Raw genomic sequence first — 115343 nt, 5'->3', positions numbered from 1 at the left:
ACCGCGGACTCCGCGAGCGGCATCTTCTGGGGTGCGTTTGCTCTGTTCGCGGCCACCACCGGCTCGATCATGTCCGGGGCGGTGCTGGAGCGCATCCGCACCAGCGCATTCCTGGTGCTGACCGTCCTCGTCGGTTCGGTCGTGTGGATCATCGGCGCGGCGTGGGGCTGGCACGGCGCCGGCTGGATGTTGACCGAACTCGGCTTCCACGACGTCGGCGCCGCCGGATGCGTCCACATGATCGCCGGATTCGCCGCGCTCGGCATCTTGATCAACCTCGGTCCGCGTCTGGGCCGGTTCAAGGCCGACGGCACACCGGTCACCATCCGGCCGCACAACCTGCCGCTCACGATGGTCGGGCTGATGCTGATCTTCACCGGCTTCTTCGGCTTCCTGATGGGCTGCGTCATCTACAGCAACGAGGGGTACGCCACCATCTACGGCAGCCCGACGACGTTGTCGGCCTTCGCCTTCAACACGTTGATGGGCTTGGCGGGCGGCATCATCGGCGCCTACATGATGTCGCGCGGTGAGCCGTTCTGGACCATCTCGGGTGGCCTCGCCGGCGTGATCGGTGTCGCGGCCGGCCTCGATCTCTACCATCCCGCCCTGGCGTTCATCATCGCACTCGGTGCCGGCGGTCTGATCCCGTACATCGGAAAGTTGTTGGAGAAGTTCAAGATCGACGACGTGGTGGGTGCGGTGGCGGTCCACGGCGGGGCCGGCCTGTACTCGGTGGTCATGGTCGGCATCTTCCTGGCCGGATACCCCAACACCGACGGCAATCCGTCGATCTCGCTCTGGGGCCAGTTCGTCGGCGCGGTGGTCTTCATGGCGCTCGGGTTCATCCCGGCCTACCTGGTGTCCCTGGGTATGAAGAAGATCGGCATGCTGCGCATCCCGCCGGAGGTCGAAGCGCAAGGCCTCGACCTCGCCGAGGTCCCGGCAACGCCCTATCCCGAGGGCATCCCGGTGACCGTCATGCGCGGCGACACCGGTGACATCGTCGCCGTGCCGGCCGACGACGCGGGTGAGGTCGTCACGATCCCGAAAGAAGAGGTGAAGTAGATGTTCAACCCCATCGATTCGTACGACGAGGCCGGCGTGGTCTTCACCTTCGGTGGTTTCTCCGTGGGTGTGTGGATCACCTTCATCCTGGCGGTCGCACTGTTCATCGGCTTCTTCGCCGCGATGATCCGCCACGAGAACCACGCGTACAAGGCGATCATCGAGCACAAGCCGGTCGAGAAGGGTCCGGCGGCGGAGGGGGAGCCGCCCGTTTATTGACCGCGGGCGACGACTGCACACGAGCTGCAGACCGACGATGTGGGGCACGGGCCTCACATCGTCGGTCTGCGCTTCACGCGTCACGCCGGGCGGTACATCGGCCATACCTGGGGGCCGTCGAAAGGTAGCGCTATCTCGCCGGTCACCTCGAAGCCGAACCTCTCGTACAGGGGGATGTTGCGCACATTGGAGCTCTCGAGGTAGGCCGGGCCGTCGATCTGGGCAAGTCGGGACTCCAAGAGCGCCGTGCCGATCCCGCGCCCGCGTTCTGCCGCACCGACCTGGCCGAGATACCAGTGTGGTTCGCTGGGTCGGTGCTTGGCGAACTCGTGCTCCAGGGCGATCCCGCGGTGGGTCCGGGTGCCGAGTCGGCGGGCCATGACGACCAGCGACAGTGCCTGGTTACGCGCGGAGGTCCGATGCCCAGGCCGGTCCCAGGCCGCAGTGCCCACGGGCCGGCCGTCACGGACGGCCAGATCGAAACAGGATTGCGCGCCGTGAAAATACTTGACCACGATGTCCCACAACACCCGCTGGCGGCGGGTGTCCGGCTGCATCCACACCATCACCGGGTCGTCGGCGAAGGCCTGGGTGAGAAGCGCAGCGACCGTGGCGTGGTCGTTGGTCGGTGTGACGTCGAGGGGGCTACTCGTGGTGGCGTCGTCGGGTTCTTGGATCAATGTCATGCCCGAAACGGTCGCATGCGAATCTCTCAATCCGATCTCATCAGAAAGCGCCGTAGATCGGAGTCAGTATCTGACTCGGATCTACGGCACCGAAACCCCCGCTGTGCAGGGGTTTCGGTTGGCGGACCGCGGCGAGGGTGGTCGTGGGCGAAGGAAGGCCGGGTATCCTGGTTTCGTTGTAACTTCGAAGGAGTCGAGCCGTGTCGTTGCGAGGCAGGATGGTCGCGCTGACCCTCACCACCACCGTCGTCGTTGCAGTCGCAGCCGGATGCAACTCGGAGACCACGGAGTCGTCGACGTTTGCGGCGTCCTCCGCGCCGGGTCTGCCGTCCACGGCCGAGGCCGATGGTGGAGTGTCGCGGGTCGCGCTGAGCCCGAGGCTCGATCACGTACACGGTCTCCACATCGACGCCGACGGAACGATTCTGGCTGGAACCCACTCCGGTGTGTGGGCGGTGAATTCCGACGGGAATGCGACCAAGGTGGGGTCCTCCGACGACGACCTGATGGGTTTCAGTGGAGCATCGGGTACGGACACGCTGGTCACCTCGGGTCACCCCGGCCCATCGAGTGAGGCGCCCAACCCGCTCGGACTACGCCGCAGCAATGACGGTGGAAGAACGTGGATGGATCAGTCGCTCGGTGGTGAGGTCGACTTTCATGCGTTGGCCACCGACGGCGCTTATGTGATCGGATTCGACGGCACCACTGGGCTTCGTGTGTCAGTCGACGGTGGCCTCTCCTGGTCGCCAGGCGCCGCTCTGGCGGCGGCATCGCTGACCATTGGGCCCGGCGGTGTGTGGGCGCTGACCACGGCAGGGGTGCAGCGCAGCATCGATGACGGCTCGTCTTTCGAGGTTGTCGGAGGCGCGCCGGACCTGATGCTGCTTGCCGGCACCCGAGAGGCTTTGTGGGGTATCGATGGCGACGGCAACGCGTGGCGCAGCCACGATGGAGACACGTGGGAGAAGCGGTCGTTCGTCGGAAGCGCGGAGGCGTTGACGGCCGACGGTTTCGCCACCGCCTATGCGGCGACCGGCGAGAATCTGCACGTGCTGAGCTGAGCGCTCGCCGCCGACGGCGGCGCCGGCCGGCGAACTGGAAGAGGCCCGACCTCGCCCGAGTGGTCGAATCCGTAGATGGAACGGCTGGCGCACAGCTCCAGTGTGGGATTCCGGGGATCACGCGCCTCGGGCGAGGATCGCCATGGCTCGGCACAACGCCGAGGTCCTGCGGTACTGGGGCTCAGTTCTTCGCGCGGATCGCCTCCTCGACCTCGTCGGCGGAGATGTCCTTGGTGCAGAAGAACCAGTCCTGGCAGTCCATCCCGCTCTCGACGTCTGTCATCCGGTCCTTGGCCGTTCCGCAGGAACCCGCGGTCGGCACGATGACCTTGTCGCCGGGGCGCCAGTCCGCGGGGGTGGCGACCGCGAAGTGGTCGGCTGCCTGCAGTCCCTTGACGATGCGGAGCAGCTCGTCGAAGTTCCGGCCGAGGCTCAGCGGGTAGTAGAGCAGTGTCCGGACGATGCCTTCCGGGTCGACGACAAACACCGCACGCACGGCCTTGGTGCTGTCCTCACCGGGCATGATCATGCCGTACTTGGTGGCGACCTCCATGGTGATGTCCTCGATCAGCGGGAAGGTGACCTCCACGTCGGAGTGGCCGTTGAAGCTGATCTTCTCCCGAATGGTGCGCAGCCACGCGATGTGGCTGTAGAGGCCGTCCACCGACAGTCCCACCAGATCGGTGTTGTAGGCGCTGAACTCGTTCTGCATGGCCGCGAAGGTGATGAACTCGGACGTGCAGACGGGGGTGAAGTCGGCCGGGTGGGAGAACAGGATGACCCACTTGCCGGCGTAGTCGGAGGGGAAGTTGATCTCGCCCTGGGTGGTCACCGCGGTGAACTCCGGTGCGGGCTCGCCGATGCGGGGCAGACGGGTGGGGGTGCTGGTCTCGGGCTCGGTGGTGGTCATGATGGTGTCCTCTCAGCCGATGGTTTCGACACTCGGTGCAACAATCATACCCCAGGGGGTATTTCCGAGGGTGGCCGGACGCGGCCGGCGTCGATCCTCGCGGCGTCGGCGGGTGTCAACCGCGGAGGACGCGCCCAGCCGGTTGCGAGCGACGCGAAAGCGACTGTGGGGCAGCGATGGGCGGGTTCTGGAAAGTGGCCCGAGCGGCGCGGTGGGGCGTGGTTCGCCAACGGGGGCTTGCCGTGGCCCCGGCTGTCGGCGAGGGATGCATCGTGGATTCTGCTGGCTCAGGGCAAGGGCGTCGTCTGGGATCACTCCGGAATGCTTCGCCCACGTCGCCGCGCATTGATGAACGACCCATCGCGATCCGGCAACGATCGTGCCGGGTGTGAGATCGACCGCGCTGATGAGTTGTCCCGCCGACGCTCCATATACGGAGCGTGGGGGCCGACGTCGGGACGACGCTGAATGCGCGAAACCCCTGCTGAGCAGGGGTTTCATGGTGCCCTCGGTGAGACTCGAACTCACACTGGACGGGTTTTGAATCCGTTGCCTCTGCCAATTGGGCTACGAGGGCGTGTGCCGCGCTGTCACGGTGTGTGGCAGTCGCGACAGCCCACTCTAGATGATCAGCCCCGTCGCGAGCCAACCGGTACTCTTCACGCATCAGCTCCGAAGATGAATCGTGCTGGTCAGGGGAAGGCGTTCCGAGGAGGGGATGTGACGGTGGCAGACAGGGCTGCGGCTCGGACCGGTGAACAGACGACGCACCGGGTGCTCGTCGCCGAGGACGACTCGTTGATCCGGATGGATCTGATCGAGATGCTCCGCGAAGAGGGGTACGACGTCGTGGGGGAGGCGCCCAACGGTCAGGTCGCCGTCGAGCTGACCGAGAGCCTCACACCCGATCTGGTGATCATGGACGTGAAGATGCCCGTCCGCGACGGCATCGACGCAGCGTCGGAGATCGCGCAACGCAAACTCGCCGCGGTGGTGATGCTGACCGCATTCAGCCAGCGTGAGTTCATCGAGAAGGCTCGTGACGCCGGTGCGATGGCCTACCTGGTGAAACCGTTCACCAAGGCCGATCTGGTGCCCGCCATCGAGGTGGCGGTGAGTCGATATCACGAGGTGGTCGCGCTCGAGAAGGAAGTCGCCACCATCACCGATCGTCTCGAAACGCGCAAACTGGTCGAGCGCGCGAAGGGATTGCTGATGGAGAAGCACTCGATGACCGAACCCGAAGCGTTCAAATGGATTCAGCGTGCTGCGATGGACCGGCGCACCACCATGAAGGCGGTCGCGCAGGTGGTGGTTGAGACGCTGGGGTCCGACACCTGACGACCTGCACGGTGCCGCCGTTGAATCTGTGAGAACGCGCCCAGGCTTCGTGCGGGTTCCTCCCAGATCCTGGGCGCAGTACCGGCTTTCGGTCTATGTCTTCTCAAGGTCTCCTCAGCAGACCTGCCGGCAGCAGGCATCCGAGCTGCGCCGGCAGGGTGGGAAAGCAAAGGGGTAGGGGAATGCATCGTCGTATGACGACAGGTGCCCTCGCGGTAGCGTTGGCGGGCGTGCTCGCCGTATCCGCGTGTAGCGACAAATCGAGCGATTCCGGCACTGGCGCAGACGGCGGATCAACCGCTGGCGGTTCCGGTTTGACCATCGCGCCGCTGGCCCAGATAGACACCCAGGGCAACGAGCTGCCGGCGGCATCGGAGTCTGACGCCCTCACCGCGGCGGGGGACGGCAACGCCGAATGCCCCGAGACGACGATCGCCATGGCCGGTGCACTGACCGGCGCCGACGCCGCGCTCGGCATCAACATCAAGAACGGCGCGCAGCTGGCGGTGGACCACCACAACGAGGCCAACCCGAACTGCCAGATCGTTCTGCGGACCTTCGACACCGAGGGAGACCCGCAGAAGGCCACCCAGGTGGCCCCACAGATCGTCAACGACGAGTCGATCGTGGGACTCATCGGGCCGGCATTCTCCGGTGAGACCAAGGCCACCGGCGGCATCTTCAACCAGGCCGGCCTCGTGTCGGTCACCGCATCGGCGACCGACCCGACCTTGACCGACAACGGGTGGAAGACCTTCTTCCGCGGGCTCGCCAATGACGATGTGCAGGGTCCCGCGCTGGCCGACTACATCACCGGCACGATGGGCAAGGAGAAGGTCTGCGTGATCAAGGACGACACCGATTACGGTGTGGGACTTGCCCAGGCGATGACCCAGTCGCTCGGCGCAGCCGCTGACGCGAGCTGCTCGGGTGACGTCAAGAAGGGTGACCGCGAGTTCTCCGCGATCATCTCGAAGGTCACCGCCGCCGACCCGGACGCGGTGTTCTACTCCGGGTACTACGCCGAGGCCGCGCCGCTGGCCCAGCAGCTGAAGACCGCCGGATACCAGGAGACATTCGTCTCGGGCGACGGCGCCAACGATCCCCAGTTCACCGCCCAGGCCGGCGACAGCGCCACGGGCGCGATCCTGTCCTGTCCGTGCGGGCCGGCGCCGGATCAATTCAAGTCCGACTACGAGGCGGCGTTCAACCAGGCGCCCGGCGTGTACTCGGTGGAAGCCTATGACCTCGCCTCGATCCTGATGAAGGGCATCGCCGAGGGCAACCTGACGCGTCCGGAACTCCTTTCCTACGTCAGCGACTACCAGGGGTCGGGCCTGGCACGCCCGTACGAGTGGAGCCCCACCGGCGAGCTCACCTCCTCGCTGATCTGGGTGTACGAGGTCAAGTAGGACACAGCACGATGCGGGTGCGTCCGGGCGGCAGCAGGGCCCGGGTTATCAGTGACTACATACACGTGTACCGCAGTGTGTCCCACGTAGGAACCGCGATAGTGGGTGACACTCTCACCCAGCGGTGTACCGAATTGGGAGCGGAGCCTCAATCAAGGTGCTCGACTACGTGCGGGTGGAACGCGGCGCGGTCGCCGTCGGGGAACTCGATGACAACCATGGGGGCAGTTCGCTGACGACGTGTCCGTACAGGCCGGTGTCGATGACGCGGACGCGGTCCCTGATCTTGAATTTCATTTTGCCTCTCGGTCTGCGTGGTTGAGGATCAACCATGGTGCGGTGGCTGTTTGAGACGCGCAGATTCATCGATGGTTGGACGACCTGATCTTTGGCTTATTGCGCTGCGGCGCAGCGCTCTAACATCGATATGTGAGCGACATCACAACGATGCGGCGAGCGGTACGGCGGTGGTACAGAAATCGCGGTTCACAGTTCATGTGAACCGCGGAATCTCCACCCCGCTTCACGAAAGCAATGTGCGGCGGTGCTGGGGTGTACTTGTGGGTACGTTTCTGGGTCTGAGAGTCTGCTGAGCAAATCGAGGTCGCTATCGCTGGGTGTCCATCGCCGCACTCCCACCGCACGAGCGGGTGACACGCGGCATCATCCAGGTACCCGAGGGCAGGCGTATCTTTCCCGGCATGACGGTGCTGGAGAACCTCGACATGGGCTGCTACGGAAGAAGATTTCCCGCCAAGTCCGAGTACCGGGAATCGATCGACCATGTCTTCGAATTGTTCCCGCGGCTGGGGGAGCGGCGAAAACAACTCGGCGGGACGATGTCGGGCGGTGAGCAACAGATGTTGGCCATCGGGCGCGCGCTGATGGCGCGCCCTCGGTTGCTGCTGCTCGATGAACCGTCGATGGGTCTGGCGCCCATGGTGATTCAGCAGATCTTCCGCATCATCACGAAGATCAATGCGGAGGGCACGACCATCCTGCGGGTGGAGCAGAATGCGCAACAAGCGTTGAGTCGCTCCACCCGTGGCTACATCATGGAGACCGGCTCGATCACCAAAGAGGGTGCCGGCAAGGATCTTCTCGTCGACGACGCCGTCCGCGAGGCGTACCTCGGGGTCGCCTGATGTCCGCCCGAGTTGAGACGAGAAGTCTCGGTCGTTAGAGTCCCCACACCATGACCTTGCTACGCAGATCCACAGTCGTTCTCGGGCTCGTGTTGCTCACGGTCACCGGGGTTCTCGTGCCCGCCCACGCCGCCGACGGCACCACCACGTGCCGCCCGCAGCTACCCGCCGCCGAAGCGCAGCGCATCGCCGCGCTGTCGGCGCCATCCGCCAACCGGACGTTGGTCGATGCCCAGTCCAACGTGCATCAGATCGCGGACATCTGGGGTGACCAGGGTGATCCGCGCGGCGCTTTCGCCGACGTGTACGTGCCGATCCTGGACACCACCGTGCCGTCGATCCGCCAAGAGGTCTATGCGGATTCGGAATGGGCTCGCCGACTCGCCCTCGACTTCGTCAACCGCTACCTCGCCTCGGTTCACGCGCATGTGACCGGTACCGAGGTCCCTCGGGAGTGGCAGCGGTACTACCAGTACGCGACCGATTGCCGCCACAGCGGGGGACGCGTCGCCACTTCCGGGATGAACTCACACCTGATCCTCGACCTGCCTGCCGCACTCGACGCCGTGAACACCAGCCCCGAACGCTGGGCCGACTTCAACCTCTACGGCGAGATCCTCGGGAAGGCGACCCCGCAGATCATCGATTCGATCAAGACCGACTACGGCACCGATCTGACCGAGTTGTTCACGGCCTCCATCGTCGGCGACACGATCGGCGAGGAACGTGCGACCGGTCTGTTCTTCCAGAGTGTTCGTGCCGCCGCCTGGGTCAGTGGTCGCGGGCTCGCCGAACCGGCCACCGCGTCGGCGACCCGCGCTGCCATGTGGGCGGAGTGGACGACGGCCGAGGGCGTGCTCGACACGTCCGACGCGATCGGGCTGTTCTGACCACTCGAGGTTCTACCGTGGGTGCATGACCCCGATCACCGTGGCGAGCTCGCGGGACCTCGACGTGGTGAGCGCATTGCTTGCGCAGGCATTCGCCGACGACCCGGTGATCCGCTGGATGAATCCCGACCCACACCGGGACAAACGGATCTTCCACACCCTGCTACGGTGGGCGCATGGCGAGGCGGCGTCGATCGACCTCGCCGTGCGCGACGGCGTGCCCGTGGGCGCTGCGGTCTGGGATCGACCAGGGCACAAACTGTCGGCCGTGCAGCAGGTGGGTTCGGCGGTGGGTTTCATCGGTGTCCTGCGCGGTCGGGTCCGGCGCGGTGCAGCGCTGGAGCGCGAATTCGCCAAGGTCCGACCCCGTGCGCCCCACTGGTACCTGGGCCAGGTGGGAGCCGTGATCAAGGGGGCAGGGGTCGGTAGCGCGCTGCTGAGCGCAGGTATCGATCGAGTCGACGGCCCGGCCTATCTGGAGAGTTCGAACGAGGTCAACATCCCGCTCTACGAGAGGTACGGCTTCTCGGTGACTGACGAGATCACCCTGCCGATGGACGGGCCGAAGGTCTGGCCCATGTATCGGCGCGGATAGCCGGGCACCGGATGGTCGAGGGGTTGAGCGCCCGCCCGACCTGTCGGAGCGGGTCACTAGAATCGCTGGGGTGAGTCCCGCGAAGAGTTCCACCGTGCCCGCGAAGAAGTCCGCCACCGCCGCCGGCAGGTCGTCGAGCTCGGACGGACGTCCACTGCTGATGCTTCTCGACGGGCATTCACTGGCCTACCGGGCCTTCTTCGCGCTGCCGGCCGAGAACTTCAAGACCGCGACCGGCCAGACCACCAATGCGGTGTACGGCTTCACCTCGATGCTGATCAATCTGCTGCGCGACGAGGAGCCCACCCACATCGCGGCGGCCTTCGACGTCTCCCGCAAGACCTTCCGCTCGGAGATGTTCCCGGAGTACAAGGCGCAGCGTTCGAAGTCGCCGGACGAGTTCAACGGACAGGTCGACCTCACCAAGGAGGTACTCGACGCGCTGGGCATCCCGGTGATGGCCATCGAGGGCTACGAGGCCGACGACATCATCGCGACGCTGGCGACGCAGGCCGACGCCGAGGGTTACCGGGTCGTGGTGGTCACCGGCGACCGGGATTCGTTGCAGCTCGTCAACGACTCGATCACCGTGCTCTACCCGCGCAAGGGCGTCTCGGACCTCACCCGGTTCACCCCGGCCGAAGTGGAGAAGAAGTACGGCCTCACGCCGGCACAGTATCCCGACTACGCCGCGCTGCGCGGTGATCCGAGTGACAATCTGCCCGGCATCCCCGGCGTGGGCGAGAAGACCGCGTCGAAGTGGATTCGCGAATACGGTTCGCTCGCGTCGCTGGTCGACCACGTCGACGAGGTGCGGGGCAAGGTGGGCGACGCGCTGCGGACACATCTGGCGTCGGTACAGACCAACCGGCAGCTCACCGAACTCGTCCGGGACATGCAACTGCCGTCGAGTCCGGACGACCTCGCAATGGTGGGCTGGGACCGCGACCGCATCCATGTCCTCTTCGACGATCTCGAGTTCCGGGTGCTGCGCGATCGTCTGTTCTCGACGCTGACCTCGGTGGAACCCGAGGCCGAGTCGGGTTTCGACCTCGACGGTGTGGTGCTGGGCCCGGGTGAGGTCCGCGCCTGGCTGGCCGAGCACACGACCACGGGCCGCAGCGGCGTCGCAGTCACCTCCCCGCGGCAGGTCGTCGGTGCCGATGCCACCGGCATTGCCATCGCCGCGGCGGACGACGTCTCGGCCTACATCGACGTCACGTCCCTCGACGCCGACGACGACCAGGCGTTGGCCGCGTGGCTGGCCGACACCGAGCGACCCAAGGCTCTGCACGAGGCGAAATGGGCTGTACACGCGGTGCGCGCCCGAGGCTGGACGCTCGGCGGCGTCACCAGCGACACGTCGTTGGCGGCGTACCTGGTACGACCCGGGCAGCGCACGTTCAACCTCGACGATCTCGCGTTGCGCTATCTGCGGCGCGAGCTGCGCGACGACACGGCCGCCGACGACGGTCAGATGTCGCTGCTCGACGAGGACGGCGGCGACGCCAAGCATGCCGAGCAGCAGATGCTGGAGGCCCGGGCGGTCGCCGAACTCGCCGACACCCTCGACACCGAACTCGAACGCATCGACTCCCTGGCCCTGCTGACCGAGATGGAGTTGCCGCTGTCCTTCGTCCTCGCCGAGCTCGAAGCCGCCGGCATCGCCGTCGACGTCGACCACTTCGGAGAGCTGGAAGCCGACTTCTCCCAACGCATCCGGACCGCCGCCGACGCCGCCTACGACGTGATCGGCGAACAGATCAACCTGGGTTCGCCCAAGCAACTGCAGACTGTGCTGTTCGACAAACTCGACATGCCGAAGACCAAGAAGACCAAGACCGGCTACACCACCGACGCCGACGCGCTGCAAGGTCTGTACGAGAAGACCGAGCACCCGTTCCTGGCGCACCTGCTCGAACATCGCGACGCCACCCGACTCAAGGTCACCGTCGACGGCCTGCTCAAGTCGGTCGCCGACGACGGGCGCGTGCACACCACGTTCAACCAGACGATCGCGGCCACCGGCCGACTGTCGTCGACCGAACCCAACCTGCAGAACATCCCCGTGCGGACCCAGGCGGGCCGACAGATCCGCGCCGGGTTCGTGGTGGCGCCGGACCACGAGTGCCTGATGACCGCCGACTACAGCCAGATCGAAATGCGCATCATGGCGCACCTCTCCGAGGACGCCGGACTCATCGAGGCGTTCAACACCGGCGAAGACCTGCACAACTTCGTCGGGTCGCGCGCCTTCGGGGTGCCCATCGACGCGGTCACCACCGAGATGCGGCACCGTGTCAAAGCCATGTCCTACGGACTCGCCTACGGACTGAGCGCCTTCGGCCTCGCCGCGCAGCTCAAGATCAGCCGCGACGAGGCCAAGGAACAGATGGAGGCCTACTTCGCGCGCTTCGGCGGCGTGCGCGACTACCTGCACAACGTGGTCGACGAAGCCCGCCGCAACGAGTACACCGCGACCCTGTTCGGTCGGCGCCGCTACCTGCCCGACCTCAACAGCGACAACTGGCAGCGCCGCCAGTCGGCCGAACGGATGGCGCTCAACGCGCCGATCCAGGGCACCGCGGCCGACATCATCAAGGTGGCGATGATCAACGTGTACGGCCGGCTCCGCCGCGAGGGACTGAACTCCCGCATGCTGCTGCAGGTCCACGACGAACTCGTCATCGAAGTCGCCACCGGCGAGCGGGAAGCGGTCGAGACGGTCGTCCGCGAGGAAATGGGAAGCGCGATCACCCTCTCGGTGCCACTGGAGGTCTCGGTCGGCTACGGCCGGTCGTGGGATGACGCGGCGCACTGACCGAACCGCGCCGGTGACCTCGGTCGTTGCGTCGACGACGGGTCACAGGTGAGTCGTCGCAGCGTAAATCTCTCGTAACCGTCGGGTGGATCGGCTTGCCAGCCACTACTGTTCGAACAGTGCGTCGGTGTCTGCCGTAGGCGTCTCGAGCGCGCGCCCGCTCATGCGCTTGCATGTGGGGCAGGTTCACAGATGGGGTATCTGATGCGTTTTCTGCGATCGTCGCGACCGGTCGGGGTGCTCATCGCACTGCTGTCGATTCTGGTCCTCGCGTTGGCGGGGTGTTCGAACAACGAGGAGAGCGAGGGGCTCGGCGCCGACATCTCACCGACCAGCGTCGACGTCGACCCGGTGGCCGAGATCGCGGACCTAGTGCCCGCCCCGATCCGCGAGTCCGGACAGTTGGTGGTCGGTGTCAACGTGCCCTACGCGCCGAACGAGTTCAAGGACGCCAGCGGCGACATCATCGGCTTCGACGTCGACCTGATGAACGCGGTCGCCAGTGTGCTGGACCTGACCCCGCAATACCGAGAAGCGCAGTTCGACACCATCATTCCCTCTGTGCAGGCGGGAACCTACAACGTCGGCATGTCGTCGTTCACCGACACCAAGGAACGTGAGGCGCAGGTCGACTTCGTCACCTACTACAGTGCCGGTGTGCAGTGGGCCCAGCAGGTCGGCGCCGGCATCGATCCGAACAATGCCTGTGGCAAGCGGGTCGCGGTGCAGTCGACCACCTACGAGGACACCGACGAGATCCCGGCGAAGAGCCAGGCCTGCACCGACGCCGGTCAGCCGGCGATCGAGAAGGTGCGCTACGACAGCCAGGACGAGGCCACCAACGCACTGATGCTGGGCCGAGTAGACGCCATGTCGGCCGACTCGCCGGTCACCTCGTATGCCATCGAGCGGTCCAACGGCGCGCTCGAACCCGCCGGCGGAGTGTTCGACTCGGCGCCGTACGGCTACCCGGTGCAGAAGGGTTCGCAACTGGCGCAGGCACTGCAGCAGGCGGTGCAGTACCTGATCGACAACGGACAGTACGAGGCGATCGCGGAGCACTGGGGTCTCGGCGCGGGCACCATCCCCACCTCGGTCATCAACGGTGCGGTCAGCTGACCGGTGACCGCACCGACGACCGGCCCGAGCGGGGCTGACCGCATCTCCGGAGAGCCCGAACCCATCAAGGCGGTGCCACTGCGTCACCCGGGCCAGTGGTTCGCCGCCGCCGTCGTGCTCGTGCTGGTGGTGCTGTTCGTCTACGGCGCGGCCACCAACAGCGCATACGCGTGGAACACCTACGCCAACTATCTCTTCGACACCCGCATCCTCACGGGCATGTGGTACACGCTGGTGCTGACCGTGCTGTCGATGGTCATCGCGATCGTTCTGGGTGTGCTGCTGGCCGTGATGCGACTGTCGTCGAACCCGGTGTTGCGGTCCACCGCGTGGGTCTATCTGTGGGTGTTCCGCGGCACACCGGTGTACGTCCAGTTGGTGTTCTGGGGGCTGTTGCCGGCGATCTACAAGCAGATCGACGTCGGCATCCCGTTCGTCGTGCAGTTCGCCCACTTCGACATCCAGGCACTGTATTCGGCGTTCATCTTCGCGATGATCGGTCTCGCGCTCAACGAGGCGGCCTACATGGCCGAGATCGTGCGGGCCGGTGTGTCGTCGGTGGGCGAGGGGCAGATGGAGGCCTCGGTCGCCCTGGGCATGTCGTGGTCGCTTGCCATGCGGCGCACGGTGCTGCCGCAGGCCATGCGCGTGATCATCCCGCCGACCGGCAACGAGGTGATCAGCATGCTCAAGACGACGAGCCTCGTGGCCGCGGTGCCGTTCACCGGGGATCTGTACGGGCGTGCGCGGGACATCTCCGGGGTGAACTTCGAACCGATTCCGCTGCTGCTGGTGGCGTCCACCTGGTATCTGGCGATCACCAGCATCCTGATGGTCGGCCAGTTCTACCTGGAGCGCTACTACTCCAAGGGCGCCAGTCGGCAGATGACCGCCCGCCAGCTCAAGGCCCAGGCCGCCAAACCGAACACGACGATTCCGGAAGGGGAGAGCGATGAGCGTCGCTGAACGCCCCATGGTCAAGGCCGACCGGGTCTGCAAGAGCTTCGGCTCCCTGCAGGTGCTCAAGGGCATCACCCTCGAGGTGGGCCGCGGCGAGGTGCTGTGCCTCATCGGGCCGTCCGGCTCCGGGAAGTCGACATTCCTGCGCTGCGTCAACCATCTCGAGGTGGTCAACGCGGGACGCCTTTATGTGGACGGAGACCTCATCGGTTACCGCGAACGTGGTGACAAGCTCTACGAGATGAGCCCGAAGGACGCTGCCAAACAGCGCCGCGACATCGGCATGGTGTTCCAGCATTTCAACCTGTTCCCGCATCGCACGACATTGGAGAACGTGATCGAGGCGCCGACCCAGGTGAAGAGGCAGAACAAACGGGAGGCCACCGAGAATGCCCGCACGCTGCTGGCCCGTGTCGGCCTGGCCGACAAGACCGACACCTATCCCGCCCAGTTGTCCGGCGGTCAGCAACAGCGCGTCGCCATCGCCCGCGCGTTGGCGATGGAACCCAAGTTGATGCTGTTCGACGAGCCGACGTCCGCATTGGACCCCGAACTCGTCGGGGAGGTGCTCGGTGTGATGCGCGAACTCGCGGACAGCGGCATGACGATGGTCGTGGTCACCCACGAGATGGGATTCGCCCGGGAGGTCGCCGACCAGCTGGTGTTCATGGACGGCGGTGTGGTGGTGGAGCAGGGCGATCCGCGTGAGGTGCTGGCCAACCCGCAACACGAACGGACCCAGAGCTTCCTCTCGAAGCTGTTGTGAGGGCGGCTCCGCGGCTCACACCTTGCGGCAGCAGAAGATCGCGGTGCCCGGAAAGTACTGTCCGCGGAACGGACTCCACTGCCCCCACACCTGATCGAAACCCTCCGGCCACTCCGGTTCGACGATGTCGTCGAGAATCAGTCCGGCCGCACGGATCTCCCGCACACGGTCGCCGATGGTCCGGTGGTGCTCCACGTAGGTGATCGCGCCGGCGTCGTCGACCTCGGTGTAGGGCGTGCGGTCGAAGTAGGGAATCTGCACGATGAGGCCGTCGGGCCCCGGATCGTCGAGGAACATCCAGCGCATCGGGTGGTTCACCGCGAACACCCACCGACCGCCTGGGCGCAGGACGCGGGCGACCTCGGTCATCACCCGAGCCGAGTCGGCGACGAACGGTACGGCTCCGAAAGCCGAGCACGCCATGTCGAAGGAACCGTCCGAGAAGGGGAGAGCCTCGGCGGTCGCCTGCACGAGCGGGACGTGGCTTCCCTCTGCGCTCATGGCCGCCAGCCCGATTCCGAGCATCCGACGCGACAGGTCCACACCGACCGCCCGCGCCCCCTGCCCGGCGAGCCATCGGGCACACGGTGCCGAGCCGCAGCCGATCTCCAGGATGTCGCGGTCGGCGACCGGACCGAGCAGGCCGATGTCGGCTTCGCGGAGGCCCTCCGGGCACCACACGAAGTCGCCGCCGGCGGAGTACGTGCCCAGGAAGGTGCCGTGTTCGGCGTGGTAATTGTCGGCGTCGTGATCCCACCACCATCGGTTGGCGCGGTCACTCGTCGGCGAGTCGACCGGCCCGAGGATGCGCGGCGGACGGTGCGGCGCATCGTCGCCACCTGCGGGCTCCCCACTCATGCCGGTGAGTCTAACCAGTGCCCCGGCGCAGACCGTTCCCGCCACAGGCGACGCTCGTGCGTGCGACCGCCCGCCCGATGTTAGAATTCCCCGTGGTCAGCGTACTGCTCCTCGGCCCGGTCAATGTGTCCGGACCAGGCGACGCGCGCGCCGATCAGTTCGGCAGTCCGCGGCTGCGATGTCTGCTCGCGGCGCTCGCCAGCCGGGCCAACGCCACCGCCGACGCCGACTGGCTCGCCGAGATCCTCTGGGGCGACAGGTCACCGACCAACCCCGAATCCGCCCTGCACAATCTGGTGTTTCGGCTGCGGGCGCAACTGCGAGAGCGTGGCGTGGCCGAACAACTGAAGGTGGTCACCGCGGCGCCGGGATACTCGCTCCTCGTCGACCGGAGTGAGATCGACATGCTCGCCTACGCCGACCGTTTCCACGAGGGGTGCGCGGTCGCCGACACGGACCCCGATGCGGCGATCGCTCTGTTCGACACTGCCGAGGCCCTCTGGCGTGGCAGGCCATTCGGCGAGTTCGCCGACGAACCATGGGTGCGCGGGGAGGTCGAGGCGCTCGAGGAGATGCGTGTACGCATCGCCGAGGCCACCGCCGACGCGCTGTTGCGCTCGGGTCGGCCCGCCGACGCGGCGAGCAGACTCGAGGCCGCCGCGGTCGAGTATCCCTACCGCGAGAGTGTGCACCTGCGCCGCATGCACGGCTTCTGGCAGGCGGATCGGCCCGCCGACGCGCTCGAGGTGTACCGGCACCTGCGCACCCGGTTGTCGACCGACCTGGGCACCGAACCGGCTGCGCGCCTGGCCGATCTGCACGAACGGATTCTGTCGGGAGAACGCTCCCCGGAGCCGGTGCGGCCCCGAAAGGAGCAGCCGCCGGCACGCTCGGAGGTCCCGCCGCCTTCGTCGTCGCCCACGCAGGATGGGGACGGTCCACTGCTCGGGCGTGGTCGTGAACTGGCCGACCTCGCGGCCCGGCTGCGGCCGGGAACCGTGGTCACCGTGGTCGGTCCGGGCGGTGTCGGCAAGACCGCGCTGGTGCGTGAGCACGTCCACGGCCGAGACTCCACCTGGACGGCGGAGCTGTCCGGCGTGCAGTCGCCGGCCGATGTCGTGCACAGCGTCGTGTCGGCGACGGGTTCCTCCCCTCGACGCGATCTCGCCGACCTCGATGCGCTCATCGAATCACTCTCGCCGCGTACTGGATTGCTGGTCCTCGACAACTGTGAGCACGTCGTCGACGCCGCCGCCGAGTTGGCGAGTGCGGTCACCTCCCGGTGCCCACGGATGGCGGTGGTCGCGACATCGCGCGTCCCGCTGGGGTTGGCCAACGAGGAGGTCAGTGTGCTCGAACCGCTGACGGTGCCGGCCCCGAAGGCATCGCATCAAGAGATAGCGTCGACCCCGTCGGTACGGCTGTTCTGTGCTCGTGCGCGGGCCCGTGACAATCGTTTCGCGCTCACCGAGGACAACGGTGACGCCGTGGCGGAGATCTGCCGCCGGCTCGACGGTCTGCCACTCGGGGTGGAACTCGCCGCGACCAAGGCCCGGGCGATCGCCCCGGGTGCGCTCGTCGACCGATTGCAGTGGCGTTTCCGGATTCTGCACAGTTCGCGCGGCCACGACCCGCGTCACCGCAGCCTGCACGCTCTGGTCGACTGGTCCTACACGTTGTTGAGCGATGCGGGACGCGCCCTGTTCGATGTGCTGGCGGTGTTCCCGGCCCGATTCGACCTCGACGACGCGGAGGCGCTGGCCGACCTCAGTGGCGTACTCCCGGGCCACGAGGTGGCCGAGACCATCAGCGAGCTCGTGGACGCGTCGATGCTCACGCCGGACGCCGCCGGCTACCGGATGCTCGAGACCCTGCGCGCTTTCGGGCTGCGGCAACTCGACGACCAGGACCGGCGCATGGCGGCGCGGTCGGCGCATGCGCGGCTGATCGCGGACCGGATCGCGCCGCTGGGGCGAGACCTGTACGGCCCGGGACACGTGGCCGCCGCCGGCCTGATCGCCGCGCGTCTCGACGACGTTCGACAGGCCGTCGATCATGCCTGCGAGGCCGACCCGGCGCTCGGGGAACAGTTGCTGCCGGGCGTGATCCCGTTTCTGGAATTGACCATGAGTACCGAGGCGACCTCGTGGTCGCGCCGGCTCCGCGAGGCCGCGGCACGGTTGCCCGACGGCGAGGTGACGCAGATGCCGGCGGCGTGGGCGGTCGCGGCCGCCGGCGCCCGCTTCGACGGTGACCTGCCGGCCGCCCTGGACTGCGCCCGGTCGGGGCTGGCGTGTGACCCCGACCCGGTCGTGGAGGTGTATCTGCGGATGATGCTCGTCGAGGTGGGTCTGTTCCAGGGTGACCTCGACGTCTCGGCGACGTTGGCCCGCGAGTTCCGTGCCGCGGCGACGGCGGCGGGAATGGTGGGTGCGGGTCGGATGGCCGATCTGTGCGGCCAGCTGATGAACGCCTACCGCGGAGACGGCCGTGCCGCCCACCGGGCCTCGCTGCGGGTCGCCGAACTGTGCACCGCCGCCGGCGAAAGGGTGGTGGACGGTTGGGCGAAGTACGGTGCGGGCGAATGCATCCTCGACATCGATCCGGTCACGGCCGGCACATTGCTCGACGAGGCCATCGCGGTCGCCGAGCAGACCGGCGACCGTTATCTGATGGGCGTGGCGCTGGTCTCCCGCGCATCGATCGAAGCCCGCAGCGGCACACCCGAGGTGGCTGCGCGGCTGTTCACCGATGTCCTCAACCACTGGCGCGACGCCGGCAACTGGACCCACCAATGGGTGTCGTTGCGCACGGTCGTCGATGTGTTGCTCCAGCTCGATCGCCTGGAGCCGGCCGCGGAACTGTTGGGTGCGATGTACCGGGCCGACGAGATCACGGGTGCCGGGGCCTACGGCACCGACGCGCAACGGCTCGACGCCGCGCACCGGCAGCTCCGCGAGCGCCTCGGGGAGGAGACGGTCGATGAGCTGATGGTGCGCGGCGCCGAGTTGCCGCGAGCCGATGTCGTCGCCGCGGCGTTGGCCGCGCTCAGCGCGGGGTGAGTTCGTAGAAGCGGAAGAAACTGAAGTCCTCGATCGGCAGCACGTCGACCTTCGCGAACCCGGCATCGTGCGCATACGACTGCAGGGTGGCCGGCCGCATGACGGTGCCCGTACCGGCCGACGGCGGCGAACTCATCCCGTCCGGCAGACAGATGAACATCGAGAAGGCGTACATGATCTTGTCCAGATCGTCTGCCGGACCGGCGAACGCGTCGGACACGGCTTCGTCCATGACGACCATCCTGCCGTCGGGGGCAAGCGAGGCGCGCGCCGCCGACAACACCTCGACCGGCCGGGGCATGTCGTGCAGGCACTCGAACGCGAACACGACGTCGAACGGACCTCGCCCGGCCGCGTCGGATCCGTCGGCGAGCAGGAACTCCACCCGGTCGTCGACCCCTGCTTCACACGCCGCCCGGCGTGCCATCTGCACCGACGCCTCGTCGACGTCGAGACCGACGAAGGTCGCCTCGGGGTACGCCTTGGCCAACGCAATGGTCGAGTAGCCACCGCCGAAACCGACATCGGCGATGCGTGCGCCGGGCCGGGACAACCGTGCGTGCAGGTGCTCGACGCCGGCGAGCGCCGGTGCCAGCTCGCGGTCGAACCACGGCCGGTTCAGCGCCGCCTGACATTCACGCGCGTCGGGGCCGAACTCGACCCAACTGACACCGCCGCCGGTGCGGTAGGCATCGAGCAGCGCCGGGAGATGGCCCAACGATGCCGCGAACAAGCGCGGCAACGCGCCCAGGTAGGCAAGACTGGCGGTGTCGGTGAGGGCCTCGGCCACTCCGGGCGAGATCCCGAAGCGGACGGGGTCGGTGCTCAGGTCGGCGTCGAGAATCCCGAAGGCCGACTGCATTTCCAACCATTCCTTGGCGTAGCGCCGGTGCGTGCCGGTGCGCTCGGCCAGTTCGTCGGCCGACAGCGGACCGTGTGCGGTCAGACAGTCGTACCAGCCGAGTCGCTCACCGACGTAGATGCTCATCGTCTCGGCGGTCGCGAGTGCGGAGTTGAAGATCCGCTCGGCGAAGGCATCCGCGGTGATCGGCTCCGGGCCGGCAGCGGCCGGAGCGGGGGACTGAATCGATGGGTTGGGTGCTGGGTTGATGGGTGCTGATGTGGTCATGGGTGTAAGGATGCGACCTGCCCCTCTCAGTTCGCTCTCACGCCGATGCGAGGTTCTCTCACGCGGCTTCGTCAACCGGCAGAACCGGCCACGATGTGCTCGAGGCGGTTGTCGGGATCCCATCGGCGCAGCGCGGTGAACGACCCGGCAGCGTCGAACGGCCCGAGCGCGTCGAGGACTTCGAGCACTGCGGCCACCTGGGCGGTCTCGACGCGGCGCGCCAGAGTGATGTGTGGTGTCCAGCTGTCCGGTGCCGCATGAGCGAAGGCGCCGGCGTCACCGAGGAACGGTGTGGCGGTCTCGAACACCCGGGCGTGCACCGACAGCAGTGCCGCGCTCGGCACCACGAGCCGGGCGAGGATACGGCGGGAGCCGTGTCCGAACAGCAGTGGGGCGCCGATGCGGCACGGTAGCGGTAGGTCGCCTGCGCAGTCGGCGAGCGTGGCATCCACACCACCGTCGATGTGTCCGGCAGCGATCAGGGTGACGTGCGGCCGATTGCTCGACGCGCGGATCCGCGCCGCGCTGGGCAGTCCGGCGTCGGCCAGGGCCTGCCATTCGGCGCGGATCCGCGCGTCGATCGAATCATCGGGCAGGAGCTCGATGGAATGCGCCACGGCGCCAGTCAACCAGAACCGCAGCCGACCGGCGTCAACACGAAGGACACGGGGTGGCTTCCGGCGCACGTTCGACCCGGGACTCGCGACGGAGGTCGACGACCAGGTAAGGCAGCAGCACCTGGGTCAGCGGCCCGACCCCCAGTGCGAACACCACCGTGCCCGGGCCCACCGTCGCGCCGAGCGCCATGCCGGCGAACAGCACGGTCAGTTCGATACCGGTGCGGACCAGGCGGACCGAGCGGCCGGTGCGTCGCACGAGGCCGGTCATCAGTCCGTCGCGTGGGCCCGGACCCAGTTGCGCGCCCACATACAGTGCGGTTCCGACGGCGCACAGCGCCACACCTGCGAGCATGTAGCCGATGCGGAGCACCAAGGAGTCCGGCGCCGGCAGGAGCAGGAGACCGACGTCGGCGAACGGTCCGAGCAACAGCGTGTTGGCCACGGTGCCGGCACCCGGTTTCTGGCGCAGCGGAATCCACGCGAGCAAGACACCCACCGAGGCCACGGTCAGCACGGTCCCGAGCGAGATCGGCACGTGTCTGGCCACACCCACGTGGAAGACATCCCACGGGGAGGCGCCGACGGCGCTCTCGATCATGAACGCGATCGAGAGGCCGTAGAGCGCCAGGCCGGCCAGGAGTCGGCCGACTCGTTCCGGGAGTCGGCCGGCCCGAAGCTGCTGGAGTGGGCCGAGATCGGTGAGCAATTCGTCGGCGGCGCGTGCGGGTTTCGTCATGATCCACCCGACCGCGCGGCGAGTGGTGCCGGCGCCAGCGTCGGCTGTGCGCCGGTCACTGCGCTCAGTTCGGCGTCGACGGCGAAGTACCGCTTGTCGATCCGGCCGATTCCGGGATGGCTGCCCAGGGCGGTCTCCATCGGTCCGTCGCCCCACCGGCGCGCATTCGCCTCGGAGTCGAACAGATACAGCCCGCCCGCGACATGCGCGTCGTCGTCGTAGAGCCAGATCTTCCAGATGAGGCCGGGCAGTCCGGAGATGGCCTGCGCGGCGTGCCGCAGTGCGGTGGCCTGCTCCTCGTCGTCGTGGGGGAGCGCGCGTTCGTAGTTCACTTGGAGCAATGTCATGGGAGTGTCCTGACGTGGGAGTGTCTGGTGTCGAAGAGATTCCGGGCATGCCGGGGACGCCGGCGGCCGTGTCGACGGCCGTCGGGATCGGATGCGCGGGGTCAGATGAGCGGGAAATCAGGTGTAGGCGAGCAATTCCAGCGGAATGCCGTCCGGGTCGTAGAAGACCAGCGCCGCCATGCCGAAGTCGGGCAGGCCGGCGATGCCGTTGTGAGCGACCCCGATGCTGTCGAGCCAGCCGGACCAGGCGTGTAGATCGTCGACCGAATTGACCTGCAGGCCCACGTGATCGAGTCCGGTTCGGGTGACCGAGAACGGAGCGAGGTCCTGCCCGTCGTGTCGGTGGATCGCCCACCACACCCGGCGGTCCGGGTCGGCCATCACGATGCCCTCGCCGCCCTCGTGCGGAACGGTGATCACGTACTCGAGGCCGAGTACCCGCTGATACCACTCCTGGGAGCGCGCGAGGTCGGTCACGGTGAGGGCCACGTGGGCGATGCTGTGCAGTGACGGTGGTGAGGTCGGCGGTGACATCTCTGAACCCGACATCCCTGGATCCGGCATCTCTGGCTCCTTGGTGGCTGGTGGGTGCCCGGACGGATACGAGCCATATTGTCCCGTATCCGTCCGCGGGCCGCGGGCTGTAGCGCTCAACCGATCCGCCGCGCCTCGACGACGAGGCTGCCGTCGGCGAAGTTCACCGCACCCGTGTGCGCCACGATGGTGGTGTTCAGGTGGGCGAGTTCCGGGTGCGCGGTCTCGAAGGTGGCGGCCACGTGGATGGTGTACGGCTCTGTCGGCCATGCGAATCCGGGGGTGACGATGTCAACGGGCGTGGGTGCCGCCACACCGGCCGGCGGTTCGAGGTAGCCGTGCAGTTCCACCGCGACGACCTTGTCGTCGAGGGTGACGACCTCGTGGGCGGTGACGATTCCGGTGCCGTCGTGACGGATGCGGAAGTAGTCGAGCCCGACGAGGTCGGCGCCGGCCAGCTCGCCGTAGGTGATCTTGCCGCCGAAGTGCCCGTTGAGCCGAAAGCCGTCGGCGACGGGTCCGATCGGGACGATGGTGCTGAACTGGCCTTCGAAGCGGTAGGTCGGCTTGGTCGCGGCTGTGCTGTCGTGGGGCAGGGTGGTGGTCATGAGGGTTCTCCTTCGCTGATGGTGTTGGTGATTGTTGATGTGGGTGGTGTCCGACGGCGATGTCGGTGACGTCACTCGACTCCGGCCGGTGCGAATTCGCCCAGCAGTGACTCGAGTTGCTCCTGGGTCAGGCCGGGCGCGAGTTCGGCGCCCTGTGCGGCGACCACCGATTCCAGGCTGTGGCCGACACGTCGCTGCACCGGAGGCAGGTGCGACGAGAGCAGCACGCTCGGATCGAGGTTCCGCACCGCGTCGACGTGACCGCTCAGTCGTGCGCGGTCGGTGTCGACCACCCACGGGCTGTCCACGGTCGCCCAGGTGATCTGGGCGTCGCGCAGAGTGTCGGCGTCCACGGCGTCGGCCGAATCGGTCGCGACGACGTCTGCCGGCAGCGGCGCACCGAAGCAGTCCGAGGCGACGTAGGCACCGGTCTTGCCGTCGAGGAAGCCGAGGGTGCCGGGGCTGTCGAACAGCGGTGGACGCACCGCATGTAGCTCGCGGTCGCCGACGGACACGGTGTCGCCGGGATTGACGATGCGGGTGCGGTCCGGCGGCAACCAGCCGTCCGGGGCCGCCCGACCGAAGGTCATGAACGTGCCGAGAACGGTGGCGCGCGGCGCCATGTCGAGGAGTCGGCGCAGCGCTCCGGTGTGGTCGCGGTCCTCATGCGTCAGCCAGATCCAGCGGATGTCCACTGGGTCGATCAGTGAGCCGAGCGCGTCGAGGAACTCCTCGTCGAGGATCTCGACCCCGCTGTCGACGAGGACCGGCTCGGCCGAGCGGAGCAGGAATGCGTTCATCGGGATCGTGCCCAGCCCCGGGACGGGCCAGTACGTGGGGATCACATGGGTGTCGGGGAGAGCAGCGAATGTGTCTCCCACCCAGGGTTGTTCCATGGTGTCTGCTTTCGTCGGTGGTCGGGACGTTCCCGACACCCACGAATCTGCCGCCTCCGGGGTACGGCCTTAAGCACGCCGAGCACGCAGTTAACCGTCTCGCCCACTCATATAGCCGGTCCTGCCGAGCTGACAGGCGCAGTCGTCAGGCGAGCCCGTGCCGTTCGGCCAGTAACGCGAGGTCGCGGCGCCCGGATGTCCCGGTCTTGCTCAGCAGGCTGCTCACATGACGTTCGACGGTGCGCGGCGAGAGCACCAGTCGGTTGGCGATGTCGCTGTTGGACAGCCGTAAGGCGATCAACACGAGGACGTCGACCTCGCGACTGGTCACGCCCATCTCGTGCAGGGGCGCCGGCACCTGGCTGCTCCCGCGTCCGCGGCGTGGGACTGGTGCCCCGAGTTGCCGCAACGTCTGTCGGCAACTGGTCGCCAGCGGCTCCTGGTGGTGCTCGGAGAACCAGCGCACACCCTCCTGCGCCCACGCCACGGGTTCGCCCCACCCGTCGCGGCGGGCGTCGGGTGACACGATCCAGCGAGTGAGGTGGATCAACCAGTCGATGCTGTCGTAGCCGCGCATATCCAGCTCTGCGGCAGCGAAGTCGCGCTGCGCACGGTCGCGTTCGCCGCGACGACCCGCATCCACGGCGTCGGCGGTGGCCAGCAGGGCCCGGTTGGCGCGGGTGCCGGCGCCGGCGCTGCCGCGCACGCGGGCGCGGTCGGCGTCGGTGAGCGGCGCGTGCACCGCGCGCAGCAGCGCCCAGAGCCCCCAGTGCGGAAAGTGATGTCCGGGCAGATCGGCCAGCAACGTCGCGGCAGTATCGAGGTGAGCCAGGGCCTGCACCCGGTCGGTCCCGAAGAGGGCACGCAGTGCATTCACCCGTCCGGCGACACCCGCCTCGATGGCGAGCGGCTCGGGAGCCGGGCCGGCCGCCGCCCGCGCACGGGCGATGGCCTCGTCCATGGCGGGATCGTCGCGGTCGTGGGCGTAGGTGCGGGCGGTGGTGAGCCACGCCCACGCCAGGACCGGCGATCCGATCCGGGCGGCGACGTCGATCGCGCGATCGGCGGCGCGACGTGCGAGCAGGCTCTCCGACCGCGCGGCGTACGCCTCGGCGAGGTGGAAGTCGGCGTGCGCGATGGTGTGCGGATCGCCGATCGTGAGCGCCTGGGCGCGGGCGGCCTCGAGTCGATCCACCCGCAGGTTGTCGAGCAGGTCGATGGTGCCGAGTTCGTGCAGCGCGCCGGCCGACGCGTGCGGGTCGTGCGCGTTGGTCGCGGTGTCGAGTGCCCGTTCGAACCACCGCGTGCCCTCGGCGATGTCGTAGGTGCGGCTCGCACGACCGAGGATGTCGAAGGCCTCGCACCGTATCCGATCGGGCGCTGCCGCATCGTCGGCGACGTCACGGGCCCGGTCCACCGCACCGGGGAGATCGCCCCGACCGAGCCGGATCAGTGCCTCCAGGACCGCTGTGTGCGGGTTGCGCGCGTCGCTCGGTGCATCGACGAGTGGCTGCAACTCCACCTCCGCGGCGTCGAGGTCACCGGACGCGATCGCCGCCCGTACCATCGCCTCCCGGACTCGCCGGGTGGTGGCGGCGTCCGGCGACGAGGCCAGCGCCCGCCGAGCCGCGTCGTCGGCCGCGGATCGGTCGCCCCGCCGGCCGTGGACCTCGCTGAGGACCGCTGCGGCCGCCGCGACCGTGGCGGCGTCGACCGCATGTGCCGGTGTCCGGGACACCAGAACATCGAGACGCCGGACGGCGGCGCCGAGGTCGCCGCCATTCGCTGCGGCCACACCGGATCGCAGCAACACGCTGTGCCAGGTGGCCAGGTCGTCGGCGTCCTCGGCCAACGTCAACATCAGATCGTGGTGTGCGTCAGAGCCGTCGGACGCGCTGCGCACCACCTCGAGAGCTGCCCGCGCGAGGGACCGACGTTCGGGGGTGAGCATCGTGCGCACCACCTCGTCGCGGGTCAGCGCGTGCCGGAACCGCAGCGCGCCGTCGGACTCGACGATCACGCCGGCATCGGCGGCCTCGCGCAGGGCGGTCGCCACCCTCGGAGCGTCGAGCGAGGTCACCGGACCGATGAGCTCCCAGTCGAATTCGTGGCCGAGCACGGCGGCCGCGTGCACCACTGCGCGCGCGTTCGGGCTCAGTGCGGCGAGTCGGCGGTGCAACGATGCCGCGACAGTCGGCGGCGCCACCGTCTGCAGGCGTGGTCCGTCGACGCGCCACGTGGTGCCATCCGCCACCAGAACACCCGACCGGATCAGGCCGGACAACAACTCCTCGACCGCGAACGGGCTGCCACCGGCGCGATCGACCACGAATGCCATCAGGTCGTGGTCGACCGCGTCGACGCCCAGCACGTCGCCGACCAGGGTGCGTACGGCAGCAGGCGGCAGCGGAGGAAGCGGCCAGGTCGTGGCAACGCGTCGGTCGACCAGCCGCGCCAACGCCGGCGGCATCGCGTCGGCTCGCGCGCTCAGCAACAGTCGTGTCCCGTGCGCCTCCCGGTTGTCGATCAGATAGCCCAGCACGGCGAGTTCGTCGGGGTCGGCCCACTGGAGATCGTCCAGCACCAGGACCAGACTGGTCCGTCGCGACGCCGCGCGCAGAAAGCGGATCAGTTCTTCGGCGAGCGCTGTCGGCGACCCCGACGACGCATCGAGCGCGCGCAGTGCCGACTGCCACGCGACCCAGAGCCGGTCGCCCGGTTGACACCCGGCTTCGAGGTCGACACGACCGAGCGCTTCGCGAAGACTGCGGAGGCCCTCGGCGGCGTCGCCGTCGATCGCCCGCCCCTGGAGCACCCAGAGGCCGTTGGCACGCGCACGAGCCGCCGCGTGCTGTAGCAGTCGAGACTTTCCGAGGCCGGCGTCGGCGATGAGTATCACCGGCCGACCGTGCCCGGTCGTCGGTGCCACGAAGTCCTCGAGCCGGCCGAGGATCTCGTCGCGGCCCACGATGTGGCGCGCCGCCAGTGACCCGGATGGCTGTTGACCAGCCGAGATGAGTTGCTCCACCGGGACACTGCCCACCTCGGAAATGGTGGCACAGGCGACGGACTGTCACACCTGGAAAAGAGCCGAATGGCGCCGTGGGATCAATCGGAGCGACCATATTTGCCCAGGACAAGTGGACTGGCGTAACCTTCTACGCGCATGCGCCCTCCGCGCGTGCAGCCGTCGTGCCCGGAGTTCAACTGTCCGTTCACCGGCGGCGGCCTGAACTGTACCTACAACACACCTGTCCGGAGCAACTCACAAATATGTCGTCCCCCACGATCACCTCGCCGCAAGTAGCCGTCAATGACATCGGCTCGGCCGAGGACTTCCTCGCCGCCATCGACTCCACGATCAAGTACTTCAACGATGGCGACATCGTCGAAGGGACCATCGTCAAGGTCGATCGGGACGAGGTTCTGCTCGACATCGGTTACAAGACCGAAGGCGTGATCCCGTCGCGCGAACTGTCGATCAAGCACGACGTCGACCCCAATGAGGTCGTCAACGTCGGTGACGAGGTCGAGGCCCTGGTCCTCACCAAGGAGGACAAAGAAGGCCGCCTGATCCTGTCCAAGAAGCGTGCGCAGTACGAGCGCGCCTGGGGCACGATCGAGGAGCTCAAGGAGAAGGACGAGGCCGTCAAGGGCACCGTCATCGAGGTCGTCAAGGGCGGCCTGATCCTGGACATCGGGCTGCGCGGCTTCCTCCCGGCATCGCTGGTGGAGATGCGTCGCGTCCGCGATCTGCAGCCGTACATCGGCAAGGAGATCGAGGCCAAGATCATCGAGCTCGACAAGAACCGCAACAACGTGGTCCTGTCGCGTCGCGCCTGGCTCGAGCAGACCCAGTCCGAGGTCCGCAGCGAGTTCCTGCACCAGCTGCAGAAGGGACAGGTCCGCAAGGGCGTCGTGTCCTCGATCGTCAACTTCGGTGCGTTCGTCGATCTCGGCGGCGTCGACGGTCTGGTGCACGTCTCCGAGCTGTCCTGGAAGCACATCGATCACCCGTCCGAGGTCGTCGCCGTGGGCGACGAGGTCACCGTCGAGGTCCTCGACGTCGACCTGGACCGCGAGCGCGTGTCGCTGTCGCTCAAGGCCACTCAGGAAGATCCGTGGCGTCAGTTCGCCCGTACTCATGCGATCGGTCAGATCGTGCCGGGCAAGGTCACCAAGTTGGTGCCGTTCGGTGCGTTCGTCCGCGTCGACGAGGGCATCGAGGGTCTGGTCCACATCTCCGAGCTGGCCGAGCGCCACGTCGAGGTGCCGGATCAGGTTGTCTCGGTCGGTGACGATGCGATGGTCAAGGTCATCGACATCGACCTGGAGCGTCGTCGGATCTCGCTGAGTCTCAAGCAGGCCAACGAGGATTACACCGAGGAGTTCGACCCGTCGAAGTACGGCATGGCCGACAGCTACGACGAGCAGGGCAACTACATCTTCCCCGAGGGCTTCGACGCGGAGACCAACGAGTGGCTCGAGGGCTTCGAGACGCAGCGTGAGGCATGGGAGGCCCGGTACGCCGAGGCCGAGCGTCGCCACAAGATGCACACCGCTCAGATGGAGAAGTTCGCCGCTGCCGCCGCCGAGGCTGCCAACGCCCCGTCGGATTACTCGTCGGCATCGGAGAGCCGCAGCAACGCCGGTTCCGCTCCGGCCTCGTCGGGTGGCTCGCTGGCCAGCGACGAGCAGCTCGCCGCACTGCGCGAGAAGTTGTCGGGCAACGCCTGATAGTTTCTGATTCGCCAAAGGGCCTCTTCCGCAACGGGAGAGGCCCTTTGGCGTTTCTCCCGCATGCTCGCATACTGCGGGCCGAGATCGACACCGTCACCCCGTCGTGAACCTCGGTGTCGGAGGAATGGACCCCGACATTCGGGCCTGAATACTCTCTCGCAATCGGACGAGCAGGTTGTCGCTCCCTCGCTACGTTTCCGCTCTCTCGATCGAAGGAGCGTGTTCGGGACGGGGGAGCAACGTCTAGTCCGCGAAGTGGGCCAACAGCTTTCGATGACGGTGCCGGAAGAGGTTCGCCACGAACAGCGCCAGCAGCGGTGCCAGCGGGCGAAGCGGCAGACGCGGACGAAAGTCGAGTTCGTCGACGACCTCGGTACTGGTGGGCGACAGCGCGGTCAACGTCCTGGCGTGCCGCCAGACTGTCATCGATGCCATCGAGGACGCTTCGCGGAAGCCTCGGCCCGGGGTGAGCTCAGCGAGCGTGAGGTCGTCGTAGTCGAGCGGTAGGAACCCGCCGAAAAGGAGCGGAACCTTGCCGAGCGGTTGCCCGATCTCCATGTCGGCAATGGTCTTCCCGCGATGGTGGCGGGGCAGGCGCATCTTCAGGTAGGGCATCAGTTCGTCGTTGATGCCGTCCATGCTCGTCACCCGCTCCAACACGAGGTCGACGGGCGCCGCGACCACCGTGCGCTGCGTGTGCGTATGGAACCGATCCGACGGATGTGCCATCTTCTGAGCGTGCGGGCGCGATTCGGCGTCGTCAACGGCCTCCGCGCACCCCACCCATGCGTAGTTGACAATAGTTTTCATTAACCGCTTGAATGTCCGGCGTGCATTCACATCCGACACAACTGACCAGGTCCGCCGCGTTGCTCGCCGCGGGATTGTTCGCGCTGACCGCATGCGGTTCCGATAGTGGGGATTCCGCCGAGCCGAGCAGCGCACCGGCCGCGTCCGCACCGGTCGAACAGCAGAGCGCCACCCCACGACTCGCACTGAGCTACGACGGCGGCATCCTCGTGCTCGACGCGGAGTCGCTCGAGCAGGTCGCCGACATCCCGACCGACGGGTTCATCCGCCTCAACAGTGCCGACAACGGCCGCAACGTCTTCGTCTCGGAGTCCGGCGGTTTCCGCGTGCTCGACATGGGAACCTGGACCCAACAGCACGGCGATCACGGCCACTACTACACGTCCGAGGTCGAGATGACGGACATGACGTTCGGGGGTGCCGAGCCCGGACACGTGGTGCCACACGATTCACGGATCACCCTGTTCAGCGACGGAACCGGCGAGGTCGACATCGTCGAACCCGCGGAGTTGTTGCGCGGGAATGCAAAATCCACGGAGTACGTTGTGCCCGAACCGCATCACGGTGTCGCCGTGGCACGTGGCGACGGTAGCCTGGTGGTGACCTCGGGCAACGAGGACTCCCGCACCGGCATCGTCATCCTCGACAAGGACCGCAACGAGATCGCGCGCACCGATGAGTGCCCGGGCGTCCACGGTGAGGCCGCAGCGGCCGACGGCGTGCTCACCTTCGGCTGCACCGACGGCATCGTCGTCGTGCGCGGCAACGAGATCCAGAAGGTGCAGAGCCCCGACGGGTACGGGCGTATCGGCAATCAGGCCGGCTCGGAGGAGTCGCCGATCGTGCTCGGCGACTACAAGACCGATGAGGACGCGGAACTCGAACGGCCGAACCGTTTCACCCTCACCGATACCCGCACCGGAGATCTGCGCATCGTCGACTTCCCGGCAAGCTACAGCTTCCGGTCCATCGAGCGCGGGCCGAACGGCGAGGCGGTGATCCTCGGTACCGACGGTTCTCTCTACGTCTACGACCCGCTGACCGGTGAGCAGATCCGCACGGTCGAGGTCATCGACGCGTGGACCGAGCCGGACGAATGGCAGTCGCCGATGCCGAACGTTCACGTGCAGGAGGGCGTCGCGTACATCACCGACCCGAACGCACAGACCGTGACCGCCGTTGACGTGGCCACCGGCGAGCAGAAGGCTCAGGCCGAACTGCCGCAGCAGACCATCGAACTCACCGGGGTCACCGGCTGAGCCGACGCCTGCATCATCGTTCCGCTGTCAGTCCCTCGTTCCGTTTGCTCTGCACCGATCGATGCAGTGCCAATGGAACGAGGGACTGGCACACCCGTCGCGGGGTATTTGCAAGACTGGTGACGTGATCAGACTGGGGCTGTCCGGCGGCATCGGGGCCGGAAAATCAACGGTGGCCAAGACCTTCATCGACCGCGGCGGTTACCACATCGACGCCGACAAGATCGCGCGGGAAGTGGTGGAACCGGGGACACCCGGACTCGCCGCCCTGGTGGAGGCATTCGGCGAGGAGATCCTCGCCGAGGACGGCAGCCTCGACCGGCCGGCGTTGGCCGCCAAGGCGTTCGTCGACGACGAACAACGGCAGAAGCTCAACTCGATCACGCATCCGCTGGTGGGCAAGCGCACCCAGGAGTTGCTGAAGGCCGCGCCCGACGACGCCATCGTGATTCAGGACATCCCGTTGCTCGTCGAGGGAAACATGGCGCCGTTCTTCCACCTGGTGGTGATCGTGCACGCCGACGCCGAGACCCGGGTCCAGCGCCTGACCACGGCACGTGGCATGCCCGAAGACGACGCACGCGCACGGATCGCCGCACAGGCCGACGATGATCAGCGCCGCGCGGTGGCCGACGTGTGGCTGGACAACTCTGGCAGTCGCGACGACCTCGCGGCCGCTGCCGCGGCCCTGTGGGACGAGCGATTGGTGCCCTTCGAGCGCAACGTCCGGTCTCAGACCGTGGTCCGTGCTCCGTTGGAGTTGGCCGAGCCGGACCCCGGCTGGGCGGCCGAGGGCGCCAGGCTGGTGAACCGGTTGTGGGCCATCGTCGGCGACAAGGCTTCGGCCATCGATCATATCGGCTCCACCGCCGTTCCCGGTCTGATCGCCAAACCGACGATCGATGTCCAGATCACCGTCGCGGAGTTGTCGGTGGCCGACGCGCTCGCCGATGCCTTGGCCGACGGCGGCTTCCCCCGGGTAGCGGGCGTGGACGGGGACAACCCCAAGGCCGATCCGGCGACCGGCTCGGTGGACGAGGGAAGCTGGGGCAAGCGCCTGCACGGCTCTGCCGATCCGGGACGGTCGGCCAACGTGCATCTCCGTGCCACGGATTCGCCGGGCCGTGCGTTCGCCCTGGACTTCCGCGACTGGCTGCGCGCCGACGCTGCCGCTCGCGCCGAGTATGCCGAGGTCAAACGCAAGGCGCTGGCCTCGGCCGACGGCGACCTCGGTCGCTACATCGAGGCGAAGGAGCCGTGGTTCGAGGGCGCCTACCGGCGCATCGCCGTCTGGAAGAGCGACGGTTCGCACAGCTGAGGTTCGAACGATCAGATGAACTCTGGCCACAGGTGTGCGCAGAATCGCGGTTAGGGATCGTCGCTGAGTCGATCCTTTGCTAGCGTGAAGCCGCACCCACGGGTGCGACATAGATCACTGCTCCGAGTCGAGGGAGAACCGCCATGGGTGCACGCACGAAGGGACGCGCCGCCGCGGCGACCGTAGCGTTTGCCAGCGTTGCAGCAGCGGGGGCGGTGTTGGCGGCCCCGGCGAGCGCCGACGTCACAGACTTGCAGGTCGACAACTCCGCGCTGTTCGGTTCGGTGGGTGAGAATCGCTACGGGGTGGGATGCGGATACGGGGTCATCGCCACTGCCACGCCCGACGAGGACGTCGACTTCTACGTGAACGGGCAGAAGCGAGGGACCATCAACGCTGAAGGCGGAAAGGCCACGTACCCGTGGATCCCATTGTTGCCGGGCGAGTACGAGATTGTCGCGAAGCAGGGGGAAGGTGATCCGGGCAAATCGACCGGTGTCCTCACTGTCGTCCCCGCCGTCTACACCGGCAGTTCCTGCATCATCCTGTAGTCCCCGGTAGCAGCTTGCGTGAACACTCGGGAACAAAACCGTGATTCTGCCTCAGTAAAGTTGCCGAATCGTGATTCGTGTGACATACCTGAAGCGATCGCAATCGTCGGGATGCGATCGCTAACGCACGAATTACCAAGGGGGAACAGCACATGGCTGTAAGCAAGACCCGCCGCTCGTTCGGCGCCGCCGTCGCATTCGTCGGTGTTGGAGCGGCAGGCCTCATGATGGCCGGTCCGGCCAACGCTGCGGTCACAGGTGTCGACATCACGTCTGCATCCGGCTATGGCTCGGTTGCGGGCACCTACGGCGCCGGCTGCTCGTATGACGTGAAGGTCAGCGTCAACAACGAAGCGTCTGACATGAAGGTCTACTTCCGCGTTCTGGGTCCGGACGGCGAGGTTGTTGAGGATACAGCGACCAGCAAGTACCCCACCGGGAACTCCGCCTCGTTCTCCTGGGCGCCGGGTGCGCCGGGTGACTACACGCTTCAGGCGACTCAGGACGCGGAAGGCGATATGCCTGACTGGGAGTCGGAAGAGGTTGAGGAAGCAACTCCGACCGCCGGCCAGGCCATCAGCATTCCGTCTGACCCGCCGTTCGGCAGCGTCCCGTTCGCGGGCGCCTGCTTCGTGCTGGTTCCCTGACGGATTCAGTTTTCTTCTCGCGACGGGCGTCGCGGACTCCGGTCCGTCGACGCCCGTCGTCGTATCCATCGCTGAATCGGTCCGGTGATTGCCTGAATCCTCTTCACGCTGTCGGACGGGGTTGCTACGTTCACAACACTGAACAAGAGCTGTTCGACAAGTGAGATGGAGAACGACATGTCGATGTATGGAAAGCGGTTCCTGCTGGCCGCATCCGCGATGGTGGGTGTCGGGGCTGCCGGCCTGATGATGGCCGCGCCTGCTTCGGCCGCGGTCACCGAGGTGAGCATCACCACGCCTTCGGGGTTTGGTTCTGTTGCAGATACCTACGGGACCGGTTGTGAGTATGAAGTCGCGGCGACAGTCAATGACTACTCGGAGTCCGCTGCGGACGTGGAATTCGAGGTCACCAACAATGGTGGCACTACCTGGACCGATCTGGGTTCTGCCGCCACACCGACCGAGGCGACCGTGACCGAGTCATGGGCTCCAAGCGACCGGGGTGTCTATCAGATCCGTGCCCGTCAGGGCGCCACCGCTTGGCAGTACACAGCGAATTTGACGGTCGGCACCGGCTTCCAGGTGCCCAATTACGGTGGGTCGGTGGAGCTGCCGTTCGCCGGTACATGCTTCATCCTGCAGCCGTGACGGCACGCTGAGTCCGGGTACCGGGGCGTCGAGGACACGAGTCCGCGGCGCCCCGGTTTGCGTGACGCGACCGGCGAGCAACTGGCAACGAATGTCACCAAAAATATGAAATGTGATGTACGGCGCTGCTAGCGTGTCTCCTGCGCGCTCCGTCGGAGGTGGCGCATCAGTGGAACTCGTCGAGGAGTGGGAGCAGGAACATGGGTGGTCGGGGTAGTCGAAATCGTTTGCGCATGGTCGGGGGCGCAATCGCTTTCAGTGCGGCGGCAATGACCGGGGTGGCGCTGGCGGCTCCGGCGGAGGCGGCAACGCTGCAAGGCGTTGCGGTCGATACGCCGGCCGGCTACGGATCGTCGGCGAACGGTTCGATGAACTACAACATCTATGGCGCGGGGTGCGCCTACCGACTCGACGTTCCGGTCGCCAGTCCGCGGTCGGCAAAGGGGAACCTGAAGGTCACCTCCACGGTCAACGGCAAGACAGTGACCTTCTACAACAAGAAGCCGACCAGCGTGATGGAACGTCCGGTCTGGCGTCCCACCGAGACCGGTCGGCACGTGCTGACCGCCACGCTCGATGGGGTCACCAAGACGCGGACCGTGACCGTCGGACCGGGCGTGCAATTCCCGGACTTCATCCGGGCCGGGGCGTGCTTCGTGTTGCCGATCTACTGACGGCAGTACACACGATCACACCCGGCCGGCCCGCACCGCGGGCCGGCCGGGTGTGGTTGTGCCCCCTTGTGCCGAAGCCACCTGCAACCGCCTCCGCCGCGGGTTCGCCCACTCGGAGCACGTGCGACTCAGTCGCGCCTGCCGCAGGGCAATGTGCGTCGGCGAGCCGACGTGACCGGGCATTGCTAGTGTGATACGCACTGCGGCAGCCCGATGCGCGGCTACGCACTGAGGTAGGGAGAGCACACATGGTTGGCAGCATGAGCCGCGTCCGGGGACGTCTGGTGGGAGCGGGTGTGGGCCTGATCGGCGCGGGGGCGCTCGCGCTCGCGATCGCCGCTCCGGCAGGCGCCGACGTCACTGACATCGAGATCACCACGCCATCGGGCTACGGTTCGAGCGCCGGCGTCTATGGAACCGGCTGCGAGTATGAGGTGCAGGCAACTGTCGACGACTATTCCGAGTCTGCGCCGGTGGTGACGTTCGTCTCGAAGAAGGAGGGCGACCCGACCAGTATCCCGTTCGGGAGCGTCACACCGGACACCGAGACGGTTTCCGCGACCTGGGAGCCGACCTCGCCGGGCACGTACGAGATCGGGGCAGCACAGGACGGCGTCGCCGTGTGGACGGAGAAGATCACCGTCGGTGAGGGTTTCGTGCCGATTCCGTCGATCGGTGGGTCGGCCGACAGCTTCCTTCCCTTCGCGGGGACGTGCTTCATCCTGCCGTGAAGCGTGCTTGGTTGACATGACTCCAGGGGTGTCGCGGACCGGTGGTCTGCGACACCCCTGAAGCATCCAGCAGTTCCGACGGTCACTCGAGGCCTCAGCAGGCTCGGAGTCACCCGGGAACCTGCAGCCCGTCCCGCCGGTCGAGAAAGAACACCGGCCCGCCTGCCGCGGCGTCCAGCCACGCTTGTACATCGTGGTGATGCTCGGCCGCGCCCACCAGGGCGCGCGTTGCGATCATGACCGCCTGCTCACACTCGTCGGGTCCGAGCAGTCCGGCGACGCGGGCATCGAACAACTCGTCCACATCGAGTAGCTCCAACGGCCGACCGGGAACGTCGACCAGATCGAGATACCAGTCCTCGGCGTGCCATCGGCCGTGCTCGTCGGGGCCGGAGAACCGTCCGACGTCCAGATACAGGCGCTGCCCGTCGCGGTAGCCGCCCCGGAAGTGGAAGATGTTGGCCCGCAGCCCCAGCGTGGGCAGCAGCCACGACTCCAGGTGAGTGAACCGGGGATGATCGGCGGTCCGTGACATGTAAAGCCCGCGGTCGGTCACCTCATAGCGCTCCACCGGGCGCACGAAACCCTTGTTGTCGGTGTTGGTCATCGCGGGGACGTCGAACAGTTCGCGTTTGGGCGGGTGACGCTTGGGCGTGGGAGGTCCACCGGGCATGGCCAACACCCTAACCCGCAGGTCAGACGACGGTCAGGCGACGGAACACAACTGTCATAGCCCGCGTTTACCCTGGCACTATGGCTGTTGCAGCAGAGCGCCCGGTCGTGGCGCACTCCGAGTTCCGGCCGGTCGGGGAGATCGAACGGACCGGTGGCCACTTCGAGGTGGTCAGCGAGTACGAACCCGCCGGTGACCAGCCGACGGCGATCAACGATCTCGAGAAGCGCATCACCAGCGGCGAGAAGGACATCGTCTTGCTCGGCGCGACGGGCACCGGCAAATCGGCGACCACCGCATGGCTCATCGAGCGGGTCCAGCGCCCCACCCTGGTCATGGCGCCCAACAAGACCCTCGCCGCGCAGCTGGCCAACGAACTGCGGGACATGTTGCCCAACAACGCCGTCGAGTACTTCGTGTCCTACTACGACTACTACCAGCCCGAGGCGTACATCGCCCAGACCGACACCTACATCGAGAAGGACTCGTCGATCAACGACGACGTCGAACGACTGCGGCACTCGGCCACGTCGAGCCTGCTCTCGCGGCGCGACGTGGTGGTGGTCGCGTCGGTGTCCTGCATCTACGGTCTCGGCACCCCGCAGTCCTACCTCGACCGGTCCGTCGAGGTGAGCGTCGGCGACGAGATCGACCGCGACGCCCTGCTGCGACTGCTGGTCGACGTCCAGTACACCCGCAACGACACCGCATTCACCCGCGGCAGCTTCCGCGTACGCGGCGACACCGTGGAGATCATCCCGTCCTACGAAGAACTCGCCGTACGCATCGAGTTCTTCGGCGACGAAGTGGAGTCGCTGTACTACCTGCACCCGCTGACCGGCGACGTGGTGCGCGAGGTGGACAACCTGCGCATCTTCCCGGCCACCCACTACGTGGCCGGCCCGGAGCGCATGGAGCGGGCGATGAAGAGCATCGAGGAGGAACTCGAGGCCCGTCTCGCCGAACTCGAGAACAAGGGCAAACTCCTGGAAGCGCAGCGGCTGCGCATGCGCACCAGTTACGACCTGGAGATGATGCGGCAGGTCGGCTTCTGCTCGGGTATCGAAAACTACTCGCGGCACATCGACGGTCGTGGCCCGGGCAGCGCCCCCGCGACCCTGATCGACTACTTCCCCGAGGATTTCCTCCTCGTCATCGACGAATCACACGTGACCGTGCCGCAGATCGGCGGCATGTACGAGGGAGACATGTCGCGTAAACGCAACCTCGTCGATTACGGCTTCCGATTGCCGTCGGCCATCGACAACCGGCCGCTGACCTGGGATGAATTCGTCGACCGCATCGGGCAGACCGTCTACCTGTCGGCGACACCCGGACCCTATGAGCTCGGGCAGGCCAACGGTGAGTTCGTCGAGCAGGTGATCCGCCCGACCGGACTGGTCGACCCCGAGGTCGTCGTGAAGCCCACCAAAGGCCAGATCGACGATCTCGTACACGAAATCCGCGAACGCACCGAACGCGACGAGCGGGTGCTGGTCACCACGCTCACCAAGAAGATGGCCGAGGACCTCACCGACTATCTGCTGGAACTCGGTATCCGCGTGCGGTACCTGCACTCCGAGGTCGACACCCTGCGGCGCGTCGAATTGTTGCGGCAGCTGCGATCCGGTGAATACGACGTCCTGGTGGGTATCAACCTGCTCCGTGAGGGACTCGACCTCCCCGAGGTGTCGCTGGTGGCGATCCTCGACGCCGACAAGGAGGGCTTCCTGCGGTCGACCACCTCGCTGATCCAGACGATCGGCCGCGCGGCGCGCAACGTGTCCGGCCAGGTGCACATGTACGCGGACACCATCACCGATTCCATGCGCAACGCGATCGACGAGACCGAACGGCGCCGCGAGAAGCAGATCGCCTACAACACCGAGATGGGCATCGACCCGAAGCCGTTGCGCAAGAAGATCGCCGACATTCTGGATCAGGTGTACCGCGAAGCCGAGGACGAGGCCGTGAAGGTGGGCGGCTCCGGGCGCAACGCGAGCCGCGGACGCCGCGCCCAGGGCGAGGTGTCCAAGGCAGGCAGCGCAGGCGTTATCGAGAAACGCGACACGTCGACGATGCCGCGCGCCGAGTTGGCCGACCTGGTGTCGCAGCTGACCGATCAGATGATGGCCGCGGCCCGCGACCTGCAATTCGAGTTGGCCGGACGGCTGCGCGATGAGATCGCCGATCTGAAGAAGGAACTGCGCGGAATGGACGCGGCCGGGATCAAGTAATCGTGCCGATCCCCACGATCAGCGGACAAACCGGCCGCCGCGAACTAATCTGCCGGATCAGGGGTTCTACAGTGTGTGGATGACACCTGCCTCGGCGCCGGTCGGGGAGGACTGACACGTGGAGGATGGATGAGCGCTTATCAGACGGTCGTGGTCGGCACCGATGGCTCGGAGTCATCGCTCAAGGCGGTCGACCGTGCGGGGGCAATCGCCGGGGAGGCGGCCACGTTGATCATCGCGTGCGCCTATTTCCCCAATGATCGTGGTGCCGGCGGAGCCGCCGACGTCCTCAAGGACGAGGCCTATCAGGTGATGGGGTCCTCGCCGACCGAGGAGATCCTGCGGACGGCCAAAGAGCGGGCTGCCAAGGCCGGTGCGGGCACCATCGACCAGCGTTCGGTCAAAGGCGCACCGGTCGACGCACTGCTGCAGCTCGTCACCGACGCCAAGGCCGACCTGTTGGTGGTCGGTAACAGGGGACTGAACTCCATCGCCGGACGGCTGCTCGGATCGGTCCCCGCCGACGTGGCCCGCAAGTCGGCGTGCGACGTGCTGATCGTCCATACGACCTGATCCCGGGGAACCGGCAAGAGCGTCCCAGCAAGAGCGCCCTCTCCAACCAGCCCGACATTGTCGACGGTGCGACTGGAGAGGGCGCTTTACTGAGGCGTATCGACAGACCTGCCGTCACCAGGCGTCGGGCGCTTCGGCAGTCATGTCGCCGAGTTCGGGCGGAAGATCCTCGCTGTGGATCACGGTGAGACGTTGCGTGGCGCGGGTGAGTGCCACATACAGGTCCGAATGTCCCAGCGGCGAATCGGCAATGATCGCAGCGGGTTCCACCACGACCGTGTTGTCGAACTCGAGTCCCTTGCAGGCGCCGACCGTCAATACCCGCGGTGACGTCTCCGCGTCGTCAGGCACCGCGGAGGCCATCTCGTCGTAGAGCCGGTGCGGAACGATGATGGCGGTCAGGCCGGCCAAACCGGGACGGGTCGCCGCACGTTGCGCCACCTTCCCGCGGGCGTCGACGTCGGTGCGCACCGCGATCGGGTCGATCCCGTTGCTGCGCAACGATGTCGGCGGCGACATCGTCGGGTTGATGTGGGTCAGAACGCGGGTGGCGTAGGTCATGATCTCGGTGGGGGTGCGGTAGTTCACCGTCAACTCGCGTAGCTGCCACCGCTCGGCCACATACGGTCTCAACACGTCACCCCACGAACGGGTACCGGCCAGATCTCCGGTCTGCGCGGTGTCGCCGATGATCGTCATCCACCGATTCGGAATCCGGCGCATCACCATCCGCCACGCCATCGCCGAGAGCTCCTGCGCCTCGTCGACGATGACGTGCCCGAACGCCCAGTTGCGGTCGCCGTGCGCCCGTTCGGCAGTGGTGAGGCGTTGTGTCTCGGTCTGGCGGGCGGCGAGCTGCTCGGCATCGATCAGGTCATAGGCCATCAGGATCTCCGGATCCAGCTCATCCTCGAGATCCTGTGGGGCCGAGCCGGTGAGGATGTCGAGCGCATCCTGGGCGTCGGCGAGCTGGCGCCGCCAACGTTCGCGCTCGGCGCGTTCGGCGTCATCGGTGCCGAACCCGATCAGTTCGGCCAGCTCGTCGAGCAACGGCACGTCGGCGGGGGAGAAGTCGCTGCCGTCGTTCTGCCGGAAGGTGGTGTCACGTTGCAGCGCTGTCCGATCGGTATCCGACCAGCCGGGACTGGCCTTGCGCACCGCAGCGGGATCGGCATACAGGTCGCGCAACATCTCCTGCGGGTGCAACGTGGGCCAAAACCGCAGCAGCGCCCGCCGGATTTCCGGGTCGTGACTCATCTCGTCGCGGATGTCGGCGATGTCGGCGCCGCTGAGCAGCTGGGAACCGTCGAGCAGGCTGGACCCGATCGTGCTTGCATGCGCCCGGGCCAGCCCGTCCAGCGCGGCACGCAGAAACGCCGGCTGCGCCAGGTTGTGCGCCTTGCGGGTACTGCGCGCCTTGGCGCGTGCCTCCTTGACGAGGGCCGAGTCGATCATCACCTGATAGGTGTCGAACTCGACCGGCACCGGTTTGCTCGGTAACGATTCACGAGCTCGCACAGCACGTTTGAGGAGATCGACCATGCGCAGGTCGCCCTTGATCGCGGCTGCGTCCCGCTCGTCGCGTGCGGTGGCGTGCACACCGGGGAACATGTCACCGATCGTCGACAACAACACGCCGGACTCACCCAATGACGGCAGCACCTGACCGATGTAGGTGAGGAAGTCGTCATTGGGTCCGATGATCAGGATGCCGCTGCGCGACAGGATGTCTCGGTGGGTGTAGAGCAGGTAGGCGGCACGGTGCAGGGCCACCGCGGTCTTGCCGGTACCCGGACCGCCCTGGATGACGGTGACCCCGCGGTGTGTCGAGCGGATGATCAGATCCTGCTCGCGCTGAATCGTCTCCACGATGTCGGTCATCTCGCCGGTACGCGCCGCATTCAACGCAGCGACCAGCGCGTTCTCGTTCACCACGTCGCCGTGGCCGACGTCGTCTGCCGAGGCCTCGCCGAGGGTGAGGAACTCGTCGTTGACCGCGCGGACGCGACGGCTGCGGGTCCGGACGTGCCGGCGGCGGTCCACATCCTCGGGGGCGGCCGGGGTGGCGAGGTAGAACGGCCGCGACAGCGGTGCGCGCCAGTCGAGGAGCAGGGTGGTGTCGGCGGCATCGTCGTCGAGAATGCCGATGCGGCCGATGCGACGCGTCTCGCCGTCGTCGAGGTCGAGGCGCCCGAAGTACAAGTTGTGCTCGGCCGCATCGAATTTGGACAGATCCTCGGTGTACATCCGCTCGTAGGATTCGCGCTCCGAGCGGGCCTGGGGTGTGCCGCCGCTCTCACGCAGCGTCGACGACAGCCGTCGCTGGGTGTTGGCGCGCATTCGGTCGAGCCGCGCATACACCTTGTCGAGGTGGTCCTGTTCCTCGGTGATGCGGGTGTCGACGTCGGTCTCTGTCGAACTCACCGCGGTGCTGATCCTGTCTCGAGGTCGGGCAAGGGAAGTGTGGCCGGTCGGGACAGTCCGGCCGATCGCATCGAGGCCGACACCCGAGCCCCCACCCGGGGGTCGGCCAGCCGCCGGCATACCTCGGTGGTCGGTCCCCGTAGCGCGTGGTCGGCAATGCGGGTGCCGAGCCAGTCGAAGATCTCGGCCTGTGTGCCGAGGGGGACCGGGTCGGCGTCGGGATCGGCGAGCACCCCGTGTAGCGACACGTACACCCAGAAGGACGCGGCGGTGTCGTGGATGCCCGGATGATCGCGGGCCGAGAGCTCCATACGACGATAGTTCGGCTCGGTGTGATCGAGCATGGTCGCTTCGGCGTCGGTGAGCCAGGCGCCCACGGCGTGCAGGGTGGCCTCCGGTGCGTGATAGGGCGCGGCCGGGATGTAGCCGCGGGCCGAGACGTGCGCGGAGTGTCCGACGGCGAGGTGGGACACCGTGACCCGCGCCATCGGCGGCCCGGGCTCGCCGGTTGCGACGCGGGCCAGTTTGGTCCGCATCACCTCCGGTGATGCGTTGGAGCCCACCGCGACGACGAGGTGGCGGCCGGCGGTGTCGCTGGGCCGGGTGAGTTCGCCGTCCACATCCGACACCGCCCACGGGTATTCGTGGGCGGGTAGCGATGACGACGGACCGAGGTGATGCTCACCCGGCCGACGGAGGTCGGACGACGCGGCTATGAGCGGACCTCTCGCCAGCGGCGCCGGCCTTCGTCGGCGCCCTTCGATGCCTTGTCGCGCGCAGTGTCGGCGAGTGCGTTGACCTCATCCGCCCATTCCGGAGCGTGGCTCCGCACGACGCCGGCTGCCTTTTCGGAACGTCGCTGAGCTTCGGCGACCGCCTTGTCGGCGCGCTTCTGCGCGGTCTTGGTCGCTTTGTCGATGCGCTTCTGGGTGGTCTTGGACGCCTTGCCGGACCGCTTCTGCGCCGCCTTGGCGGCCTTACCGGCCTTCTCGGAGTGCTTGTGTGCCGCCTCGATGAACTCGGTCGAGTGCTTCTGGGCTGCCTCGGCGAGTTCGGGCGCGCGCTGCCGGATCAGTTCGGCCGCCTCGACCGACCGTTCGCGTGCGGCCTCGGCGAGTTCAGGGGCTCGGCTGCGGATGAGTTCGGCTGCCTCGGTGGACCGTTCGCGTGCCAGCTCGGCGAACTCCGGCGCCCGGTGACGGATCACCTCGGCCGCGTCGGCCGAGCGCTCACCGAGAACGTGTGCGCCGTCCTGCGAGCGTTCGACCAGCGATTCCCAGGTGGATTCCGATGCCGCGGCACCCAGCGGCAGCGCGGCCGCGATAGCGTGGCTCGCATCGGAGGCCTTGCGGCGTCCGCGCCAGGCCAGTGAGGGCTTGCCCTCGGTGTCGACGGCCGCGATGAGCAGGCCGCCGACGAGGCTGACGTTCTTGAAGAACTGGGTTTTCTGACGTGCGCGGGCCTCAGGGTCGGTCTCTTCCCAGAAGGCGTGGCCGGCGATGGTCGTGGGGACGGTGGATCCGGCCAGTGCGAGCGCGGCGATGCGCGGGAACTTGCCGGTGGCCAACAGGATTCCGCCGCCGACTTGCACTGCGCCGTTGATCCGGACCAGCGTCTCGGGGTCGGTCGGCACCTTGTCGGTGACATCATTGGGCAGGGTGTCGACGGACTTGTCGATGAAGCCGCGTGCGGTCTCGGCCTTGGCGGTGGGGCTACGCAGGGCGTCGATGCCGGAGGCAACGAACGCAGTGGCGAGCATGGGTCGGGCAATTCGGCGGATCAACACTGACGGCCTCCTCGTAGCTGACTCGGATGCTCACCCCCATGGCTTGAGTGGCGAACCTTATCGAGGTTACCGGTCACCGGCAGCGTCTGCAGGTGCCCTGTTCGGAGGTCCGAAGGCAGGTCCGGGGGCGGGTCACCAGCCCCGTTCGCGCCACTCGGCGAGTGCGGGCCGCTCGGCGCCCAGGGTGTCGAAGTCTCCGGGCTGCCACGTCTTGCCGATGCCGCCGGGGAAGAGAGAGGGTGCAGGCAGTTCAGGGCATCCTTGTCCCGGAGGAGCTTGGCGTCCCGAGTCAACTCCATCGACGCTGTCGTGCTGACCAGGAGATACGCAGTTCAGGCTGGTCGCGAGGTAGAAAGTGTCTTACGCTTTTGTGGTGCAGGTGAATGTCTACCGATCGGCGTATCGGCACGGCATCACCGACGATGAGATTCGGGCGACGATCGCGCATCCGCTCATTCGGTACGCGATCACGACCGAGTTCGAGGACGCCGATACCTACATGTTTGTGGGTCGGATTGCCAACGAGCCGTGGATCGAAGTCGCCGCCGAGGATCGAGATGGCGACAGCTGGGAGGTCTTTCACGCCATGTTGTTGACCCAACGCGTTGCAACGGAACGTCCTTGTGGCCTCGGGCGGCGCCGTCGACCTGTGTGGCGAATGCGGCGGACAACGCCCGTCAGTCGACACGATCTCAGATGAGAAGAAGGGTGACCGGAGATGACTTCGAGGAATTCGCGCGACTACGAACGCATGGCCGATGCGGTCGAAGGCGGCGAGTACAAGGTGTCCGGGCCCCTCGAAGTCGGTGCCACGCTGAAGATGGGCCGACCACCGGTAGGTGAGCGACGAGACACCACCTCACGTACGGTGCGACTGCCCGCCGCACTCGATGCACGGCTGGCGGATTACGCGGAGGACACCCGAACCACGCCGAGTGAAGTGCTCAGACGCGCAGTCGATTTGTACCTGAACAGTCATCCGGCGCGACGAGACCAGCCGTCGTAGCGCCGTCAAGGCAGCTCGCCCGTGCCGTCACAGATGACCGGGCCGTTTCGCTCATGGCATTACCAGCCCCGTTCGCGCCACTCGGCGAGTGCGGGCCGCTCGGCGCCCAGGGTGGTGTCGTTGCCGTGGCCGGGGTAGATCACGGTGGAGTCCGGGTAGCGGTCGAACAGCTTTGCGGTGACGTCGGCGAGCAGGGTGTCGAAGTCTCCGGGCTGCCACGTCTTGCCGATGCCACCCGGGAACAGGCAGTCGCCGGTGAACAGATGCACCACGTCGTCGTCGCGCAGGGCGAGCGCGATCGAACCCGGGGTGTGCCCGACCAGATGGATGGCGTCGAAGGTGAGCTCACCCACCCGGATCTGGTCGCCGTCGTCGATCAGTCGGTCGGGGCGGACCGGCAACGGGTCGGCATCGAGCCGCCCGGCCGCGGTGGGGACACCGAGCGCGGCCGCGACCTCTGTCAAAGCCTGCCAGTGGTCGGGGTGCTGATGGGTGGTGAAGATCAGTTCGGGGGTCCCGGGCAGGTCGTCGACGAGGGCGAGGATGCGGTCCGCGTCGTTGGCGGCGTCGATGACGAGTTGTTTCCCGGTCGCGGTACAGGTGACCACGTAGACGTTGTTGTCCATCGGGCCCACCGACATCTTGACGATCGACGCCGTCGAGAGGGTTCTGCGCTGTGGGGCCGGTGATCCCGACAGGTCGCCGGTGTAGCGGTCGCTGATCGAAACATCCTGAGGGCTCATGCGGTCAGGCTATGCCACCGCGCTCGGGCGTTGGTCCGTTCGCCCGCCCGCCGGGTCGGCCGATGGCGCCGGTCGACGGGGATCAACGGTCATCTCACGCGGGTATCGTGGAGCAGTGGTCGACGGCCCGACGTAGTTGTCGGAGTCCGTCGATATGGTGTGCGCGGAGCGGTCCAGCCCAGTCGGCCGGCGCATCCACCCAGCTCACCTGTCGGTACCCCGGCTCAGCCGGACAGCAACGAACGAGGACTTATCCAGTGGTTGACCGTCTCATCGTCCGCGGTGCCCGAGAACACAACCTGCGTGGGATCGATGTCGACCTCCCGCGGGACAGTCTCATCGTGTTCACCGGGCTGTCGGGGTCGGGGAAGTCGTCGCTGGCCTTCGACACCATCTTCGCCGAGGGCCAACGTCGCTACGTCGAATCGTTGTCGGCGTACGCCCGGCAGTTCCTCGGCCAGATGGACAAGCCTGACGTCGACTTCATCGAGGGCCTGTCGCCGGCGGTGTCGATCGACCAGAAGTCCACCAACCGCAACCCGCGGTCGACGGTCGGCACCATCACTGAGGTCTACGACTATCTGCGTCTGCTCTATGCCCGTGCCGGACGTGCCCACTGCCCGGAGTGCGGCGAACTGATCGCCAAGCAGACGCCGCAGCAGATCGTCGACCAGGTGCTCGAGATGGAGCCCGGTGTCCGGTTCCAGGTGCTCGCGCCGGTGGTGCGCACCCGGAAGGGGGAGTTCGTCGATCTGTTCGGTGAACTGCAGACCCAAGGTTTCTCTCGTGCGCGTATCGACGGCGTCGTCCACCAGCTGACCGACCCGCCCAAGCTCAAGAAGCAGGAGAAGCACGACATCGAGGTCGTCGTCGACCGATTGGCCGTCAAGCCGACCGCCAAGCAGCGTCTCACCGATTCGATCGAGACCGCCCTGCGCCTCGCCGACGGCATCGTCGTGCTCGATTTCGTGGACCTCGAGGAAGACGACCCGCACCGCGAACGACGTTTCTCCGAACGCATGGCCTGCCCCAACGGTCACCCGATCGCCATCGACGACCTCGAACCGCGGTCGTTCTCGTTCAACTCGCCCTACGGTGCCTGCCCGGAGTGCGACGGCCTCGGCATCCGCAAGGAGGTCGACGAGGAGCTCGTCGTCCCCGATCCCGAGTTGTCGCTGTCCGACGGGGCCATCGCACCGTGGTCGACCGGCCACAACGCCGACTATTTCCTCCGGCTCATGGGCGGTCTGGCCGACCAGATGGGCTTCTCGGTCGACACCCCGTGGAAGAAGCTGCCGGCCAAGGCGCGCACCGCGATCCTCAAGGGCAGCGATCACCAGGTGCACGTCAAGTTCCGCAACCGCTACGGCCGCACCCGGTCCTACTACACCGAGTTCGAAGGTGTGCTCTCGTTCCTCGCCCGGCGGATGGACCAGACCGAATCCGAGCAGATGAAGGAGCGCTATGAGGGCTACATGCGCGACATTCCCTGTCCCGCATGTCAGGGTGCCCGTCTGCGGCCCGAGATCTTGTCGGTCACCCTCGACCATCCCACCTACGGTGCGATGTCCATCGCCGAGGTGTGTGCGCTGTCGGTGGCCGAGTGCGCCGACTACCTCAACGGCCTGAAACTCGACGAGCGGCAGGCGGCCATCGCCGGTCGGGTACTCAAAGAGGTGCAGGCCCGCATCACCTTCCTGCTCGACGTCGGCCTGGAATACCTGTCGCTCTCGCGGGCGGCGGGATCGCTGTCGGGCGGCGAGGCCCAGCGCATCCGGCTGGCCACCCAGATCGGATCGGGGCTGGCCGGCGTGCTCTATGTCCTCGACGAGCCGTCCATCGGTCTGCATCAGCGGGACAATCGTCGACTCATCGAGACCCTCACGCGGCTGCGCGACCTCGGCAACACGTTGATCGTCGTCGAACACGACGAGGACACCATCCGGTCGGCCGACTGGATCGTCGACATCGGTCCGCGTGCCGGTGAGCACGGCGGCGAGGTGGTGCACAGCGGCAGTTACCAGGATCTGCTGAAGAACCGCCGGTCGTTGACGGGTGCCTATCTGTCCGGCCGCGACGAACTGCCGATCCCGGCGATCCGCCGGCCGATCTCGCGCAAGAAGCAGCTCACCGTCGTCGGGGCACGCGAACACAACCTGCAGGGCATCGAGGTCGGGTTTCCGCTCGGCGTGCTCACTGCGGTGACCGGGGTGTCCGGCTCCGGCAAATCGACGCTCGTCAACGACATCCTCGCGACCGTGCTGGCGAACAAACTCAACGGCGCGCGGCAGGTGCCGGGTCGTCATACGCGTGTGAAGGGGCTCGATCAGCTCGACAAGCTCGTGCGGGTCGACCAGTCACCGATCGGGCGTACGCCGCGCTCCAACCCGGCCACCTACACCGGCGTGTTCGACAAGATCCGCACGCTGTTCGCGGCGACGACCGAGGCCAAGGTGCGCGGCTACCAGCCGGGCCGGTTCTCGTTCAACGTCAAGGGCGGCCGCTGCGAGGCGTGCACCGGTGAGGGCACGATCAAGATCGAGATGAACTTCCTGCCCGACGTCTATGTCCCGTGCGAGGTGTGCCACGGCGCGCGGTACAACCGGGAGACGCTCGAGGTGCACTACAAGGGCAAGACCATCTCCGAGGTGCTCGACATGCCGATCGAGGAGGCCGCCGAGTTCTTCGAACCGGTCACGTCGATCCATCGGTACCTGAAGACTCTGGTCGACGTCGGATTGGGCTATGTGCGGCTCGGACAGCCCGCGCCGACCCTGTCCGGCGGCGAGGCACAGCGCGTGAAGCTGGCAGCCGAGTTGCAGAAGCGCACCAACGGCCGCGCCGTCTACATCCTCGACGAGCCCACCACCGGCCTGCACTTCGAGGACATCAAGAAGCTGCTCGCCGTCATCAACGGTCTCGTCGACAAGGGCAACACCGTCATCGTCATCGAGCACAACCTCGACGTCATCAAGACCGCCGATTGGATCATCGACATGGGACCCGAGGGTGGTACCGGCGGCGGCACCGTCGTCGCCGAGGGCACCCCCGAGGACATCGCCCTCGAGCCGGCCAGCCACACCGGCAAGTTCCTCGCCGACATCCTCGACGTCGACGACACGGTCGCCTCAGCCGGCTGACACGCCCCCGATTTCGTAGTACGAACCGTCGAAATTTCACACGTTCGTACTACGGATCCGGGCGGGCTCAGGCTGCGGTCGCCTGCTTGACGGCGGCTCGGATCTGGGCGAGGACCCACTGCGGCCGCGTGGTGACGTCATGCCATGTGAATCGGAGGACGGTCCAGCCGTTGGCGATGAGATTGTTCTGCCGCTCCCGATCGTGTTGGAACGCCTCGGCATCGCTGTGAAAAGCGAACCCGTCGATCTCGACATCGATCTTGAGCTCGGGGATGGCGATGTCGAGAACATAGCCGCACGCGGGATGGTTCTGCGTCCACCCGACGATGTCCGAGGACTCGAGCAGGGCAACGGTCTTGCGTTCGCCCTCCGAGCGCGCACCCGACGACATGGCGGCCAACATCGCGCGCGACCGCGGCGACCCGCGTCGTCCGGTGTTGCGCTTCTGCGCTTCAACGAGCGCAGACAGTGTCGTGTTCTGACGTAGCAGTGCGTTGTCCATCACCCGCACGCCGATGTCGACGGCGGCGTCGAGCACCGTCAGCGGTACATGCGTCACGCGCAGACGGTCGACGACGGTGAGGTCGGCCGTGTCCAGCGTGCGGTGCCATACGCGGGCGCCGGGCACCGGCCTGCCGCGTCGGCCGTGGGGCGTGATCACCGTGATCGTCGACGGTGGGTGGGTGATCAGGCCGTGCCACCACGCGGCGCTGCCGCCGCAGAGCGCCGCACCTGGTCCCGCCGACAGGACCGCGATCCGGGCGTGCATCCGGTCGTCGAGGAGGCGGTCCGCGACGCGATATACCGAGCGGGTGACCCGAATCCACTCCCCGGAAGCGACCCGACGCCGGGCCGCTTCGGCGCTGATGCCGGACTCCTTTGCCTGGGCGAGGGTGAAGACCCCGTCGTGGTCGGCGATCATCGTGCGCACAGCTGCGTAATCCGTCATGCGGTTTGGACGCAGCGCCACCACCCACGGTTCCACCCCAGATTTCGTAGTCCGAACCATGCGAAAATCGACGGTTCGTACTACGAAATCGCTACTTGCCCATGGACTTGCGGATTTCGTCGAGCTTGCGCTTGGCGGCCTCGTCGCGTTTGCGCATCATCTCGTCGACCTGCTGGCCCTCGGGGCTCGCGTGGGCGAGTTCCTCGCTGCCGATGGCGGTGGAAATCCGCTGCTCGATCTTGTCGCGGACGAAGTCGAAGGTGGGGACACCAGACTCGGAGTAGTAGGGATCGGTGACCGGCGGGACGTACCCGGCGGACGACGGCGGGGGAGCCGACGTCGGGTCGGCGACGACCTCGCCCTCGATGATGTCCCGATCAGGGTCCTTCGGCGTGCTGGTCACGATCCCAGCCTACGCGCGACGACGCTCAGCGACGCCGGTCACGCACGGGACCGGTGTACTTCTCGCCGGGTCCCTCACCCGGCTCGTCCGGGTAGGCGCTCGCATCGCGGAAGGCCAACTGCAGTTGCTTGAGCCCATCGCGGATGGGTGCGGCGTGGACACCGAGGTCGGCCTTCGACGCATCGACGAGTCCGGCCAGGGAGGTGATCAGCTTGCGTGCCTCGTCGAGGTCCACCTTGTCGGGGTCGGCGCCCTCGGCCAGTCCGAGCTTCTCCGCGGACGCGCTCATCAACATCACGATCGCGCGGGTGATGACCTCGATGGACGGAATATCGGCCAGATCCCGGACGTTGTCCAGATCGGTCTGCTCCGGACCGAGCGCGCCGTCGCCCCCTCCCGGATCGCCCTCACCGGGCATCTGCGCAGGTGACGAATAGGAGTTCTCGGTCATGGCTGCTAGACTCCCACAGTACGACCGCCCCGGTTCGCCCCGGGGTTGCAAGTGGAGTTCCGCTCCCACCGTCACGACGCGGCCAGCCCGCAGTTGTACGGTCCGGTTCACACCGATCGTCGCGAAGCCGTTGAGCTGCGCGAACGCGTCGGTTCGACGTGTGCGTCGGCGAACCGGTCGGTAACGGAGCCCTGCGGATGCGATCAGCGTCCCGGGGCTCTTCTGCTGAGAGCGATCCCTCCTGCCACCGGAGTCACGACTCCTGGCGGTCACCAGAGAAGCACTGATCAAGGAGGCCCCATCAGCACTGAGACCCGCATCAACGAGCGCATCCGCGTCCCTGAGGTCCGACTCGTCGGACCGAACTCGGAGCAGGTGGGCATCGTGCGTGTTGAAGATGCGCTTCGCCTGGCCTACGAGGCCGATCTCGACCTGGTCGAGGTCGCGCCGGACGCACGGCCACCCGTGTGCAAGATCATGGACTACGGCAAGTTCAAGTACGAAGCCGCCCAGAAGCAGCGCGAGTCGCGTCGCAACCAGCAGATGACCGTCATCAAGGAGCAGAAGCTCCGCCCGAAGATCGACGACCACGATTACGAGACCAAGAAGGGTCACGTCATCCGGTTCCTCGAAGCGGGCTCCAAGGTGAAGGTGACCATCATGTTCCGCGGTCGCGAGCAGTCCCGCCCCGAATTGGGATTCCGACTGCTGCAGCGGCTCGGCAACGACGTCGCCGACTACGGGTTCATCGAGACCTCGGCCAAGCAGGACGGCCGCAACATGACCATGGTGCTGGCGCCGCACAAGGGTGCGAAGACGCGTCAGAAGGCCCAGCAGGGCCGTGACCGTGGCCCGAAGCCGGCGGCCGCCCAGGACGAGAAGACCAGCCAGTAGCCGCTCGGGTGGCCCTACCGTCACCCGGACGTGCAGAACTGACCGCAGCGCGCGAAACACACCCGTGGAGGCACGGGTGGTTTCGCTCGCCCGAACGAAGGAAGAACATGCCGAAGAGCAAGACCCACAAGGGCACCGCCAAGCGTTTCAAGGTGACCGGCAGCGGCAAGATCGTGCGCCAGAAGGCCAACCGTCGCCACCTGTTGGAGCACAAGTCGTCGCGGCGCACCCGCCGCCTCGACGGCGTCGCCGTCGTGAGCGAGAACGACGCCCCGCGCATCAAGCGACTGCTGAACAAGTGACCCGACCGGGGTTCTCCCCGGCGACGGTCGACACCGACATCTGACGAACAAAGGATTGACACATGGCACGCGTGAAACGGGCGGTGAACGCCCAGAAGAAGCGTCGTTCGACCCTGGAGGCATCCAAGGGTTACCGTGGGCAGCGTTCGCGTCTGTACCGCAAGGCGAAGGAGCAGCAGCTCCACTCGATGACCTACGCCTACCGGGACCGTCGCGCCCGCAAGGGTGAGTTCCGCAAACTGTGGATCTCGCGCATCAACGCTGCGGCCCGCGCGAACGACATCACCTACAACCGGCTGATCCAGGGTCTGAAGGCCGCCGGTGTCGAGGTGGACCGCAAGGTCCTCGCCGACATCGCCGTCACCGATCCCGAGGCATTCACCGGTCTCGTCGAGGTCGCCCGCAAGGCGCTGCCGGCCGACGTCAACGCACCGGCTGCCTGATCGCGACGATCACCCACCGCACACGACCCGTGATGGAAGTTCTCTCCGAACGTTCCGCACGGGTCGTGTCGTATGCAAAACTCCACCGCGCGGCGGTCCGGCGAGCCGAAGGGCGATTCCTCGTCGAAGGACCCAACTCGGTGTCGGCCGCACTCGATGCCGGGCGCGCCCAGCGGGTGCTGGTGCGGGAAGGCGACGTGCAGCGCCACACGACGATCCTCGACGACGCGCAGGCTGCCGGGATCGTGGTGGAGGTGTTGTCGGACCGGGCGGTCCACAAACTCTCCGAATCGATGACCGCGCCCGGCCTGTTCGCCGTCTGTGAGCTGCTCGATCGGCCTCTCGACTCGGTTCTGGATGTCGGGCCCTCGTTGCTCGCGGTCGCCGTGGAGGCGCGCGACCCAGGCAATGTGGGCACCCTGCTCCGCTGCGCCGACGCCATGGGCGCCGACGCGATGGTGCTGCTCGGCGATTCGGTGGACCCGCACAACGGCAAGTGCGTCCGGTCGTCGGCGGGCAGCATCTTTCATCTTCCGGTCACTCGTGAGCGGTCCGTCGCCGACGGCCTCGACGCCATCCGCGCTGCCGGGGTCACCACCCTCGCCACGGCCGCCGACGGCGAGCTGTCCCTCGACGACGCCGACGACGTGCTCGTCGGACCGCACGCGTGGCTGTTCGGCAACGAGGCCCACGGCCTGGACAGAGACATCCAACGCGACGCCGATCATCGGGTGTCGATCCCGATCGCCGGTCGCGCCGAGAGTCTGAACATCGCCGCCGCCGCGGCCATCTGCCTCTACGCGAGCGCACGTCGGCATCGGTCACGCTGACCTCGTCGCCGGCCGTTCCGTCCGTCACCGACCGAGGGACAATCCCCGGCCCGACTGAGTAGTTGTGCTCAGGTCCTCGGTGTCTGCGCGCACCAGACTCGGTGCCATGACCAGCACTCACACCTCGGTACGGCGCCGCCTGCCGTCGGCTGCCGACCTCGATGCGCGCACCGGCGACCGGGACCGCGTGGTCGATCTGATCCGAATCTTCTCACTCGTGGTCGTCATCGCCGGACATTCGTTGATGCTGACCGTCACGGCCGATGACGTGGCCGTCCATCTCGGCAATCTGCTCGCCGACGTCCCGGTGCTGCAGGCCGCCACCTGGCTGCTCCAGGTGCTGCCGTTGTTCTTCTTCGCCGGCGCCGCCGCGGCCACCTTCGGTCTCACCTCGCGGCCGCCGCAGCCGCCCGGACACTGGTTGCTCACCCGTGCGCAACGCCTGCTGCGTCCGGTCTTCTGGTATCTCCTCGCCGTCGGCGCCGTACTGCTGGTCGCCCACGCCGCCGACGCGAAGGTGGCCGCCGATCTGGTCGCCGGCCTGGGCGTGCAGTTGCTGTGGTTCCTCGGCGCCTACCTGTTGGTGCTCGCCATCGTCCCGCTGCTGCAACGCATCACCACCACCATGCACGCGGTGGGCGCCGTGGCCGTGGCCTGGGCGGCCACCGCAGGCATCGACGGTGCGCGCCTGACGCTGGGGTGGGAGGCGCTCGGGGCGGCCGCGTTCGTGACGGTGTGGGTGATTCCCGCGATCATCGGCGTCGCCTATGCGCGCGGCGTGGTCTCACCGGTGCTCGGTGCAGGCGCTGTCGTGTCGTTCCTGCTCGTCGATATCGCTCTCGTGGCGTTCGGACCCTACGAGGTGTCCCTGGTGACGGTGCCCGGCCAGTCGCTGTCCAACATGAATCCCCCGACCCTGCTGCTCGCCGGTCACGCGATCGTGCTGTGCGGCCTCGCCATCGCGCTGCGCACGCACCTGGCGCGGGTGGTCGCCCGGCCGCGCGTCTGGTGGTGGGTGGCGCTGGGCAATCGCGGCGCGATGACGCTCTACCTGTGGCACCTGCCCGTCCTGGCACTGCTCATCGGCGGCGGAGAACTGCTCGGGTGGTCACGTGACCGGTCACCCGACGGGATGTATGCGGCGCTGATCGGCTCGCAGACCGTGCTGTTGCTGGCCCTGATGGTCCCGGTGGTGGCGCTGCTCGCGCAGCTGGAGAACCGCCCGCTGCGATGGTGGGATGCGACCGCCGCCGGGCACCGCGGCCGCGCTCGAGATGCCGCTGTACTCGTGACGCTCGTCGTGGTCGCGGTGGCGATCCTGATGACCGCCCGGACCGGCCTGGTCGGTGACGGCTGGTCCTGGGTGATGGTTGCCGTGGTGGGTGCCGTCGTCGCGCGAACGCTCGACGAGCCGTCAACTGCAGTACCGCATCGTCGGCAGCGATCAACCTGCGCCGCGTCGCCGAAATCGGCTCGTCTACCCTTGTAGCCGCACCTAGACGTCGATTTTTTCGACTCCGTTCTCGATCCCGAGGAGACCGCCGACCGTGGCCAGCTCTGCCGACGACGCCCCAGAGATCCGGTTTCCCGAACCGGAGGAACTCGACGCCGCAGCCGCGGCCGCCGTCGCGGCGTTCGAGGCCGCCGGCGACCTCGACGAACTCGCGCAGGCCAAGACCGCGCATCTCGGTGACCGGTCACCCGTGGCGCTCGCGCGCCGCGCGCTCGGCAGCCTCCCGAAAGACCAGCGGTCAGCGGCGGGCAAACTCGTCAACGAGGTGCGTGGACGTGTCAGTGCCGCACTCGATCTGCGTACCACCACGCTGCAGGCCGAACGTGACGCGGCAGTCCTGGTCGCCGAGGCCGTCGACGTCACACTGCCCAGCGCCCGTCGTCGCGTCGGCGCACGCCACCCGATCACGGTGATCGCCGAACAGGTCGCCGACGTCTTCATCGGGATGGGCTGGGAGATCGCCGAGGGCCCGGAGGTCGAGACCGAGCACCACAACTTCGACGCCCTCAACTTCCTGCCCGACCATCCGGCCCGCTCGATGCAGGACACCTTCTACATCGCCCCCGAGGGTTCGCGGCAGGTGCTGCGCACACACACCTCACCGGTGCAGGTGCGATCAATGCTCAGCCGCGATCTGCCGATCTACGTCGCGTGCCCGGGGCGCACCTTCCGCACCGACGAACTCGACGCCACCCACACCCCGGTCTTCCACCAGATCGAGGGTCTGGCCGTCGACAAGGGGCTCACGCTGGCCAACTTGCGCGGCACCCTGGAGGTGTTCGCCCGCGCCCTGTTCGGGCCGGAGACCACCACCCGCATGCGCGCGAGCTACTTCCCGTTCACCGAGCCCTCGGCAGAGGTCGACGTCTGGTTCCCCGGCAAGAAGGGCGGAGCGGGCTGGGTCGAGTGGGGCGGCTGCGGCATGGTGAACCCGAACGTGCTGCGGGCCAGCGGGATCGATCCGGACGTCTATTCCGGTTTCGCCTTCGGGATGGGATTGGAACGAACACTGCAGTTCCGCAACGACATCTCCGACATGCGCGACATGGTCGAAGGTGACATCCGGTTCACCGTCCCGTTCGGCCCGGCCGTCTGACCCGCAGCCCCGCAATCCATCCCGCGAAACCCGATCGATGAAAGTAGTTGGTTGACGTGCGTGCCCCACAGTCCTGGTACACCGAGGTGCTCCGGCAGGGTGATCCGGAATGGTCGGCGACCGCCGACGAGATCGATCAGGCATTCGTCCGGGTCGGATTCGAGATCGAGGACATCGACCCGTTCCCCGCGATCAGCGGCCCGCTGGTGATCGGACGCGTCGAGACCATCGAGGAACTCACCGAGTTCAAGAAGCCGATCCGGTTCTGCACCGTGGCGGTCGGGGAGGACGAACCCCGCGGCATTGTGTGCGGCGCCCGCAACTTCGCCGAAGGTGACCTCATCGTCGCGGCGCTGCCCGGCGTCGTGTTGCCCGGCCCGTTCGAGATCGCGTCGCGCAAGACCTACGGCCGCATCTCCGACGGCATGATCTGCTCGGTCGCCGAACTCGGCATCGGCCAGGACCACAGCGGCATCCTGGTGCTCGCCCCGGGCACCGCCGAGCCCGGTGCGGACGCCCGGGAGGTGCTCGGCCTCGACGACACCGCCATCGACGTCAACGTCACCCCCGACCGCGGCTACGCCTTCTCCGTCCGTGGCCTGGGCCGTGAACTCGCCGGCAGCTTCGATGTGCCGTTCGTCGACCCCGCACTCGCCGGCACGGCCCCGGACGCGACGGGCGACGCCTGGCCAGTCGCCATCGACGACGACTCGTCGGCCACCCGCTACACCGCGCGCATCATCTCCGGTGTGAACGCGACGGCGGTGTCTCCCTGGTGGATGCAGAAGCGGCTGATGGCCGCGGGCATCCGTCCCATCTCGGCCATTGTCGACATCACCAACTACGTGATGATCGAGCTCGGCCAGCCGCTGCACGCCTTCGACGCCGACAAACTGACCGGCACCATCACGGTGCGTTCGGCGCAGGCAGGGGAGAAGCTCAGCACGCTCGACGACGTCGACCGCGTGCTCGATCCCGAGGACGTCGTGATCGCCGACGACAGTGGTCCGGTCGCCCTGGCCGGCGTGATGGGCGGAGCGGCCACCGAGGTCGGCGCCGCCACCACGACGGTGCTGCTGGAATCGGCCACCTTCGATCCGGTCCGCGTGTTCCGCACCGGCAAACGCCACAAGCTCACCTCGGAGGCGAGCAAACGCTTCGAACGCACCGTGGACCCCGAGGTCACCGCCGTGGCGTCCGATCGCGCGGCGCAGCTCATCGTCGCCATCGCCGGCGGCACCGTGACCTCCCCGCTGAGCGAGGCGCGGGCCGATGCACCGGCCCCGGCGGCGATCTCGATCGCCGCCGACGAACCCGACCGCACCGCCGGCCTGACCTACCCCGCCGGCACCACCGCGGCGCGGCTGCGGGAGGTGGGTTGCCAGGTCGAGGGCGACGACACTCTCCAGGTGCTCCCACCGTCGTGGCGACCCGACCTGCGCATGCGGGCCGACCTCGTCGAGGAGGTCCTGCGGCTCGAAGGCCTCGAGGACATCCCGGCCGTCGTGCCCCGCGCGCCCGCCGGTACCGGACTGACTGCGGCGCAGCGTCGTCGCCGCGCGGTCGGGCGCACCCTCGCGCTCGACGGTTTCGTGGAGGTGCTGCCGTATCCGTTCATGCCGGCGGGTGTCTTCGACGTCTGGGATCTGCCGGACGACGACGACCGGCGCCGCACGGTCACCGTGCTCAACCCGCTGGAGTCCGAGCGGCCCGAACTGAACACCACGCTGCTGCCCGGGTTGCTGGAGATGACGGCGCGCAACATCGCCCGCGGCCAGCGTGACCTGTCGCTGTACACCATCGGGCAGGTGGTCTTCGCCGGCGACAACGTCGCACCGGTCGGTGCACTGGACGTCTCGCGACGACCCGACGACTCCGACATCGCCGCCCTCGACGCATCGCTGCCGCATCAGCCGCTGCATGTGGCCGTCGCCCTCACCGGCCTGCGCGATCCCGCCGGACCGTGGGGCCCCGGCCGATCAGCCGACCATGTCGACGCCTTCGAGGCTGCCCGCACCATCGCACGGGCAGCCGGGGTGGAGGTGGAGTTGTCGGCGGCCGATCATCGCCCGTGGCATCCGGGTCGGTGTGCGGCGATCGGCGTCGACGGCGTCACGGTGGGCTACGCCGGTGAACTGCATCCGGCGGTGCTGGAACGCGCTGGTCTGCCCAAGCGGATGTGCGCGGTGGAGATCGATCTCGACGCGGTGCCGATCATCGAGCGCCTGCCCGCGCCGCGGGTGTCTCCGTTCCCGGCTGTCCTGCAGGACGTCGCCGTGGTGGTCGACGACGCCGTGCCGGCCGCCGAGGTGCGGGCCGCGTTGCGCGCCGGTGCCGGCGAACTGCTCGAGGCCATCGACCTGTTCGATGTCTTCACCGGCGAACAGGTCGGCGCGGGGAGCAAGTCGCTCACCTTCGCGCTGCGCTTCCGTGCTCCCGACCGCACCCTCACCGAGGAAGAGGCCAACGAGGCCAAGCTCGCCGCCGTGGCCCACGCCGGCGCCCAGGTCGGCGCGCACCTGCGCTGACGCGGGGTGGCCCCTTACTCTGCCGACGGTGTGCTCGTGAGCGGAGAGGCGTGGCCCCTCCTGCCGGTCGAGTAGCCGCGCGAGCGAAGCGAGCCGGCGTATCGAGACCCCCTCCGATGAATTGAATTGCATCGGCATGCATAATCATCATATGACGATCAGGGTGGCAGTCGCCGGTGCGAGCGGCTATGCGGGTGGTGAGATCCTTCGGCTTCTCTGCGGGCACCCGCGTCTGCGAACCGGGGATCTGGAGATCGGCGCGCTCACCGCAGGCGGTAACGCCGGCAGCACCCTCGGATCGCTGCACCCGCATCTGCTGCCGTTGGCCGACCGGGTCCTCGAGGACACCACGCCCGAGGTGCTCGCGGGCCACGACGTCGTATTCCTCGGTCTGCCCCACGGCACGTCCGGACAGATCGCCGACGCGCTGGCGCCGTCGACGCTCATCATCGACTGCGGTGCCGACCACCGGCTGCAGAACGCCCAGGACTGGCTCGACTACTACGGCAGCGAGCACGCCGGGACCTGGCCCTATGGGTTACCCGAGTTGCCCGGCAACCGCGACCGGCTTCGGGATGCGTCGCGGATCGCGGTCCCCGGCTGCTATCCCACGGTGTCCATCCTGGCGTTGTTGCCGGCGATCGCGGCCGGTCTGGTGGAACCGCATGTCACCGTGGTCGCCGTGACCGGGGCATCGGGCGCCGGGCGCACGGCGAAGGTCGATCTCCTGGCGTCGGAGGTCATCGGATCGGCTCGCGCCTACGGCGTGGGCGGCGTGCACCGGCACACCCCGGAGATCTCGCAGGCGTTGTCGGAGGCGGCCGGGACCCCGGTCACCGTGTCGTTCACCCCCGTGTTGGCGCCGATGGCCCGGGGCATCCTCGCCACCTGCACCGCGCGGACCACCGCATCGGCCGCCGAGGTGCGGGCCGCCTACGAGAAGGCCTACGACGACGAGACCTTCGTGCACGTGCTGCCCGAAGGCACCTTGCCGGCAACCGGGTCGGTGATCGGCGGCAATGCTGTCCAGCTGGCGGTCACCGTCGACGAACGCGCCCAGACGATGGTGGCGGTCGGCGCCATCGACAACCTGACCAAGGGCACCGGCGGCGCTGCGGTCCAATCGATGAACCTCGCACTCGGCTGGGACGAGACCGAGGGCCTGAGCACCGTGGGGGTGGCACCGTGACCACAGACGATCGGATCACACCGGGAGCACCGCTCGACGCCCCCCGTCTCGTCCGGGCGCAGGGCGTCACCGCGCCGCTGGGTTTCCGGGCGGCGGGTATCGCCGCCGGCATCAAGGCCTCCGGCGCCGCCGACCTCGCCCTGGTATTCAACGAGGGCCCCGAATATGCCGCGGCCGGCGTCTTCACCCGCAACCAGGTGCAGGCCGCGCCGGTGCTGTGGAGTCGGCAGGTGCTCTCCACCGGCCGCTTGCGCGCCGTCATCCTCAACTCCGGTGGCGCCAATGCCTGCACCGGCCCCGGTGGTTTCCAGGACACCCACGCCACCGCCGAGGCGGTGGCCGAGGCGCTGAGCAACTGGGGGACCGAGACCGGTGCCGTCGAGGTGGCGGTGTGCTCGACCGGGCTGATCGGTGATCGGTTGCCGATGGATCGCGTGCTGGCCGGGGTCACCGAGATCGTGCACGAGATGGGCGGCGGACTCTCCGGCGGAACCGACGCCGCGCACGCGATCATGACCACCGACACCGTGCCGAAACAGGCTGCGCTGCATCATCCGCAGGGATTCAACGTCGGCGGCATGGCCAAGGGTGCGGGCATGCTGGCGCCGTCGCTGGCCACCATGCTGTGCGTGCTCACCACCGACGCGCACGCCACCGCCGAGCAACTCGACAGCGCGCTGCGTCTGGCCACCGCACTGACCTTCGACCGACTCGACGTCGACGGTTCGTGCTCCACCAACGACACCGTGCTGCTGCTGAGTTCGGGGGCCAGCCAGATACCGGTGGAGCAGGCCGATCTCGATGCCGCGGTACTCGCCGTGTGTGACGACCTGGCCGCACAGCTGATCGCCGACGCAGAGGGTGTCACCAAACGCATCGTCATCGCCGTTGCCGGGGCCCTGACCGAGGACGATGCCGTGACGGTGGGTCGTACGGTCGCCCGCGATTCGCTGGTCAAGACGGCCCTGTTCGGTTCCGATCCCAACTGGGGACGCGTGCTCGCCGCCGTGGGTATGGCACCCGTGACCATTGACCCGGAACAGATCTCGGTGTCGTTCAACGGAACCCCGGTCTGCGAAGGCGGTTGCGGCGTTGCCGGGGCACGTGAGGTGGACCTGTCCGGCGCCGACATCGCGGTGCGGATCGATCTCGGCCTCGGTGACGCGTCGGCGAGCATCCGCACCACCGACCTCTCCCACGCGTATGTCGAAGAGAACTCGGCATATTCGTCATGAGCGGGTCGTCCCAGCTGAGTGCTCTGGACAAGGCGATGGTGCTCGCCGAGTCGTTGCCGGCACTGCAGGCGCTGCACGGCGCCACCGTGGTGATCAAATACGGCGGCAACGCGATGGTCGACGACGACCTGAAACGCGCGTTCGCCGCGGACATGGTGTTGTTGCGGGCCTGCGGTGTCCACCCGGTGGTGGTGCACGGCGGCGGCCCGCAGATCTCGGCGATGCTCAAGCGACTCGGCCTCGAGGGCGAGTTCCGCGGCGGATTCCGCGTCACCACCCCGGAGGTGATGGACGTCGCCCGCATGGTGTTGTTCGGACAGGTCGGGCGCGAACTCGTCGGGCTCATCAACTCGCACGGGCCGTATGCGGTCGGCATCACCGGCGAGGACGCACACCTGTTCACCGCGACCCGGCGGACCGTACTGGTGGACGGCGTCGCCACCGACATCGGTCTCGTCGGCGACATCACCTCGGTCAACACCTCCGCGGTACTCGACCTCGTGGCCGCAGGCCGGATCCCGGTGGTGTCCACCATCGCCCCGGACCGGGACGGGGTGGTCCACAACATCAATGCCGACACCGCTGCCGGGGCGCTCGCCGAGGCGCTCGGCGCGTCGCGGTTGGTGGTCCTCACCGACATCGAGGGCCTCTACACCGACTGGCCGGACCGCAACTCGTTGGTCGCGCAGATCGGCACCGATCGTCTGGCATCGCTGCTCGGGTCGCTCGACGCCGGGATGGTGCCCAAGATGGAGGCCTGCCTGCGTGCGGTCACCGGCGGTGTGCGGGCCGCGCACGTGATCGACGGACGCGTTCCGCACTCGGTGATCGCCCAGCTGCTCACCGAGAGCTCCACCGGCACCACCGTCACCGCCGATACCGAGGGGGAACCCGCATGACCGAGCCGTTGCAGCAGCGGTGGTCTGCCGCGCTGATGAACAACTACGGAACCCCGGCGATCGCGCTGGCCAGCGGGTCCGGGGCCGTGGTGCGCGACGCCGACGGCAAGGAATACCTGGACCTGCTCGGTGGGATCGCGGTCAACGCGCTCGGCCACGCACACCCGGCACTGATCGACGCCGTCACCACCCAGATGCAGACGCTGGGGCACGTGTCCAACCTCTACATCAGTGCGCCCGCAGTGGAATTGGCCGAACGGCTACTGGACAAGTTCGGTCATCCGGGACGCGTGTTCTTCTGTAACTCGGGCACCGAGGCCAACGAGGCGGCGTTCAAGCTGGCGCGCCGGACGGGTCGACCCGAGATCGTCGCCGCCGAGCGGGCCTTCCACGGTCGCACCATGGGTGCGCTCGCGATGACCGGTCAGCCGTCGAAACGTGCTCCGTTCGAACCGATGCCACCCGGGGTCCGCTTCGTGCCCTACGGGGACGTGGCGGCACTCGAGAGCGCTGTCACCGAGCACACCGCGGCCGTGATCCTCGAACCCATCCTCGGGGAGAGCGGTGTGGTCGTGCCACCGAACGGCTATCTGGCCGAGGCTCGGCGGATCACCGCCGAGCGCGGTGCGCTGTTGATCTTCGACGAGGTGCAGACCGGGATCGCCCGTACCGGCGCGTTCTTCGCCCATCAGGCCGCCGGCGTGGTGCCCGACGTGATGACCCTCGCCAAGGGCCTGGGTGGCGGGCTGCCGATCGGTGCCTGCATCGCCACCGGGCCGGCCGCCGACCTGTTCGAGCCGGGTCAGCACGGGACCACGTTCGGGGGCAACCCGACGTGTACTGCGGCGGCGCTGGCGGTGCTGCGCGTGATCGACGACGAGGGTCTGGTCGATCAGGTGGCCGCGGTGGGCAAGTCCATCGCGACGGGCATCGAGGACCTCGGCCATCCGCAGGTGTCCCATGTCCGCGGCGCCGGGCTGCTGCTCGGCATCGTGCTGCGCAGCCCGATCGCGCCTCGAGCCGAGAAGGCCGCGCGCGCAGCGGGCTTCCTGATCAATGCGCCGGCACCCGACGTGCTGCGGCTGGCACCGCCGCTGATCCTCACCGAAGAACAGGGGGCAGGGTTCGTCGCCGCCTTGCCCGCGATCCTGGACGACGCGGCCGCCGATGAGCAGGGGGAGAAGGCATGACGAGGCATTTTCTGCGCGACGACGACCTGTCGCCCGACGAGCAGGCCGAGGTGCTGGCCTTGGCCGCCGAACTCAAGGCATCACCGTTTGCCCAGCGGCCCCTGGAGGGACCGCGTGGGGTCGGGGTGATCTTCGACAAGAACTCCACCCGCACCCGTTTCTCGTTCGAGATGGGTGTCGCGCAGCTCGGTGGACACGCGGTCGTGGTCGACGGCACCACCACCCAACTCGGGCGCGACGAGACGATCGAGGACACCGGGCGGGTGCTGTCGCGGTTCGTCGAGGCGATCGTCTGGCGCACCTTCGGTCAGGAACGGCTCGACGCGATGGCATCGACGGCCACGGTCCCGGTCGTCAACGCACTGTCGGACACCTTCCACCCCTGCCAGGTCCTCGCCGATCTGCAGACCATCATCGAACGCAAGGGACGCGCCGCCGGGTTGTCGATGACCTACCTCGGTGACGGCGCCAACAACATGGCGCACTCGCTGGCACTCGGTGGGGTGACCGCGGGTATGCACGTGACCATCAGTGCCCCCACCGGTTTCGAACCCGCCGACGATGTGATGGAGGCGGTCCGCGCGCGTGCCGAGCGGACCGGCGGGTCGGTCCGGATCGTCGCCGACCCGGCGACCGCGGTGGCCGGTGCGGATGTGCTGGTCACCGACACCTGGACGTCGATGGGGCAGGAAACCGACGGAAAGGACCGCAAGGGTCCGTTCGTGCCGTATCAGATCAACGACGAACTGCTCGCCCGCGCCGACGCGGACGCCATCGTGCTGCACTGTCTGCCCGCCCACCGCGGTGAGGAGATCACCGACGCGGTCATCGACGGCCCGGCCAGCGTCGTCATCGACGAAGCGGAGAACCGGCTGCACGCCCAGAAGGCGCTGCTGGTCTGGTTGTTGAGGCAGTGATGACCGCCGAACGCACACCCGCGGCCGGGGCCGGAGGCCACCCGGCCCGACTCGCCGCGGGCGAGAACCGCCTGGCGGCGACCAAGGCCGGACGGCATGCGCGCATCGTCGATCTCTTGGCCGCGCACCACGTCCGCAGTCAGGGCGAACTGCAACACCTGCTGGCCGACGAGGGTATCGAGGCCACCCAGGCGACCCTGTCCCGCGACCTCGACGAACTCGGGGCGATCAAGCTGCGCGGTGCCGACGGCGGCACCGGGCGCTACGTGGTGCCCGAGGACGGTTCACCGGTACGCGGGGTGTTCGGCGGTACCGACCGGCTTTCCCGGCTGCTGGCCGACCTGCTCGTGTCGACCGACTCGAGCGGCAATCTCGCCGTGCTGCGGACTCCACCCGGTGCCGCGCACTATCTGGCCAGTGCGATCGACCGGGCCAGCCTGCCCGACGTGGTGGGCACCATCGCCGGAGATGACACCATCTTCGTGGTGGCCCGGGAGCCGATCGACGGCGCCGAACTCGCCCGACGAATCGAGGGCCTCGTGTAGCCACGCGGCCCGCCCCAGACCACATCAGACAGCACAGAACAGCTTCAGATAGTGGCCCCACGCCACACCGGACAAGAGAAGAATCAACCAAGGACGCGCCACGAGCGGGACGAAGCCCGCGCCGGCGCGCCGCACACAGAGGAGACATACATGGCAGAACGCGTCGTACTCGCGTACTCGGGAGGTCTGGACACCTCGGTCGCGATCAGCTGGATCGGCAAGGAGACCGGCAAAGAGGTTGTCGCGGTGGCCCTTGACCTCGGCCAGGGTGGCGAGGACATGGATGTGGTGCGTCAGCGCGCGCTGGACTGCGGCGCGGTCGAGGCCGTCGTCGTCGACGCCCGCGACGAGTTCGCCGACGAGTACTGCCTGCCGACGATCAGCTCCAACGCCCTCTACATGGACCGCTACCCGCTGGTCTCGGCGATCTCGCGCCCGCTGATCGCCAAACACCTCGTCACCGCCGCACGCGACCACGGTGGCACCGTCGTCGCCCACGGATGCACCGGCAAGGGCAACGACCAGGTGCGTTTCGAGGTGGGCTTCGCCTCCCTCGCACCCGACCTCCAGGTCCTCGCACCCGTCCGCGACTACGCCTGGACCCGGGAGAAGGCGATCAGCTTCGCCGAGGAGAACGACATCCCGATCAGCGTCACCAAGAAGTCGCCGTTCTCGATCGACCAGAACGTGTGGGGCCGTGCGGTGGAGACCGGCTTCCTCGAGGATCTGTGGAACGCGCCCACCAAGGACGTCTACGACTACACCGACGACCCGACCATCAACTGGAACTCGCCCGACGAGGTCATCATCACCTTCGAGAAGGGCCGGCCGACCGCCGTCGACGGCCGTCCGGTGAGTGTCCTCGAGGCCATCCAGGAACTGAACCGCCGGGCCGGGGCGCAAGGGGTCGGACGACTCGACGTCGTCGAGGACCGTCTGGTCGGCATCAAGAGCCGCGAGGTCTACGAGGCCCCCGGCGCGATGGTGCTGATCCGCGCCCACGAGGAGCTCGAACACGTCACGCTGGAGCGGGAACTGGGCCGGTACAAGCGGCGCACCGACCAGAAGTGGGCCGAGCTGGTGTACGACGGACTGTGGTTCTCGCCGCTGAGGCGGTCGCTGGACGCCTTCGTCGCCTCCACCCAGGAGCACGTGAGCGGCGACATCCGGCTCGTGTTGCACGGCGGACACATCGCGGTCACCGGTCGGCGCAGCGGGGAGTCGCTCTATGACTTCAACCTCGCCACCTACGACGAGGGCGACAGCTTCGACCAGTCCGCCGCACGCGGGTTCGTCGAACTGCACGGCCTGTCGTCGAAGATCGCCGCCAAGCGAGACCTCGACCGGTGAGCTCGCAGGGCACCAACGAGGGTTCGCTGTGGGGCGGCCGGTTCGCCGACGGACCCGCCGCCGCGATGGCCGCGCTGAGCAAATCCACCCATTTCGATTGGGCGCTGGCGCCATTCGACATCGAGGCGTCGATGGCGCACGCGCGCGTCCTGCATCGTGCGGGTTTGCTCACCGACGAGGAACTCGAGGCAATGCTCGTGGGCCTGTCGAGGCTGGCATCCGATGTCGCCGACGGCACCTTCGGGCCGGCCGAGAGTGACGAGGACGTGCACGGTGCGCTCGAACGCGGCCTGATCGAGCGGGTGGGCCCGGAACTCGGCGGGCGGTTGCGGGCCGGTCGATCGCGCAACGATCAGGTCGCCACGCTGTTTCGCATGTGGCTGCGTGCCGCCATGCGTCGGGTCGCCCTCGGCCTGCTCGAGGTCGTCGACGCACTCGCGGATCAGGCCGGCGCGCACCCGGACGCGGTGATGCCGGGCAAGACGCACCTGCAGGCCGCCCAGCCGGTCTTGTTGGCGCATCACCTGCTCGCCCATGCGCATCCGCTGCTCCGTGACGTCGACCGGCTGGCCGATGCGGACCGACGAACCGCGGTGTCGCCGTACGGTTCCGGCGCGCTGGCCGGGTCGTCGCTGGGACTGGATCCGGTGGCGATCGCCACGGACCTCGGGTTCGATCGTGCGGCCGAGAACTCCATCGACGCGACGTCGTCGCGGGATTTCGCCGCCGAAGGCGCTTTCGTGCTGGCGATGATCGGGGTGGATCTGTCCCGGTTGTCCGAGGAGATCATCCTGTGGAGCACGCCCGAATTCGGGTACGTGACCCTCGCCGACGCCTGGTCGACCGGCAGCTCGATCATGCCGCAGAAGAAGAACCCGGATGTCGCCGAACTCACCCGCGGCAAGTCGGGCCGCCTCATCGGCAATCTGACCGGTCTGCTCGCGACCCTCAAGGCCCAGCCGCTGGCCTACAACCGCGATCTCCAGGAGGACAAGGAGCCCGTCTTCGACTCGGTGGCCCAGCTCGACCTGCTGTTGCCGGCGATCACCGGGCTCATCGCCACCCTGGAGTTCCACACCGATCGGATGGCCGAGCTGGCCCCGGCGGGCTTCACGCTGGCCACCGATATCGCCGAATGGCTGGTGCGGCAGGGCATCCCGTTCCGGGTGGCGCATGAGGTGGCCGGTGCCAGTGTGCGGGCGGCGGAGAAACGCGGGGTCGGTCTGGCCGACCTCGACGACGCCACGCTCGCGTCGATCAGCCGGGACCTTCGGCCAGAGGTCCGCGAGGTGCTGACCGTCCGAGGGTCCATCGAGTCGCGCAACGCCCAAGGGGGCACGGCCTCGGTTCAGGTCAGCCGCCAGTTGGCGGATCTTCGTGCCGAGGTCCGCCGACGGCGCGCCGCGTGGTCGGAAGGCGGGGAGACGACGACCATCTGAGTACTCTTATGACGCCGCCCGCGGGGAGGTCGGTACAGTGACGTGCATCACGTGAACGACAACGGGAGGGAAGCGACGTCATGGTGGGATTGCCCACACTGCCCGACGTCGGCGCGGCGGTGGACCGGGTCCTCGCCACCGCACAGAACGGCCTCGAGGTACTGAGGTTCGGCGGCCTGGACACCGGAACCGAGCCTGCGCCGTTCAACGTGGTCGAGACGGCGAAGATGTTCCGGCTGCGGCGGTATTTCCCGGAGACCCCCAACACCGGGCCGCAGATCCTGCTCGTCCCACCGATGATGGTGTCGGCCAACGTGTATGACGTGACCGAGCACAACGGTGCGGTCTCCGTGCTGCATCGGGCGGGCATCACCCCGTTCGTGATCGACTTCGGGTCGCCCGACTCCGAAGAGGGCGGCATGGAGCGGACCCTCGCCGACCACATCGTCGCCGTGAGCCGCGCGATCGACGTGATCATCGAGGCCACCGGCAAAGACGTCCATCTCGCGGGGTACTCGCAAGGCGGCATGTTCGCGTATCAGACCGCGGCCTTTCGTCAGTCCAAGGGCATCGCGAGCGTGATCACCTTCGGCAGCCCGGTCGACGTCCTCGCGGCACTTCCGCTGGGGCTCCCGCCGGCGCTCGTGGTGCCGAGTGCCGAGCTTCTGGCCGACAAGGTGTTCAACCGACTGTGGGTCCCCGGCTGGATGGCGCGCGCCGGTTTCCAACTGGTCGATCCGGTGAAGACCGCGCGGAGTCGGATCGACTTCCTGCGCAAGCTGCACAACCGTGATGAGTTGCTGCCGCGGGAGGACCAGCGGCGCTTCATCGAGGCCGAGGGCTGGGTCGCCTGGTCGGGCCCGGCCGTCGCGGAACTCCTGCGGCAGTTCGTGGTGCACAACAGGATGATGTCGGGCGGCTTCGTCATCGACGGCGATCTGGTCTCTCTGACCGAGATCACTTGTCCAGTACTGGCTTTCGTTGGTGAAGCCGACGACATCGGACAGCCTCAGGCGGTGCGTGGAATTCAGCGGGCGGCCTCGGCGTCGGCCGTCTTCGAATCCCGGGTACCGGTCGGGCATTTCGGTCTGGTGGTGGGCAGCACGGCGGGAGCGCACACCTGGCCGACCACCTCGGAATGGGTGCTCTGGCAGGCCGGACTCGGGCCACGCCCACCTCTGGTCGAGGAGATGCGAGACGAACTCGATCCGCACGGCTCCGGAGTGAGCCTGTCGTCGCGGATCACCCACGGGATCGGCTCGCTCGCCGATGCCGGCGGCGGTGTCTCGCGCGAACTGCTGGAGATGGCCAACTCGCTGCAGCGCACCACCCGGGCCGTCGCACAGGAGTCGGTGCGGACCGTGCCGCGCCTGTTCCGCCTCGGGCAGATTCAGTCGGGTACCCGGATCTCGCTGGGCAAGCTGATGTCGGAGAACTGTAAGCGCGCGCCCGACCAGGAACTGTTCCTCTTCGAGAACCGCGTGCTCACACACTCGGACGTCAATACACGGATCGACAACGTTGTCGCGGGTCTCGTCGCCTGTGGTGTGCGGCCCGGTGAGCACATCGGTGTGGTGATGGACACCCGCCCGAGTGCGTTGGTCGTGGTGGCGGCACTGTCGCGGCTGGGTGCGGTCGCCGTCATGCTCGCCGCGGACGGCGACATGCGGGAGATGCTGCGGCTCTCCGACAGTTCGGTCGTGATCACCGATCCGGTCCATCTGACGGAGGCGACCGGCGTCTGCGACCGTGTCCTGGTCCTCGGCGGCGGCAGCGGTGGCTCGCGGTCGATCTCCGCGGCGGATGGCACGTCGGTGATCGACATGGAACAGATTGATCCCGCCGAGGTGCAGATGCCCACGTGGTATCGCCCGGATCCGGGTCTGGCGGGCGACCTCGCCTTCATCCTGTTCACCCGAAGTGCCGGACAGCTGGCTCCCTGGCCGGTGACCAACCATAGGTTTGCCCAGTCGGCCTTCGGCGCGGCGTCGGCGGCCGGCCTCACCGACCGCGACACGGTGTACTGCCTGCCGCCGCTGCATCACGCCTCCGGGCTGCTCACCACACTGGGCGCCACCGTGGTCGGCCGATCGCGCATCGCGTTGTCCAACGGGATCGACCCCGACACCTTCACCGCCGAGGTCAACCGCTACGGGATCACGGTGGTCTCCTACACCTGGACGATGATGCGCGAGGTCGTGCGTGCCGAGGGCTTCCGCATCAACCAGCACAATCCGATCCGGTTGTTCATGGGCTCGGGTATGCCGGTGGGGCTGTGGAATGACGTCATGGAGTGCTTCCCGCGAGCACGCGTGCTGGAATTCTTCGCCACCGCAGACGGTGCGGCGATCCTGGCCAATGTGTCGGCGAACAAGGTGGGGTCCATGGGGCGCCCACTGCCGGAGACGAATCCGTTGGAGGTGGCCGCCTACGACCTCGAGCGGGATCGGCTCGTGATCGACGATGACGGTTTCGTCCGCAAGGCCGCCGTGGGTGAGCCCGGGTTGCTCCTGGCACGGGCCCGACACCGCTTCGACACCTCGGCGACCGTGCTCCGCGACGTCTTCAACCGCCAGGACCGCTGGGAGGTGTCCGGACAGCTGTTCGTCCGCGACGTCGACGACGACCTCTGGTTTCTGGGGTCGGTGGCCAACATCGTCCGTACCTGCGACGGTCCGGTCTTCATTCCGCCCATCGAGGCGATCCTGTCGTCGATGGATGCTGTCGACCAGGCGGTTGCCTACGGAGTAGGAGAGCTCGGCCGCCAGGTAGCGGTGGCCGCCGTGACGCTGCGACCGGATCACCGAGCGGAGTCGTTGACGGTCACCCAGTTGCGCATCGCGCTCGGCGAATTTGCCGCCGAACAGCGCCCGCACCTGATCCACATCGTCGATGAGATCCCGCTGTCCGACGCCTACCGCCCGGTCGCCGCAGGGTTCGCCAACCGTGGACTCCCGCGACCGGGTTCGAAGGTGTGGTATCGCGACAGTGAGGGGCGTTACCGCAGGTACACCCGGTCCGCCGCGGCGACGATGGGGTGGTCGATGGAATCCGGGGCCGGCGGCAACGCGCCCGCCGCCGGCAGTCGCTGAAGGCTCCGCACCCGGACCACTAGAGTTGTGGCCGAACACGGCGAACGACGAGGGGACAGCGCGGACATGGCGACACGAGCCGAATCCATCGATCCGATCACCCGGGCGCGTCTGGTCTGCCCGCAGGATCACGGACCGTTGCTCGACGCCGGCGACGAGCTGTACAACCCGCGGTTGCGGGTCGCGTACCGGATCGATCCCGACGGCATCCCGGTCATGCTCGCCGACGAGGCACGGAAGGTCGACGACGACGAACATGCCGAGCTCACCGGTGAGACCCCCGACGCCCCGTGACGTTGTTCGAGTGACCTGATCCGGCTGGGCCGGCGTTGACCTGTGGGTAGGTGTTGGCACGGGTTTCGCAGGTGACAGGATCGAGGGGTGAGTACCGAGACGTCTGACCGGCCGACCACCGATATCCTCGCCGAACTCGAGTGGCGCGGGCTGATCGCGCAGTCGACCGACCTCGATCACCTGCGCGCCGAACTGTCCCGTGGTCCCATCACGCTGTACGCCGGCTTCGACCCGACGGCATCGAGCCTGCACGCCGGACACCTCGTCCCGCTGCTCACGTTGCGGCGGTTTCAGGAGGCGGGACATCGACCGATCGTGCTGGCCGGAGGCGCAACCGGACTCATCGGTGACCCCCGGGACGTGGGCGAACGGACGATGAATGCGCCCGACACCGTCGCCGAGTGGGCGGACCGGATCGGCGGTCAACTACGTCGGTTCGTCACCCTCGATGATTCCCCGACCGGTGCGCTGGTCGTCAACAACCTCGACTGGACCGGGCAGCTCAGCGCCGTCGAGTTCCTCCGTGACCTGGGTAAGCACTTCTCCGTCAACGTCATGCTGGCGCGCGACACCGTCAAGCGTCGGCTCGAGTCGGACGGTATGAGCTACGCGGAGTTCAGCTACCTGCTGCTTCAGTCAAACGACTTCGTGGAGCTGAATCGCCGGCACGGATGCGTACTGCAGGTGGGCGGGTCCGACCAATGGGGAAATATCGTGGGCGGAGTCGACCTCGCTCGACGCCTGGACTCCACATCGCTGCACGGCATGACGGTTCCGCTGGTCACCTCCTCGGACGGCAAGAAGTTCGGCAAGTCGACCGGGGGCGGGAGTCTCTGGCTCGATCCTGAGCTGACCAGCCCGTACGCCTGGTACCAGTACTTCGTCAACACCGCCGATGCCGACGTCGTGCGGTACCTCCGGTGGTTCACCTTCCTCGGTCGAGATGAGATCGACGAGCTCGCCCGGGCCACGGAGGAGACACCACACCTGCGACGGGCGCAGAAGCGACTCGCGGCGGAGATGACGACGCTGATCCACGGGGCCGCTCACACCGCGGCGGCCGAACTGGCAAGTCAAGCCCTGTTCGGCCGTGCCGAGTTGACCGACCTCGACGAGGGGACGCTCGCCGCCGCAGTCGGGGAGACGACCATCGCCGACTACGCCGGGACGACCCCGACCCTGGTGGAGTTGCTCGTCGACACCGGATTGTCCGAGAGCAACAAGGCCGCTCGACGAGCGATCGGTGAAGGTGGCGCGTACGTGAACAATGAGAAGATCAACGACGCCGAGTGGCGGCCGACGACGGCTGACCTGCTCCATGGGCGCTGGCTGGTGATCCGGCGCGGCAAGAAGTCCTTCGCGGGAGCGCGCGTAACGCTCTGAACAGGCGATTTGACGCGTTGTTCTCGCCTGTGTAACTTAGCTGACGCACCGCAGAGAGCAACTTCCCGAGGCCGACAGGAACCGGGAAGAAGCCAGGTGTCCGAAGGCGAGAGCCGAACGGATTCCCCAGCGGAACCGGTCGCGAGATCGAGAGGCAACCACAGGTTGCGGATCGAAATTCAGTCCGGTAGCCTAGAAGAGTTGCCTCGGGGACGAGAGCAACGCTTCTGGACAGACAGCTCACAGATGAACGCCTCTTGATTGAGGAAGTATCGGTGGGTGTGTGTTCTTTGAGAACTCGATAGTGTATTGGTTGTTTGTTTGATGCCATATTTTTTGTGGCATTGAGTTTTGTGGGCATCTGCCACTCCTCGTGTGGTGGGTGTCCGTAGAGTTTTTTGCCAGTTTTTTGGATTGTTTTTGTCAGGTTTTTCTTTCCTGATTGTGTTGAAACGTGGCTGATGTTTGTGTCGGCTGTTTCGATAGGTTTTCATGGAGAGTTTGATCCTGGCTCAGGACGAACGCTGGCGGCGTGCTTAACACATGCAAGTCGAACGGAAAGGCCCAGCTTGCTGGGTACTCGAGTGGCGAACGGGTGAGTAACACGTGGGTGATCTGCCCCTGACTTTGGGATAAGCCTGGGAAACTGGGTCTAATACCGGATAGGACCCCTGGTTGCATGACTGGGGGTGGAAAGCTTTTGCGGTTGGGGATGGGCCCGCGGCCTATCAGCTTGTTGGTGGGGTAATGGCCTACCAAGGCGACGACGGGTAGCCGACCTGAGAGGGTGATCGGCCACACTGGGACTGAGACACGGCCCAGACTCCTACGGGAGGCAGCAGTGGGGAATATTGCACAATGGGCGCAAGCCTGATGCAGCGACGCCGCGTGAGGGATGACGGCCTTCGGGTTGTAAACCTCTTTCACCAGGGACGAAGCTTTTGTGACGGTACCTGGAGAAGAAGCACCGGCCAACTACGTGCCAGCAGCCGCGGTAATACGTAGGGTGCGAGCGTTGTCCGGAATTACTGGGCGTAAAGAGCTCGTAGGCGGTTTGTCGCGTCGTCTGTGAAATTCTGCAGCTTAACTGCAGGCGTGCAGGCGATACGGGCAGACTTGAGTACTACAGGGGAGACTGGAATTCCTGGTGTAGCGGTGAAATGCGCAGATATCAGGAGGAACACCGGTGGCGAAGGCGGGTCTCTGGGTAGTAACTGACGCTGAGGAGCGAAAGCGTGGGTAGCGAACAGGATTAGATACCCTGGTAGTCCACGCCGTAAACGGTGGGTACTAGGTGTGGGGCTCATTTCACGAGTTCCGTGCCGTAGCTAACGCATTAAGTACCCCGCCTGGGGAGTACGGCCGCAAGGCTAAAACTCAAAGGAATTGACGGGGGCCCGCACAAGCGGCGGAGCATGTGGATTAATTCGATGCAACGCGAAGAACCTTACCTGGGTTTGACATACACCAGACGCGGCTAGAGATAGTCGTTCCCTTGTGGTTGGTGTACAGGTGGTGCATGGCTGTCGTCAGCTCGTGTCGTGAGATGTTGGGTTAAGTCCCGCAACGAGCGCAACCCTTGTCCTGTATTGCCAGCGGGTTATGCCGGGGACTTGCAGGAGACTGCCGGGGTCAACTCGGAGGAAGGTGGGGATGACGTCAAGTCATCATGCCCCTTATGTCCAGGGCTTCACACATGCTACAATGGCCGGTACAGAGGGCTGCGATACCGTGAGGTGGAGCGAATCCCTTAAAGCCGGTCTCAGTTCGGATCGGGGTCTGCAACTCGACCCCGTGAAGTCGGAGTCGCTAGTAATCGCAGATCAGCAACGCTGCGGTGAATACGTTCCCGGGCCTTGTACACACCGCCCGTCACGTCATGAAAGTCGGTAACACCCGAAGCCGGTGGCCTAACCCCTCGTGGGAGGGAGCCGTCGAAGGTGGGATCGGCGATTGGGACGAAGTCGTAACAAGGTAGCCGTACCGGAAGGTGCGGCTGGATCACCTCCTTTCTAAGGAGCAACGTATGGGGGCGCTGCCCCCATAGGCCCCCGGTTGTGGCCGAGTGTGCTGCACGGGGAGCTCGAGGGTGAAACATCAGACTCATCGCTGTGGTGCCGGCTGTCGTGCTGGTATCGGGTGGTGTTCACGTTGGGTGACCGGCGTGATGTCATCAATGCACTATCGGGGTTCTGAGGGAACACACGTTTCTTCTGGGCCGGTCGTTGCGCTGCCGTGTTGATGCTTCCTGTGGTGGGGGGTGGAGTGGTGTGTGGGTGGCTGGTGTGTGTTGTTTGAGAAGTGCATAGTGGATGCGAGCATCTTTATTTTGCAATGCATGACGAATCATTTTTTGGTTTGTGTGTTTTGTTCGAGTTTTTGTTGTTTTTTCTACACTCGTGGGGGGTGTTGTTTGCCTGTGTGTCCCTTGTTGTGGGGGTGCATGGGGGCGGAGCCCCTGTGGGTGTAGGTGTTGTTGTAAGTGTTTTAGGGCGTTCGGTGGATGCCTTGGTACCAGGAGCCGATGAAGGACGTGGTAGGCCGCGATAGTCCTCGGGGAGTTGTCAAACGAGCTGTGATCCGAGGGTGTCCGAATGGGGAAACCCAGCACGAGTGATGTCGTGTTACCACCCAGTGAATGTATAGCTGGTGTGGGGGGAACGTGGGGAAGTGAAACATCTCAGTACCCATAGGAAGAGAAAACAATTGTGATTCCGTGAGTAGTGGCGAGCGAAAGCGGAGGAGGCTAAACCATGCGCATGTGTGACCGGGTAGGGGTTGTGTGTGTGGGGTTGTGGGGTTCATCTTCCCGGATCTACCTGTCTGGGCGTGAGTGATAAAACCAGAGGTTAGGTGAAGTGGCCTGGAATGGTCTGCCGTAGTCGGTGAGAGTCCGGTAGCTGAAAGCCTGTGGTCTTGCGTGATGTTCTCCCAAGTAGCAGCGGGCTCGTGGAATCTGCTGTGAATCTGCCGGGACCACCCGGTAAGCCTGAATACTTCCTGGTGACCGATAGCGGACGAGTACCGTGAGGGAAAGGTGAAAAGTACCCCGGGAGGGGAGTGAAATAGTACCTGAAACCGGACGCTTACAATCCGTCAAAGCCTGTGCACCCTTTGGTGGGTGGTGGGTGATGGCGTGCCTTTTGAAGAATGAGCCTGCGAGTTAGTGCTCGGTGGCGAGGTTAACCCGTGTGGGGTAGCCGTAGCGAAAGCGAGTCTGAATAGGGCGTGGAGTCGCCGGGTCTAGACCCGAAGCGGAGTGATCTACCCATGGCCAGGGTGAAGCGTCGGTAAGACGTCGTGGAGGCCCGAACCCACTTCAGTTGAAAATGGAGGGGATGAGTTGTGGGTAGGGGTGAAAGGCCAATCAAACTCCGTGATAGCTGGTTCTCCCCGAAATGCATTTAGGTGCAGCGTGGTGTGTTTCTTACTGGAGGTAGAGCTACTGGATGGCCGATGGGCCCTACTAGGTTACTGACGTCAGCCAAACTCCGAATGCCGGTAAGTGAGAGCACTGCAGTGAGACTGCGGGCGATAAGGTTCGTAGTCGAGAGGGAAACAGCCCAGATCGCCGGCTAAGGCCCCTAAGCGTGTACTAAGTGGAAAAGGATGTGGGGTCGCGAAGACAACCAGGAGGTTGGCTTAGAAGCAGCCACCCTTGAAAGAGTGCGTAATAGCTCACTGGTCAAGTGATCCTGCGCCGACAATGTAGCGGGGCTCAAGTACACCGCCGAAGCCGCGGCACTCCACCATGACATCCACAGTCGTCTACGGATGGCTGTGTAGTGGGTGGGGTGGGTAGGGGAGCGTCCTGCATCCGTGGAAGCGCCCGTGTGAACGAGGTGTGGAGGGTGTGGGAGTGAGAATGCAGGCATGAGTAGCGAAAGCAGAGTGAGAAACTCTGCCGCCGGATGACCAAGGGTTCCTGGGCCAGGCTATTCCGCCCAGGGTGAGTCGGGACCTAAGGCGAGGCCGACAGGCGTAGTCGATGGACAACGGGTTGATATTCCCGTACCCGTGTATCCGCGTCCATGCTGAATCAACTGTACTAACCATCCAAAACCAGATGGATCACCTTCGGGTGACCGGATGGGGCTGCATGGGACCTTGGTTGGTAGTAGGCAAGCGATGGGGTGACGCAGGAAGGTAGTGGGGCCAGTCAGTGGTTGTACTGGTGTAAGCCTGTAGGACGAACGGTAGGCAAATCCGCCGTTCATGTGTCTGAGAGGTGATGCGTAGCCGTTGCGGTGAATTCCATGATCCTATGCTGCCGAGAAAAGCCTCTAGTGAGTTGGTACACGGCCCGTACCCCAAACCAACACAGGTGGTCAGGTAGAGAATACTAAGGCGATCGAGAGAACTGTGGTTAAGGAACTCGGCAAAATGCCCCCGTAACTTCGGGAGAAGGGGGACCCATCCCGGTGACCGCCCTCGCGGTGTGAGCTGGTGTGGGTCGCAGAGACCAGAGAGAAGCGACTGTTTACTAAAAACACAGGTCCGTGCGAAGTCGTAAGACGATGTATACGGACTGACGCCTGCCCGGTGCTGGAAGGTTAAGAGGACCGGTTAATCCACTTTTGGTGGGTGAAGCTGAGAATTTAAGCCCCAGTAAACGGCGGTGGTAACTATAACCATCCTAAGGTAGCGAAATTCCTTGTCGGGTAAGTTCCGACCTGCACGAATGGCGTAACGACTTCTCTGCTGTCTCAACCACAGACTCGGCGAAATTGCAGTACGAGTAAAGATGCTCGTTACGCGCGGCAGGACGAAAAGACCCCGGGACCTTCACTATAGCTTGGTATTGGTGTTCGGTTCGGTTTGTGTAGGATAGGTGGGAGACTGTGAAGTGGGCACGCCAGTGTTCATGGAGTCGTTGTTGAAATACCACTCTGATCGTATTGGACTTCTAACCTCGGACCCTGATCGGGTTCAGGGACAGTGCCTGGTGGGTAGTTTAACTGGGGCGGTTGCCTCCCAAAATGTAACGGAGGCGCCCAAAGGTTCCCTCAGCCTGGTTGGCAATCAGGTGTTGAGTGTAAGTGCACAAGGGAGCTTGACTGTGAGACGTACATGTCGAGCAGGGACGAAAGTCGGGACTAGTGATCCGGCACCAACGTGTGGAAGTGGTGTCGCTCAACGGATAAAAGGTACCCCGGGGATAACAGGCTGATCTTCCCCAAGAGTCCATATCGACGGGATGGTTTGGCACCTCGATGTCGGCTCGTCGCATCCTGGGGCTGGAGTAGGTCCCAAGGGTTGGGCTGTTCGCCCATTAAAGCGGCACGCGAGCTGGGTTTAGAACGTCGTGAGACAGTTCGGTCTCTATCCGCCGCGCGCGTCTAGAAACTTGAGGAAACCTGTCCCTAGTACGAGAGGACCGGGACGGACGAACCTCTGGTGTGCCAGTTGTCCTACCAAGGGCACTGCTGGTTAGCTACGTTCGGAAGGGATAACCGCTGAAAGCATCTAAGCGGGAAGCCTGTTCCAAGATGAGGTTTCTCACCACCTTCGAGTGGTTAAGGCCCCCTACAGACCATGGGGTTGATAGGCCAGAACTGTACGCCTAGTAATAGGTTCAGGTGACTGGTACTAATCGGCCGAGGACTTACCAACAACACTCAACACCAAAAACAGTGTTAAATAGAGCTCTGCTCGCATCCACTATGCACCTTCTGAAACAACACACATGGGGGCTTCGCCCCCATGAACCCCCGACAGTGGTCGGGAGTTCGCGTGGACAAACAGACAACGGACTGATCAAACCCGGCAACGGTTTTGGGGGTCCACGGGGGCGTGCCCCCGTGTGTTGTTTCACAATGTTTCGGCGGCCATAGCGGAGGGGAAACGCCCGGTCCCATTCCGAACCCGGAAGCTAAGCCCTCCAGCGCCAATGGTACTGCACCCTAACCAGTGTGGGAGAGTAGGACACCGCCGAACACAACTTAACCAACGGCCCTGTATTCGATATCGATTCGAATGCAGGGCCGTTGGCGTTGTCGTGCTGGTTCCGTACGCTTTCTGTGGCGGGACCGGTCACCGATGGTCGGTTCCCCTTGACCGTCCACTACCAGGCTCCGAGGCATAGATTGGCTGCTATGAGTGACCGTGACCGTACCCCTCGCCGTGATGGCGGACAGCGTCGTGACGGCGGGCCCCGACGCGATGGCGATGCGCGTCGTGACGGGTCGTCGCGCCGAGAGTCGGGCCAGGGCAGGTACGCCGGCTCGGGGCGGCAGGGCTCATCACGCCGGGATGGCGCTCACCGTGGTGCGGGGCGTGCCGATAGAGCATCTCGGGGGACCGGTTCAGCGGGTCGGCCGGATGAGCCGGCATTGCCCGAGGACGTGGCCGCATCGGATCTGGACTCGGATGTACGTCGGGACCTGTTGACACTGGACAAGACCAACGCGGAGAACGTCGCCCGGCATCTGGTCATGGTGACCAGGGTGCTCGCCGACGATCCGGCCCTGGCGCTCGAACATGCTCGCGCTGCGCGCCGCCGGGCCGGTCGGGTCGGTCTGGTGCGCGAGACGCTGGGGATTGCCGCTTACAGTGCCGGTGAGTGGCAGGAAGCGGTGTCGGAGCTGCGTGCCGCCCGTCGGATCACCGGCAACCCGGGATTGCTGCCGCTGATCGCCGATGCCGAACGCGGGCTGGGCCGTCCGGTGCGCGCGGTCGAGATCGCCCGCAGCGACGACGGGCAGGCGCTGACCGGCGAGGACCGCACCGAGATGCGGATCGTGGAGAGCGGGGCGCGCATCGATCTCGGTGAGGCCGAGAAGGCCGTGGTCACCTTGCAGGCCGAAGACCTGACCCCTGGTCGTTCCGGAACGCCGGTTGCGCGCCTGTATTACGCTTACGCATCGGCCCTGCTTGCTGCCGATCGCGCCGACGACGCGGTCACCTGGTTCATGAATGCGGCGGCAGCCGATGTCGACGACGTGACAGACGCGGAGTTGCGCCTCGTGGAACTCGCCGAGGGCGACGTCACCGATCCGGCCACCGTGCCCACCGAGGAGGCCGGCGAGGCGGGGTCGACCGCCGCCGGGCAGAGCATTGCCGGGCCGGGTGACGGCGCCGTCAGCGAGACGGCCGAACCGGCGGAGACCTCGGCACCGGTCGTCGCCGCGGTCGGCGCACCGCCCACCCACGAACGGGCCTCCGCCGCGCAGCCGACTGAGGATGGCGAGACTCCGGTCGCGCGAGAATCGTTGCTGTCGCGCTACGATGCGCTGCTGCTCGATCTCGACGGCACCGTATACGCGGGCCATCGTGCGCTGCCCGGTGCGCGGGAGACGCTCGCGCGGATCGACACCGCGCGCTACTTCGTGACCAACAACGCGAGCCGTCGTCCGGCCGAGGTCGTCGAGCACCTCACCTCCCTGGGTTTCGAGGCGACCGCGGAGCAGGTCGTCACCAGCGCCCAGTCGGCGGCTCGGCTGCTGGCCGAGCATGTGAGTCCTGGGTCGCGTGCGTTGGTCATCGGTACCGACGGGCTGGCCCAAGAGGTCCGCGAAGTCGGGATCGCCGTCACCCGCAGTGCGGCCGACCGTCCGGCAGCTGTGATCCAGGGGCATTCGCCGGAGACCGGATGGGCTGAACTGTCCGAGGCGGCGTTGGCCATCCGCGCGGGTGCGCTGTGGATTGCCTGCAACACCGACGCCACGCTGCCATCGGAACGCGGCATGCTGGTCGGCAACGGGTCTATGGTGGCCGCGGTCGCCAACGCCACCGGCACACAGCCCTTGGTGGCGGGCAAGCCCGCGGCACCCCTGATGGCCGACGCCATCGCCCGTAGCCGCGCGTCGCGTCCGCTCGTCGTCGGCGACCGGCTCGACACCGACATCGAAGGTGCGCACTCGGTGGGCTTGGACAGTGTGCTCGTCCTCACCGGTGTCAGCTCGGCGATGGACCTGCTCAATGCCCCGCCCGAGCAACGTCCCACCTATGTGGTCGGTGACCTGACCGATCTCGCCGCCGCTGCGGACACCGTGCGTATCGACGCCCACGACGGTTGGGAGGTGGCAGTCGACGGGACGGTGGTCACCGTCGGGTCAACGGGATCGGGCGATCTGCAGAGCTTGCTGCCGGCCCTCGCGTCGGCGGTGTGGTCCGCTGCCGACCAGGGGTCGCTCGACATGTCGGAGTTGGCGGTGACCAGTGCGGACCCCGACGTGCAGGGTGTTCTGGAGTCGGTCGGCGTCACCGCTGTGCGCTAGCGTGGGTGTCGCCATGACCGATCCCCAACAGCACTCCACCGACCAGGCATCGACCCCGACGTCACGTCCGGTCCCGAACATGATGCCGCGCTCTGTCGGCGCCGCGGCGCCCGCGGCTGACAGCGTCGGTGACATGGATCCGTCGTCGGTGACCACCGGCGTCGGCGAGATACTCGAGCAGGTGGACGAGATCCGACGGGCGAGCGGCGACACCTTCGATCTGGCGGCGCTCGGGCGGCAGGCCGAACTCCTCGAACGCGCACACGAGGTGCTCACCACCGCGCTCGAGGACGTCGATCCTCGATGAGGCACTGATCCGTGGCCCCACGTGCGCGACTCGACGCCGAGCTCGTCCGTCGCGGTCTGGCGCGTTCCCGTGAGCACGCCAGAGCACAGATCGCCGACGGATTGGTGAAGGTGAACGGCGTCGTCGCCGCCAAGCCGGCGACGAATGTCGGCCGTGACACCCCGATCGTGGTGACCGAGACCGTCGGTGAGGACTGGGCGTCTCGCGGAGCCCACAAACTGCTGGGGGCCCTCGAGGCATTCGAACCGATGGGGTTGACGGTGAGCGGACGTCGTTGCCTCGATGCCGGCGCGTCCACCGGGGGATTCACCGACGTGCTGCTGCGGCGCGGCGCGGCCGGGGTCGTCGCCGTCGACGTCGGCTACGGACAGTTGATATGGCGCTTGCAGAACGATCCGCGGGTGACGGTGCACGACCGCACCAATGTGCGTCACCTCGGCCCGGACGATATCGGCGGCGAGGCCGACCTGATCGTCGCGGATCTCTCGTTCATCTCGCTCGCCCTGGTGTTGCCCGCGCTGGCCCGCTCGGTCCGGCCCGGTGGCGACCTGGTACCGATGGTCAAGCCACAGTTCGAGGTCGGCAAGGACCGAGTGGGGTCCGGTGGGGTGGTCCGGGACCCGCAGCAGCGAGTCGACGCGGTTCTCGGTGTGGCGCGCGCCGCCCGCGACCTCGGCCTGGAGACCCGCGGCGTGGTCGCCAGTCCACTGCCCGGACCGTCCGGGAATGTCGAATACTTTCTCTGGTTGCGTCGGGTCGGCCGTGGGCACCCCGGCGTTTCCCCGGAGATCGACCCACCGGCCACCGCCCGGCCCGGCGCCGACATGACGGCTGCCGATAGGGTCGGAGATCGAACAGACGTGACGCATGGCGCCGGTGACGCCGTCGTGCCCGCGCCCGACGCCCCTGCGTCCATCGACACCGCGTTGATCGAGATGATCGCCCGGGCCGTCGCAGACGGGCCGCGCTGACAGACGAAGGGACCACTGTGGCCAACGAGGAGGTCGCCGGCCGGGGGAAGCATCGGGAGTTCCTGGTGGTCGCCCACACCGGCCGTGAGGTCGTCACCCAGACCATGGACGCCATCGCGCGCCATTGCGCCGCAGCGGATGTGCGGCTGCGCGTGGTCGACTACGACACGAGGTCGCGCGACCACGCATCCGCCGACGAGCCGGAGCCGGCGGGCAATGGCCGTGAGCGGCCCGCCAGCCACCCGGTCGATCCCGAACATCTGCGCAACCTCGGTGCGGCGGTGCAGGTGACCACTCCCGAACCCGCGTCGGCCGAGGGCTGTGAGGTCGTGATCGTGCTGGGCGGCGACGGAACCTTCCTGCGGGCGGCGGAACTGGCCTATCCGGCGCATGTGCCGGTCCTCGGTATCAACCTGGGGCACATCGGTTTCCTCGCCGAGGCGGAGGCCAATCGCGTCGACGCCGTGATGCAACAGCTGATCGCGGGGGACTACCGGGTGGAACCGCGGATGACCCTCGACGTGGCGGTCATCGATCCGGCCCAACCCGACGCGCCCGTCGCGCGGACCTGGGCGCTGAACGAGGTCGCCATCCTCAACCGGACCAACAACGGTGTTCTCGAACTCGTCACCGAGGTCGACGGGCGTCCGGTGTCCGCGTTCGGCGCCGATGGGGTACTGGTCGCGACACCCACCGGTTCGACGGCATATGCCTTCTCGGCAGGCGGCCCGGTCATGTGGCCCGATCTCGAAGCCATCCTGGTGGTGCCGAGCAACGCCCACGCGCTCTTCGCCCGCCCGCTGGTGACCAGTCCGCGATCCCGCATCGCGGTCGAGATCGACAAACGCGGCCGAGCCGGGGTGGCCCTCTGCGATGGTCGCAGACGGATCGACGTCTCCGCGGGAGCCCGCGTGGAGGTGGTTCGCAGCGAGCGGTCGGTGTTATGGGTGCGCATCGATTCCGAACCGTTCACCGACAGACTGGTGACCAAATTCGATCTGCCCGTGACGGGCTGGCGGGGGAGGCAGACCTGACGTGTTGGAAGAACTGTCGATCGAGGGCCTCGGCGTCATCGAGCGGGCGTCGGCACAATTCCATCCCGGCTTCACCGCGCTGACCGGTGAGACAGGCGCCGGCAAGACCATGATCGTGACGAGCCTGCACCTGCTGTCGGGGGCTCGGGCGGATGCGTCCCGGGTGCGCTCAGGCGATGCGAAGGCCACCGTGGAGGGCCGATTCCGACTCGCAACGGCTACCGCCGACGACCCGATCGACCCGGTGGTCGGGGAGATCCTGGAGGCGGCGGGCGCCGATGTCGACGAGGACGGCTCGCTGATCGCCATCCGATCGGTCGGTGCCGACGGGCGTTCTCGGGCACACCTGGGCGGGCGGTCAGTGCCCGTCGGCGTGATGGGCCGATTGACCAATCAACTGCTCACCATTCACGGCCAGAACGATCAGCTCCGGCTGATGAAGCCCGAACACCAACGTGCGGCGCTCGACACGTTCGCCGGATCGGCGGTGAGCAGCGCGGCCGACACCTACCGGAATGCGCGTAACGAGTGGATCGGGATCCTCGACGATCTCGACGCGCGCCGCACCGATGAACGCGAACTCGCCCAGGAAGCCGATCGGCTTCGCTTCGGTGTCGACGAGATCGCCGCGGTGGACCCCCAGCCCGGCGAAGACGTCGAACTCGCCGCGACCATCCACCGGCTCACCGACCTGGAGAGCATCCGGACTGCGGGTGCCCAGTCGCACGCGATCGTGGCCGGGGACGAGGGGTCGGTCGTCGACGGCCTCGGTCAGGTGCGCAGCCTGCTCGAAGCCGCCGGAGACGAGTCGCTGCGCGGACTCCTGCCGCGGGTCGGTGAGGCGTTGACCGTGATCACCGACGTCGGAGAGGAATTGTCGTCGTTCCTGTCCGACCTGCCGGCCGACGCCGAGGAACTGGACAAGCTACTGACTCGGCAGGCCGACTTGAAGGCGCTGGTCCGGAAATATGCGCCGGATATCGACGGGGTGATCGCGTGGCGCGACGCCGCCGCTGCCCGGTTGGCCGAGATCGACGATCCCCAGCACTCCATAGAGGAGCTCGAAGCCGCGGCCGCGGCCGCGCGGGACAGGGTCACCGAGGCCGCCGCCAAACTCCGGCGTCGGCGTCGGACCGCGGCAAAGTCCATGTCCACCAAGGTCTCTGCCGAACTGGGCGGACTCGCGATGGGCGACGCCGCACTCGCGGTGGAGGTCGCCCTCGAGCCGGCCGCCGATACCGATCGGCTGGCGATCGAGATCGAGGGCACCCGAGCGCACGCCGGTACCGCTGGTGCCGACCGCGTCGAGTTCTCGTTGTTGGCACACAAGGGTGCGACGCCGCTGCCGATCGCGCGATCGGCATCCGGTGGCGAGCTCTCCCGCCTCATGCTCGCCATGGAGGTGGTACTGGCCGCTCCGACCAGCGGATCAGTGATGGTCTTCGACGAGGTCGACGCAGGGGTCGGCGGTCGGGCGGCGGTCGAGATCGGCCGCCGGCTGGCCCGTCTCGCCCGAGCACATCAGGTCATCGTGGTGACCCATCTGCCGCAGGTGGCCGCGTTCGCCGACAACCACCTGGTGATCGGGAAGAACGCGGCCAAGGGCCGCAACCGGCCGCACGCCAGCACCGTGCGCACCCTCGATCGCGACGAACGCGTCGCCGAACTGGCCCGTATGCTCGCCGGACTCGGCGATTCCGACACCGGTCGCGCACACGCCGAAGAGCTCTTGGCCACCGCGGAGACCGAACGTGCGAGCGCCGCGGCCGACTAGTCGAGAGACACCGGGCGCTGGTGTCGGTGTTGCTCGTGTGACAAAAGTTGCAGTTGTTGCGGCGCGCCTCCACGATTTCTCGATCCGCCGTGCCGATCATGGGCGTCATGAAGATGCCTGCACTGCTCGCCCGCACCACAACCGAACTGCCTGGCGTCACCGGTATCGCCAGGATCGACAAGAACACCCGTCGTCTGCTCGACCGCGTCGGGCCCGGCGACATCGCCATCCTCGACGAGATCGACCTCGACCGGGTGACCGCGGACGCGCTGGTGCAGGCGAACGTGGTGGCAGTTGTCAACGCATCTCCGTCGATCTCGGGCAGATACCCCAATCTCGGTCCGGAGGTACTCGTCGCCTCGGGCATCGTGTTGCTCGACAACGTCGGCGACGAGGTCTTCAAACGGGTCAAGGACGGCGCGAAGCTGCGCGTCGACAACAACCGGCTCTACGTCGGTGAGCGTCGGCTGGCGTTGGGTACCGAACTCGCCGAACACGACATCGCCGACATGATGATCGAGGCCAAGACCGGGCTGGTCGATCACCTGGAGGCCTTCTCCGGCAACACCATCGAGTTCATCCGCAGTGAGTCGCCGCTGCTGATCGACGGTGTCGGGGTACCGGAGGTGGACGTCAACCTGGCGGGGCGGCACGTGGTGGTGGTGGCCGACGGCCCCGATCGCGTCACCGACCTCAAGTCGCTGAAGCCGTTCATCAAGGAGTACTCGCCGGTGCTCGTGGGCGTGGGCGCCGGCGCCGACACGCTGATGAAGGCCGGCTACAAGCCGTCGCTGATCGTCGGCGATCCCGACGAGATGAAGACAGCGACCCTCAAATCCGGTGCGCAGCTGGTGCTCCCGGCCGACACCGACGGACACGCCCCCGGGCTCGCCCGAATTCAGGACCTGGGTGTGGGTGCGACGACGTTCCCCGCCGCCGGCGGCGCGGCCGATCTCGCCCTGCTGCTGACCGACTACCACGGCGCCGACCTGATTGTGACCGTCGGCTACGGCGGTAGCCTCGACGACTTCTTCGACCGCTCCCGCCGCGAGAGCAATCCGTCGACGTTCCTCACCCGGCTCAAGGTGGGCCCCAAACTGGTCGACGCCAAGGCGGTCGCCACCCTGTATCGCAGCCGCGTGTCCGGCGCGGCCATCGCATGCGTGGTCTTGGCCGCGCTGATCGCCGTGATCGCGGCGATCATGTTGTCCAACCTGGGACCGGAGATCATCGACTGGTCGGTCGCGCAGTACCACCAGGCCGTGGACTGGGCCCAGGGAGTGTGGAACAGGTAGTCGATGATCTCACTTCGACAGCACGCGATCTCCCTCGCCGCGGTCTTCCTCGCGCTGGCGCTCGGGCTGTTCCTCGGATCGGGATTCGTCGGCGACCGCGTCAACTCGCTGACCGGCGCGTCCCGCGACCGCATCGGCGACCTCGAGGCAGAACGCGATCATCTCAACGAACAACTCAACGCTGCCAACAGCTTCGACGCGGCGATCGCACCACGACTCATCGCCGGTGCGCTCGAGGGGCAATCGGTCCTCGTCGTGACCTCACCGAACGCCGCAGAGGCCGACGTCGACGCGGTGAAGGAGTCGTTGTCGACGGCCGGCGCGCGATTCGCCGGGCAGGTCGCCCTGACCGAAGATCTCGTCGCCGACCAGAATGCGGAACAACTGCGCACCATCGTCGACCAGACGATCCCGGCCGGCACCACCTTGCGTGCCGAACTGACCGACTCCGGTGGCCGCGTCGGTGACCTCCTCGGTGCGCTGCTGCTGCACCCCGAGGGACGTTCGGCCGCCGACGCCGCCGACATCCGGCTGGGACTACAGGCCCTGCGTGAAGGCGGGTTCATCGCGGCGGCAGACAACGCCGTGTCCGGTGCCGACCTCGTCGTGATGGTCACCGGTGATGCGCTCGGCGACGACGCGGGTGCACAGGGGCAGCTGATGGCCCGCGCAGCAGCCGCCATGGCCGCGCGCGGACAGGGTGGCGTGCTGGTGGGCCGTGCGGGATCGGCCGAAGGCGGATCGCCGATCGCGGTCGTGCGCTCCGATCCCGCGTTGGGCAACGCCGTCTCGACGGTGGACAACGTCGAGCAACAGACCGGGTTGATCACGACGATCTTGGCGTTGGCGCAGGAGGCGCGCGGACAGACCGCCGCCTACGGCACCGGAGCCGGTGCCCAGGCGATCACCGTCGGGGCCGAACCGGGCCCGGCCGCCGGACAGTAGGTCGGCGACGGGCCGGTGTCGTGGCGGTCGAACGGCTCGTGAGGTGTTACCCTGGAGTCCCGTAGGTAATCAGGGTTTTCTGGCCTGGATCGGCCGACGGGAGACGCATTTTGCGACCACTGCGCCACATGCACGATGGCACCAAACACATCTTCGTGACCGGCGGTGTCGCGTCGTCCTTGGGTAAGGGACTGACCGCATCGAGTCTCGGACAACTGCTCACCGCACGCGGCCTCCGGGTCACGATGCAGAAACTCGACCCGTATCTGAACGTGGATCCGGGCACCATGAACCCGTTCCAGCACGGCGAGGTCTTCGTCACCGAAGACGGCGCCGAGACCGACCTCGACGTCGGACACTACGAACGCTTCCTGGATCGCAATCTCTCCCAGTCGGCGAATGTCACGACCGGGCAGGTCTATTCGACCGTCATCGCCAAGGAGCGCCGAGGTGAATACCTCGGTGAGACCGTCCAGGTGATCCCGCACATCACCGACGAACTCAAGTCCCGGGTGCTCGCGATGCAGGAACCCGGCGCCGACGGCGAGGCACCCGACGTGGTGATCACCGAGATCGGTGGCACCGTGGGCGACATCGAGTCGCAGCCGTTCATCGAGGCGGCCCGCCAGATCCGCCACGACGTCGGCCGCGACAACGTGTTCTTCCTGCACGTCTCGCTGGTCCCGTATCTCGCGCCGTCGGGCGAACTCAAGACCAAGCCCACCCAGCACTCGGTGGCCGCGCTGCGCAACGTCGGTATCCAGCCCGATGCGCTGATCCTGCGCTGCGATCGGGAGGTCCCGGAAGGCCTCAAGAAGAAGATCGCCCTGATGTGCGACGTGGATATCGAGGGCGTGATCTCGACCCCGGACGCTCCGTCGATCTACGACATCCCGAAGGTGCTGCACCGCGAACAACTCGACGCATACGTGGTCCGCAAGCTGGGCCTGCCGTTCCGCGACGTCGATTGGACCGAATGGGGCGAGTTGCTGCGCCGGGTGCACGACCCGCGGGAGACCGTGACAGTGGCCCTGGTCGGCAAGTACGTCGACCTGCCCGACGCCTACCTGTCGGTCACCGAGGCAATCCGGGCCGGCGGGTTCGCGTGGAAGGCGCGGACCGAGATCAAGTGGGTGCCGTCCGACGACTGCGCCACCCCGGAAGGTGCGCAGGCCGCGCTCGGCGATGCGCACGCCGTACTGATCCCCGGCGGCTTCGGCATCCGCGGCATCGAGGGCAAGGTGGGCGCCATCGCCTATGCCCGCAAACGCAAGATCCCGTTGCTGGGCCTGTGCCTGGGACTGCAATGCGTAGTGATCGAGGCCGCGCGCAGCGCCGGACTCGACGGTGCCAGCTCCGCCGAATTCGATCCGGACACGCCGTACCCGGTGATCTCGACGATGGCCGACCAGACCGAGGCGGTCGCCGGTGAGGCCGATCTCGGTGGCACCATGCGTCTCGGCGCGTATCCGGCACACCTCGAGCGGGGCAGTGTGGTGGCCAGGTCTTACGGCACCACCGAGGTCTCCGAACGCCATCGCCATCGCTACGAGGTCAACAACGCCTACCGCGACAAGATCGCCGCGTCGGGTCTGGTGTTCTCCGGCACGTCGCCGGATGGTCATCTCGTCGAATTCGTCGAGTACCCGAGGTCGGTGCACCCGTTCCTGGTGGCCACCCAGGCCCATCCGGAACTCAAGAGCCGACCCACCCGACCCCACCCGCTGTTCCGCTCCTTCATCGAGGCGGCGCTGAAGTACAAGGCCGAGGAGCGTCTACCCGTCGATCTCGGTGACTACGACGGGGAATCACCGGACGACGACTCCGCGGCGGCCGAGGCGTCGGACACCGATCTCGCCGGCACGGACGGGATCGGCGACCGGGAACCCAGCGCTTGAACGGCCCGGCCCCGGCCGACGGCGGTGACAACGCCGGCGGCCACGACTTCGTCGTACGGGACACCCGCACCGTCTACGACGGCGCGATCGTGACGCTGCGCGTCGACGATGTGGAGATGCCGGGCGGGCGGATCGCCGAGCGTGAGGTGGTCGAGCACTACGGTGCGGTCGCGGTGGTCGCCCGCGACGAGCAGGGCCGCATCGCGATGGTGCACCAATACCGGCATCCGCTCGGCCGACGACTGCTGGAGTTGCCGGCCGGCCTGCTCGACGCCGGACCCGACGAGAAGCCGCTGCAGGCGGCCCGGCGCGAACTCGCCGAGGAAGTCGACCTGGCCGCCGATCGCTGGCAGGTGCTGGTCGATCTGGCGCTGTCCCCGGGATTCACCGACGAGGCACTGCGGCTGTACCTCGCGGAGGGATTGCATGTACTCGATTCCGCCGAGCGCCACGACGAGGAAGCCGACATGGCCGTGGAATGGGTCGCGCTCGAGGACGCGGTGAACCGCGTCCTGAGCGGCGAGATCGTCAACGCGACCAGTGCGGCCGGCATTCTCGCGGTCGCGGCTGCCGATGCGCGCGGCACCACCCTGCGGCAGGTGACCGCGCCGTGGCCCGACGAACCCTCGGCGCTGCGCAACCGCCGACCAACACGGTGAACACGGCCGCGATGCCCACCGACACCGCCGCCGAGCACGTGAACCGATACCTGGACCACCTGACGGTGGAGCGCGGCGCAGCCGCCAACACGGTCAACTCCTACCGTCGAGATCTCGCGCGCTACGAGCACTACCTCACCGCACGCGGCATCGACGGCCTCGACGCGGTGACCACCGACGACGTCCGCGAGTTCCTCGTCGAACTCCGCCGCGGCGATCCCGATGCCGGACTGGGCCCGCTGGCCGACAGCTCCATCGCACGAACGCTGGTGGCGGTCCGCGGTTTCCACAAGTTCGCCACCGCCGAAGGCATCGTGGCCGCCGACGTGGCACACGCCGTCCGCCCGCCGCGCCCGGCCCGGCGGCTGCCCAAATCACTTCCGGTGGACGACGTGCTGGCGATCCTGGACTCGGCAGGCAGCGACGATCAGCCACGCGGATTGCGGGATCGCGCCCTGCTTGAACTGCTCTACAGCTGTGGTGCGCGTATCTCCGAGGCGACGTCGCTGGATGTCGACGACATCGACACCGATGCCCGGGCCGTGCGGCTGCGCGGCAAAGGGGGCAAGGAACGGGTGGTGCCGGTCGGCGGCCCCGCAGTGGACGCGCTCGAGGCATACCTCGTCCGCGGCCGTCCCGCGCTGGTCCGTCGTGCCGAACCGGCGCTGTTCCTGAACGTCCGCGGCGGGCGGCTGTCGCGGCAGAGCGCGTGGCAGGTGCTGGTGGATGCGGCGCATCGGGCCGGGCTCGACACCGCGGTGTCGCCGCACACCCTGCGCCACAGCTTCGCCACTCATCTGCTCGACGGCGGTGCCGATGTACGTGTGGTGCAGGAGCTCCTCGGGCACGCCTCGGTCACCACGACGCAGGTCTACACACTGGTGACGGTGAACACCATGCGTGAGGTGTACGCCACGGCTCATCCGCGGGCCCGGTGACCAGCGAAGGGCAGGTCGGCCTGTTTTGCATCGGCGATGCTCCGCAGGATCAGCCCTCCGACCCACTAGGCTGGCAGGAGCGCTTTGCGGTCGAGACAAGTGAAGGGAGCTGCGGACACGTGAGCACCCCGGGGGCACCGCGGTCAACCGCCCACGAGCAGTACCGCATTCCGGTCTCGCCGTCGCACGACGCGGATGAGGACGCCGACCACCACAACGAGATCGGTCCCACCGGTCGCCCGTACCGCGAGATCCCCGAGCCGACACCGCTCGATCGGCACGGCCCGGCCACCGTCGTCGCGGTGTGCAACCAGAAGGGCGGCGTCGGCAAGACCACGTCGACGATCAACCTCGGTGCCGCACTGGCGGAGTACGGCCGTCGCGTTCTCCTGGTGGATCTCGATCCGCAGGGCGCCCTCTCGGCCGGCCTGGGCGTGCCCCACCACGAACTCGAGCAGACGGTCTACAACCTGCTCGTGCCGCCGCAGGCGGCAACCGACGACGTGTTGATGCGGACCCGCATCGAGGGACTGGACCTGCTGCCGAGCAATATCGATCTCTCGGCTGCCGAGATCCAGCTCGTCACCGAGGTGGGCCGGGAGCAGTCTTTGGGCCGCGCCCTGCATCCGGTGCTCGACCGCTACGACTTCGTTCTGATCGACTGCCAGCCGTCGCTGGGGTTGCTCACCGTCAACGCGCTGGCCTGCGCCGACACCGTCGTCATCCCGATGGAGTGCGAGTACTTCAGCCTGCGTGGCCTGGCCCTGCTCACCGACACCGTGGACAAGGTGCGCGACCGGCTCAACCCGCGACTCACGTTGGGCGGCATCCTGGTCACCATGTTCGACGCCCGGACCCTGCATTCGCGTGAGGTGATGTCGCGGGTCGTGGAGGTGTTCGGTGACGCCGTCTACGACACGGTGATCAGTCGCACGGTGCGGTTCCCGGAGACCAGTGTCGCCGGTGAACCGATCACCTCGTGGGCGCCCAAGTCGGCCGGGGCCAACGCCTATCGTGCGCTGGCGCGGGAGGTCATCGCCCGCGACGCCTCGCCGGCATGACCGCGGATGGACCGGACACGGAGGAGAAGCCGACCGGTTTCCAGGTACGGCTGCCCAACTTCGAGGGACCGTTCGACCTGCTGCTCAACCTGATCAGTCAGCATCGGCTCGACGTCACCGAGGTGGCGCTACACGAGGTGACCGACGACTTCATCGCGTACACGCGCGACCTGGGTGCCGAGGTCGGGTTGGAGCAGACCACCGAGTTCCTGGTGGTCGCCGCGACCCTGCTGGATTTGAAAGCGGCCCGGTTGCTGCCGTCCGGGGAGGTCGACGACCCCGAGGATCTGGCGCTGCTCGAGGCGCGCGACCTGCTGTTCGCCCGCCTCCTGCAGTATCGGGCCTACAAACAGGTGGCCGCGTTGTTCGGCGAGCTGGAAGCGGCGGCGCTGCAACGTTATCCCCGGTCGGTGTCGCTGGAGAAGCAATTCGAGGAACTGTTGCCCGAGGTGACCCTCGGCGTCGACGCCCGGGGCTTCGCGAGCGTCGCGGCAACCGCTTTCACACCCCGTCCGACACCGACCGTCGGACTCGATCATCTCCACGACAGCCACCGGGTGTCGGTTCCCGCACAGGCCCGGCGGATTGCCGAATTGCTCACCGCGCTACCCGGCTCATGGCTGACATTCCCCGAGCTGACCGCCGATTGCGCCGACGGGCTGGAAGTGGTCGGAAGTTTCCTGGGGCTGCTCGAGTTGTACCGCGAGCGGGCCATCGCGTTCGAGCAGCCCGAGGCACTCGGCGACCTACAGGTCAGTTGGACCGGTGATCGCGACATGAACGAACTGAGTATGGACAAGGCGGAGGACTACGGATGACCGATCAGACCGACGCCACCGCGGACCCCGCCACCGAGCAGTCGTTGTTCGCCCAGGACGCCGAGCCGGCGCTCACCGACGCCCGCCTACGATCCGCCCTGGAAGCGGTGCTGCTGGTGGTCGACACACCGGTGACCGTCGAGGAACTCGCCTCGGCGGTCGACGAGCAGCCGAGCCGCGTACGGACGATGGTGACCCGGATGTCGGAGGAGCTCACCGCCGCCAACAGCGGGATGGACCTGCGCTTCGCCGGCGACGGTTGGCGCTACTACACGCGCGCCGAGTACGCGCCCTACGTCGAACGGCTCCTGCTCGACGGTGCCCGGTCGAAGCTGACCCGCGCGGCGCTGGAGACGCTGGCGGTCATCGCCTATCGGCAACCGGTGACGCGCGCCCGGGTGAGCGCGATCCGTGGTGTCAACGTCGACGGGGTCATCCGCACCCTGGTCGCGCGCGGCCTCATCAACGAGGTGGGTGCCGACCCGCAGACCAGCGCGATCATGTATTCGACGACGGAGTTGTTCCTCGAACGACTCGGCCTGGCGTCACTGGCCGAACTCCCGGATCTGGCCCCGCTGCTGCCCGACGTCGACGTCATCGACGACCTCGACGAGGAGCTCTTGACCGATCCACGATTCGCCAAACTCGGCGGTCACCGGTCAGACTCGACAGAGAACATCTCGTCCGAATCGGACGCCGACGACCGGTCGGCGCCCGCGTCGGACACCAACGATCAGGACTGAGAACATGGCATCCGCTAGCCGAGACGGCACACCGGGCCCGCGCAAGAAGCCGGCGCGCGCTCAACAGACAGGCAAACCCGTACGCAAAGCCGGCGCGAAGGGCGCCGGCGCCAAGGGCTCGGGCAAACGGAATCCGCAGGTCGCGGGGCGTTCGACGAAGAAGACCCATCGCAAGGGATCGTCGAAGCCCGACGTGAGGTCGGGTCAGGTGCGCCTCAACAACGCGAAACCTGCCCGACATCAGCACGCCGACTTCGAGACCACCGACTCGGGCGCCACCTACGTCGCCGACGGCGTGCGCCTGCAGAAGGTGCTCGCCGCGGCCGGGGTGGCCTCACGGCGTGGCGCGGAGGAGCTGATCGCGGCCGGCCGTGTGGAGGTCGACGGCGAGGTCGTCACCGAGCAGGGTCTGCGCATCGACCCGGACACCGCGGTGATCCGGGTGGACGGTGCCCGCGTGATCATCGATGAGGACAAGCAGTACCTGGCCCTCAACAAGCCCAAGGGCTGGCAGTCGACGATGTCCGACGACCAGGGCCGTCCCTGCGTCGGCGATATCGTCGCCGAGCGGGTGATGGCCGGCCAGCGCCTGTTCCATGTGGGTCGGCTCGACGCCGACACCGAGGGTCTGCTGCTGCTGACCAACGACGGTGAACTCGCGCACCGACTGATGCACCCCTCCTACGAGATCCCCAAGACCTATCTGGCCACCCTGCGCGGGGAGGTGCCGCGCTCGCTGGGGCGGGTCCTCAAGGCCGGCGTCGAACTCGAAGACGGGCCGGTGGCGGTCGACTCGTTCACCCCGGTCGAGGTCCACGAAGGTCAGTCCCTGGTGCGGATCACCCTGCACGAGGGACGCAACCGCATCGTTCGCCGGATGATGGAGGAGGTCGGTTTTCCCGTGACCGCACTGGTGCGGACCCACGTCGGCGCCGTCGCGCTCGGCGAGCAGCGGCCGGGCAGCCTGCGCGTCCTCGGCAAGAACGAGATCGGGGCACTGTACAAGGCGGTCGGACTGTGAGCGAGACATCCGTGCGCCCGAGCACGCTGGGCGACGGCGACGCACCGCGGACCCGCGTCATCGCCCTCGACGGCCCGGCCGGCACCGGCAAGTCGACGGTGTCCAAGGCACTCGCCGATCGCGTGGGTGCGCGGGTGCTCGACACCGGGGCGATGTACCGTGCCGCCACGCTTGCCGTATTGAATGCCGGTGTGTCGCTGCAGGACACGCCGTCCATCGAAGATGTTGTCGGCCGCGCCGACATCCGACTCGACATCACCGACGACGGGTGTGTCACGTATCTCGACGGTGTCGATGTGTCGGTCGCCATCCGTACCGACCGGGTGACCAATGCGGTGTCCGCGGTGTCGGCGGTGCCTGCGGTGCGCACCAAGCTCGTCGCGGTACAGCGGCGCGAAGCCCAGGGCGCCTTCGTCGTGGTGGAGGGGCGTGACATCGGCACGGTGGTCTTCCCGGACGCGGACCTCAAGGTCTTCCTCACCGCGACGCCCGAGGCGCGGGCGACCCGCCGGCACAAGCAGAACCTCGCCGCCGGTCGACCAAGCGACTACGACGACGTTCTCGTCAGTGTGAATCGGCGTGATCACCTCGACTCGACGCGCGCGGTGTCGCCGCTGCGACCCGCCGACGACGCGGTCATCGTCGACACCAGTGACCTGACCCTCGATCAGGTGATCGACAGCCTCGACGGCCTGGTCCGTGACCGGATCGGAGTGCAGTCGTGAGTGAACACGGTTCGGCAGGTGAGGATCTCGCGCTGCCCGGGGACGGCACCTGGTCGGATGAATCGGAGTGGGAGTTCGGCGATGTGGATGTCGACGGGCAGTCCGTTGATGCCGCGCCGGTACCGGTGGTGGCCATCGTCGGGCGGCCCAACGTCGGCAAGTCGACGCTGGTCAATCGGATCCTGGGTCGTCGAGAAGCGGTCGTCGAGGACATCCCGGGCGTGACACGCGATCGCGTCTCCTACTCGGCGAGCTGGTCGGGACGTCGGTTCACCGTGGTCGACACCGGTGGTTGGGAACCGGATGCAAAGGGTCTGCAGCAGGCGGTGGCCACGCAGGCCGAATACGCCATGAAGACCGCCGACGCCATCGTGCTGGTGGTCGATGCGACGGTCGGTGCGACCGCGACCGAGGAGGCCGTGGCCAAGGTCCTGCGCCGATCGAAGACGCCGGTCATCCTGGCCGCGAACAAGATCGACAGCGAGCGCGCCGAAGCCGAGGCCGCCGCCCTGTGGTCGCTGGGTTTGGGGGAGCCGTACCCGGTGTCCGCGGCACATGGCCGCGGCGCAGGCGATCTGCTCGACGTGATCCTGGACGTGCTGCCCGAGACGCCGCGCGAAGCGACGTCGGTCGGCGGGCCGCGCCGCGTGGCGCTGGTCGGCAAACCCAACGTCGGTAAGAGCTCGTTGCTGAACAAACTCGCCGGTGCCGAGCGGTCGGTGGTCGACAACGTCGCCGGCACCACCGTCGACCCGGTGGACGAGCTCATCGAACTCGGTGGTGAGACATGGCAATTCGTCGACACCGCCGGTCTGCGCCGCAAGGTGCGCACCGCCAGTGGACACGAGTACTACGCGTCGCTGCGCACACGCGCGGCGCTCGATGCCGCTGAGGTCGCGATCCTGTTGATCGATGCCTCCGAACCGATCACCGAACAGGACCTGCGGGTGCTGTCGATGGTGATCGAGAGCGGTCGGGCCCTGGTGATCACCTTCAACAAATGGGATCTCGTGGACGAGGACCGGCGTTATCAGCTGGACAAGGAGATCGACCGCGAGCTGGCCCGCGTGCCCTGGGCGCGGCGGGTCAACATCTCCGCGACCACGGGACGTGCGGTGCAGAAGTTGGTGCCGGCGCTCGACGGGGCGCTGGAGTCGTGGGACAAGCGCATCCCGACCGGCCGGTTGAACAACTGGCTCAAGGAGGTCATCGCCGCGACGCCGCCACCGCTGCGTGGGGGACGGCAGCCGCGGGTCATGTTCGCCACTCAGGCCGCCACCCGGCCGCCGACATTCGTGCTGTTCACCACCGGTTTCCTGGAGGCGGGGTATCGCCGATTCCTGGAACGCCGACTGCGCGAGGAGTTCAACTTCGACGGTTCGCCGGTGCGGATCAACGTGCGGGTGCGCGACAAGCGGGAGCAACGCCGCAAACACTGACCGTGCACGGCCGCAGCCGATGGGCATGCGATACTGCCACTCGTGCTCATCATCGGAATCATCCTGTTCGGAATGCTGATCGGCGCGGGTGCGCAACTCATCCTCGGCAAGGGCGCCAAGGGGATCGACTGGGGCCTGGCCATCGTCGCCGGCCTCGTCGGCTCCTTTGTTGGCGGCCTGCTCATCAGCCTGCTGTCCGGTGACGGCCTGAACTTCCGGGCCAGCGGCATCATCGGCTCCATCGTCGGCGCCATCCTGATAACCGCCGGCTGGATGTACGCCAAAGGCCGCTCCGCCGCCAGCTGACCGCATCGACCCCACCTGCCGTCAAAGACCTCAGTTGCGCGGAAGGTCCCTGACAACAGGTGAGGTCGCTGGTCAGGTGAACGGTCACCACGACACACCTGACCAGGCGATTGGCAGGAATGGGCCGTCGTCGGCTAATGTCATCAAGGCCCCGATCACGGGGCAGTGAGCAATGCCCCTCCGGGGGTAACGGGCTGTGGCGCAGTTTGGTAGCGCACTTGACTGGGGGTCAAGTGGTCGCAGGTTCAAATCCTGTCAGCCCGACAACCAGGAACCCCTCCGACCAGCGCCGGAGGGGTTCCTTTGTATCTGTGTGGCCGTGTCTCTCGGGCCACAGCGCGCTGCGGTCAGCCTGGCGTCACACCCGCCGACCCGCAGCCCAGACGGTCGAAGGCTGCGGCCGACGGATAGTACCGGCCGACGGGGAGGTAGGGCCCCATCGTCGCCTTCTCCTGGCCGGGGATCGCGCGCTGCACCGAAGCCGAGAAGCTCGGGTCGGGCAACATGTTGCGGAGCAACACCATCGTCTGCTGACGGCCACCGGCCGGTAGCCAGGTGACCCCGCATTCGGTGGTGGCGGTCGACGGGCGGGCGTCGACGGCAGAGATCACGATCGTGTAGTAGCCGAGCTCGTCGACGGGGATCTCCTCGTCGTAGGCGCAGCCCAGGTACCCGGTGGTGGGGAGATCCTCGGTGCAGATCGACCAGTATCGGACCTGGCCGGTACCCATCGTCGGTGTGCCGTCGGCGGTGCGCGGCGCGGTCGGGGCCCGGCCACGCAACACCAGCACCGGACCGAATCCGGCGTCCGCGTTGGAGACGACGTACTTGTTGTCGGGGTTGTCGAAGAAGCCGCCTTCCCCGAAGCGGTCGGCGAGTGAGCCGATGACCTCACCGCCGCCGGTGCGTCGGGCCACGCCGTCCGCGACCGCCTGCGCCAGCCCGGTGAACTTTGCCCAGCCCGGCGGATCGTCGCCGTAGGTGCCGGCCGGGTCGGTCACCGCGGCAGTAGGCGCCCGGCCGAGGTCGGAGATGCCGGTGTCCACCGCGGTGGGTGCGGCGCCGGGACACGGTTCGAGTGTGCGGCGCGCGCCGCCGGCCTCCACCGCGACAAGGTTCGGGAGCGGGACACCGCCGGCCTGGTCGGCACCGTCGTCCGGGACTTACACGCGCCAGACCACGATCGCGAGCCCCGGCGGTGAGGTGCGCGTTCCGTCGGCGCTTGTGGTGTAGAGGGTGTTGGCCGGGCGCCCGGTCCGCGGTGCGGCGCCGTCCACGAGCCGTACGGTGAAGTCGCGGTGTGCCGAGGTCCGGTCGGCGCCCGGCAGATAGGGGTTGACCGCACCGGCATCGGGCCCGATAGCGGTGTCATAGAGCCCGTCCACCGACTGTGTCGTCGCCGAATAGGTGGTGACCGAGAAGTACCGGGCATGCGGATACCGGCCGCTGATCTCCACGTGGCCACCGGCGGGGATGCGGACCACACTGGCCCAGTACGACGCCGCCGAATCCGGGAACGCGATGTTGTTGGCGTCGGTGGCGAACTTGGTCGGCCACGCACAGCCGTCGAGCCGCGGCAGATCGGCCTGGGCGGTCGTCGACGGCGCCAGGATTGTCGCCACGCCGGCAACCGCGAGTGTGCAAACCCACCAGAACATGCGATGGGTCGGTCGGCGGCGGTATCTCCAACTCACCTTGGTCATCGTAGAGCCCAGCGACTGGCCTCGAGAATCCTCGTCGTGCCGGCCCCGCCGCGAGGCCGAGCGTCCGAGCAGCCGGACGTCGAGGGCGGCACGCCGATGACGTCGTGACGGTCGCCATCCGATCGCTTGCTAGGGTCGTCCCTGGTCGGCAGGCGTTCTGCTCGGCCGGTCCAGCCCCATTCCGGCACGAGGGCTCCTCGTTGCCAATGCACTCTTCGATGAGGCCATGAAACGCATAGAGCGCCCCGATACCCGGTTCATCTCCGACGACGATCTCGACGTCGCCCCTTGGCGGCTGAGGCTGGAGCGGTGGATCGAGTCCCCACGTGTGCAGTGGTTTGTGGTCGGGGTGATCGCGTTCAACGCCGTCGTACTCGGTGCGCTGACGACTTCGTGGGGCCGCGGGAGTGGGTATTCGGTCCTCAGTCTGCTGGACAACGCCTGTCTGGCGATCTTCGTCTGCGAGATCTCCTGCAAGCTGATCGCGGTGGGGCCCAGGTTCTTCCGGTCGGGATGGAACATCTTCGACTTCGTGGTGGTCGCGGTCTCACTGGTCCCCGCTTCCGGCGCGAGCAGTGCGCTGCGCGCCATTCGGGCACTGCGGATTCTGCGCCTGGTGTCGGCGTTCCCGCAGATGCGTCGGGTGGTGGCAGCGGTATTCGCCGCAGTACCCGGGATGATCTCGATCATCGCGTTACTGGGTCTGGTGTTCTACATCGCCGCAGTGATGGCCACCAGCATGTTCGGCGAGAAGTTCCCCGAGTGGTTCGGCGATCTGGGTGCCTCGGCGTACACGCTGTTCCAGATCATGACCCTGGAGAGCTGGTCGATGGGTATCGTCCGGCCGGTCATGGAGGTCTACCCGTGGGCGTGGGCGTTCTTCGTCCCGTTCATCGTGCTCAGTGCGTTCACCGTGCTCAACCTGTTCCTGGCCGTCATCGTCGACTCGATGCAGGCCATCCAGCGCAGGGACGATCCCGACGCCGAATCCAGCGAGGCCGCCGGTACCGAGGCCTCGGCCCTATCCGGAGAGGAGACGGCCGAACTGCGGCAGGAGATCGCCGACCTCCGGACGTCTATCACCCTGCTGCACGCCGAGCTGCGGGCCGGTGAAAACGACCAGCTCGCCGATCCGCGCTGATCGGTCGGCGGCCGGTGTGGCGCGGTCCCTCCACGAGCGCAGCTGACCCTCGCCCGGCCGGCCCGCTACGAGGGTGAGCGGCCGACATGACGTCGGCACCCGGGAACTCCCGACCGACCACGTGGCAGGAGATCGTCGCCGCAGATCCCGGCCACTCCCACCGCTATCGCGAGCGATTCCGTGAGCTTGCGGCACGTGGCCAGGACATCAACGGTGAAGCACGGTTGATCGACGCCATGGTCCGGCGCGGCGCGCATGTTCTGGACGCCGGGTGCGGCGCCGGACGGCTCGGCGGATACCTCCACGCCGCAGGGTATTCCGTGGTGGGTGTCGACGTGGATCCGGTGCTCATCGACGCTGCCCGCACCGACTACCCTCCTCGCCGACGCCGCCGCCGGAGGTCTCGTGAGTGAGGTGTTGCTGTCGGCCTGGGATGTGCGGCCGTTCACTCCGCACTCCGATTTCCTGGTCGCGGTGCTGCGGCGTTCCGGACGGTGATCGCGCCCAAACTTTCGCAACTTGTTTTACTTGTTTTGCCCTTTTAGGTCCCTACAATGGAGGGCATGCCTGCCACGACCACGCCCGGTGACGACCGCACCACGACCCGGCGCGCGTCTCGGGCCGAGAATGCGTCAGCTGGGCACCGCGGTCGAGCAACGTCGACCGCTTTCGCGGAGGCTCTGAGTGACACACTGAGCAGTGTTCCCAAACCCGCCCGCGACAGTTTCCTGCGCGGCGTCACCGGCGACGACCAACTCGACAGTTCCCTGTGGGGACGGGGTCCGTCGCCGACGCAACGCAAGCAGGCGGCGCTGGAGAATCTGCGCCGACAGTTCGCCGCCCGGTCGGCGGTGCTCGAGTACTCGCTGACCCGTGCCGAGGCAGCTGACCTGCTCGAGGTGTCCGAGCAGGCGGTACTCGACCGCATCAAGGCCGGCGACCTGCTCGGGTTGAAGAAGGGCCGGGAGTGGCGGCTTCCGCTGTGGCAGTTCAACGCCGGCTGCGCCCACGGTTTCGTCCCCGGGCTGGCACGGCTACGGGACTCGTTTCCCGGCGGTGTGGTGTCGCTGACCGAGTGGGCAGCCACCCCCAACGTCGACCTCGACGGCGCGACGCCCACCCAGGCGCTGGCCGCCAACCGGATCGACGACGTGATCGCGGTCGCGGCCACCAGCACATCGGCGGCGTGGTAGCCGCCCTTGCGGCACCCGCTCGCCCGGTCAGCGGGGGACGGGCCTGGACGTGGCGATGGCGTGACCCGACCCCGGCTCACCCGTGGTATTGGTGTCGGATCCACCACGTGTCCGCACACACGTCGGACGGTGCCGCGCACAGGACGTTCGGTCCGCTCCACCGACTCGACCACCACATCCCGACCACGTCGGGTGCGGCGCGCAACTGCCCGGACGATCGATCGATCCTGTACGTCGCCGGCACTCTGGCCACGGCATTCGGCGAGGTTTTCGGCGATCTGCGGACCGCGGCCGTCTGCCCGAATCACCGGGTGGCGCTGGTGAAGCCGACGTCGTCGATCACAGTGCTCGATCTTCGAGGCGAGGGGGCGGCCATGCGGATCGGCGCTCTTCCGTCGCTGGCGACCGGTGACTATCCGCGCGTACGGACACAGGAATGGGCTCGAGCGATCTTCGAGGATCAGCCCGTGGCGCGGCGGGAGGTGCGTGGTGTCTACTACCACGCCGCCCACTCCAACGGTCGCGCTCTGGCGTTGTGGAACACCGACGATCACGTCGAGGTCGTCTCGGCCGCTGACGGTCGGGCTCAGGACTTCGCCCTGAACTCCGCGAGTATGTGGCCGCGGGTCGTCGAGGCCGCTGTGTCGCTCGGGATGCGGGTCGACCTCGTCGAGCGCTGTCCGCGCTGCCGGTGATGCTCGGCCGACACCGGGCAGACCGCCACACCTCGCCTCCCGGCGCGCAGCTGATAGAACACAGCCATGACTGTCACCAAGTCGATACTGCTCTTCGTCCTCGCCGCGCTGCTCGAGATCGGTGGCGCATGGCTGGTCTGGCAGGCGGTACGCGAGCACCGCGGGTGGCTGTGGGCCGGTCTCGGAATCATCGCCCTCGGGGCGTACGGGTTCGTCGCCACCCTGCAACCCGATGCGAACTTCGGGCGGATTCTGGCCGCCTACGGCGGTGTCTTCGTCGCCGGCTCGCTCGCCTGGGGAATGGCACTTGACGGCTATCGCCCGGACCGCTGGGACATCGCCGGGGCGGCCATCTGCCTGCTCGGGGTCGCGGTGATCATGTACGCGCCACGGACGCACTGACACACCGAACAACCGGCGGAATGAGGACGACCACGCCGATGTTGTGGACTGACATGAGCGATCAACCAGAACTCAGCCCCGAGGGGTGGGTACGCGACCAGACCGAGAAGATCCTTGAGCAGGGCACCACGGACGGCGTCCAGGTCATGGACCGTCCGATCGTGCTGTTCACCACCACCGGCGCGAAATCGGGCAAGAAGCGCTACGTCCCGTTGATGCGAGTCGAGGAGAACGGCAAGTACGCGATGGTCGCATCGAAGGGCGGCGCACCCGGGCACCCGTCGTGGTACCACAACGTGAAGGCACATCCGCAGATCACGGTGCAGGACGGCGCTGTCGTACGTGAGCTCACCGCGCGTGAGCTCGACGGTGCCGAGCGTGAGCACTGGTGGGACCTGGCGGTCGCCGCGTACCCGCCGTACGCGGACTACCAGACCAAGACCGAACGACGAATCCCGGTCTTCGTCCTCGAATGACCTGACGCCGCTGCTCCCGACGCATTCCGCGTCGGGAGCAGTTGACTCTCAACCGAGTTCGGCCAGCCGCGTCCAGGTGTCGATGACGGTGTCCGGGTTCAGCGACATGGACTCGATGCCCTGCTCGAGCAACCATTCGGCCAGATCGACGTGATCGCTCGGCCCCTGCCCGCAGATGCCGACGTACTTGCCGCGCGCCTTGCAGGCCGAGATCGCCGCCGCCAGCATGTGCTTCACCGCCGGATCGCGCTCGTCGAACGAGTCCGCGACGAGCGCGGAATCGCGGTCCAGGCCGAGTGTCAGCTGCGTCATGTCGTTGGAGCCGATGGAGAACCCGTCAAAGTGATCGAGGAACGCGTCGGCGATGACCGCGTTGGACGGCACCTCACACATCATGATCACCTCGAGGCCGTTCTCGCCGCGTCGCAGACCGTGTGAGGCGAGCAGCGAGATCACTCCCTCGGCTTCGGCGAGTGTGCGGACGAATGGGATCATGACCTTGACGTTGGTCAGGCCCATCTCGTCGCGCACGTATTTCAGTGCGGCACATTCCATCGCGAAACACTCCGCGAAGTCCTCCGAGAGGTACCGCGAGGCGCCGCGGTAGCCGATCATCGGGTTCTCTTCCTCCGGCTCGTACAGTTCTCCGCCGAGGAGCTTCGCATACTCGTTGGACTTGAAGTCCGACATGCGCACGATCACCGGGTGCGGCGCGAACGCGGCGGCGATCGTCGCGACCCCTTCGGCCACCCGGTCGACGAAGAACGTACGAGCACTCGGGTAGGCGGCGATGGCCTCACCGATCTGCTCCTTGAGCGGTCCGCCGAGGGTGTCGAAGTCGAGCAGAGCCTTGGGATGAATCCCGATCTGGCGGTTGATCACGAATTCCAGGCGTGCGAGTCCGACGCCGCTGTTCGGCAGGCGGGAGAAGGCGAAAGCCTGCTCGGGGGTGCCGACGTTCATCATGATCTTGGTGCTGATCTCGGGCATCGCCTCGATCGAGGATTCGGTGATGTCGAAGTCGAGCAGCCCGTCGTAGACGTGGCCGGTGTCGCCCTCCGCACAGGACACGGTGACTTCACGGCCGGCGTCGAGTGACCGGGTGGCCCCACCAGTACCGACGACGGCGGGGATGCCCAGCTCGCGGGCGATGATCGCGGCGTGGCAGGTACGGCCGCCGCGGTTGGTGACGATCGCGCTGGCGCGCTTCATGATCGGTTCCCAGTCGGGATCGGTCATGTCGGCGACGAGGACCTCGCCGGCCTGGAACTCGTGCATCTGTTCCACCGACTCGAGGATCCGAACCGCTCCGGCACCGATGCGGGCGCCGATCGCCCGGCCTTCGACGAGGACCGTCCCGGTCTCGTTGAGCCGGAAGTGCTGCTGGCCGGTCACCGCGGCCCGCGACTGCACGGTCTCCGGGCGCGCCTGCAGGATGTAGAGCTCACCGTCGACGCCGTCTTTGCCCCACTCGATGTCCATCGGTCGCCCGTAGTGGTCCTCGATCAGCAGCGCCTGCCGGGCGAGTGCCTCGACCTCGGCGTCGGTGAGACTCAGCAACAGCCGTTCGGCGGGGTCGACGTCGACGAACTCTGTGGTCCGGCCGACCGAGCGGTCGTCGGTGTAGACCATCTTGGTGGCCTTCGACCCGATCCCGCGCTTGAGCACCGCGGGTCGGTCGGCGCGCAGGGCGGGCTTGTAGACGTAGAACTCGTCGGGGTTCACCGCGCCCTGGACAACCGCTTCACCGAGGCCGTAGGACGAGGTCACGAACACGGCGTCGGCGAAGCCGGACTCGGTGTCGATGGTGAACATGACCCCCGATGTGCCGATGTCGGAGCGCACCATCTGCTGCACCCCCGCCGACAGCGCGACGGCGTCGTGGTCGAACTCGTGATGTACCCGGTAGGCGATGGCGCGGTCGTTGTACAGCGACGCGAATACCTCGCGCATCGCCTGCAGGATCGCGTCGATGCCCCGTACGTTGAGGAAGGTCTCCTGCTGGCCGGCGAAGGATGCGTCCGGAAGGTCCTCGGCGGTCGCACTGGACCGCACGGCGAACGACGCCTCGTCCGAGCCGCCCGAGAGTTCTGCGAACGCCGCCCGGATGTCGGCTTCGAGATCGTCGGGGAACGGCTGCTCCATGACCGCCGCCCGGATCTCGCGGCCCGCCGCGGCCAGCGCCTGCACATCGTCGGTGTCGAGGTCGGCGAGACGCGCACTGATCGTCTCGGCCAGGCTGGTACCCGTCGCGCCGGGTTGATTCATGAATCGCCGGTAGGCGTCCGCGGTGGTGGCGAACCCGTTGGGCACCCGGACCCCGACGCTGGTCAGATTGCGGACCATCTCGCCCAGAGACGCGTTCTTTCCGCCGACCTGCTCGAGGTCGGCGAGGCCGAGGTCGGCGAACCATCGGACGTTGCTGTTCATGAACTGGCTCCTCAGTCTTGACGGTGGGGCCTGCGTGCGAGCACTTGCAGGATGAGCGTGGACATTTCTTCGACGGACTTCGCCGACGAGTCGATGACGGGCAGGTCATGCGTGCGGTACAGCTCCTCGGCACGCTTGAGTTCGTAGGTGCACTGGCGCAGGGACGCGTACGTCGAGTCGGGGCGGCGCTCTGTTCGGACGGCGCTGAGGCGGGCAGCGGTGGTGAGGATGCCGAAGCACCGGTCGGCCAGATGCCGGATCGGGCGCGGAAGGTCGGTGCTGACGAGATCCTCGTCGACGAGTGGGTAGTTCGCGACACGAAGTCCGTGCTGCAACGCGAGGTACATGGTGGTCGGGGTCTTGCCGCAGCGTGACGGCGCCACCAGGATCACGTCGGCCTTGTCCAGCGTGCGGACACTCTGTCCGTCGTCGTGTTCGATCGCGTACTCGACGGCCTGCATGCGCGCGTTGTAACGCTTGACGTCGCCGACGCCGTGCAGACGCGCCGGGGTACGGGCGCCCCGGGTTCCGAGGATGGACTCGACCTGTTGCATATGTATGTCGAAGAAGTCGATCACCGGGGCACGGGTCTTGTGCAACTCGAGACGAACGTCATCGAGCGCAGCGGTGACGAACACGAGCGGTGTCATGCCGCGGTCCATGGTCGCGTCGATTCTGGCCACGACATCGCGGGCGTCGTCTTCGGTGGTGATGAATGGGATCAGCGCGCGGTCGAACCGGTGATCGGGGAAATGCAACAACAAGGCGTTGCCCATGGTCTCTGCGCTGATACCGGTGCTGTCCGAGAGAAAGAAAACCGGAATCGCGTCACCGGCGTACGTCTCACTCACCCGGTCATTCCCTATCGCCGACGTCACAACTGTGGGCTCTATCCTTACGCAGGCGCTTTCCGAGCTGTCGGGCAGGTCCTCAACCGGCCGTTGGCGCGGCGTTCACTCGCCCGATCGGCGAGGTCTGTGTGACTGCGGTTACGCCTCAGTCAGCCGAGTGGCGAAGGTAACCGTACAGCGCAGCCCTGTAGCCGCGGGTGTAACTCGGTTCGTCATCGTCCGGATCCGGTTCGGACGCCATTGTCGACGACGCGTGGTGGCGCGCCCACGGCGGCGGGAAACCACACAACCGGTCATTGGCGTCATCGAAGCCCCGCTGGAACAGGTCCGGGTCGAGGTGGCCGTCGAGTTCGGGGTCGACGATCGGGAACGACGTGGGCAGGCGCGTGACGACGCCGTGCTCGGTGATGATGTCCAGGTCGAACGAACCCTCGTCGGTGCCCGTCACGTTACTGACCGCCGTTCGGCGAGAGCGCGATACAGGGTGGCTCGGCTGACGCCGAGTGCGGCGGCGATCGCCGGCACCGGCTCGCCGTCGGCGCGCATGCGTTCGGCGATGGCGATCTGTTCGTCGCCGAGCGCGCGCGGTCGTCCGACAGACGCTGCGCGGGTGCGTCGGGACGCATCGGTCACCCGCCGGGCCGGACCGAGTTCCTCGTCGAGCTCGGCCAGCGAGGCGAGCACTCCGACGATCATCGCGCCGGCCGGGTCGTCGGTGTCGAGCCCCTCACGCAGCGAGCGCAGGCCGATCTGTCGATCGGCGAGATCGCGTGCCGTCGCCATCACTTCGGGGGCGGTGCGGCCCAGTCGGTCGATCCCGACGACCACGGTGATGTCGCCCGGTCGTGCGTAGTCGAGCAAGGCGGTGAAACCGGGTCGAAGCGGCATTCGGGTGATCGCGGCGAACGCGTCGCTGTAGATCCTTGCCGGCACGACACCGGCGTCGGTCAGCGCATCAATCTGCGATTCCAGCGTGTGGGCACCGGTGCCCGCACGTGCATACCCGAGCAGCATGCCCGGGTATCCGCTCATCTTGTCCGGTCTCATGACGCGAACACTATCTCAAAATATCTCACAACCGGTTGCGTACACGCCGGCCGTAATTTTGAGATCAGTGAGTCTGGGCTCGCAGACAATGTCCGATTATATCGGCCGACAGAGGACAAGCGTCGCGAAATAGTTCGTCGAATATTGATCCTCGGTACGACTGATATGAGACGAAAGGCGGCGGTCTCGCGCTGCGGGTGCCGTGCGGCGGGCGGCCGGGGCCGCACGGCACGCGAGTTCGGCGTTCGCGCGAGCCGACGCCTTCGTCGGCGTAACGTCGAGAGCACGCTGCAGCCAGGCGATTCGGACGAAAGGCGCACTGCGATGAGTGATCAGCAGGCGGTGAACGATCCACTGTTCGATTTCATCGACGAGATCCTGCGGGGACACTTCGGCCCTGAATACAGCTCCGACACGACGACAGACCGCCGCCATGTCGAACAACTGCTGACCGACGACACCCGCAGGCGGGTGGAGGAGTCTCGCGCGGCCGCCGTCGAGTGGGGACGAGCCGAGGTTGCCGGCGACGTGGTGATCGCGTCGGACCGTCTGGTGATCACCTCACACGGACTGGTCTACGCGGCGGGGATGCGGTCGCCGGGTGGGCGTCAGCCGCTCTACTATCTGGCCACCCCACTCGAGTTGTTCGAGTCCATGGTCGAGCGCGTCGACGCCACGTCGCTGCGGCGTGGGTCGGTGGCGGCGGTCGACGACCGGTTCGGCCACGAACTCGCCTTTCCGTGGCCGCTGGACACGGGACTTCGGCACATGCTCGATGCCCACCACGCGCTGCACCTCGACCTCGCCGAGCACGGCGAGGCGGTTGAGTCGGCGGACGGGTAGACGTGATGTCCGGGCTGAACGGCAGTCGTCGGAGCGACTTGGCCCGTACATTGCATCGGCTGCCGTGGCTTCGTGCCTGCGTGATGCTCGCGCTTGTCGCTGCGGTGTCGGTGGCGGCCGGATGCGGCTCGTCGGATGGCGGCGGCGGATCGACCACCTCGTTGCCGGCGATGCCGGCCGACGCGGTGATGATCGATGTGCGCACCCCAGCAGAGTTCGAGGCCGGGCATCTGCGTGGCGCCCGCAACATCAACCTCGAATCCGGTGACTTCGCCGACGTGATCGCGACGCTGCCCGCCGGCGCGCCCTACATCGTCTATTGCCAGACGGGGAACCGATCGGCCCAGGCCGTGGAAATCATGAGGTCGAGTGGTTTCACCGACGTCACCGATGCCGGTGGTCTCGACGAGGCGCAGATGAGCACCGGCCTACCGATCGAGTCCGGGTCGCCGACCGGGGCCGGTTGATCGCCGAGGGTGCGGACGTAATCGCGTCGAGCGACCGGTGAGCCCGTTCTCAGGAGGCTCGGGCACCGACGTTGCGCTGATGCCAGTCGATGAGTATGCGCGCCACCAACTGCGGGTCATCACACGTCGGGAAGTGATAGCCACGCGGCACCGTTGCCCGCGGCGGTCCATGCCGCGGCGAAAGCGTGACGGTCGCGTGACCAGTGGCTGCCGGCCCCGAACCGGGTCGATGTTGCCGCGGGTAGCCATCCCGTCCAGGCGTCGGACTCGTGCATGAACCCGCTGCCCATGACCCAGAGCATCGCCCGAAACACCGGGCCGGATGGTCGCCACCCGAAGCAGTTGACTGCGACATAGCCGCGGACCCGCTCCGGCCAGTGGCTCACCGCTTGGAGCGATGCCGGTCCGCCGAGGTCGTGGGCGACGATCACGATGTCGGTGAGTTCCAGCGATCGGACCAGCGAATCGAGGGCGTCGGCGGTCTGACCGAGACCTGCTCCATCGCCGGTGTCGGACAGACCCATCGCCGGCGGGTCGAACGTGATCACCCGAAAGTCCTTGTGCAGGCTGGCGGCGAGATCGCGCCAGACACACTCCAGGTTCCGGAATGGACCAGGACCAGGATGGGGCCCGCACCCTCGTCGGTGTAGGCGATCCGGCCGAGGCCGGTGTCGTGGGTTCGGATCGTGACCGGCCAGGTCTCCTGGCTCAGCCAGGCGGGTCGGACGATCGGATCGGTGGTCGCGGGGCTGTGGTGGGCGGCGCTCATGATCTTCCTCTCGCCGGAACGGGACGGATATGAGACGGCTGTACGACCACCGATGTGACCGATCTGGTCACGTTGTCGTTGCGCCGCTCGTCTGATGTCCATGACCGATACACCTCACCCACTCGATCCTCACCGCGTCGAAGAATGGTGGAGCCGATACCACCGACTGGTCTGGGATGTCGCGTACCGGATCGGCGGATCTGTGAGCGACGCCGAAGACGTCGCCCAGGACACCTATCTCCGATTCGTGGAACACCGCGGCGACGTGACGAATCCGAAGGGATGGCTGACGACAGTCGCTGCGCACGCTGCCCTGGACCGGCTGCGCGCCCACGAACACCGCCGTCGCGCCTTTGTGGGCCAGTGGCTGCCCGAGCCGCTGGTGGTGGCCGATGACGCCCTGCCCGTCGAGGACCGGATCACCTTGGATGACTCGGTACGGATGGCCCTGCTCGTCGTCTTGGAGCGGTTGACCCACGCAGAGCGAACGGCCTTCCTGCTGCACGACGTCTTCCGACTCGAGTTCACGACGATCGCCGACGTGCTCGGCACTCTCGCCGGGCTGGTGGCGGTGCTGGCCCCCGATGTGGCAGGGGATTTCGACTCGGGTGGACTCATCGCCGGCGCGCCGGTCGGAGAGGTTCGCGGATCGACCGCGATTGCCACGCAGTTGCTGCGCTCACTGTCCGGACGCGGACTCGAATTCGGAGTCGCGTCGGTGAACGTGGATCCTGGCGCCGTGATCCGACACGCGGATCGAGTGGTCACGGTGATCGCTTTCACCTTCGGGCCCGACGGTATTCGCGTTCTGCACGGCATCGGCAATCCGGACAAGCTCCGCCACCTCAATTGCCGGTAGCCGTCGGCGGATCGCCGAGGTCCCTGCGTGGGCTACTGGAAGGCGCAGCCGCTGTTGATGCCGAACCGCTTGAGGACCATCGCGGCCGGGCAGAAGCCGGTGACGCTCGACTGCAGCAGATTGAGGCCGACGAAGCCGACGAGCAGAAGCCACCAGGGTGAGAAAGCGGCGCTGAGGATGGCCCCGAGCAAGGTCATCGTTCCGGCGATGGCAAAAACGCCACGGTCAATGTTCATGAGAAACCTCCAGTCCTTCGACCCGTTCAGGGCCTCCACCACTATACCCCCGGGGGTATAGTGGTGGCACGGGAAGGAGATGGAGCTCACAACCGAAAGGCCTTGGGGTGCTACACCTGCGTCTCGCGAGATCGCGCGATGATCACGGGGATCCGGGCAGCGTTCACCACGGCATTGCTCACCGACCCGAGCAGCATCCCGGTGAATCCCCCGTGTCCGTGGCTGCCCACCACCACCAGTTGGGCGCCTTGGGCGTAGCCCAGCAGGCCGGTGGCGGGAGAGTCGGCGGCGACCGGGTCGATCACCGGCCGCACCACCACCTCTGGGTGCTCGGCGCGGAAGACCGCCAGATGCTGTTCGAGGACCTCGGCGGCCTTGTCCCGCAGATTGCGGTATTCGATCGGCGCCCAGTTCAACGTGGGGACCTCGAGTCGGCTCATGTCGCTGAAGGCGTGCAGTGCCACCAGCTCGACGCCGCGACGAGCGGCCTCCTCGAAGGCGATCGCGGTGGCGAGATCCGAGGTCGGCGATCCGTCGACACCCACCAGCACCGGCGACCGATCGGACACGCCGTCGGGTGCCGACTCGTCGTGGATGACCGCAACCGGGCAGCGAGCGTGGTGGACGAGACCCGAACTGACCGATCCCAGCACGGCGCCGGCGACCCGGGACTGGCCGCGACAACCGACCACCATGAGTGCCGCGTCTTCGGACACCTCGGTCATCATCGGGAGCACCGGACCGTTCAGCACCTCACCGGTGACGCGCAATTCGCCGGGTGCAGCCGCCTTCTGGGCGACCTCCCGTGCCTGTTCGAGCACGTGCCGGGCATTGTCCTGCTGCCACCGCACCATGTTGAGGTTCTCGAAGCCGTGCGGCCACGGTTCGGCCGGGAGCACGACCGGGGTGATCACGTGGATCAGCGCCAACGGCAGGTCACGCATCTCGGCATCGCGCGCGGCCCACTCGACCGCCGCGGTGGAGGACGGTGATCCGTCGACTCCGACGATGATGCGGCTGGTTCGTGCGTCTGACATGACGACCTTCTCTCTGTGCGCGAGCGAGCGTCGTGGTCGCAGATGTCACCACGACAACTTCGACGTTAGGACGTATCGCGTCCCGTCGCGGGAGGCTTCGGGCCCGCACGCGAGGGCACAAATACCTTGGTCACGGGTTCGGCGCGGCGGGCGTGGCCCTGTCGGATGACTTCGGTAGGGTCCTCCGGGTGAATGCGAGTCCAGCTGTGAAGTCCGTGAACGCACGTCTCGCGGAGGAGTTGTCCGTCGCCGAAGGCCAGGTCATCGCCGCGGTGCGGCTACTCGACGAGGGGTCCACCGTGCCGTTCATCGCGCGCTATCGCAAGGAGGTCACCGGCAGCCTCGACGACACGCAACTGCGCACCCTGGACGAGCGTCTGCGGTATCTGCGGGAACTCGACGAGCGGCGCGCTGCCGTACTCGCCTCGATCGAAGAACAGGGCAAGCTCACCGATGAGCTGCGCGCCGCACTGCTGGCGGCGGAGACCAAGGCGCGGGTCGAGGACATCTACCTGCCCTACAAGCCGAAGCGGCGTACGAAGGCGCAGATCGCGCGGGAAGCGGGTCTCGAGCCGCTGGCGGATCGACTGCTCGCCGATCCGGGGCTGGTGCCCGACGAGTCGGCAGCCGGGTTTCTCACCGACCAGGTCGCGGACGCCGCGGCCGCGCTGGACGGTGCCCGGCACATCCTGATCGAACGCGCCGCCGAGGATGCCGAACTCGTGGGCGCCATCCGCGAGAAGTTCTGGGCCGATGGGTCGATGCGGACCGCGGCACGCTCGGAGGCCGCGGCGGCATCGCCGGCCGCCCAGAAGTTCCGCGACTACTTCGATTTCACCGAGCCCTTGGACTCGATGCCCTCTCACCGGGTGCTGGCCGTGCTGCGCGGGGAGAAGGAGGAAGCGTTGACGCTGACCCTTGACGGGGGAGACGACGACGCTTACGAGGCCATGGTCGCCGCCACACTGGGTATCGACGCGGCCCATCCGGGCGCGGCGACGCCGTGGCTGGTGACGACGGCGCGCTGGGCATGGCGAACGAAATTGATGATGTCGGCCTCGGTCGAAGCACGCGTCGCGCTGCGTCAGCGCGCCGAGGCCGACGCCGTCAGCGTCTTCGCGACGAACCTGAAGGATCTGCTCCTCGCGGCGCCCGCCGGGACGCGCCCGACGCTGGGTCTGGACCCCGGGTTCCGCACCGGTGTCAAGGTCGCCGTGGTCGACGGGACCGGCAAGGTCCTCGACACCTGCGCTGTCTACCCCCATCAACCGCAGAAGCAATGGGATCAGGCCAAGGCCACCCTCGGCGCACTGATCGCCCGCCACGACGTGGACCTGGTGGCCATCGGCAACGGGACCGCGTCGCGTGAAACCGATGCGCTGGCAACGGAATTGGTCGCGGAGATCCGTAAGGCGGGCGGTCGGGCGCCGGCCAAGGCGGTGGTGAGCGAGGCGGGGGCGTCGGTGTACTCGGCGTCGGAATACGCCTCTCGTGAGCTGCCCGATCTCGACGTCTCGTTGCGTGGCGCGGTGTCGATCGCCCGTCGTCTGCAGGATCCGTTGGCGGAGCTGGTGAAGATCGACCCGAAGTCGATCGGGGTCGGCCAGTACCAGCACGACGTCACCCCGGGCACGCTCGCCCGGAGCCTGGACGCGGTGGTCGAGGACGCGGTCAACGCGGTGGGGGTAGACCTCAACACCGCATCGGTGCCGCTGCTGTCACGGGTCTCGGGGGTCACCCCCGCGCTCGCCACCGCCATCGTGGCGCATCGCGACAGCACCGGACCGTTCCGTAGCCGCACCGGACTTCTCGACGTGCCTCGGTTGGGCCCGAAGGCATTCGAACAGTGCGCCGGATTCCTGCGTATCCGCGACGGTGAGGATCCGCTGGACTCGTCCGGTGTCCATCCCGAGGCGTACCCGGTGGTGCGCCGCATCCTCGATCGCGCGGGCGTGGGGATCACCGAACTGATCGGCAACGCCCGGACGCTACGCGGGCTGCGGCCGGCCGACTTCGCCGACGAGCGGTTCGGCATCCCGACGGTGACCGACATCCTCGCCGAACTCGAGAAGCCCGGCCGCGACCCGCGGCCGGCATTCGAGACCGCGACGTTCGCCGCCGGCGTGGAGAAGGTGGCCGATCTGAAACCGGGCATGATTCTCGAGGGTGTGGTGACCAACGTCGCCGCCTTCGGCGCGTTCGTCGACGTGGGCGTCCATCAGGACGGGCTGGTACACGTGTCGGCGATGTCGGATCGGTTCGTGTCCGATCCGCACGAGGTGGTGCGGTCCGGACAGGTCGTGCGGGTCAAGGTCGTCGAGGTCGACATCGACCGCAAACGCATCGGTCTCACGCTGCGGCTCGACGATGAGGTCGGAGCCGGAGGTGGTGTGCAGAAGAAGTCCGGCGGTGGGCGACGACCCGACCGGGCCCAACGCGAGGGCAGCCAGGGGAATAGGTACGGTAAGCCGGGTAAGCGAGGTCGGGACTCGGGCCGCGGCAGTCGCCCACAGCCCACCGGGTCGATGGCGCAGGCGTTGCGCGACGCCGGATTCGGTCGGTAGCCGCACGGCCGCGATCGGCACGCGGCGCCCGGGGCCGGCCGCGACAACTATTGTCGCCGCGGGTTCCGCACACCGCAGCCGGATACGCGCCAGACGTCACAGGCCCGGTACCCGACTCAGATCCGTGCGCAACAGCATCACGTTGTAGTCGCTCCACCGCGAGGCGTTGAAGTACAGCTCGGGGGAATCTCCCTGCAGAGCAGGGGAGTCGGGCAGCATCATCGGGCCGTAGACCACGATGGTGTTGGGCGCCACCAGGTATCGCGGCGCACTCCACGGCCCCTGTGGGTGCTCGGCGGTGCGCATGCGAATGCCGTTGTCCCCGTCGAGCATGACGTACTTGTCCAGATACGGGCTCCACGCGACCGACAGTTCGGTGACCGGTTGTGGCACGACCTGGGACTGCACATCGGGCATGTCGGCGAGGGCGACCCATCCGAGCGCGCTGCCGCCCCAGTACTCGTATTGATCGAGGTCGAGGATGTCGGTCGGCCGGAAACGAGCGAGGAATGCCGCCCCGAAGCGGCCGTTGGGTGTGCCGAATTGGTAGATGTAGTCCTTCTCGTCGGCGTCGTCCGGCCGCCCGCGTACATACGCATTCTGCTGGAACTTGCCGTTGTTGTACTCGACGGTCGGCAGCGCTGCCGGAAGTGCCAGCGAGATCGGCGAGTTGATCCGGATGGTGTCCTGATCGGTCTGCCAGGTCTGCCCGTTGTCGTCGGAGTGCGCGATCGCGGAGAAGTTGGTGACCCAGTTGCCGGCCGATCCCCACGACCGCACGGACATGTAGTTGATGAACTGACGATGGCCCGCACCCCACGGCAGTGAGATCGCTGCGGTCGGGATCGTGGTGACCTCGATGGCAGAGATGCCCAGTGACGGGATGAGTTCCTGCGCGAAGTTCGGCTCGCCGGGGGCGATGACCGTGCCCGACGTCGGGTCGCCGGCCACGCCGTCGGGGATCTGGATACCGTCGGACAGTCGGTGGTCGTCGGTGCGCAGCAACACATTGTGGCGCCACTGCTGACCCAGTGCGTTGCAGTTGCCGAACGTGTCGCCGAACGCCATCAGCGTCTGTCCATTGCCGTTGTCCCAGCTGACGCCGAGATCGGTGCCGCTGATGGTGAATCGGCTGAAGGTGCGATTGGCGCTCAGCGGACCGGTGACCCAGGCAACCGATCGCGTGCTGACACCGAAATACGGTGGTAGCGGTCCCTGTGGGCCGATGTTCGGGATACCTGAGCTGCCCAGCGAGCCACTGGAACCGAGCGAGCCACTGGAACCGAGCGAACCGCTGGACCCGAGTGAACCGGTGTCGGGGACGCTGGACCCGAACCCGCCGTTGCCGCACGGTGCCGCGCCGGCGACGCCGGCCCCGTGGCCGGTCGCCAGTGCGCATGCGGACACGGCGACGGTGCCGACCATCGCGAGCCGCGCCGTGCGCGTGAGTCGACGCCGCACGAGACCTCCCCGTCGGTGAAACACGGTTGATGTGACTCTTGTTACTAATGGGGCAATTGTTGCTCAAGGGGCAACGGAATCGAAGGTCTTCCACGGTCACGATCTGGTCTCGTGACCGTCGGCGCGGTCATGACACAACAACCACATGGGGAACTGACAATCACACAGGCTATTACCCACGTGGTTGTCAGTTCTCCATGTCGATGCGAGTCTCCGAGGCCACCCGGACCCGAGGTGACGACACGTTAGGGTGACAGGATGCCGATCCTGAACAAGGACATGACACTCTGCATCTCGCTGGCCGGACGCCCGTCGAACATCGGGACCAGATTCCACAACTTTCTCTATGACGAACTCGGTCTGAACTTCATCTACAAGGCGTTCACCACCGACGACATCGCCGGTGCGATCGGTGGGATCCGGGCACTGGGCATCCGGGGATGCTCGGTGTCGATGCCGTTCAAGGAGGCGGTGATCCCGCTCGTCGACGAGATGGAGGAGTCGGCCTCGGCCATCGAATCGGTCAACACGATCGTCAACGAGTCGGGTCGACTCGTCGCGTCCAACACCGACTACGAGGCGGTCGCCGCACTGATCGACAGCCACGCGTTGGACACGTCGGCCTCGGTGGCCATCCGAGGGTCGGGCGGCATGGCCAAGGCGGTGGTGGCGGCTTTTCGCGGCGCCGGGTTCGACGATGTCACGGTGGTCGCCCGCAACGCGGCCGCCGGCGCCGCATTGGCAGACCGGTGCGGCTATCAATTCGCTGCGGATGTCCCCACGTCGGGCGCATCGGTTCTGGTCAACGTGACCCCGCTGGGTATGCATGGCGCCGATGAAGACGCCCTGTCGTTCACTCCCACGCAGATCGCCGCGGCCGATGTGGTGTTCGACGTCGTCGCATTCCCCTCCGAGACCCCACTGATCCGGGCCGGCCGAGACGCAGACAAGCGGGTGATCACCGGCGCCGAGGTCATCGCGTTGCAGGCGGCACGGCAGTTCGAGCGCTACACCGGAGTCGCGGTCTCCGCTGATCAGGTGCAGCGCGCCTCCGAATTCTCTCGCGCCACACCCTGATCCGGCGGAGCTCAGCCGTCGATCACTGCACGGACGCGCATCTCGAGGCCGGTCACCTCGTCGATGTCGATGCCGAAGTCTTCGGCGAGGACATCGAGGATCTCGCCTGCCGTTGCCAACTCGCGCTTCGTGCTCGTTCCATCCGCCCGATGCACGGCCAAGTGTCGATTGCGTAGGTTCCAGCGCTCGTCGTCGACGACGAGACATGCCGACACCGTGGTGCAGAAGTGCGAGCCCGGATGGGTCGAGGCGTACCAGCTGCCGACCACACCATCGATCTCGGCGCGTGGGTGCTCGTCGAACAGGTACAGCGGCTGCCACCGGCCGGCGACCTCCGACTCCAGCACGCGGAAGCCACCGTCGGGCCACATCCCGACACGGAACGGCTCGAGATCGGTCGGCTGCTCGTCACCGATCACCAGCCGCAAGGGTGTGGTGGGGGTCTGGCCGCCGAAACCCACATCGACGAGGAAACGGCTGTCCTCGGTCGGCACCGTGACGGCGAGCAGCTGATGTGTCTCCGCAGGCAGGGGTCCCGGCTCCTTCATCCACACCACTCGGCCGGCGAGCTGGTCGACCTCGAAGCCGAGTGCGCGCAACACATACCGCAACAGTCCGTTGTGCTCGTAGCAGAACCCACCGCGCCGGCGTCGAACGAGCTTGTCCTGCAGACTCTCCGGGCCGAGATCGGCCACTGGAACCCCGGTGAGCGGATCCAGATTCTCGAACGGGATGTGCCGCACATGGGCGGCGACCAGACGCCTCAGGACATCGGCAGTCGGGGTCTGCTCGCCCAGATGACCGATCCGATCGAGGTAGCCGTCGACATCGACCCCAATGTTGTCCATGGACTCCATGGTCGCATCCGTGTCCGGGCCTGCTGCGCGACGGCTCGCACCTGATCAGCCGGCCGAGACTGCCTCGCCGCCGGGTATCGTGTCCGCCACACAGGATGTTCGATGACAGGACGGTGACGGCATGGGCAAGATCCGGGTGACCGGCACGGTGCGGGTGACCGGGAAGGTTCGCGTGACGGGCCTCGATGCCCTCCGACGCCGATTCGGCCGACCGGCGCCGCGGCCGGACACCGGCAACCGCTGATGCCGGTCGTCCCCCGCCGTACCGTCGATCAGGGCTGATCGTCCACAGAGAGGACACTCGGCCCGGCCACCTCGGCGCCGAGTTCACCGACCCGACGCCGTAACTCGCGGTCGGCGGTCACCACGAGAACCGGTCGATTGCGCTGTGCGG

104 protein-coding genes, 2 tRNA genes, 3 rRNA genes and 3 pseudogenes (2 of these 112 running past the window's edge) are annotated in these 115343 nt (G+C 67.0%); 77 read left to right on the top strand and 35 right to left on the bottom strand.

The genetic code is table 11. From position 1 onward, the window contains the following. Together NWF22_RS24050 and NWF22_RS24045 are read left to right on the top strand one after the other, a co-directional pair. A protein-coding gene (locus tag NWF22_RS24050; RefSeq protein WP_160901256.1) for an ammonium transporter crosses the window boundary here: on the top strand, window positions 1-1068 show its 3' portion. 303 nt of this gene lie to the left of the window's left edge; the window shows 1068 of its 1371 coding nt (coding positions 304-1371); the start codon falls outside the window, past its left edge; its stop codon occupies window positions 1066-1068. Then, window positions 1069-1287, top strand: coding sequence for a hypothetical protein (locus NWF22_RS24045; RefSeq protein WP_160901257.1), 219 nt, complete (start codon window positions 1069-1071; stop codon window positions 1285-1287). An 80-nt stretch (window positions 1288-1367) separates the two neighbouring features. On the opposite strand, the gene NWF22_RS24040 is transcribed toward NWF22_RS24045, so the two are convergent. Continuing rightward, on the bottom strand, window positions 1368-1973 hold the full coding sequence (locus NWF22_RS24040; protein WP_160901258.1) for a GNAT family N-acetyltransferase: 606 nt from the start codon (window positions 1971-1973) through the stop codon (window positions 1368-1370). A gap of 218 nt (window positions 1974-2191) precedes the next feature. On the opposite strand from NWF22_RS24040, the gene NWF22_RS24035 reads away from it, so the two are divergent. After that, complete coding sequence (locus NWF22_RS24035) at window positions 2192-3037, top strand: F510_1955 family glycosylhydrolase (protein ID WP_160901490.1); 846 nt, start codon at window positions 2192-2194, stop codon at window positions 3035-3037. 181 nt (window positions 3038-3218) lie between these two features. Here NWF22_RS24035 and NWF22_RS24030 read toward each other — a convergent pair whose 3' ends face one another. Beyond that, complete coding sequence (locus tag NWF22_RS24030; protein WP_202398214.1) at window positions 3219-3947, bottom strand: peroxiredoxin; 729 nt, start codon at window positions 3945-3947, stop codon at window positions 3219-3221. 500 nt (window positions 3948-4447) lie between these two features. Further along, window positions 4448-4524: transfer RNA gene (locus tag NWF22_RS24025), tRNA-Leu, on the bottom strand. A 143-nt stretch (window positions 4525-4667) separates the two neighbouring features. Between NWF22_RS24025 and NWF22_RS24020 the strand changes: the two genes are divergently transcribed. The 9 genes and pseudogenes from NWF22_RS24020 to NWF22_RS23980 all read left to right on the top strand — a co-directional run bounded on the left by NWF22_RS24020 (window position 4668) and on the right by NWF22_RS23980 (window position 14996). Beyond that, window positions 4668-5288: an ANTAR domain-containing response regulator gene (locus tag NWF22_RS24020; protein WP_258321267.1), complete on the top strand. Its 621-nt coding sequence runs from the start codon at window positions 4668-4670 to the stop codon at window positions 5286-5288. A 182-nt stretch (window positions 5289-5470) separates the two neighbouring features. Next, entirely contained in the window at window positions 5471-6700 is a 1230-nt protein-coding gene (locus NWF22_RS24015) for a branched-chain amino acid ABC transporter substrate-binding protein (protein WP_160901260.1), read from the top strand. A gap of 620 nt (window positions 6701-7320) precedes the next feature. Continuing rightward, window positions 7321-7845 (top strand): annotated as a pseudogene (locus NWF22_RS24010) (ABC transporter ATP-binding protein); the annotation flags it as partial. 50 nt (window positions 7846-7895) lie between these two features. After that, complete coding sequence (locus NWF22_RS24005; RefSeq protein WP_160901261.1) at window positions 7896-8735, top strand: DUF5995 family protein; 840 nt, start codon at window positions 7896-7898, stop codon at window positions 8733-8735. Window positions 8736-8760: 25 nt separating this feature from the next. Beyond that, window positions 8761-9330 carry a GNAT family N-acetyltransferase gene (locus NWF22_RS24000; protein ID WP_160901262.1) on the top strand — a complete coding sequence of 190 codons (570 nt, stop codon included), beginning with the start codon at window positions 8761-8763 and terminating at the stop codon, window positions 9328-9330. A gap of 70 nt (window positions 9331-9400) precedes the next feature. Beyond that, the gene (gene polA, locus NWF22_RS23995; protein WP_160901263.1) at window positions 9401-12151 is read left to right on the top strand and encodes a DNA polymerase I; all 2751 of its coding nucleotides are present in this window, start codon (window positions 9401-9403) and stop codon (window positions 12149-12151) included. 204 nt (window positions 12152-12355) lie between these two features. Further along, window positions 12356-13270: an ABC transporter substrate-binding protein gene (locus NWF22_RS23990; RefSeq protein ID WP_202398436.1), complete on the top strand. Its 915-nt coding sequence runs from the start codon at window positions 12356-12358 to the stop codon at window positions 13268-13270. Between the two features lie 3 nt (window positions 13271-13273). Then, window positions 13274-14236 carry an amino acid ABC transporter permease gene (locus tag NWF22_RS23985; protein WP_160901264.1) on the top strand — a complete coding sequence of 321 codons (963 nt, stop codon included), beginning with the start codon at window positions 13274-13276 and terminating at the stop codon, window positions 14234-14236. Next, window positions 14223-14996, top strand: a complete 774-nt coding sequence (locus tag NWF22_RS23980) for an amino acid ABC transporter ATP-binding protein (RefSeq protein WP_309249727.1) — start codon at window positions 14223-14225, stop codon at window positions 14994-14996. Before NWF22_RS23985 ends, NWF22_RS23980 begins: the two co-directional genes overlap by 14 nt. Window positions 14997-15011: 15 nt before the next feature. Here NWF22_RS23980 and NWF22_RS23975 read toward each other — a convergent pair whose 3' ends face one another. Then, window positions 15012-15854: a class I SAM-dependent methyltransferase gene (locus NWF22_RS23975; RefSeq protein ID WP_160901265.1), complete on the bottom strand. Its 843-nt coding sequence runs from the start codon at window positions 15852-15854 to the stop codon at window positions 15012-15014. Window positions 15855-15931: 77 nt separating this feature from the next. On the opposite strand from NWF22_RS23975, the gene NWF22_RS23970 reads away from it, so the two are divergent. Continuing rightward, window positions 15932-18916 (top strand): AfsR/SARP family transcriptional regulator, encoded by a 2985-nt coding sequence (locus NWF22_RS23970; RefSeq protein ID WP_160901266.1) that lies wholly within the window; start codon window positions 15932-15934, stop codon window positions 18914-18916. On the opposite strand, the gene NWF22_RS23965 is transcribed toward NWF22_RS23970, so the two are convergent. From NWF22_RS23965 to NWF22_RS23930, 8 genes are all read right to left on the bottom strand, one after another. Next, window positions 18903-20045, bottom strand: a complete 1143-nt coding sequence (locus NWF22_RS23965; RefSeq protein WP_160901267.1) for an SAM-dependent methyltransferase — start codon at window positions 20043-20045, stop codon at window positions 18903-18905. The two genes, NWF22_RS23970 and NWF22_RS23965, sit on opposite strands and share 14 nt — an antisense overlap. 71 nt (window positions 20046-20116) lie before the next feature. Further along, window positions 20117-20662 carry a 2'-5' RNA ligase family protein gene (locus NWF22_RS23960; RefSeq protein WP_160901268.1) on the bottom strand — a complete coding sequence of 182 codons (546 nt, stop codon included), beginning with the start codon at window positions 20660-20662 and terminating at the stop codon, window positions 20117-20119. A gap of 34 nt (window positions 20663-20696) precedes the next feature. Continuing rightward, window positions 20697-21401: a membrane protein YczE gene (yczE, locus tag NWF22_RS23955; RefSeq protein ID WP_160901269.1), complete on the bottom strand. Its 705-nt coding sequence runs from the start codon at window positions 21399-21401 to the stop codon at window positions 20697-20699. Then, on the bottom strand, window positions 21398-21748 hold the full coding sequence (locus NWF22_RS23950) for a YdhR family protein (RefSeq protein ID WP_160901270.1): 351 nt from the start codon (window positions 21746-21748) through the stop codon (window positions 21398-21400). Before NWF22_RS23950 ends, yczE begins: the two co-directional genes overlap by 4 nt. A gap of 117 nt (window positions 21749-21865) precedes the next feature. Next, complete coding sequence (locus tag NWF22_RS23945; protein WP_160901271.1) at window positions 21866-22312, bottom strand: VOC family protein; 447 nt, start codon at window positions 22310-22312, stop codon at window positions 21866-21868. Between the two features lie 86 nt (window positions 22313-22398). Next, window positions 22399-22890: a DUF3237 family protein gene (locus tag NWF22_RS23940; RefSeq protein ID WP_160901272.1), complete on the bottom strand. Its 492-nt coding sequence runs from the start codon at window positions 22888-22890 to the stop codon at window positions 22399-22401. A gap of 71 nt (window positions 22891-22961) precedes the next feature. Then, on the bottom strand, window positions 22962-23786 hold the full coding sequence (locus NWF22_RS23935) for an oxygen-binding di-iron domain-containing protein (RefSeq protein WP_160901273.1): 825 nt from the start codon (window positions 23784-23786) through the stop codon (window positions 22962-22964). A gap of 145 nt (window positions 23787-23931) precedes the next feature. Further along, window positions 23932-26829 (bottom strand): helix-turn-helix transcriptional regulator, encoded by a 2898-nt coding sequence (locus NWF22_RS23930; RefSeq protein WP_160901274.1) that lies wholly within the window; start codon window positions 26827-26829, stop codon window positions 23932-23934. Window positions 26830-27059: 230 nt separating this feature from the next. Between NWF22_RS23930 and rpsA the strand changes: the two genes are divergently transcribed. Continuing rightward, entirely contained in the window at window positions 27060-28523 is a 1464-nt protein-coding gene (rpsA, locus tag NWF22_RS23925) for a 30S ribosomal protein S1 (protein WP_160901275.1), read from the top strand. Between the two features lie 246 nt (window positions 28524-28769). On the opposite strand, the gene NWF22_RS23920 is transcribed toward rpsA, so the two are convergent. Further along, a complete protein-coding gene (locus tag NWF22_RS23920; RefSeq protein WP_160901276.1) occupies window positions 28770-29255 on the bottom strand; it encodes an Rv1443c family protein in 486 nt (161 codons plus the stop codon). A 101-nt stretch (window positions 29256-29356) separates the two neighbouring features. Here NWF22_RS23920 and aztD point away from each other — a divergent pair, with 101 nt between their 5' ends. The 7 genes from aztD to NWF22_RS23885 all read left to right on the top strand — a co-directional run bounded on the left by aztD (window position 29357) and on the right by NWF22_RS23885 (window position 35164). Further along, entirely contained in the window at window positions 29357-30595 is a 1239-nt protein-coding gene (aztD, locus tag NWF22_RS23915) for a zinc metallochaperone AztD (protein ID WP_160901277.1), read from the top strand. A gap of 124 nt (window positions 30596-30719) precedes the next feature. Further along, entirely contained in the window at window positions 30720-31913 is a 1194-nt protein-coding gene (gene coaE / locus NWF22_RS23910; protein ID WP_160901278.1) for a dephospho-CoA kinase, read from the top strand. Between the two features lie 143 nt (window positions 31914-32056). Continuing rightward, complete coding sequence (locus NWF22_RS23905; RefSeq protein ID WP_160901279.1) at window positions 32057-32464, top strand: hypothetical protein; 408 nt, start codon at window positions 32057-32059, stop codon at window positions 32462-32464. A gap of 152 nt (window positions 32465-32616) precedes the next feature. After that, complete coding sequence (locus tag NWF22_RS23900; protein ID WP_160901280.1) at window positions 32617-33111, top strand: hypothetical protein; 495 nt, start codon at window positions 32617-32619, stop codon at window positions 33109-33111. Window positions 33112-33276: 165 nt separating this feature from the next. Beyond that, a complete protein-coding gene (locus NWF22_RS23895; protein ID WP_160901281.1) occupies window positions 33277-33759 on the top strand; it encodes a hypothetical protein in 483 nt (160 codons plus the stop codon). Window positions 33760-33992: 233 nt separating this feature from the next. Next, complete coding sequence (locus NWF22_RS23890) at window positions 33993-34433, top strand: hypothetical protein (RefSeq protein ID WP_233750895.1); 441 nt, start codon at window positions 33993-33995, stop codon at window positions 34431-34433. Window positions 34434-34693: 260 nt separating this feature from the next. Further along, window positions 34694-35164: a hypothetical protein gene (locus tag NWF22_RS23885; RefSeq protein ID WP_160901283.1), complete on the top strand. Its 471-nt coding sequence runs from the start codon at window positions 34694-34696 to the stop codon at window positions 35162-35164. Window positions 35165-35273: 109 nt separating this feature from the next. Here NWF22_RS23885 and NWF22_RS23880 read toward each other — a convergent pair whose 3' ends face one another. Continuing rightward, on the bottom strand, window positions 35274-35837 hold the full coding sequence (locus tag NWF22_RS23880) for a ribonuclease FAU-1 family protein (protein ID WP_160901284.1): 564 nt from the start codon (window positions 35835-35837) through the stop codon (window positions 35274-35276). An 80-nt stretch (window positions 35838-35917) separates the two neighbouring features. On the opposite strand from NWF22_RS23880, the gene uvrB reads away from it, so the two are divergent. Together uvrB and NWF22_RS23870 are read left to right on the top strand one after the other, a co-directional pair. Beyond that, on the top strand, window positions 35918-38074 hold the full coding sequence (gene uvrB, locus NWF22_RS23875) for an excinuclease ABC subunit UvrB (protein ID WP_160901285.1): 2157 nt from the start codon (window positions 35918-35920) through the stop codon (window positions 38072-38074). Between the two features lie 129 nt (window positions 38075-38203). Further along, the gene (locus tag NWF22_RS23870) at window positions 38204-38647 is read left to right on the top strand and encodes a universal stress protein (protein WP_160901286.1); all 444 of its coding nucleotides are present in this window, start codon (window positions 38204-38206) and stop codon (window positions 38645-38647) included. A gap of 114 nt (window positions 38648-38761) precedes the next feature. On the opposite strand, the gene NWF22_RS23865 is transcribed toward NWF22_RS23870, so the two are convergent. From NWF22_RS23865 to NWF22_RS23850, 4 genes and pseudogenes are all read right to left on the bottom strand, one after another. Next, entirely contained in the window at window positions 38762-41071 is a 2310-nt protein-coding gene (locus NWF22_RS23865) for a HelD family protein (protein ID WP_160901287.1), read from the bottom strand. Continuing rightward, window positions 41068-41700, bottom strand: coding sequence for a hypothetical protein (locus tag NWF22_RS23860; protein ID WP_160901288.1), 633 nt, complete (start codon window positions 41698-41700; stop codon window positions 41068-41070). The genes NWF22_RS23865 and NWF22_RS23860 overlap by 4 nt, the downstream gene beginning before the upstream one ends. Window positions 41701-41783: 83 nt before the next feature. Beyond that, window positions 41784-42857: a DoxX family protein gene (locus NWF22_RS23855; protein WP_160901289.1), complete on the bottom strand. Its 1074-nt coding sequence runs from the start codon at window positions 42855-42857 to the stop codon at window positions 41784-41786. A gap of 132 nt (window positions 42858-42989) precedes the next feature. Then, window positions 42990-43094, bottom strand: a pseudogene (locus tag NWF22_RS23850) (MBL fold metallo-hydrolase); the annotation flags it as partial. Window positions 43095-43230: 136 nt separating this feature from the next. On the opposite strand from NWF22_RS23850, the gene NWF22_RS23845 reads away from it, so the two are divergent. Further along, on the top strand, window positions 43231-43557 hold the full coding sequence (locus NWF22_RS23845; protein ID WP_258321266.1) for a hypothetical protein: 327 nt from the start codon (window positions 43231-43233) through the stop codon (window positions 43555-43557). A gap of 18 nt (window positions 43558-43575) precedes the next feature. Then, on the top strand, window positions 43576-43863 hold the full coding sequence (locus NWF22_RS23840; protein ID WP_160901290.1) for a ribbon-helix-helix domain-containing protein: 288 nt from the start codon (window positions 43576-43578) through the stop codon (window positions 43861-43863). 59 nt (window positions 43864-43922) lie between these two features. Here the strand turns inward: NWF22_RS23840 and NWF22_RS23835 are convergent, their stop codons facing one another. Continuing rightward, window positions 43923-44606 carry an MBL fold metallo-hydrolase gene (locus tag NWF22_RS23835; protein WP_160901291.1) on the bottom strand — a complete coding sequence of 228 codons (684 nt, stop codon included), beginning with the start codon at window positions 44604-44606 and terminating at the stop codon, window positions 43923-43925. A 257-nt stretch (window positions 44607-44863) separates the two neighbouring features. Between NWF22_RS23835 and uvrA the strand changes: the two genes are divergently transcribed. Continuing rightward, on the top strand, window positions 44864-47746 hold the full coding sequence (gene uvrA / locus NWF22_RS23830; protein WP_160901292.1) for an excinuclease ABC subunit UvrA: 2883 nt from the start codon (window positions 44864-44866) through the stop codon (window positions 47744-47746). Between the two features lie 67 nt (window positions 47747-47813). Here uvrA and NWF22_RS23825 read toward each other — a convergent pair whose 3' ends face one another. The 3 genes from NWF22_RS23825 to NWF22_RS23815 all read right to left on the bottom strand — a co-directional run bounded on the left by NWF22_RS23825 (window position 47814) and on the right by NWF22_RS23815 (window position 49549). Beyond that, window positions 47814-48695, bottom strand: a complete 882-nt coding sequence (locus NWF22_RS23825) for a type IV toxin-antitoxin system AbiEi family antitoxin domain-containing protein (protein WP_160901293.1) — start codon at window positions 48693-48695, stop codon at window positions 47814-47816. 91 nt (window positions 48696-48786) lie between these two features. Further along, entirely contained in the window at window positions 48787-49098 is a 312-nt protein-coding gene (locus NWF22_RS23820) for a PspA domain-containing protein (RefSeq protein WP_160901294.1), read from the bottom strand. A 25-nt stretch (window positions 49099-49123) separates the two neighbouring features. Then, complete coding sequence (locus NWF22_RS23815) at window positions 49124-49549, bottom strand: DUF1844 domain-containing protein (RefSeq protein ID WP_160901295.1); 426 nt, start codon at window positions 49547-49549, stop codon at window positions 49124-49126. A gap of 234 nt (window positions 49550-49783) precedes the next feature. Here NWF22_RS23815 and infC point away from each other — a divergent pair, with 234 nt between their 5' ends. The 39 genes from infC to NWF22_RS23620 all read left to right on the top strand — a co-directional run bounded on the left by infC (window position 49784) and on the right by NWF22_RS23620 (window position 95105). Then, window positions 49784-50443 carry a translation initiation factor IF-3 gene (gene infC / locus NWF22_RS23810; RefSeq protein WP_160901494.1) on the top strand — a complete coding sequence of 220 codons (660 nt, stop codon included), beginning with the start codon at window positions 49784-49786 and terminating at the stop codon, window positions 50441-50443. 107 nt (window positions 50444-50550) lie between these two features. Further along, window positions 50551-50745 (top strand): 50S ribosomal protein L35, encoded by a 195-nt coding sequence (rpmI, locus tag NWF22_RS23805; protein WP_160901296.1) that lies wholly within the window; start codon window positions 50551-50553, stop codon window positions 50743-50745. 62 nt (window positions 50746-50807) lie between these two features. Further along, window positions 50808-51188 carry a 50S ribosomal protein L20 gene (gene rplT, locus NWF22_RS23800; RefSeq protein ID WP_160901297.1) on the top strand — a complete coding sequence of 127 codons (381 nt, stop codon included), beginning with the start codon at window positions 50808-50810 and terminating at the stop codon, window positions 51186-51188. 32 nt (window positions 51189-51220) lie between these two features. Beyond that, window positions 51221-52018: a TrmH family RNA methyltransferase gene (locus NWF22_RS23795; protein WP_202398219.1), complete on the top strand. Its 798-nt coding sequence runs from the start codon at window positions 51221-51223 to the stop codon at window positions 52016-52018. Between the two features lie 106 nt (window positions 52019-52124). Further along, a complete protein-coding gene (locus NWF22_RS23790; protein ID WP_160901299.1) occupies window positions 52125-53507 on the top strand; it encodes an acyltransferase family protein in 1383 nt (460 codons plus the stop codon). A 58-nt stretch (window positions 53508-53565) separates the two neighbouring features. Beyond that, on the top strand, window positions 53566-54627 hold the full coding sequence (gene pheS / locus NWF22_RS23785; protein WP_160901300.1) for a phenylalanine--tRNA ligase subunit alpha: 1062 nt from the start codon (window positions 53566-53568) through the stop codon (window positions 54625-54627). A 56-nt stretch (window positions 54628-54683) separates the two neighbouring features. After that, complete coding sequence (pheT, locus tag NWF22_RS23780; RefSeq protein WP_160901301.1) at window positions 54684-57155, top strand: phenylalanine--tRNA ligase subunit beta; 2472 nt, start codon at window positions 54684-54686, stop codon at window positions 57153-57155. A gap of 151 nt (window positions 57156-57306) precedes the next feature. Then, complete coding sequence (gene argC, locus NWF22_RS23775; RefSeq protein ID WP_160901302.1) at window positions 57307-58344, top strand: N-acetyl-gamma-glutamyl-phosphate reductase; 1038 nt, start codon at window positions 57307-57309, stop codon at window positions 58342-58344. After that, window positions 58341-59579 carry a bifunctional glutamate N-acetyltransferase/amino-acid acetyltransferase ArgJ gene (gene argJ, locus NWF22_RS23770; protein ID WP_160901303.1) on the top strand — a complete coding sequence of 413 codons (1239 nt, stop codon included), beginning with the start codon at window positions 58341-58343 and terminating at the stop codon, window positions 59577-59579. Before argC ends, argJ begins: the two co-directional genes overlap by 4 nt. Next, a complete protein-coding gene (argB, locus tag NWF22_RS23765; protein WP_160901304.1) occupies window positions 59576-60478 on the top strand; it encodes an acetylglutamate kinase in 903 nt (300 codons plus the stop codon). The genes argJ and argB overlap by 4 nt, the downstream gene beginning before the upstream one ends. Beyond that, a complete protein-coding gene (locus NWF22_RS23760) occupies window positions 60475-61668 on the top strand; it encodes an acetylornithine transaminase (RefSeq protein WP_160901305.1) in 1194 nt (397 codons plus the stop codon). The genes argB and NWF22_RS23760 overlap by 4 nt, the downstream gene beginning before the upstream one ends. Continuing rightward, window positions 61665-62585: an ornithine carbamoyltransferase gene (gene argF / locus NWF22_RS23755; protein ID WP_160901306.1), complete on the top strand. Its 921-nt coding sequence runs from the start codon at window positions 61665-61667 to the stop codon at window positions 62583-62585. The genes NWF22_RS23760 and argF overlap by 4 nt, the downstream gene beginning before the upstream one ends. After that, window positions 62585-63130: an arginine repressor gene (locus tag NWF22_RS23750; protein ID WP_160901307.1), complete on the top strand. Its 546-nt coding sequence runs from the start codon at window positions 62585-62587 to the stop codon at window positions 63128-63130. The genes argF and NWF22_RS23750 overlap by 1 nt, the downstream gene beginning before the upstream one ends. A gap of 150 nt (window positions 63131-63280) precedes the next feature. Next, window positions 63281-64480 carry an argininosuccinate synthase gene (locus tag NWF22_RS23745; protein WP_160901308.1) on the top strand — a complete coding sequence of 400 codons (1200 nt, stop codon included), beginning with the start codon at window positions 63281-63283 and terminating at the stop codon, window positions 64478-64480. Beyond that, window positions 64477-65919 (top strand): argininosuccinate lyase, encoded by a 1443-nt coding sequence (gene argH, locus NWF22_RS23740; protein WP_160901309.1) that lies wholly within the window; start codon window positions 64477-64479, stop codon window positions 65917-65919. Before NWF22_RS23745 ends, argH begins: the two co-directional genes overlap by 4 nt. Before the next feature lie 80 nt (window positions 65920-65999). Further along, a complete protein-coding gene (locus NWF22_RS23735) occupies window positions 66000-69011 on the top strand; it encodes an AMP-binding protein (protein WP_160901310.1) in 3012 nt (1003 codons plus the stop codon). A 66-nt stretch (window positions 69012-69077) separates the two neighbouring features. Further along, window positions 69078-69305 (top strand): Trm112 family protein, encoded by a 228-nt coding sequence (locus NWF22_RS23730; protein ID WP_160901311.1) that lies wholly within the window; start codon window positions 69078-69080, stop codon window positions 69303-69305. Between the two features lie 87 nt (window positions 69306-69392). Continuing rightward, entirely contained in the window at window positions 69393-70688 is a 1296-nt protein-coding gene (gene tyrS / locus NWF22_RS23725) for a tyrosine--tRNA ligase (RefSeq protein WP_160901312.1), read from the top strand. Window positions 70689-71177: 489 nt separating this feature from the next. After that, a 16S ribosomal RNA gene (locus NWF22_RS23720) occupies window positions 71178-72700 on the top strand. Window positions 72701-73164: 464 nt separating this feature from the next. Then, window positions 73165-76301 (top strand): 23S ribosomal RNA (locus tag NWF22_RS23715). Window positions 76302-76508: 207 nt separating this feature from the next. Beyond that, window positions 76509-76625, top strand: a 5S ribosomal RNA gene (rrf, locus tag NWF22_RS23710). Together the 16S, 23S and 5S rRNA genes form the textbook arrangement of a ribosomal RNA operon. A gap of 158 nt (window positions 76626-76783) precedes the next feature. After that, window positions 76784-78907 carry an HAD-IIA family hydrolase gene (locus NWF22_RS23705; protein WP_233752038.1) on the top strand — a complete coding sequence of 708 codons (2124 nt, stop codon included), beginning with the start codon at window positions 76784-76786 and terminating at the stop codon, window positions 78905-78907. A 13-nt stretch (window positions 78908-78920) separates the two neighbouring features. Next, window positions 78921-79214: a hypothetical protein gene (locus tag NWF22_RS23700; RefSeq protein ID WP_233752039.1), complete on the top strand. Its 294-nt coding sequence runs from the start codon at window positions 78921-78923 to the stop codon at window positions 79212-79214. A gap of 11 nt (window positions 79215-79225) precedes the next feature. Further along, window positions 79226-80185 carry a TlyA family RNA methyltransferase gene (locus tag NWF22_RS23695; protein ID WP_160904210.1) on the top strand — a complete coding sequence of 320 codons (960 nt, stop codon included), beginning with the start codon at window positions 79226-79228 and terminating at the stop codon, window positions 80183-80185. 17 nt (window positions 80186-80202) lie between these two features. Then, window positions 80203-81219: an NAD kinase gene (locus NWF22_RS23690; RefSeq protein ID WP_160904211.1), complete on the top strand. Its 1017-nt coding sequence runs from the start codon at window positions 80203-80205 to the stop codon at window positions 81217-81219. 1 nt (window position 81220) lies between these two features. After that, window positions 81221-82993: a DNA repair protein RecN gene (recN, locus tag NWF22_RS23685; RefSeq protein WP_160904212.1), complete on the top strand. Its 1773-nt coding sequence runs from the start codon at window positions 81221-81223 to the stop codon at window positions 82991-82993. 107 nt (window positions 82994-83100) lie between these two features. Beyond that, a complete protein-coding gene (gene steA, locus NWF22_RS23680) occupies window positions 83101-84288 on the top strand; it encodes a putative cytokinetic ring protein SteA (protein ID WP_160904213.1) in 1188 nt (395 codons plus the stop codon). 3 nt (window positions 84289-84291) lie between these two features. Continuing rightward, complete coding sequence (locus NWF22_RS23675; protein WP_160904214.1) at window positions 84292-85233, top strand: copper transporter; 942 nt, start codon at window positions 84292-84294, stop codon at window positions 85231-85233. Between the two features lie 128 nt (window positions 85234-85361). Beyond that, the gene (gene pyrG, locus NWF22_RS23670; protein WP_233752040.1) at window positions 85362-87131 is read left to right on the top strand and encodes a CTP synthase; all 1770 of its coding nucleotides are present in this window, start codon (window positions 85362-85364) and stop codon (window positions 87129-87131) included. After that, window positions 87128-87790 (top strand): NUDIX domain-containing protein, encoded by a 663-nt coding sequence (locus NWF22_RS23665; protein WP_233752041.1) that lies wholly within the window; start codon window positions 87128-87130, stop codon window positions 87788-87790. The genes pyrG and NWF22_RS23665 overlap by 4 nt, the downstream gene beginning before the upstream one ends. Window positions 87791-87801: 11 nt before the next feature. Further along, a complete protein-coding gene (xerD, locus tag NWF22_RS23660) occupies window positions 87802-88728 on the top strand; it encodes a site-specific tyrosine recombinase XerD (protein ID WP_160904332.1) in 927 nt (308 codons plus the stop codon). Window positions 88729-88847: 119 nt separating this feature from the next. Then, window positions 88848-89789 carry a ParA family protein gene (locus tag NWF22_RS23655; RefSeq protein WP_160904215.1) on the top strand — a complete coding sequence of 314 codons (942 nt, stop codon included), beginning with the start codon at window positions 88848-88850 and terminating at the stop codon, window positions 89787-89789. Further along, window positions 89786-90607 carry a segregation and condensation protein A gene (locus NWF22_RS23650; protein ID WP_160904216.1) on the top strand — a complete coding sequence of 274 codons (822 nt, stop codon included), beginning with the start codon at window positions 89786-89788 and terminating at the stop codon, window positions 90605-90607. Before NWF22_RS23655 ends, NWF22_RS23650 begins: the two co-directional genes overlap by 4 nt. Then, window positions 90604-91350: an SMC-Scp complex subunit ScpB gene (scpB, locus tag NWF22_RS23645; RefSeq protein WP_160904217.1), complete on the top strand. Its 747-nt coding sequence runs from the start codon at window positions 90604-90606 to the stop codon at window positions 91348-91350. Before NWF22_RS23650 ends, scpB begins: the two co-directional genes overlap by 4 nt. Window positions 91351-91354: 4 nt before the next feature. Next, window positions 91355-92371, top strand: a complete 1017-nt coding sequence (locus tag NWF22_RS23640) for a pseudouridine synthase (protein WP_160904218.1) — start codon at window positions 91355-91357, stop codon at window positions 92369-92371. After that, window positions 92368-93096, top strand: a complete 729-nt coding sequence (gene cmk, locus NWF22_RS23635) for a (d)CMP kinase (protein WP_258321265.1) — start codon at window positions 92368-92370, stop codon at window positions 93094-93096. The genes NWF22_RS23640 and cmk overlap by 4 nt, the downstream gene beginning before the upstream one ends. Then, a complete protein-coding gene (der, locus tag NWF22_RS23630) occupies window positions 93093-94535 on the top strand; it encodes a ribosome biogenesis GTPase Der (protein ID WP_160904219.1) in 1443 nt (480 codons plus the stop codon). The genes cmk and der overlap by 4 nt, the downstream gene beginning before the upstream one ends. Before the next feature lie 42 nt (window positions 94536-94577). Beyond that, window positions 94578-94841 carry a GlsB/YeaQ/YmgE family stress response membrane protein gene (locus tag NWF22_RS23625; RefSeq protein WP_160904220.1) on the top strand — a complete coding sequence of 88 codons (264 nt, stop codon included), beginning with the start codon at window positions 94578-94580 and terminating at the stop codon, window positions 94839-94841. Between the two features lie 190 nt (window positions 94842-95031). After that, window positions 95032-95105: transfer RNA gene (locus NWF22_RS23620), tRNA-Pro, on the top strand. Window positions 95106-95188: 83 nt separating this feature from the next. Here NWF22_RS23620 and NWF22_RS23615 read toward each other — a convergent pair. Together NWF22_RS23615 and NWF22_RS23610 are read right to left on the bottom strand one after the other, a co-directional pair. After that, window positions 95189-95947, bottom strand: coding sequence for a hypothetical protein (locus tag NWF22_RS23615; protein WP_160904221.1), 759 nt, complete (start codon window positions 95945-95947; stop codon window positions 95189-95191). 57 nt (window positions 95948-96004) lie between these two features. Beyond that, window positions 96005-96463 (bottom strand): hypothetical protein, encoded by a 459-nt coding sequence (locus NWF22_RS23610; protein WP_160904222.1) that lies wholly within the window; start codon window positions 96461-96463, stop codon window positions 96005-96007. 307 nt (window positions 96464-96770) lie between these two features. Here NWF22_RS23610 and NWF22_RS23605 point away from each other — a divergent pair, with 307 nt between their 5' ends. From NWF22_RS23605 to NWF22_RS23580, 6 genes and pseudogenes are all read left to right on the top strand, one after another. Further along, on the top strand, window positions 96771-97685 hold the full coding sequence (locus tag NWF22_RS23605) for an ion transporter (RefSeq protein ID WP_160904223.1): 915 nt from the start codon (window positions 96771-96773) through the stop codon (window positions 97683-97685). Between the two features lie 86 nt (window positions 97686-97771). After that, window positions 97772-98183: pseudogene (locus tag NWF22_RS23600) on the top strand (class I SAM-dependent methyltransferase). Between the two features lie 65 nt (window positions 98184-98248). After that, on the top strand, window positions 98249-98878 hold the full coding sequence (locus NWF22_RS23595; RefSeq protein ID WP_160904224.1) for a helix-turn-helix domain-containing protein: 630 nt from the start codon (window positions 98249-98251) through the stop codon (window positions 98876-98878). Between the two features lie 107 nt (window positions 98879-98985). After that, window positions 98986-99573, top strand: a complete 588-nt coding sequence (locus NWF22_RS23590; protein ID WP_258321264.1) for an RES domain-containing protein — start codon at window positions 98986-98988, stop codon at window positions 99571-99573. Window positions 99574-99639: 66 nt separating this feature from the next. After that, entirely contained in the window at window positions 99640-99975 is a 336-nt protein-coding gene (locus NWF22_RS23585; RefSeq protein WP_160904226.1) for a YnfA family protein, read from the top strand. A 53-nt stretch (window positions 99976-100028) separates the two neighbouring features. Further along, complete coding sequence (locus NWF22_RS23580; RefSeq protein ID WP_160904227.1) at window positions 100029-100451, top strand: nitroreductase family deazaflavin-dependent oxidoreductase; 423 nt, start codon at window positions 100029-100031, stop codon at window positions 100449-100451. A 48-nt stretch (window positions 100452-100499) separates the two neighbouring features. Here NWF22_RS23580 and ppsA read toward each other — a convergent pair whose 3' ends face one another. The 4 genes from ppsA to NWF22_RS23560 form a co-directional block, all read right to left on the bottom strand. Next, window positions 100500-102881 (bottom strand): phosphoenolpyruvate synthase, encoded by a 2382-nt coding sequence (gene ppsA, locus NWF22_RS23575; RefSeq protein ID WP_160904228.1) that lies wholly within the window; start codon window positions 102879-102881, stop codon window positions 100500-100502. A gap of 11 nt (window positions 102882-102892) precedes the next feature. Further along, window positions 102893-103732: a pyruvate, water dikinase regulatory protein gene (locus NWF22_RS23570; protein ID WP_160904229.1), complete on the bottom strand. Its 840-nt coding sequence runs from the start codon at window positions 103730-103732 to the stop codon at window positions 102893-102895. A 145-nt stretch (window positions 103733-103877) separates the two neighbouring features. Next, complete coding sequence (locus NWF22_RS23565; protein WP_160904230.1) at window positions 103878-104180, bottom strand: hypothetical protein; 303 nt, start codon at window positions 104178-104180, stop codon at window positions 103878-103880. Further along, a complete protein-coding gene (locus NWF22_RS23560) occupies window positions 104177-104746 on the bottom strand; it encodes a recombinase family protein (protein ID WP_160904334.1) in 570 nt (189 codons plus the stop codon). Before NWF22_RS23560 ends, NWF22_RS23565 begins: the two co-directional genes overlap by 4 nt. Window positions 104747-105103: 357 nt before the next feature. On the opposite strand from NWF22_RS23560, the gene NWF22_RS23555 reads away from it, so the two are divergent. Further along, window positions 105104-105622, top strand: a complete 519-nt coding sequence (locus NWF22_RS23555; RefSeq protein WP_160904231.1) for a glucose-6-phosphate dehydrogenase — start codon at window positions 105104-105106, stop codon at window positions 105620-105622. Window positions 105623-105660: 38 nt separating this feature from the next. Continuing rightward, window positions 105661-106089, top strand: a complete 429-nt coding sequence (locus tag NWF22_RS23550) for a rhodanese-like domain-containing protein (protein WP_202399057.1) — start codon at window positions 105661-105663, stop codon at window positions 106087-106089. A gap of 119 nt (window positions 106090-106208) precedes the next feature. Here NWF22_RS23550 and NWF22_RS23545 read toward each other — a convergent pair whose 3' ends face one another. Both NWF22_RS23545 and NWF22_RS23540 read right to left on the bottom strand, forming a co-directional pair. Further along, on the bottom strand, window positions 106209-106637 hold the full coding sequence (locus NWF22_RS23545; RefSeq protein ID WP_258321263.1) for an alpha/beta fold hydrolase: 429 nt from the start codon (window positions 106635-106637) through the stop codon (window positions 106209-106211). Further along, window positions 106634-106858 carry a hypothetical protein gene (locus NWF22_RS23540; protein ID WP_233752042.1) on the bottom strand — a complete coding sequence of 75 codons (225 nt, stop codon included), beginning with the start codon at window positions 106856-106858 and terminating at the stop codon, window positions 106634-106636. Before NWF22_RS23540 ends, NWF22_RS23545 begins: the two co-directional genes overlap by 4 nt. Window positions 106859-106958: 100 nt before the next feature. Between NWF22_RS23540 and NWF22_RS23535 the strand changes: the two genes are divergently transcribed. Next, window positions 106959-107717 carry a sigma-70 family RNA polymerase sigma factor gene (locus NWF22_RS23535; RefSeq protein ID WP_160904232.1) on the top strand — a complete coding sequence of 253 codons (759 nt, stop codon included), beginning with the start codon at window positions 106959-106961 and terminating at the stop codon, window positions 107715-107717. 32 nt (window positions 107718-107749) lie between these two features. Here NWF22_RS23535 and NWF22_RS23530 read toward each other — a convergent pair whose 3' ends face one another. Together NWF22_RS23530 and NWF22_RS23525 are read right to left on the bottom strand one after the other, a co-directional pair. Then, a complete protein-coding gene (locus NWF22_RS23530; RefSeq protein ID WP_160904233.1) occupies window positions 107750-107953 on the bottom strand; it encodes a YgaP family membrane protein in 204 nt (67 codons plus the stop codon). Window positions 107954-108063: 110 nt separating this feature from the next. Then, complete coding sequence (locus NWF22_RS23525) at window positions 108064-108990, bottom strand: universal stress protein (protein WP_160904234.1); 927 nt, start codon at window positions 108988-108990, stop codon at window positions 108064-108066. Between the two features lie 206 nt (window positions 108991-109196). On the opposite strand from NWF22_RS23525, the gene NWF22_RS23520 reads away from it, so the two are divergent. Further along, entirely contained in the window at window positions 109197-111554 is a 2358-nt protein-coding gene (locus NWF22_RS23520) for a Tex family protein (protein WP_373691968.1), read from the top strand. A 96-nt stretch (window positions 111555-111650) separates the two neighbouring features. Here the strand turns inward: NWF22_RS23520 and NWF22_RS23515 are convergent, their stop codons facing one another. After that, window positions 111651-113015 (bottom strand): glycoside hydrolase family 183 protein, encoded by a 1365-nt coding sequence (locus NWF22_RS23515; protein WP_160904236.1) that lies wholly within the window; start codon window positions 113013-113015, stop codon window positions 111651-111653. Between the two features lie 258 nt (window positions 113016-113273). Here NWF22_RS23515 and NWF22_RS23510 point away from each other — a divergent pair, with 258 nt between their 5' ends. Beyond that, window positions 113274-114092 (top strand): shikimate 5-dehydrogenase, encoded by an 819-nt coding sequence (locus tag NWF22_RS23510; RefSeq protein WP_160904237.1) that lies wholly within the window; start codon window positions 113274-113276, stop codon window positions 114090-114092. A gap of 11 nt (window positions 114093-114103) precedes the next feature. On the opposite strand, the gene NWF22_RS23505 is transcribed toward NWF22_RS23510, so the two are convergent. Next, window positions 114104-114940: an arylamine N-acetyltransferase family protein gene (locus NWF22_RS23505; RefSeq protein WP_160904238.1), complete on the bottom strand. Its 837-nt coding sequence runs from the start codon at window positions 114938-114940 to the stop codon at window positions 114104-114106. A gap of 130 nt (window positions 114941-115070) precedes the next feature. Between NWF22_RS23505 and NWF22_RS23500 the strand changes: the two genes are divergently transcribed. After that, the gene (locus NWF22_RS23500) at window positions 115071-115193 is read left to right on the top strand and encodes a hypothetical protein (RefSeq protein WP_258321262.1); all 123 of its coding nucleotides are present in this window, start codon (window positions 115071-115073) and stop codon (window positions 115191-115193) included. 28 nt (window positions 115194-115221) lie between these two features. Here NWF22_RS23500 and NWF22_RS23495 read toward each other — a convergent pair whose 3' ends face one another. Continuing rightward, window positions 115222-115343, bottom strand: the 3' end of a protein-coding gene (locus tag NWF22_RS23495) for a PIN domain-containing protein (protein ID WP_160904239.1). It continues 271 nt past the right edge of the window; only the last 122 of its 393 coding nucleotides appear in the window; the start codon falls outside the window, past its right edge; it ends in the stop codon at window positions 115222-115224.

Source organism: Gordonia mangrovi, from assembly GCF_024734075.1.
Lineage (GTDB): Bacteria > Actinomycetota > Actinomycetes > Mycobacteriales > Mycobacteriaceae > Gordonia > Gordonia mangrovi.
The sequence above is the reverse complement of the archived record's forward strand: the minus strand, read 5'-3'. Positions and strand labels throughout refer to the sequence as shown.

What these genes read in the sequence shown, in the direction of transcription:
- NWF22_RS24045 (WP_160901257.1), top strand. Translation starts at nt 1,069, where the DNA reads ATGTTCAACCCCATCGATTCGTACGACGAGGCCGGCGTGGTCTTCACC.
- NWF22_RS24040 (WP_160901258.1), bottom strand. Translation starts at nt 1,973, where the DNA reads ATGACATTGATCCAAGAACCCGACGACGCCACCACGAGTAGCCCCCTC.
- NWF22_RS24035 (WP_160901490.1), top strand. Translation starts at nt 2,192, where the DNA reads ATGGTCGCGCTGACCCTCACCACCACCGTCGTCGTTGCAGTCGCAGCC.
- NWF22_RS24030 (WP_202398214.1), bottom strand. Translation starts at nt 3,947, where the DNA reads ATGACCACCACCGAGCCCGAGACCAGCACCCCCACCCGTCTGCCCCGC.
- NWF22_RS24015 (WP_160901260.1), top strand. Translation starts at nt 5,471, where the DNA reads ATGCATCGTCGTATGACGACAGGTGCCCTCGCGGTAGCGTTGGCGGGC.
- NWF22_RS24005 (WP_160901261.1), top strand. Translation starts at nt 7,896, where the DNA reads ATGACCTTGCTACGCAGATCCACAGTCGTTCTCGGGCTCGTGTTGCTC.
- NWF22_RS24000 (WP_160901262.1), top strand. Translation starts at nt 8,761, where the DNA reads ATGACCCCGATCACCGTGGCGAGCTCGCGGGACCTCGACGTGGTGAGC.
- NWF22_RS23990 (WP_202398436.1), top strand. Translation starts at nt 12,356, where the DNA reads ATGCGTTTTCTGCGATCGTCGCGACCGGTCGGGGTGCTCATCGCACTG.
- NWF22_RS23980 (WP_309249727.1), top strand. Translation starts at nt 14,223, where the DNA reads ATGAGCGTCGCTGAACGCCCCATGGTCAAGGCCGACCGGGTCTGCAAG.
- NWF22_RS23975 (WP_160901265.1), bottom strand. Translation starts at nt 15,854, where the DNA reads ATGAGTGGGGAGCCCGCAGGTGGCGACGATGCGCCGCACCGTCCGCCG.
- NWF22_RS23970 (WP_160901266.1), top strand. Translation starts at nt 15,932, where the DNA reads ATGTTAGAATTCCCCGTGGTCAGCGTACTGCTCCTCGGCCCGGTCAAT.
- NWF22_RS23965 (WP_160901267.1), bottom strand. Translation starts at nt 20,045, where the DNA reads ATGACCACATCAGCACCCATCAACCCAGCACCCAACCCATCGATTCAG.
- yczE (WP_160901269.1), bottom strand. Translation starts at nt 21,401, where the DNA reads ATGACGAAACCCGCACGCGCCGCCGACGAATTGCTCACCGATCTCGGC.
- NWF22_RS23950 (WP_160901270.1), bottom strand. Translation starts at nt 21,748, where the DNA reads ATGACATTGCTCCAAGTGAACTACGAACGCGCGCTCCCCCACGACGAC.
- NWF22_RS23945 (WP_160901271.1), bottom strand. Translation starts at nt 22,312, where the DNA reads ATGCCGGATCCAGGGATGTCGGGTTCAGAGATGTCACCGCCGACCTCA.
- NWF22_RS23940 (WP_160901272.1), bottom strand. Translation starts at nt 22,890, where the DNA reads ATGACCACCACCCTGCCCCACGACAGCACAGCCGCGACCAAGCCGACC.
- NWF22_RS23935 (WP_160901273.1), bottom strand. Translation starts at nt 23,786, where the DNA reads ATGGAACAACCCTGGGTGGGAGACACATTCGCTGCTCTCCCCGACACC.
- rpsA (WP_160901275.1), top strand. Translation starts at nt 27,060, where the DNA reads ATGTCGTCCCCCACGATCACCTCGCCGCAAGTAGCCGTCAATGACATC.
- NWF22_RS23920 (WP_160901276.1), bottom strand. Translation starts at nt 29,255, where the DNA reads ATGGCACATCCGTCGGATCGGTTCCATACGCACACGCAGCGCACGGTG.
- NWF22_RS23905 (WP_160901279.1), top strand. Translation starts at nt 32,057, where the DNA reads ATGGGTGCACGCACGAAGGGACGCGCCGCCGCGGCGACCGTAGCGTTT.
- NWF22_RS23900 (WP_160901280.1), top strand. Translation starts at nt 32,617, where the DNA reads ATGGCTGTAAGCAAGACCCGCCGCTCGTTCGGCGCCGCCGTCGCATTC.
- NWF22_RS23895 (WP_160901281.1), top strand. Translation starts at nt 33,277, where the DNA reads ATGGAGAACGACATGTCGATGTATGGAAAGCGGTTCCTGCTGGCCGCA.
- NWF22_RS23890 (WP_233750895.1), top strand. Translation starts at nt 33,993, where the DNA reads ATGGTCGGGGGCGCAATCGCTTTCAGTGCGGCGGCAATGACCGGGGTG.
- NWF22_RS23885 (WP_160901283.1), top strand. Translation starts at nt 34,694, where the DNA reads ATGAGCCGCGTCCGGGGACGTCTGGTGGGAGCGGGTGTGGGCCTGATC.
- NWF22_RS23880 (WP_160901284.1), bottom strand. Translation starts at nt 35,837, where the DNA reads ATGCCCGGTGGACCTCCCACGCCCAAGCGTCACCCGCCCAAACGCGAA.
- uvrB (WP_160901285.1), top strand. Translation starts at nt 35,918, where the DNA reads ATGGCTGTTGCAGCAGAGCGCCCGGTCGTGGCGCACTCCGAGTTCCGG.
- NWF22_RS23870 (WP_160901286.1), top strand. Translation starts at nt 38,204, where the DNA reads ATGAGCGCTTATCAGACGGTCGTGGTCGGCACCGATGGCTCGGAGTCA.
- NWF22_RS23840 (WP_160901290.1), top strand. Translation starts at nt 43,576, where the DNA reads ATGACTTCGAGGAATTCGCGCGACTACGAACGCATGGCCGATGCGGTC.
- NWF22_RS23835 (WP_160901291.1), bottom strand. Translation starts at nt 44,606, where the DNA reads ATGAGCCCTCAGGATGTTTCGATCAGCGACCGCTACACCGGCGACCTG.
- NWF22_RS23825 (WP_160901293.1), bottom strand. Translation starts at nt 48,695, where the DNA reads ATGACGGATTACGCAGCTGTGCGCACGATGATCGCCGACCACGACGGG.
- NWF22_RS23815 (WP_160901295.1), bottom strand. Translation starts at nt 49,549, where the DNA reads ATGACCGAGAACTCCTATTCGTCACCTGCGCAGATGCCCGGTGAGGGC.
- rpmI (WP_160901296.1), top strand. Translation starts at nt 50,551, where the DNA reads ATGCCGAAGAGCAAGACCCACAAGGGCACCGCCAAGCGTTTCAAGGTG.
- rplT (WP_160901297.1), top strand. Translation starts at nt 50,808, where the DNA reads ATGGCACGCGTGAAACGGGCGGTGAACGCCCAGAAGAAGCGTCGTTCG.
- NWF22_RS23795 (WP_202398219.1), top strand. Translation starts at nt 51,221, where the DNA reads ATGGAAGTTCTCTCCGAACGTTCCGCACGGGTCGTGTCGTATGCAAAA.
- NWF22_RS23790 (WP_160901299.1), top strand. Translation starts at nt 52,125, where the DNA reads ATGACCAGCACTCACACCTCGGTACGGCGCCGCCTGCCGTCGGCTGCC.
- argC (WP_160901302.1), top strand. Translation starts at nt 57,307, where the DNA reads ATGACGATCAGGGTGGCAGTCGCCGGTGCGAGCGGCTATGCGGGTGGT.
- argB (WP_160901304.1), top strand. Translation starts at nt 59,576, where the DNA reads ATGAGCGGGTCGTCCCAGCTGAGTGCTCTGGACAAGGCGATGGTGCTC.
- NWF22_RS23760 (WP_160901305.1), top strand. Translation starts at nt 60,475, where the DNA reads ATGACCGAGCCGTTGCAGCAGCGGTGGTCTGCCGCGCTGATGAACAAC.
- argF (WP_160901306.1), top strand. Translation starts at nt 61,665, where the DNA reads ATGACGAGGCATTTTCTGCGCGACGACGACCTGTCGCCCGACGAGCAG.
- NWF22_RS23750 (WP_160901307.1), top strand. Translation starts at nt 62,585, where the DNA reads ATGACCGCCGAACGCACACCCGCGGCCGGGGCCGGAGGCCACCCGGCC.
- NWF22_RS23745 (WP_160901308.1), top strand. Translation starts at nt 63,281, where the DNA reads ATGGCAGAACGCGTCGTACTCGCGTACTCGGGAGGTCTGGACACCTCG.
- NWF22_RS23735 (WP_160901310.1), top strand. Translation starts at nt 66,000, where the DNA reads ATGGTGGGATTGCCCACACTGCCCGACGTCGGCGCGGCGGTGGACCGG.
- NWF22_RS23730 (WP_160901311.1), top strand. Translation starts at nt 69,078, where the DNA reads ATGGCGACACGAGCCGAATCCATCGATCCGATCACCCGGGCGCGTCTG.
- NWF22_RS23705 (WP_233752038.1), top strand. Translation starts at nt 76,784, where the DNA reads ATGAGTGACCGTGACCGTACCCCTCGCCGTGATGGCGGACAGCGTCGT.
- NWF22_RS23700 (WP_233752039.1), top strand. Translation starts at nt 78,921, where the DNA reads ATGACCGATCCCCAACAGCACTCCACCGACCAGGCATCGACCCCGACG.
- steA (WP_160904213.1), top strand. Translation starts at nt 83,101, where the DNA reads ATGAAGATGCCTGCACTGCTCGCCCGCACCACAACCGAACTGCCTGGC.
- NWF22_RS23675 (WP_160904214.1), top strand. Translation starts at nt 84,292, where the DNA reads ATGATCTCACTTCGACAGCACGCGATCTCCCTCGCCGCGGTCTTCCTC.
- pyrG (WP_233752040.1), top strand. Translation starts at nt 85,362, where the DNA reads ATGCACGATGGCACCAAACACATCTTCGTGACCGGCGGTGTCGCGTCG.
- xerD (WP_160904332.1), top strand. Translation starts at nt 87,802, where the DNA reads ATGCCCACCGACACCGCCGCCGAGCACGTGAACCGATACCTGGACCAC.
- NWF22_RS23650 (WP_160904216.1), top strand. Translation starts at nt 89,786, where the DNA reads ATGACCGCGGATGGACCGGACACGGAGGAGAAGCCGACCGGTTTCCAG.
- scpB (WP_160904217.1), top strand. Translation starts at nt 90,604, where the DNA reads ATGACCGATCAGACCGACGCCACCGCGGACCCCGCCACCGAGCAGTCG.
- NWF22_RS23640 (WP_160904218.1), top strand. Translation starts at nt 91,355, where the DNA reads ATGGCATCCGCTAGCCGAGACGGCACACCGGGCCCGCGCAAGAAGCCG.
- NWF22_RS23605 (WP_160904223.1), top strand. Translation starts at nt 96,771, where the DNA reads ATGAAACGCATAGAGCGCCCCGATACCCGGTTCATCTCCGACGACGAT.
- NWF22_RS23595 (WP_160904224.1), top strand. Translation starts at nt 98,249, where the DNA reads ATGCCTGCCACGACCACGCCCGGTGACGACCGCACCACGACCCGGCGC.
- NWF22_RS23585 (WP_160904226.1), top strand. Translation starts at nt 99,640, where the DNA reads ATGACTGTCACCAAGTCGATACTGCTCTTCGTCCTCGCCGCGCTGCTC.
- NWF22_RS23580 (WP_160904227.1), top strand. Translation starts at nt 100,029, where the DNA reads ATGAGCGATCAACCAGAACTCAGCCCCGAGGGGTGGGTACGCGACCAG.
- ppsA (WP_160904228.1), bottom strand. Translation starts at nt 102,881, where the DNA reads ATGAACAGCAACGTCCGATGGTTCGCCGACCTCGGCCTCGCCGACCTC.
- NWF22_RS23560 (WP_160904334.1), bottom strand. Translation starts at nt 104,746, where the DNA reads ATGCTGCTCGGGTATGCACGTGCGGGCACCGGTGCCCACACGCTGGAA.
- NWF22_RS23555 (WP_160904231.1), top strand. Translation starts at nt 105,104, where the DNA reads ATGAGTGATCAGCAGGCGGTGAACGATCCACTGTTCGATTTCATCGAC.
- NWF22_RS23540 (WP_233752042.1), bottom strand. Translation starts at nt 106,858, where the DNA reads ATGAGCGCCGCCCACCACAGCCCCGCGACCACCGATCCGATCGTCCGA.
- NWF22_RS23535 (WP_160904232.1), top strand. Translation starts at nt 106,959, where the DNA reads ATGACCGATACACCTCACCCACTCGATCCTCACCGCGTCGAAGAATGG.
- NWF22_RS23530 (WP_160904233.1), bottom strand. Translation starts at nt 107,953, where the DNA reads ATGAACATTGACCGTGGCGTTTTTGCCATCGCCGGAACGATGACCTTG.
- NWF22_RS23525 (WP_160904234.1), bottom strand. Translation starts at nt 108,990, where the DNA reads ATGTCAGACGCACGAACCAGCCGCATCATCGTCGGAGTCGACGGATCA.
- NWF22_RS23510 (WP_160904237.1), top strand. Translation starts at nt 113,274, where the DNA reads ATGCCGATCCTGAACAAGGACATGACACTCTGCATCTCGCTGGCCGGA.
- NWF22_RS23505 (WP_160904238.1), bottom strand. Translation starts at nt 114,940, where the DNA reads ATGGACAACATTGGGGTCGATGTCGACGGCTACCTCGATCGGATCGGT.
- NWF22_RS23500 (WP_258321262.1), top strand. Translation starts at nt 115,071, where the DNA reads ATGGGCAAGATCCGGGTGACCGGCACGGTGCGGGTGACCGGGAAGGTT.